106 protein-coding genes (1 of these 106 cut by a window edge) are annotated in these 114,700 nt (G+C 64.6%); 51 read left to right on the top strand and 55 right to left on the bottom strand.

Annotated elements, in window-relative coordinates:
* The 16 genes from cydB to AAHM44_RS04460 form a co-directional block, all read right to left on the bottom strand.
* On the bottom strand, positions 1-129 hold the 5' portion of the coding sequence (cydB, locus tag AAHM44_RS04535; protein WP_342249203.1) for a cytochrome d ubiquinol oxidase subunit II. Its footprint begins 879 nt before the window's first position; only the first 129 of its 1,008 coding nucleotides appear in the window; its start codon is at positions 127-129; the stop codon falls past the left edge of the window.
* A complete protein-coding gene (locus AAHM44_RS04530) occupies positions 126-1,520 on the bottom strand; it encodes a cytochrome ubiquinol oxidase subunit I (RefSeq protein WP_342249202.1) in 1,395 nt (464 codons plus the stop codon). The genes cydB and AAHM44_RS04530 overlap by 4 nt, the downstream gene beginning before the upstream one ends.
* Complete coding sequence (locus tag AAHM44_RS04525) at positions 1,517-1,675, bottom strand: hypothetical protein (protein ID WP_342249201.1); 159 nt, start codon at positions 1,673-1,675, stop codon at positions 1,517-1,519. The genes AAHM44_RS04530 and AAHM44_RS04525 overlap by 4 nt, the downstream gene beginning before the upstream one ends.
* A gap of 234 nt (positions 1,676-1,909) precedes the next feature.
* Positions 1,910-2,785, bottom strand: coding sequence for a DUF4238 domain-containing protein (locus AAHM44_RS04520; RefSeq protein WP_342249200.1), 876 nt, complete (start codon positions 2,783-2,785; stop codon positions 1,910-1,912).
* Between the two features lie 88 nt (positions 2,786-2,873).
* The gene (locus AAHM44_RS04515) at positions 2,874-3,806 is read right to left on the bottom strand and encodes a nucleotidyltransferase and HEPN domain-containing protein (RefSeq protein ID WP_342249199.1); all 933 of its coding nucleotides are present in this window, start codon (positions 3,804-3,806) and stop codon (positions 2,874-2,876) included.
* 54 nt (positions 3,807-3,860) lie between these two features.
* Positions 3,861-4,088, bottom strand: a complete 228-nt coding sequence (locus AAHM44_RS04510) for an EexN family lipoprotein (protein ID WP_342249198.1) — start codon at positions 4,086-4,088, stop codon at positions 3,861-3,863.
* Between the two features lie 49 nt (positions 4,089-4,137).
* Positions 4,138-4,734: a GntR family transcriptional regulator gene (locus tag AAHM44_RS04505; RefSeq protein ID WP_342249197.1), complete on the bottom strand. Its 597-nt coding sequence runs from the start codon at positions 4,732-4,734 to the stop codon at positions 4,138-4,140.
* 4 nt (positions 4,735-4,738) lie between these two features.
* Positions 4,739-5,611, bottom strand: a complete 873-nt coding sequence (locus tag AAHM44_RS04500; protein ID WP_342249196.1) for a phytanoyl-CoA dioxygenase family protein — start codon at positions 5,609-5,611, stop codon at positions 4,739-4,741.
* Positions 5,608-6,237 carry an acyl-homoserine-lactone synthase gene (locus tag AAHM44_RS04495; RefSeq protein ID WP_342249195.1) on the bottom strand — a complete coding sequence of 210 codons (630 nt, stop codon included), beginning with the start codon at positions 6,235-6,237 and terminating at the stop codon, positions 5,608-5,610. The genes AAHM44_RS04500 and AAHM44_RS04495 overlap by 4 nt, the downstream gene beginning before the upstream one ends.
* A 186-nt stretch (positions 6,238-6,423) precedes the next feature.
* Positions 6,424-7,626, bottom strand: a complete 1,203-nt coding sequence (locus tag AAHM44_RS04490) for an MFS transporter (protein WP_342249194.1) — start codon at positions 7,624-7,626, stop codon at positions 6,424-6,426.
* A 499-nt stretch (positions 7,627-8,125) separates the two neighbouring features.
* Positions 8,126-8,929, bottom strand: a complete 804-nt coding sequence (locus AAHM44_RS04485) for an NYN domain-containing protein (protein ID WP_342249193.1) — start codon at positions 8,927-8,929, stop codon at positions 8,126-8,128.
* A 169-nt stretch (positions 8,930-9,098) separates the two neighbouring features.
* A complete protein-coding gene (locus AAHM44_RS04480; protein ID WP_342249192.1) occupies positions 9,099-9,851 on the bottom strand; it encodes a LuxR family transcriptional regulator in 753 nt (250 codons plus the stop codon).
* Positions 9,852-10,105: 254 nt separating this feature from the next.
* Positions 10,106-11,830: a ubiquinone-dependent pyruvate dehydrogenase gene (gene poxB, locus AAHM44_RS04475; RefSeq protein WP_342249191.1), complete on the bottom strand. Its 1,725-nt coding sequence runs from the start codon at positions 11,828-11,830 to the stop codon at positions 10,106-10,108.
* A gap of 190 nt (positions 11,831-12,020) precedes the next feature.
* The gene (locus tag AAHM44_RS04470; RefSeq protein WP_342249190.1) at positions 12,021-13,094 is read right to left on the bottom strand and encodes a PLP-dependent cysteine synthase family protein; all 1,074 of its coding nucleotides are present in this window, start codon (positions 13,092-13,094) and stop codon (positions 12,021-12,023) included.
* Positions 13,095-13,152: 58 nt separating this feature from the next.
* On the bottom strand, positions 13,153-13,851 hold the full coding sequence (locus AAHM44_RS04465) for a hypothetical protein (RefSeq protein WP_342249189.1): 699 nt from the start codon (positions 13,849-13,851) through the stop codon (positions 13,153-13,155).
* 41 nt (positions 13,852-13,892) lie between these two features.
* Positions 13,893-14,219 (bottom strand): thioredoxin family protein, encoded by a 327-nt coding sequence (locus AAHM44_RS04460; protein ID WP_342249188.1) that lies wholly within the window; start codon positions 14,217-14,219, stop codon positions 13,893-13,895.
* A 243-nt stretch (positions 14,220-14,462) separates the two neighbouring features.
* On the opposite strand from AAHM44_RS04460, the gene AAHM44_RS04455 reads away from it, so the two are divergent.
* The 4 genes from AAHM44_RS04455 to AAHM44_RS04440 all read left to right on the top strand — a co-directional run bounded on the left by AAHM44_RS04455 (position 14,463) and on the right by AAHM44_RS04440 (position 19,620).
* The gene (locus AAHM44_RS04455; RefSeq protein ID WP_342249224.1) at positions 14,463-15,461 is read left to right on the top strand and encodes an XdhC family protein; all 999 of its coding nucleotides are present in this window, start codon (positions 14,463-14,465) and stop codon (positions 15,459-15,461) included.
* Positions 15,462-15,572: 111 nt separating this feature from the next.
* Positions 15,573-16,886: a c-type cytochrome gene (locus tag AAHM44_RS04450; protein WP_342249187.1), complete on the top strand. Its 1,314-nt coding sequence runs from the start codon at positions 15,573-15,575 to the stop codon at positions 16,884-16,886.
* The gene (locus tag AAHM44_RS04445; protein ID WP_342249186.1) at positions 16,883-17,359 is read left to right on the top strand and encodes a (2Fe-2S)-binding protein; all 477 of its coding nucleotides are present in this window, start codon (positions 16,883-16,885) and stop codon (positions 17,357-17,359) included. Before AAHM44_RS04450 ends, AAHM44_RS04445 begins: the two co-directional genes overlap by 4 nt.
* On the top strand, positions 17,356-19,620 hold the full coding sequence (locus AAHM44_RS04440) for a xanthine dehydrogenase family protein molybdopterin-binding subunit (protein ID WP_342249185.1): 2,265 nt from the start codon (positions 17,356-17,358) through the stop codon (positions 19,618-19,620). Before AAHM44_RS04445 ends, AAHM44_RS04440 begins: the two co-directional genes overlap by 4 nt.
* Here AAHM44_RS04440 and AAHM44_RS04435 read toward each other — a convergent pair.
* The gene (locus tag AAHM44_RS04435; protein WP_342249184.1) at positions 19,592-20,509 is read right to left on the bottom strand and encodes a LysR family transcriptional regulator; all 918 of its coding nucleotides are present in this window, start codon (positions 20,507-20,509) and stop codon (positions 19,592-19,594) included. The genes AAHM44_RS04440 and AAHM44_RS04435 overlap by 29 nt on opposite strands.
* Before the next feature lie 142 nt (positions 20,510-20,651).
* Here AAHM44_RS04435 and AAHM44_RS04430 point away from each other — a divergent pair, with 142 nt between their 5' ends.
* The 4 genes from AAHM44_RS04430 to AAHM44_RS04415 all read left to right on the top strand — a co-directional run bounded on the left by AAHM44_RS04430 (position 20,652) and on the right by AAHM44_RS04415 (position 26,517).
* Positions 20,652-21,845 carry an MFS transporter gene (locus AAHM44_RS04430; RefSeq protein WP_342249183.1) on the top strand — a complete coding sequence of 398 codons (1,194 nt, stop codon included), beginning with the start codon at positions 20,652-20,654 and terminating at the stop codon, positions 21,843-21,845.
* A 142-nt stretch (positions 21,846-21,987) separates the two neighbouring features.
* Positions 21,988-22,539 carry an RNA polymerase sigma factor gene (locus AAHM44_RS04425; RefSeq protein WP_342249182.1) on the top strand — a complete coding sequence of 184 codons (552 nt, stop codon included), beginning with the start codon at positions 21,988-21,990 and terminating at the stop codon, positions 22,537-22,539.
* A 41-nt stretch (positions 22,540-22,580) separates the two neighbouring features.
* A complete protein-coding gene (locus tag AAHM44_RS04420) occupies positions 22,581-23,501 on the top strand; it encodes a FecR family protein (RefSeq protein WP_342249181.1) in 921 nt (306 codons plus the stop codon).
* Positions 23,502-23,736: 235 nt separating this feature from the next.
* Positions 23,737-26,517, top strand: coding sequence for a TonB-dependent siderophore receptor (locus AAHM44_RS04415; RefSeq protein ID WP_342249180.1), 2,781 nt, complete (start codon positions 23,737-23,739; stop codon positions 26,515-26,517).
* A gap of 156 nt (positions 26,518-26,673) precedes the next feature.
* Here the strand turns inward: AAHM44_RS04415 and AAHM44_RS04410 are convergent, their stop codons facing one another.
* Entirely contained in the window at positions 26,674-27,207 is a 534-nt protein-coding gene (locus tag AAHM44_RS04410; RefSeq protein ID WP_342249179.1) for a hypothetical protein, read from the bottom strand.
* A gap of 147 nt (positions 27,208-27,354) precedes the next feature.
* Here AAHM44_RS04410 and AAHM44_RS04405 point away from each other — a divergent pair, with 147 nt between their 5' ends.
* Positions 27,355-27,954 (top strand): hypothetical protein, encoded by a 600-nt coding sequence (locus tag AAHM44_RS04405; RefSeq protein ID WP_342249178.1) that lies wholly within the window; start codon positions 27,355-27,357, stop codon positions 27,952-27,954.
* 106 nt (positions 27,955-28,060) lie between these two features.
* Positions 28,061-29,848, top strand: a complete 1,788-nt coding sequence (locus tag AAHM44_RS04400; RefSeq protein WP_342249177.1) for an ABC transporter ATP-binding protein/permease — start codon at positions 28,061-28,063, stop codon at positions 29,846-29,848.
* A 479-nt stretch (positions 29,849-30,327) separates the two neighbouring features.
* Here the strand turns inward: AAHM44_RS04400 and AAHM44_RS04395 are convergent, their stop codons facing one another.
* A complete protein-coding gene (locus AAHM44_RS04395) occupies positions 30,328-30,600 on the bottom strand; it encodes a hypothetical protein (RefSeq protein ID WP_342249176.1) in 273 nt (90 codons plus the stop codon).
* Positions 30,601-31,173: 573 nt separating this feature from the next.
* Here AAHM44_RS04395 and AAHM44_RS04390 point away from each other — a divergent pair.
* The 6 genes from AAHM44_RS04390 (at position 31,174) to AAHM44_RS04365 (ending at position 37,764) form a co-directional block, all read left to right on the top strand.
* The gene (locus AAHM44_RS04390; protein ID WP_342249175.1) at positions 31,174-31,701 is read left to right on the top strand and encodes an RNA polymerase sigma factor; all 528 of its coding nucleotides are present in this window, start codon (positions 31,174-31,176) and stop codon (positions 31,699-31,701) included.
* Positions 31,694-32,746 (top strand): FecR family protein, encoded by a 1,053-nt coding sequence (locus tag AAHM44_RS04385; RefSeq protein WP_342249174.1) that lies wholly within the window; start codon positions 31,694-31,696, stop codon positions 32,744-32,746. Before AAHM44_RS04390 ends, AAHM44_RS04385 begins: the two co-directional genes overlap by 8 nt.
* Positions 32,747-33,042: 296 nt before the next feature.
* On the top strand, positions 33,043-33,693 hold the full coding sequence (gene exbB, locus AAHM44_RS04380; protein ID WP_342249223.1) for a tonB-system energizer ExbB: 651 nt from the start codon (positions 33,043-33,045) through the stop codon (positions 33,691-33,693).
* Between the two features lie 36 nt (positions 33,694-33,729).
* Positions 33,730-34,161, top strand: a complete 432-nt coding sequence (gene exbD / locus AAHM44_RS04375) for a TonB system transport protein ExbD (protein WP_342249173.1) — start codon at positions 33,730-33,732, stop codon at positions 34,159-34,161.
* Entirely contained in the window at positions 34,158-35,054 is an 897-nt protein-coding gene (locus AAHM44_RS04370) for an energy transducer TonB (protein ID WP_342249172.1), read from the top strand. The genes exbD and AAHM44_RS04370 overlap by 4 nt, the downstream gene beginning before the upstream one ends.
* Before the next feature lie 34 nt (positions 35,055-35,088).
* Positions 35,089-37,764 (top strand): M16 family metallopeptidase, encoded by a 2,676-nt coding sequence (locus AAHM44_RS04365; protein ID WP_342249171.1) that lies wholly within the window; start codon positions 35,089-35,091, stop codon positions 37,762-37,764.
* A 317-nt stretch (positions 37,765-38,081) separates the two neighbouring features.
* Here the strand turns inward: AAHM44_RS04365 and AAHM44_RS04360 are convergent, their stop codons facing one another.
* A complete protein-coding gene (locus AAHM44_RS04360; RefSeq protein WP_342249170.1) occupies positions 38,082-39,638 on the bottom strand; it encodes an ATP-binding protein in 1,557 nt (518 codons plus the stop codon).
* Between the two features lie 71 nt (positions 39,639-39,709).
* Positions 39,710-41,239, bottom strand: coding sequence for an ATP-binding protein (locus AAHM44_RS04355; RefSeq protein WP_342249222.1), 1,530 nt, complete (start codon positions 41,237-41,239; stop codon positions 39,710-39,712).
* Positions 41,240-41,518: 279 nt separating this feature from the next.
* On the opposite strand from AAHM44_RS04355, the gene AAHM44_RS04350 reads away from it, so the two are divergent.
* The 3 genes from AAHM44_RS04350 (at position 41,519) to AAHM44_RS04340 (ending at position 43,550) form a co-directional block, all read left to right on the top strand.
* On the top strand, positions 41,519-42,145 hold the full coding sequence (locus AAHM44_RS04350; RefSeq protein ID WP_342249169.1) for a hydrolase: 627 nt from the start codon (positions 41,519-41,521) through the stop codon (positions 42,143-42,145).
* Positions 42,146-42,155: 10 nt separating this feature from the next.
* Positions 42,156-42,629 carry a MaoC family dehydratase gene (locus AAHM44_RS04345; RefSeq protein ID WP_342249168.1) on the top strand — a complete coding sequence of 158 codons (474 nt, stop codon included), beginning with the start codon at positions 42,156-42,158 and terminating at the stop codon, positions 42,627-42,629.
* A 132-nt stretch (positions 42,630-42,761) separates the two neighbouring features.
* Entirely contained in the window at positions 42,762-43,550 is a 789-nt protein-coding gene (locus AAHM44_RS04340) for an SDR family oxidoreductase (RefSeq protein ID WP_342249167.1), read from the top strand.
* Positions 43,551-43,617: 67 nt separating this feature from the next.
* On the opposite strand, the gene gloA2 is transcribed toward AAHM44_RS04340, so the two are convergent.
* From gloA2 to AAHM44_RS04325, 3 genes are all read right to left on the bottom strand, one after another.
* The gene (gloA2, locus tag AAHM44_RS04335) at positions 43,618-44,022 is read right to left on the bottom strand and encodes an SMU1112c/YaeR family gloxylase I-like metalloprotein (RefSeq protein ID WP_342249166.1); all 405 of its coding nucleotides are present in this window, start codon (positions 44,020-44,022) and stop codon (positions 43,618-43,620) included.
* A gap of 54 nt (positions 44,023-44,076) precedes the next feature.
* Positions 44,077-44,760 carry an HAD family hydrolase gene (locus AAHM44_RS04330; protein ID WP_342249165.1) on the bottom strand — a complete coding sequence of 228 codons (684 nt, stop codon included), beginning with the start codon at positions 44,758-44,760 and terminating at the stop codon, positions 44,077-44,079.
* Between the two features lie 93 nt (positions 44,761-44,853).
* Positions 44,854-46,125 carry a sugar porter family MFS transporter gene (locus AAHM44_RS04325; RefSeq protein ID WP_342249164.1) on the bottom strand — a complete coding sequence of 424 codons (1,272 nt, stop codon included), beginning with the start codon at positions 46,123-46,125 and terminating at the stop codon, positions 44,854-44,856.
* Between the two features lie 236 nt (positions 46,126-46,361).
* Between AAHM44_RS04325 and AAHM44_RS04320 the strand changes: the two genes are divergently transcribed.
* From AAHM44_RS04320 to AAHM44_RS04295, 6 genes are all read left to right on the top strand, one after another.
* Positions 46,362-47,456: an ROK family transcriptional regulator gene (locus tag AAHM44_RS04320; RefSeq protein ID WP_446745951.1), complete on the top strand. Its 1,095-nt coding sequence runs from the start codon at positions 46,362-46,364 to the stop codon at positions 47,454-47,456.
* A gap of 187 nt (positions 47,457-47,643) precedes the next feature.
* Complete coding sequence (locus tag AAHM44_RS04315; RefSeq protein WP_342249162.1) at positions 47,644-48,624, top strand: ROK family protein; 981 nt, start codon at positions 47,644-47,646, stop codon at positions 48,622-48,624.
* The gene (locus AAHM44_RS04310) at positions 48,617-50,002 is read left to right on the top strand and encodes a sugar porter family MFS transporter (protein ID WP_342249161.1); all 1,386 of its coding nucleotides are present in this window, start codon (positions 48,617-48,619) and stop codon (positions 50,000-50,002) included. The genes AAHM44_RS04315 and AAHM44_RS04310 overlap by 8 nt, the downstream gene beginning before the upstream one ends.
* Positions 49,999-51,507 (top strand): glycoside hydrolase family 32 protein, encoded by a 1,509-nt coding sequence (locus AAHM44_RS04305; RefSeq protein ID WP_342249160.1) that lies wholly within the window; start codon positions 49,999-50,001, stop codon positions 51,505-51,507. Before AAHM44_RS04310 ends, AAHM44_RS04305 begins: the two co-directional genes overlap by 4 nt.
* 156 nt (positions 51,508-51,663) lie before the next feature.
* The gene (locus AAHM44_RS04300) at positions 51,664-54,450 is read left to right on the top strand and encodes a TonB-dependent receptor (protein WP_342249159.1); all 2,787 of its coding nucleotides are present in this window, start codon (positions 51,664-51,666) and stop codon (positions 54,448-54,450) included.
* A gap of 68 nt (positions 54,451-54,518) precedes the next feature.
* Entirely contained in the window at positions 54,519-55,985 is a 1,467-nt protein-coding gene (locus AAHM44_RS04295) for a hypothetical protein (protein ID WP_342249158.1), read from the top strand.
* Positions 55,986-56,383: 398 nt separating this feature from the next.
* Here the strand turns inward: AAHM44_RS04295 and AAHM44_RS04290 are convergent, their stop codons facing one another.
* From AAHM44_RS04290 to AAHM44_RS04275, 4 genes are all read right to left on the bottom strand, one after another.
* A complete protein-coding gene (locus AAHM44_RS04290; protein WP_342249157.1) occupies positions 56,384-56,866 on the bottom strand; it encodes a flavodoxin in 483 nt (160 codons plus the stop codon).
* Between the two features lie 101 nt (positions 56,867-56,967).
* Positions 56,968-58,128, bottom strand: coding sequence for an aldo/keto reductase (locus tag AAHM44_RS04285; protein WP_342249156.1), 1,161 nt, complete (start codon positions 58,126-58,128; stop codon positions 56,968-56,970).
* A 14-nt stretch (positions 58,129-58,142) separates the two neighbouring features.
* Positions 58,143-59,000: an aldo/keto reductase gene (locus AAHM44_RS04280; protein WP_342249155.1), complete on the bottom strand. Its 858-nt coding sequence runs from the start codon at positions 58,998-59,000 to the stop codon at positions 58,143-58,145.
* 16 nt (positions 59,001-59,016) lie between these two features.
* On the bottom strand, positions 59,017-60,402 hold the full coding sequence (locus tag AAHM44_RS04275; protein ID WP_342249154.1) for an MFS transporter: 1,386 nt from the start codon (positions 60,400-60,402) through the stop codon (positions 59,017-59,019).
* A 192-nt stretch (positions 60,403-60,594) separates the two neighbouring features.
* Between AAHM44_RS04275 and AAHM44_RS04270 the strand changes: the two genes are divergently transcribed.
* Positions 60,595-61,488, top strand: coding sequence for a LysR family transcriptional regulator (locus AAHM44_RS04270; protein ID WP_342249153.1), 894 nt, complete (start codon positions 60,595-60,597; stop codon positions 61,486-61,488).
* Here AAHM44_RS04270 and AAHM44_RS04265 read toward each other — a convergent pair.
* The 6 genes from AAHM44_RS04265 to AAHM44_RS04240 form a co-directional block, all read right to left on the bottom strand.
* Positions 61,476-61,985: a (R)-mandelonitrile lyase gene (locus AAHM44_RS04265; protein ID WP_342249152.1), complete on the bottom strand. Its 510-nt coding sequence runs from the start codon at positions 61,983-61,985 to the stop codon at positions 61,476-61,478. The two genes, AAHM44_RS04270 and AAHM44_RS04265, sit on opposite strands and share 13 nt — an antisense overlap.
* A complete protein-coding gene (locus tag AAHM44_RS04260; protein ID WP_342249151.1) occupies positions 61,985-62,413 on the bottom strand; it encodes a carboxymuconolactone decarboxylase family protein in 429 nt (142 codons plus the stop codon). The genes AAHM44_RS04265 and AAHM44_RS04260 overlap by 1 nt, the downstream gene beginning before the upstream one ends.
* A gap of 76 nt (positions 62,414-62,489) precedes the next feature.
* Positions 62,490-63,515 carry an alpha/beta hydrolase gene (locus AAHM44_RS04255; RefSeq protein ID WP_342249150.1) on the bottom strand — a complete coding sequence of 342 codons (1,026 nt, stop codon included), beginning with the start codon at positions 63,513-63,515 and terminating at the stop codon, positions 62,490-62,492.
* A gap of 105 nt (positions 63,516-63,620) precedes the next feature.
* Complete coding sequence (locus AAHM44_RS04250; RefSeq protein ID WP_342249149.1) at positions 63,621-64,697, bottom strand: alpha/beta hydrolase; 1,077 nt, start codon at positions 64,695-64,697, stop codon at positions 63,621-63,623.
* Between the two features lie 374 nt (positions 64,698-65,071).
* Entirely contained in the window at positions 65,072-66,550 is a 1,479-nt protein-coding gene (gabD, locus tag AAHM44_RS04245) for an NADP-dependent succinate-semialdehyde dehydrogenase (RefSeq protein WP_342249148.1), read from the bottom strand.
* A gap of 15 nt (positions 66,551-66,565) precedes the next feature.
* Positions 66,566-67,660, bottom strand: a complete 1,095-nt coding sequence (locus tag AAHM44_RS04240) for a zinc-dependent alcohol dehydrogenase family protein (RefSeq protein ID WP_342249147.1) — start codon at positions 67,658-67,660, stop codon at positions 66,566-66,568.
* A gap of 221 nt (positions 67,661-67,881) precedes the next feature.
* Between AAHM44_RS04240 and AAHM44_RS04235 the strand changes: the two genes are divergently transcribed.
* The 9 genes from AAHM44_RS04235 (at position 67,882) to AAHM44_RS04195 (ending at position 74,502) form a co-directional block, all read left to right on the top strand.
* Positions 67,882-68,418 carry an FUSC family protein gene (locus AAHM44_RS04235; RefSeq protein ID WP_342249146.1) on the top strand — a complete coding sequence of 179 codons (537 nt, stop codon included), beginning with the start codon at positions 67,882-67,884 and terminating at the stop codon, positions 68,416-68,418.
* A 133-nt stretch (positions 68,419-68,551) separates the two neighbouring features.
* A complete protein-coding gene (locus tag AAHM44_RS04230; RefSeq protein ID WP_342249145.1) occupies positions 68,552-68,992 on the top strand; it encodes a cupin domain-containing protein in 441 nt (146 codons plus the stop codon).
* Positions 68,989-70,044: an L-dopachrome tautomerase-related protein gene (locus AAHM44_RS04225; protein ID WP_342249144.1), complete on the top strand. Its 1,056-nt coding sequence runs from the start codon at positions 68,989-68,991 to the stop codon at positions 70,042-70,044. Before AAHM44_RS04230 ends, AAHM44_RS04225 begins: the two co-directional genes overlap by 4 nt.
* Positions 70,041-70,256, top strand: coding sequence for a hypothetical protein (locus tag AAHM44_RS04220; protein WP_342249143.1), 216 nt, complete (start codon positions 70,041-70,043; stop codon positions 70,254-70,256). Before AAHM44_RS04225 ends, AAHM44_RS04220 begins: the two co-directional genes overlap by 4 nt.
* Before the next feature lie 16 nt (positions 70,257-70,272).
* Complete coding sequence (locus AAHM44_RS04215) at positions 70,273-71,589, top strand: Nramp family divalent metal transporter (protein ID WP_342249142.1); 1,317 nt, start codon at positions 70,273-70,275, stop codon at positions 71,587-71,589.
* A 20-nt stretch (positions 71,590-71,609) separates the two neighbouring features.
* Positions 71,610-71,903, top strand: a complete 294-nt coding sequence (locus AAHM44_RS04210; RefSeq protein ID WP_342249141.1) for a LysR family transcriptional regulator — start codon at positions 71,610-71,612, stop codon at positions 71,901-71,903.
* A gap of 151 nt (positions 71,904-72,054) precedes the next feature.
* Entirely contained in the window at positions 72,055-73,008 is a 954-nt protein-coding gene (locus AAHM44_RS04205) for a cyclase family protein (protein ID WP_342249140.1), read from the top strand.
* Between the two features lie 73 nt (positions 73,009-73,081).
* Positions 73,082-74,092 (top strand): aldo/keto reductase, encoded by a 1,011-nt coding sequence (locus AAHM44_RS04200; protein ID WP_342249139.1) that lies wholly within the window; start codon positions 73,082-73,084, stop codon positions 74,090-74,092.
* Positions 74,089-74,502 carry an SRPBCC family protein gene (locus tag AAHM44_RS04195; protein WP_342249138.1) on the top strand — a complete coding sequence of 138 codons (414 nt, stop codon included), beginning with the start codon at positions 74,089-74,091 and terminating at the stop codon, positions 74,500-74,502. Before AAHM44_RS04200 ends, AAHM44_RS04195 begins: the two co-directional genes overlap by 4 nt.
* 74 nt (positions 74,503-74,576) lie before the next feature.
* On the opposite strand, the gene AAHM44_RS04190 is transcribed toward AAHM44_RS04195, so the two are convergent.
* On the bottom strand, positions 74,577-75,482 hold the full coding sequence (locus tag AAHM44_RS04190; protein WP_342249137.1) for a LysR family transcriptional regulator: 906 nt from the start codon (positions 75,480-75,482) through the stop codon (positions 74,577-74,579).
* A gap of 152 nt (positions 75,483-75,634) precedes the next feature.
* Here AAHM44_RS04190 and AAHM44_RS04185 point away from each other — a divergent pair, with 152 nt between their 5' ends.
* The 4 genes from AAHM44_RS04185 to AAHM44_RS04170 are packed head-to-tail and all read left to right on the top strand — an operon-like array spanning position 75,635 to position 79,518.
* Positions 75,635-76,627 (top strand): TIGR03571 family LLM class oxidoreductase, encoded by a 993-nt coding sequence (locus tag AAHM44_RS04185; RefSeq protein ID WP_342249136.1) that lies wholly within the window; start codon positions 75,635-75,637, stop codon positions 76,625-76,627.
* Positions 76,628-76,658: 31 nt separating this feature from the next.
* Complete coding sequence (locus AAHM44_RS04180) at positions 76,659-77,486, top strand: aldo/keto reductase (RefSeq protein WP_342249135.1); 828 nt, start codon at positions 76,659-76,661, stop codon at positions 77,484-77,486.
* A 26-nt stretch (positions 77,487-77,512) separates the two neighbouring features.
* Positions 77,513-78,628 carry an alkene reductase gene (locus tag AAHM44_RS04175; RefSeq protein ID WP_342249134.1) on the top strand — a complete coding sequence of 372 codons (1,116 nt, stop codon included), beginning with the start codon at positions 77,513-77,515 and terminating at the stop codon, positions 78,626-78,628.
* Positions 78,625-79,518 carry an NAD-dependent epimerase/dehydratase family protein gene (locus tag AAHM44_RS04170; RefSeq protein WP_342249133.1) on the top strand — a complete coding sequence of 298 codons (894 nt, stop codon included), beginning with the start codon at positions 78,625-78,627 and terminating at the stop codon, positions 79,516-79,518. Before AAHM44_RS04175 ends, AAHM44_RS04170 begins: the two co-directional genes overlap by 4 nt.
* A 220-nt stretch (positions 79,519-79,738) precedes the next feature.
* On the opposite strand, the gene AAHM44_RS04165 is transcribed toward AAHM44_RS04170, so the two are convergent.
* A complete protein-coding gene (locus AAHM44_RS04165) occupies positions 79,739-80,407 on the bottom strand; it encodes a response regulator transcription factor (RefSeq protein WP_342249132.1) in 669 nt (222 codons plus the stop codon).
* Here AAHM44_RS04165 and AAHM44_RS04160 point away from each other — a divergent pair.
* Positions 80,406-83,687, top strand: a complete 3,282-nt coding sequence (locus AAHM44_RS04160) for a sensor histidine kinase (RefSeq protein WP_342249131.1) — start codon at positions 80,406-80,408, stop codon at positions 83,685-83,687. The genes AAHM44_RS04165 and AAHM44_RS04160 overlap by 2 nt on opposite strands.
* 38 nt (positions 83,688-83,725) lie before the next feature.
* Here the strand turns inward: AAHM44_RS04160 and AAHM44_RS04155 are convergent, their stop codons facing one another.
* Together AAHM44_RS04155 and AAHM44_RS04150 are read right to left on the bottom strand one after the other, a co-directional pair.
* Complete coding sequence (locus AAHM44_RS04155) at positions 83,726-84,883, bottom strand: FAD binding domain-containing protein (protein ID WP_342249130.1); 1,158 nt, start codon at positions 84,881-84,883, stop codon at positions 83,726-83,728.
* Complete coding sequence (locus AAHM44_RS04150) at positions 84,876-85,559, bottom strand: DsbA family oxidoreductase (RefSeq protein ID WP_342249129.1); 684 nt, start codon at positions 85,557-85,559, stop codon at positions 84,876-84,878. The genes AAHM44_RS04155 and AAHM44_RS04150 overlap by 8 nt, the downstream gene beginning before the upstream one ends.
* 101 nt (positions 85,560-85,660) lie before the next feature.
* Between AAHM44_RS04150 and AAHM44_RS04145 the strand changes: the two genes are divergently transcribed.
* On the top strand, positions 85,661-86,602 hold the full coding sequence (locus tag AAHM44_RS04145; RefSeq protein WP_342249128.1) for a LysR family transcriptional regulator: 942 nt from the start codon (positions 85,661-85,663) through the stop codon (positions 86,600-86,602).
* 151 nt (positions 86,603-86,753) lie between these two features.
* Positions 86,754-87,872, top strand: coding sequence for an alkene reductase (locus AAHM44_RS04140; RefSeq protein ID WP_342249127.1), 1,119 nt, complete (start codon positions 86,754-86,756; stop codon positions 87,870-87,872).
* A 56-nt stretch (positions 87,873-87,928) separates the two neighbouring features.
* Here the strand turns inward: AAHM44_RS04140 and dld are convergent, their stop codons facing one another.
* Entirely contained in the window at positions 87,929-89,647 is a 1,719-nt protein-coding gene (dld, locus tag AAHM44_RS04135) for a D-lactate dehydrogenase (protein ID WP_446745950.1), read from the bottom strand.
* Positions 89,648-89,661: 14 nt separating this feature from the next.
* Entirely contained in the window at positions 89,662-90,534 is an 873-nt protein-coding gene (locus AAHM44_RS04130) for an alpha/beta fold hydrolase (protein WP_342249126.1), read from the bottom strand.
* Between the two features lie 331 nt (positions 90,535-90,865).
* On the opposite strand from AAHM44_RS04130, the gene AAHM44_RS04125 reads away from it, so the two are divergent.
* The 4 genes from AAHM44_RS04125 to AAHM44_RS04110 all read left to right on the top strand — a co-directional run bounded on the left by AAHM44_RS04125 (position 90,866) and on the right by AAHM44_RS04110 (position 94,331).
* Positions 90,866-91,420: a hypothetical protein gene (locus tag AAHM44_RS04125; RefSeq protein WP_342249125.1), complete on the top strand. Its 555-nt coding sequence runs from the start codon at positions 90,866-90,868 to the stop codon at positions 91,418-91,420.
* 52 nt (positions 91,421-91,472) lie between these two features.
* Complete coding sequence (locus tag AAHM44_RS04120) at positions 91,473-92,327, top strand: fumarylacetoacetate hydrolase family protein (protein ID WP_342249124.1); 855 nt, start codon at positions 91,473-91,475, stop codon at positions 92,325-92,327.
* Between the two features lie 224 nt (positions 92,328-92,551).
* A complete protein-coding gene (locus AAHM44_RS04115) occupies positions 92,552-93,664 on the top strand; it encodes an NADH:flavin oxidoreductase/NADH oxidase (RefSeq protein WP_342249123.1) in 1,113 nt (370 codons plus the stop codon).
* A 91-nt stretch (positions 93,665-93,755) separates the two neighbouring features.
* The gene (locus AAHM44_RS04110) at positions 93,756-94,331 is read left to right on the top strand and encodes a TMEM175 family protein (RefSeq protein ID WP_342249122.1); all 576 of its coding nucleotides are present in this window, start codon (positions 93,756-93,758) and stop codon (positions 94,329-94,331) included.
* A gap of 15 nt (positions 94,332-94,346) precedes the next feature.
* Here the strand turns inward: AAHM44_RS04110 and AAHM44_RS04105 are convergent, their stop codons facing one another.
* From AAHM44_RS04105 to AAHM44_RS04050, 12 genes are all read right to left on the bottom strand, one after another.
* Complete coding sequence (locus AAHM44_RS04105) at positions 94,347-97,322, bottom strand: sensor histidine kinase (protein ID WP_342249121.1); 2,976 nt, start codon at positions 97,320-97,322, stop codon at positions 94,347-94,349.
* A 133-nt stretch (positions 97,323-97,455) separates the two neighbouring features.
* A complete protein-coding gene (locus AAHM44_RS04100; protein WP_342249120.1) occupies positions 97,456-97,776 on the bottom strand; it encodes a GNAT family N-acetyltransferase in 321 nt (106 codons plus the stop codon).
* A gap of 46 nt (positions 97,777-97,822) precedes the next feature.
* Positions 97,823-98,536, bottom strand: coding sequence for a YoaK family protein (locus AAHM44_RS04095; protein ID WP_342249119.1), 714 nt, complete (start codon positions 98,534-98,536; stop codon positions 97,823-97,825).
* A gap of 18 nt (positions 98,537-98,554) precedes the next feature.
* A complete protein-coding gene (locus tag AAHM44_RS04090; protein WP_342249118.1) occupies positions 98,555-99,913 on the bottom strand; it encodes an alginate export family protein in 1,359 nt (452 codons plus the stop codon).
* Entirely contained in the window at positions 99,906-100,340 is a 435-nt protein-coding gene (locus AAHM44_RS04085; protein ID WP_342249117.1) for a DoxX family protein, read from the bottom strand. The genes AAHM44_RS04090 and AAHM44_RS04085 overlap by 8 nt, the downstream gene beginning before the upstream one ends.
* Position 100,341: 1 nt before the next feature.
* Positions 100,342-101,241: a VOC family protein gene (locus tag AAHM44_RS04080; protein ID WP_342249116.1), complete on the bottom strand. Its 900-nt coding sequence runs from the start codon at positions 101,239-101,241 to the stop codon at positions 100,342-100,344.
* Positions 101,242-101,270: 29 nt separating this feature from the next.
* A complete protein-coding gene (locus tag AAHM44_RS04075; protein WP_342249220.1) occupies positions 101,271-103,172 on the bottom strand; it encodes an amidohydrolase in 1,902 nt (633 codons plus the stop codon).
* A gap of 41 nt (positions 103,173-103,213) precedes the next feature.
* Entirely contained in the window at positions 103,214-103,462 is a 249-nt protein-coding gene (locus AAHM44_RS04070; protein WP_342249115.1) for a DUF1427 family protein, read from the bottom strand.
* Positions 103,463-103,487: 25 nt separating this feature from the next.
* Positions 103,488-104,309 carry an alpha/beta fold hydrolase gene (locus tag AAHM44_RS04065; RefSeq protein WP_342249114.1) on the bottom strand — a complete coding sequence of 274 codons (822 nt, stop codon included), beginning with the start codon at positions 104,307-104,309 and terminating at the stop codon, positions 103,488-103,490.
* Positions 104,310-104,393: 84 nt separating this feature from the next.
* Positions 104,394-105,050 carry a hydrolase gene (locus AAHM44_RS04060; RefSeq protein ID WP_342249113.1) on the bottom strand — a complete coding sequence of 219 codons (657 nt, stop codon included), beginning with the start codon at positions 105,048-105,050 and terminating at the stop codon, positions 104,394-104,396.
* A 438-nt stretch (positions 105,051-105,488) separates the two neighbouring features.
* Complete coding sequence (locus tag AAHM44_RS04055) at positions 105,489-106,121, bottom strand: response regulator transcription factor (RefSeq protein WP_342249112.1); 633 nt, start codon at positions 106,119-106,121, stop codon at positions 105,489-105,491.
* Positions 106,122-106,192: 71 nt separating this feature from the next.
* Positions 106,193-106,789 (bottom strand): M17 family peptidase N-terminal domain-containing protein, encoded by a 597-nt coding sequence (locus tag AAHM44_RS04050; RefSeq protein ID WP_342249111.1) that lies wholly within the window; start codon positions 106,787-106,789, stop codon positions 106,193-106,195.
* Between the two features lie 312 nt (positions 106,790-107,101).
* Here AAHM44_RS04050 and AAHM44_RS04045 point away from each other — a divergent pair, with 312 nt between their 5' ends.
* Positions 107,102-108,046 (top strand): MBL fold metallo-hydrolase, encoded by a 945-nt coding sequence (locus tag AAHM44_RS04045; protein ID WP_342249110.1) that lies wholly within the window; start codon positions 107,102-107,104, stop codon positions 108,044-108,046.
* Between the two features lie 117 nt (positions 108,047-108,163).
* Here the strand turns inward: AAHM44_RS04045 and AAHM44_RS04040 are convergent, their stop codons facing one another.
* The gene (locus AAHM44_RS04040) at positions 108,164-108,832 is read right to left on the bottom strand and encodes an AraC family transcriptional regulator (RefSeq protein WP_342249109.1); all 669 of its coding nucleotides are present in this window, start codon (positions 108,830-108,832) and stop codon (positions 108,164-108,166) included.
* 248 nt (positions 108,833-109,080) lie between these two features.
* On the opposite strand from AAHM44_RS04040, the gene AAHM44_RS04035 reads away from it, so the two are divergent.
* Positions 109,081-109,710, top strand: coding sequence for a response regulator transcription factor (locus AAHM44_RS04035; protein ID WP_342249108.1), 630 nt, complete (start codon positions 109,081-109,083; stop codon positions 109,708-109,710).
* A gap of 112 nt (positions 109,711-109,822) precedes the next feature.
* The gene (locus tag AAHM44_RS04030; RefSeq protein ID WP_342249107.1) at positions 109,823-110,182 is read left to right on the top strand and encodes a response regulator transcription factor; all 360 of its coding nucleotides are present in this window, start codon (positions 109,823-109,825) and stop codon (positions 110,180-110,182) included.
* 18 nt (positions 110,183-110,200) lie between these two features.
* Here AAHM44_RS04030 and AAHM44_RS04025 read toward each other — a convergent pair whose 3' ends face one another.
* Positions 110,201-111,775, bottom strand: a complete 1,575-nt coding sequence (locus AAHM44_RS04025; protein WP_342249106.1) for an ATP-binding protein — start codon at positions 111,773-111,775, stop codon at positions 110,201-110,203.
* A gap of 281 nt (positions 111,776-112,056) precedes the next feature.
* On the opposite strand from AAHM44_RS04025, the gene AAHM44_RS04020 reads away from it, so the two are divergent.
* A complete protein-coding gene (locus tag AAHM44_RS04020; protein ID WP_342249105.1) occupies positions 112,057-112,569 on the top strand; it encodes a Dps family protein in 513 nt (170 codons plus the stop codon).
* 67 nt (positions 112,570-112,636) lie between these two features.
* Here the strand turns inward: AAHM44_RS04020 and AAHM44_RS04015 are convergent, their stop codons facing one another.
* Positions 112,637-113,221 carry a carboxymuconolactone decarboxylase family protein gene (locus AAHM44_RS04015; RefSeq protein WP_342249104.1) on the bottom strand — a complete coding sequence of 195 codons (585 nt, stop codon included), beginning with the start codon at positions 113,219-113,221 and terminating at the stop codon, positions 112,637-112,639.
* Positions 113,222-113,706: 485 nt separating this feature from the next.
* Between AAHM44_RS04015 and AAHM44_RS04010 the strand changes: the two genes are divergently transcribed.
* A complete protein-coding gene (locus AAHM44_RS04010; protein ID WP_342249103.1) occupies positions 113,707-114,507 on the top strand; it encodes an alpha/beta fold hydrolase in 801 nt (266 codons plus the stop codon).
* Positions 114,508-114,700: the final 193 nt, after the last annotated feature.

The following is a 114,700-nucleotide window of genomic DNA, read 5'->3' as shown; positions in this document are numbered from 1 at the left end:
ATCGCGCACCGCCTCGTCGGGCTGGAACAGGAGCAGCGCGCCGACACCAAGGTCGAAACCGTCGAGAAGGACGTAGAGCGCAAGGGCAAAAGCTACAAACAGCGCGGACAGCAGCGGCAGGTCGATCATCGCTCCAGCACCTTGCCCACGATTGCCGGGTTGAGCGCGGGTTTCAGCGAACCGCTTGCCTGCGCCTGTGCCGGTGCGTCCGCCGGCCCGCGCCGGATCAGCCTTGCCGCGAAGACCAGGAAGGCACCCAGGAACAGCGCATAGACGCAGGCGAAGGCGATCAGTGTCGAGAGCAGGGTTTGCGCCGGTACGGGCGATACCGCGTCCACGGTGCGCAGCATGCCGTAGATCACCCAGGGCTGACGTCCCGTCTCAGCGAGATACCAGCCGCCCAGCGTTGCCAGGACACCCGAAGGGGTCATCGCCACCAATGCCCAGAGGAACCAGCGGGTCGTGAACAGCCGGCCCCGCCAGCGCAGCCAGAGCGAGGTAACGGCAAGGCCGAACATCAGGATTGCCAGGCAATACATGACCCGGAAACCGTAGAAGACGAGCGCCATATAGGGCTGGCGGTCGCGCGGCGTGTTGCGCAGGCCTTCCACCCGCCCGGTCAGGCTATGCGTCAGCCAGATGCTGCCGAGATAGGGCGTCCCGATCTCGACGCGGTTGCGCTGCGCCTTCTGGTCCGGAACGACGATCCAGTTATAGGCGGCAGGCGAGGCCGACTGTTTTTCCCAGAACCCTTCGGCCGCCTGCATCTTGGCCGGCTGATGCTGGAGCATCTGGCCATACAGGATGTCACCGAGGAACACCTGAAGCGCGATCAGGACGGTCGCAAAGCCGATCCCCATCGAGACGGTGCGCCGCGCAAAGGCTTCGTGGCGGCCATGGAGGAGATACCAGGCGCCGATGCCAGCGACGGCAAAGGACGCTGTGATCCAGGCCGCGGTCAGCATATGCGGCAGGCGATAGGGCCAGGACGGGTTGACGACGACCTTCCACCAGTCGGTTACCACGAGCCGGCCATGTTCGAGCGTCACGCCGGCAGGTGTCTGCATCCAGCTGTTGGCGGAGAGGATCCATGAGGCCGAGAGGATCGTGCCCAGCGCGACGAGACATGTCGCTGCGAAATGGAGCCGCGGGCCGACCCGGTTCATCCCGAACAGCATGATGCCGAGGAATCCCGCCTCGAGGAAGAAGGATGTCAGCACCTCGAGCCCGATCATCGGGCCGATCACCGGACCCGCCATCTGCCCGAACCGCGCAAAGCCCAGGCCGAACTCGAACGAGAGCACGATGCCCGTCACCACGCCGATCCCGAACGTCATGGCGAAGATGCCGAGCCAGAACCGGTAGATCTCGAGGTAGAGCGCATCCTTCGTGCGCAGCCACAATCCTTCGGTGATGGCCAGGAACATGGCCAGGCCGATCGAGATGGTGGGGAAGATGATGTGAAAACTGACCGTGAAGCCAAACTGGATCCGCGCCAGCAAGGCAGCGTCGAGCGTCACGCCTGCCTCCTGCGCGTGACGGCCGCGAGCGCGGTCGCGATGCCGACGAAGAGGATCAGCGAAGCGATCGCGAGGCTCAGGCCGAACACGCCCAGGATCGCGAAAAAGAAGGCGATGCCCGCTATTGCTGCCAGAAGGCCGAGAACCGCGTTCATGCGATGAGCGTCCGTACCGGATTCTGGCGCCTGCTTCCCGCGTGCGATAGTCGTGACCGCCCGCCTGCCAGGGTGAATGTCGCACCCAATCTCATCATCGGCGCATCCAAACCTGCCTTGCGAAGGCTCGCTGGATGCTACCCGGAGGCGACCGCTGCCTTGTTGGCGACGGACGGCTTTTGGACATGCGCGCTCTATTCGCTGCGCGACCCGGCCATCATCGGGACTCCGGCACTATTCTAGCGGCTGAACGCCAACATAGCCGATATGGTGGGACAGCGACGCAAGGAGCGGCTCGGACCGGCCCGCGATGACGGTCGAGCGCGCGGCCGTCGCCTCGTTCATGAGACGGACCTGCTCCATGTCCACCTCGATGATTTCGACGTCGCGGGTGCGGGCAAGCTGGCCGACCGCGATGTCCGAGGTCAGGGGAATGAATAGCGTCTTGCGTGACCAGCGCCCTCCCGGCAGCCGAAAGGGGGCGGCTGCACCGGGCACGTCCCCGACGATGAAGCTTCGCGCCGGATCGGTGATCCTGTAGATCGCGAGGCCCATCTTCTCGAACTGGGCCAGGACCTCGGGCGAGGGGGCGGCTGCCTGCGCGACGATCACGGCATTCTTCGCGACGCGCGCGTGCAGCCCGGCTTCGTCGGGATCGCGGCCGGTTTCGGCACGGGTCGCGCGGATTTTCTCGACGGTCGCCGCGATCTTGTCGTCGAAGTCCATCTGTTCGGCAAAGGCTGCGATCGCACCGGGTGCGCGCTTCAGATGGTAGTAGAAGAAGTGATCCCAGAAATGCCACGCTCCCTTGTCGAGATCGGGCTTCTCGCCGTTCCGAACGATCGCGGCGAGGTCGTCGATGAACTTGGCGCCGGCACCTTCCATGTCGGCGAAGAACGTCTCGAGCGCGATATCCTCCGTCCCGTCGGGATGAACCAGCGTGTAGAGGTCATTCACGACGAACAGATTCTGGGTGGCGTTGGTCCGGATGTCGCCCTTTGCAAAGTCGCGGCGCCAGAACCAGAGTTGGCCCTTCTCGTTCGTGAAATGACGCAGCATCATTTGCGGGATGAAATGGTGGCGCCGAGGAGGGTTTTGCTTCTTGGTCATCTGGGCTCCGGAAGGGCCGGTACGGGAAGGGAAGGCGTCAGCCCGGCCGCAAACAGGGCCATTGCTATGGCGGGGCGAGGCCTTCCGGTTAGGAGGGGCCGGCGCCGGCCTGCTGCTCGAGTGCGGCCAGCCGCTCGGTGCAGATCGTGTGCACGATCGTGCCAAGCTCTTCGATGCGTACCGCGAGCCATTCTAGCTGCTCGGCAGTGATGCGATAATGCTTCGAATATCGCGCCTTCACATAGGCTTCCTTGAGCTTTTCCCATGTGGCCTGGTCGACACGGCTCTCCCGCGGCCAGGCATCGATCAGCCGGCGATCGAGGCGCTCGGCCTGTGTGCGGAGGAAACCGATATTGTGGACGTGCGGGGTGTAGAAGGTCACCACCAGCAAGACGCAGTGGTAAAGCCGCTCAGTCGCTTGGTGGAGATCGAAAGCAGCATCTTTCAGATACCCCTTTTCGATGTCGAACTTTGCAATCTCGAACCGCTTAAGCGCCGCGGGAAACCACTCCTCGAAATATTCGCGCGCCATGCCAAGCGCCTGCTCGGGGGTCTTGGGCTTGGGCTCGTGGAGCTCGCTGTCGTCGAACTGGTAGAGCGCGATGCCGTCGCGCCGGACATCCATGAAGAAATAGCGGCCATGGGCAAGGCCGTCATTCACCTCCTGGAGCGTGTGCACGATGAAGTTGACCGGGGTCCGGAGCGTCTTGGTGATCGCCAGCTCGCGGTTCAGGCGGTCCTCGAGTTTCAGCCAGTAATCGACCCGGTCGGTCAGCCGCTTGTCGTTGACGATGATGAGCAGATCATAGTCCGACTGATAGCCCTTGGCGGTGTGCGGCTCGTCCACCCAGCCACCGCGCGCATAGCTTCCATAGAGGATGATCTTCTCGATCCGGCCCTTCTTTTTCCACTGGTGCCGGGCGAGCGCCAGCGCGTCCTCGAATTCCTCGAAGACGATCTGGACGACGCGCTCCAGCTCGCGTTGCTTTTGTGGCGGCAGTTGGTCGAGGTTGGTCCGCATCCGGAACAGCCTAGCAACGAACCGGGATCGATGCACCCTCTGAAAGGCGGCGCGTCACTTCTTGAAAAACTTGCGCAGTCGCTCCTTCGCATCGGCTTCCTGGACCGCGTAATCGGCGTTCGTGCACTCTTCGCCGCGCGTCGCGCCGTCGCGGCACGACTGGACGATCTGACGCGCTTCATCGAGATGCGCCGCGAAATATTCCGTGCTGCGCGGCTCGGCCTTCGAGCAGGCGCCGAGCGCCATCAGGGCGACCAGCGCCGTCACTCCCATCTTCTTCATCTTGCCGTCTCCTTCTTGTGATCCCGCCGCGCATGCGGCCTCCGGCCGTTCAGTCCCGGGCCGCGGCGGCGATCCTCCCCGCCAGCTTGCGTCGCCGGCGATGATAGGCATCAACCGCCTCGGCCAGCGCGTCCCGCTCTCCGTCCCGCAGCAGGGCCGCGATCCGGCCGACCTCGTCCCCGGCATCCGGAATGACCTTCTCCTCCGCGCGGCGGCTCCGGCCGAGGCGGGCCGCCACGTTACCGATCGCCCGGAGCAGTTCTCCATTGTCCGGAGACGCCGCGATCGCCGCGAACACGATCGCCGTGCGCTCGGCGAGACCGTCATGGCCTTCGACCAACGCGGCCGGCGTGGTGAAGGCATGCGGATCGCGAAACGCGATGCCAGCCAGCATGGCATGCCAGTCGAGCAGGATGCACAGATCGGCCTCGTAGAGGATCGGAACCTGGAAACCCTCGCCCGGATTCGAATGCACCAGCCTTTCCCCGGTGAGGCGGTTGAGGCTGTCGCGCACGGGTGTGATGCTGACCCCGAGCTCGGCCGCGATGCGACCCGCCTCCAATCGCGTGCCAGGTGGCCAATCGCCATTGAGCAGGCGGTGCCGGAGCGCGTCATAGGTCGGCTCGAGGACATGTGCCGGGCTCATCATCCTATCCCGCCTGATCCGCGTAATAGCTGGCGAGCATCGCCTCCTGGTCGGGCCTCAACGCATCGATCGCGCCGATATGCCCGGGCAGGTTCTCCTCCAGCAGGGCCGACGGGCATTGCCCTTCGTAATTGCCGAGGTTGGGCCGATGCTGGGCATAGCCCACCAGCGCCGCGAGATCGGGCGGGAAAAGGCGAGCGATAGCGGGCGGATAGGTCAGCCACTGGTTTTCATAGGGCTTCAGCCATCCAAGGCAGTAGCCGATAACGATCCCGCGCCGAACGGCCTGGGTGCGGTTCGCGCCGGCACCGTGCGCGGTTGAGCCGAGGAAACAGATGGCCGATCCCGGACCGCATTCCGCTGCGACCGGCTCGCCCGGGTCTGTCCGCGCCATCCCCTCGGCGCCGTGGCTGCGCGGATAGATCAATGTCGCGCCGTTCTCGGCCGTGAACGGCGTCAGTGGCCAGATGACGTTGATAAGATACTCATGTGCGCCCTTCGCGCCCTGCCACATGTCGTGATCGCGGTGCGGAAACTGCCGGTGTTCGCCAGGATGAATTTCGATCGCCTGCGCGACATTGAGCTGCAGGCGATCGCATGCCGGACCCAGCACCCCCTCGGCCAGCGACAGAATCGCGGGGTGGAGCACCAGCTCGTGCGCGATCCGCGAGCGCTTGAGAAGGCCACCGAACCGTTTGGTGCGTTCGCCGTAGAAGCGGCCCTGGCAAAGCGGCGTGGCCTCGAAGGTCGCATCAAGCTCGGCGTCGAGCGCCGCGATCATTGCGGGCGGCAACGCATCGGGAATGATGCAATAACCCTCGTCGAGCAGCGCGTTCAGCCAAGCCGGTTCGCGCGTGATCGAAGCATGCGCGTTCACTGGACCAGCTCCCGGGCGGCAGGGGCGTGGAGCGCGAGGCTTGCGGTCTCATAGACTCCGCCGCGACGCAGACGATCCGGCGTCTCTTCGTCGATCAGGATATGAAGCCCGACCAGCCAGCGCCCCTCCACCCGGACCGCCGGGCCGAGTGCCTTGCATTCCCACCCGAAGCGCCGGACCTGATCAAACCAGCTTGTCTCGGCGACGCCGGTATATTCCGAGATGCCCGCCGACAGGGCATAGGTGCACAAAGCCGTCACGAGCTGGTCGCGGGCGATGCGCCGGGAAAGCGCCGACTGGTGCCGGTCCAGGCAGAAGCGCGTGATTTCGCGGATATGAGGACCTGTAGGAACCGGGCCCGCGCAAAGATGCGGGTAGATGTCGCCGAGCAGATGCGGCTGGTCCGTACGGAGCAATCGGGCCGAGGCGCGGTGCGCGCCATCCTCGTCGACGAGGATGAGATAACTCGCGTCCGGATTGTCGAACTGGTCGAGTTCAAACCGGCCGTCCAGTACCGGCAGGTCCCATTTCAGGAGGTCGACGAAGACCTCCTTGCGCGCACGGAACATCGCGCGCATCGCCGCGTCCCGATCGGACTGCGTCTTTTCCACGAGCCCTGTGAACATGATCGTCTCCTTGCGGTTGAACCGCGAAGGACATGAACATCAGTGCCCGGTTTCGACCCATACCAAGAAATGGGGAGGGGCCTGCTTTCCAGGGCGCACCGCTGCCCGTATCGGACATGTTCCCGGTGAGCGGGGGCGTTGGATTGAAAGCGGCGAAGACGCTGCGCGGCCCATCGGGTGGAGGGGTCAGACCGCGCAGCGTCGCGGCGCCCTTCGGCGCTGCCCGAGAAGAACCATCGCCAGACCGGCCGCGGCAAGCAGGCTGCCGGCAACAGGCACCGCAGCATAACCCAGACCCAGGCTGATCACGCCCGCCCCGACCGCCGCGCCCAGTGCATTGCCCAGGTTGAAGGCGCCGACATTGATCGACGAAGCAAGCCCGGGTGCCTCGGATGCGGCTTGCATGACGCGCATCTGTACTGGCGGGACGATCGCGAAGGTCGCAGCGCCCCATATCACGAGCCCCAGCGCCGCGGTCACGTGGCTGTAGAGCAGAAACGGCAGCAGCAGCATGATGAGCGCAAGCGCGGCGAGCAGGATTCGGGTGGCGCCATCGAGCGACCAGTCGGCGAGACGGCCGCCAAGCGCATTGCCGATGGTGAAGCCAATGCCGATCAGTACCAGCGCGAACGTGACGAACCCGTTCGATGCACCGGTCAGGTCTGTCAGCAGCGGGGTGATATAGGTGTAGAGCGTGAACATGGCGCCCGCACCCAGCACGGTCGTCGCCATCGCCAGCAGCACAGAGGGATGCGTGATCGCGCCGAGCTCTCGGCGTATGTCGGGCATCTTGCCCGGCGCCCCCCTGGGAAGAGCCACCCACAAGGCGAAAATGGTGACGATGCCGAGAAGCGCCGTCGCGGCGAAGGCCATCCGCCATCCGATCTGCTGGCCGATCCATGTCGCGGCGGGAACCCCGCCGATATTGGCGATGGTCAGGCCCATGAACATGGTCGCGACCGCGCTCGCCCGACGTTCCTCGGGCACCACGCTCGCTGCGACGATCGCCCCAAGACCGAAAAAGGCGCCGTGATTGAGGCTGGTCACGAGGCGCGCGAGGAGCAGTGTCGTATAGGAAGGCGCCAGCGCCGAGAGAAGATTGCCGATAGTGAAGATTGCCATCAGGAGCATCAGCGCGGTCCGCTTTCCGAACCTGCTGAAGGCCAGCGTCATGACGGGCGCACCGACCATCACCCCGATCGCGTAGGCGCTGATCAGGATCCCGGCGGTGGGGATCGATACGCCGACGCCTTGCGCGATGACCGGCAATAGCCCCATCGGGGCGAACTCGGTCGTGCCGATGCCGAAGGCCCCGACCGCAAGGGCGAGCAGCGGCCAGTTGAACCCAGGTTCTTTGGTCTCAGGGACATCGAGTACCACATGCTGCATCGCGTCAATCTCCTCGTACGCCTGTCGACGCCGGAGCAGGGCCCCGGCGCAGCGACCTGCCGCGCCAAAAGAATGGCGGCGGCATCGAGCCTTTGCCTCTGGGACGCCCTCTGCTGGCGAGCAGTTTCTCGCCTGGCACCCAAGCCGGAGCGGCTGGGTCCGGCATCCGCAGCCGGGACTAAATCAACTAATGTGAGTTAGTCCCAGCTGCGGAAGAAAGCAAGTTGTTGCGATGCGGCAAACACCTTCCCTGGCGGGTACGCCCTAACGAGGGCGTACCCGCCAGATCGCTTCGTCCGGCACGAACCGCACCGCTCGCTATCTATGGGGAGGATGCTAGCCAGGAGGAGAGGCGACGATAATCCTCTCCCGCATCACAGTATCTGTGAAGCCGTTTCGTAGGTGACTTCCGCCCGTGCGTCCGGTCGCCTGGCCGGCCCGCGGCAGCAGGCATCTTTCCGGCGGGCCCGTAGCGGGCAGAGTGATCCGCGCCGGAGGTTCACATCCCTGGCTGTTCGGCCCGGTCCATGTTGCGCTTCTCTGCCACATAAGGCTGGCCGCTCTCGGCCCTGACGATCTCGAAGAGCCCCGTTGCCTCGAACAGCGCGGTGAAGTTCTTCATCCCATAGTTGCGCGGGTCTATCGGCGCCTGCCGTTTCACGGCATGCCCCGCGCTCGAGAGCAGCGCCCACCCATCCTCGCGCGCTGCAGCCTCGACGCCACCCCGAAGCGCGGCGACCAGGGCCGTGTCCTGCGCCAGATCGACCAGGGTTCCAGGTTTGTCTTTTGCTACCCCGGAATTGCTCCCCGCCACGCGCGATCTGGTGGGTTCGGTTGCTTCCGGCTCGTCCAGGCTGTCAACATAGAGAAACGTGGTGCAGGCGTTTGCGAACGGCTCCGGGGTCTTGCGCTCGCCAAAGCCATAGACCTCGTGCCCGTTCGCTCTCAGCTGCATCACGAGCGGGGTGAAATCGCCATCGCTCGAGGCAATGCAGAAAGCGTCGAGATCCTGGGTGTACAGAAGCTCCATCGCGTCGATCACGAGCGCGATGTCGGTCGCATTCTTGCCGGTGGAATAGCTGAACTGCTGGATTGGCCTGATGGCGAAAGCATGGAGCTTATCCTTCCATCCCTTCAGTCCGGCACTTGTCCAGTCGCCATAAGCCCGTCGTATGTTGGCGGTTCCGTACTTCGACAATTCCGCCAGGATTCCGGCAATTTTCGCGTGTGAAACATTGTCGGCATCGATCAGGAGCGCGATCCGGCGGTTCGCGGGCGCTATCGGATTTTGCTCGGGGCTCATCAAAGCACTGCACCATCCGGGGGCCGCCCCGTCAACCGCGAGCCGCGGGCCGATTCCTCGAAGGCGTCCAACAGATGCGTCACGGGGCGAGAGCATCGCGGCGGCGCCGATACCGGGGAGCCTGGAACCGCCGGAGCCGCGCTTTTGACCCGGTGGCGCGATTCCCGCCCTATTCCCGCATCCGCCAGCGGAAGATGTCGGCGAAGCTGATCAGGCCATCGAAGAGAGAGCAAAGGATAAGCGACGCGCGCTTCGTTGTGTCATAGCGTTCCCGCGCCACTTTGAGGTGCTGGATGACCGTTTCATGGCTGATGCCGAGGATGCGCGAGATTTCCCAGTCGGTCTTGCCGCGCGCGGCCCATAACACGCAGTCGCGTTGACGATCGCTGAGGCGCGGCCGCTCGGCCGGTCCGTCCCAGCCGGCGAGGCGCCGGCCCGTTGCTATGGCCGCCGCACCGACCAGTTCGGCAACGCCGAGCATCGTCTCGGGCAAGCTTCGGCCAGGGGCGATGACATAACTGCACGAGCCGGTGAGCTCGCCCGGCAGGTGGCGTGGAACGGTGTAGCCATCGCCGATCCCGTGCCTGCTGCCAATGTCGAACATCGACTGCTCCACCTCGGTTACGGGGATGAGCGTCCGGACGCCGCCCCATCTGAACCCGAGAACGCTCCGCTCCGCTGCGCGGCGGACCGGGTCGCTCGCCGCGAGATTGAATCCGACATAAACGTCGGCCCAACTCGCCGGATAGTCATGGATCAGGACCGAAGTCCCGTTCGCTGCGCCCCCGCCGATCTCGAGCGCGAGCGCAAAATGATCGAACCCGAGGTCGCGCGCCGACCGGGCGAGCGCCTCGTGAAGATCATCGCTCGACCGGGCGAGCGTGAGGGCATCGGCAAGCTGTGCCGCTAGATCAAGTCGCATACTCCAACATCTCGGCCACGGATGCGCTCCCAGCCCGCATGGCCCGCAAGCCGCCTTTCGCTGTGGACGTGACAGTCGCGCTTCTCACGGCGCGCATCACGTCATCCGCGTACCGATGGCAGGCGACGACATCCTGCCAACCCGGCCTCAATGCCTGCTCGTATCCGCAAGTGATTGTCGTATCTTGATGAAATGGGGCGATGGTCACCGCAATTCACGATCCGCAAGCTCCGCATGGCCGCCTTATGTGCGGATCAACGCAGATTGGTTCGCGCGAGCTCGATGATCTCGTCGCCCCTGCCACTCAGCACGGCCTTCAGCATATAGAGACTGAAACCCTTGGCCTGCTCGAGCTTGATCGCGGGCGGCATGACAAGTTCCTGCGCGGCCGTACGCACATCGACGAGCGCGGGGCCGGCATGCGCGAACGCGCGCCTGAGGGCCGGCTCGAGCCCGGCGGAATCTTCGACCCGGATACCGAGCACGCCACACGCCTCGGCGATGGCTGCGAAATCCGGATTCTTCAGCTGAACATTGACGTCGAGAAAGCCGCCGGCCTTTTGCTCCATCGCCACGAAGCCGAGCAGGCTGTTGTCGAACAGGACCACCTTCACCGGCAGGTCGAGCTGCGCCAGGCTGAGAAAGTCGCCCATCGACATGGCGAACCCGCCATCGCCCGACATCGAGATGACCTGCCTGCCGGGAAAAGCGGCCTGCGCGCCCAGTGCCTGGGGCAGCGCATTCGCCATCGAGCCGTGATTGGCCGAGAAGAGCAGGCGCCTTTTCCCCGTCATCTCCAGATAGCGCGCCGCCCAGACGGTGGGCGTGCCGACATCGGCCGAGACGATCGCATCGTCATCAGCCAGTTCGCTGATCAGCCGGGCGATGAATTGGGGGTGCACCGGCCGGCCAGGCCCATCGGCGGTCGCGAGCGTGTCGAGGCCATCGCGCGCCCTGGCATAATGTGCCCGGGCCGAGCCAAGGAACTTGCGATCCTGCTTGCGCTCGAGGCGCGGCAGCAGCGCCTGAAGCGTCTCCCTGACATCGCCGACAACCCCCAGCGCGAGCGGCGCCCTTTTGCCGAGTTGCGCGGGGTCCCGGTCGACCTGGATGATGTTGGCTCGCTGCGGGTAGAAATTCCGATAAGGGAAATCAGTGCCCAACATCAGCAGCGTGTCGCAATTCTCCATCGCCTGATAGCCCGAGGAGAAGCCGATCAGACCGGTCATCCCGACGTCGAACGGGTTGCCCCACTCGACATGTTCCTTGCCGCGCAGCGCATGGACCACGGGCGCACCCAGCATGTCTGCGAGTGCCACCACTTCGTCATGGGCGCCTTCGCAACCGCTGCCGCACAAGAGAGTGACCGCGCTGGATTCTCCGAGCAATCCCGCCATTCGCTCGACATCGCCTGCATTTGGCAGCAAACGCGGCGACTGCAGGGCGGGGAAGCGGCCGACCGCTCCTGCCGGCGCTTCTGCCAGCGCGACGTCTCCGGGGACGACAATCACCGCGACACCCCGCTTGCCGATCGCGGCGCGCATGGCGCGATGAAGAACCTCCGGCATCTGCTTCGGGTTGGTGACGACCTCGGCGAAGTGGCTGCACTCGCGGAACAGCTCTTGCGGGTGGGTTTCCTGGAAATAGCCAAGGCCGATCTCCGAGGATGGGATATGCGCGGCGATGGCCAGCACCGGGGCATGATTGCGATGGCAATCGAACAGGCCGTTGATGAGGTGAAGATTGCCCGGACCGCAGGAACCGGCGCACACGCCGAGCTTTCCCGTGAGCGATGCCTCGGCGCCCGCCGCGAATGCCGCCACTTCCTCGTGGCGCGTCATCATCCATCGGATCGAGCCGAGCTTTCGCAAGCTCTCATTGAAGCCGTTCAGGCTGTCGCCGGTCACGCCCCAGATCCGTTCGACACCGGCATCGGCCAGGGTAAGCGCCATGAGCTCGGCGATCGTCTGCTTTCCCATGGGACCTCCTCAATTGATCGGCGAAGCTGCCGCGCAGCCGGGCTCGCGGCGAGCACCTTGAGCCGGACGCGCGAACGGACTGACCGCAGTCAGCTTAGGGCATCTGGCCGCTTGCGTCTTTGGCGGGCGCACCGGCGATTGTAGAATGACGACATTTTCGTGGGAGCGGTGTCCCTATCGCAGGCCAGATTCAGAGCGGCGCTTCGTCGGCGCTGCCGAAAATATCGTCGAACAGCGCGTCATGGATTTCTGGGCGATAGCCATGCGCGGCGCGCCAGTCGGGATCGAGACATGTCGAATGATAGCGTGCTCCGTCGTCGCACAGGAGCGTGACCACCGATCCCGTCTCACCCCTCTCGCGCATCTCCCTGATCAGGAGGAGCGAGGCCCACAAATTGGTTCCCGTCGATGCGCCGCAAGCCCGTCCCAGTATCCGTGTCAGGCGCAGCGCTCCGGCGATGCTGGCGCAATCGGGAACCGCGATCATTCTGTCGATGACATCGGGAAGGAACGAGGGCTCCAGCTGCAGCCGGCCGATCCCCTCGACGCAGGACGGCGCGGTATCGACGCTGGTGATCGCGCGGTCGTGATAATGACGATGAAACACCGAAGCTTCCGGATCGGCGACGCACAACCGCGTCGCCATGCGCCGGTAGCGAATATACCGGCCGATCGTGGCGGAAGTGCCACCGGTTCCGGCGCCGCATATCACATAGCGCGGAACCGGATGCGGTTCGCGCGCCATCTGGTCGAAGATGGATTGCGCGATATTGTTGTTTCCGCGCCAGTCGGTCGCCCGCTCGGCATAGGTGAACTGATCCATGAAATGACCGCCGGTCGTCGTGGCGATCCTTTGCGCTTCCGCACGAACCGTGCGCGGGTCATCGACCTCGTGAACCGCGCCGCCGTGAAAGGCGATTGCGGACAGCTTCTCGGGCGAGGTGCCTCTGGGAAGCACCGCGATAAACGGTAGCCCGATCAATCGCGCGAAATAGGCTTCGGACACCGCGGTCGAGCCGCTCGATGCCTCGACGATGGTCGTCCGAGGGCCGATCCAGCCGTTGCACAAGGCATAGAGAAAGAGCGACCGGGCGAGTCGATGTTTGAGGCTGCCGGTCGGATGGCTCGATTCATCCTTGAGATAGAGATTGATGCCGTTCGCGCCTGCCGGTGCCAGACGGATGAGATGCGTATCGGCAGAGCGGCTGAACTCGCGCTCTATCTCCTCGACCGCCTGATCCCGCCAGGCGCGAATGGCTTCCATCAGGTCCGGCTCCCCGGAACGGAAAGGCCCGGCCGTCCACCTGCAGGCGATGCGCGCCTCAACATTGTTGGCACTCCCTGGTGTAGCGCATCAAGGCCTCCAGCGCAGCCGCCGCGGCCGATACGGTAGCTGCCTGGTCCGCATGCCTCGCTGCGTCCATCCTGGCAAGGAGTGCCGGTGCCTTCTCCTGGACAACCGTCAGCGGGTCTGCCGCCGGGTCCGACGCCCGTGCGTCGTCAACGATCTTCTGCATTGCGCGCACATCGGCTTCGCTCCAACCGGTGCCGGTAGCGGCGGTCGCCGCAATATGTTGCAGCCAAGGACCTAGCGCTTCGCGCAACACGGTGGGTGCGACCGCCGGATCCCATGCGGCCGCCTCGACCACGCCGTGCGCCAGCCGGTCGAGGCCCTGCCTCGCATTGGTTTCAGCGATCGCAGCGCGACGGACGGCTTTCCACTCGGCCCGTGGCGGCTCATCCCCAGCGATCAGTCGCGCATGAAGTCCGGCGACTTTACCGAGCTCGTCGCTCAGAAAGCCGGACTCCTCGAGCCGGTGCATCGTCCACAGCAGCATTTTCGAGGGAAGATGCCGGAGCGAAGCGCCCGGGGCGACGGCGTCGAGCCAGAGGACCAGGGCATCCGGGCTGTCGCCGAGCCGGCCGATCATCTCGAGCGCAGGCGGGATTGCGGCCGGCAGCCCGATCGCCTCCCAATCCGGCGCAGGAGAAGCCGGGCCTGCGCCGATCTGCTCGATCAACTCGCGCCTCACTTGCGGGTCCCCGCGAAAAGCTGCGTACATCATTCGCCGGCACCCTCGAACAGCAGCGAGAGGCGGGTCCGCGATGCCATCCCGACCAGGCGGTCGGCGTCGCGGCCGTCTTCCAGACGGATGAAGGTCGGCACGCTGCGCACGCCGAAGCCGGCAGCGAGCTCAGGCGCATTGTCGATATCGACCTTCACGAAGACGACCTCTCCCATGGCATCCGCCGCCAGACTTTCCGCGATCGGCATCATCGCACGGCAGGGCCCGCACCAAGTGGCCCAGAAATCGACGACCACCGGGATCGATTTGGACAATTCGCGCAGATCATCGAGCGTCGGTTGATCGGGCAGGGGCTCGGTCATTTGAATTCTCTCTCGCTGGTTGGGCTGGCGGACGCGAACGGCGCCTGGCGGCGTCCGTCGCCATCACGGCGTTGGTGTCTGGAACCCGAAGAACGAGCGGGAGGCGCATGATTAGCAATCCAGCGGGTGTGAAAAGCGCTGGAGATGGCATCTGTCGGCGTCCGCAGCCGAGCCAGCAACCCGGTGCAAAACGGGTCAGCCGGCGCCAAGAACGCGGCCGTGCGCCTGGCTATTGGCCGATGGATGGCGGAACTGGACATTCTCCTGGAGCGCGCGCGCCAATGGGCCGGGTCCCCGCTTGCGCTTGCGACCGTATTGCAGACCTGGGGATCCGCGCCGAGGCCGGTCGGGAGTCACATGCTCGTTCGCGCCGATGGCGCCTTCGAGGGCAGCGTCTCCGGCGGATGCGTCGAGAATGACGTGCTCTTCACCGCCATGCGGCATGCCCTGGCCGGCGGCTCCTCGCGTCACACCTTCGGTGTCGCGGACGAAGCTGGCTGGCAGCATGGGCTGCCCTGTGGCGGCACCATCGAGATCCTGGTACAGGCCGTCCGCGACGATTGCTTCCCACAGGGACTTTTCTCAGAACTCGCCGCGTCCCGCGCCGGGCGGACCGAATTCGCGACATCAACCGACCTGTCGACCGGTCGTACGCATGCGGGCATCCGCCCAGGCTCCTTCATCAATGTCTATCGCCCGCGGCGGCGCATGCTGATCGTGGGCGCGGTCCAGATCGCGCAAGCCCTGTCGCGTTTCGCACGCGAGCTGGACTTCGATGTGAGCATCATCGATCCACGTACGGCATATCTGACGGCGGAGCGGTTTCCCGGCATGCGCCGCATGGATCAATGGCCGGACGAGGCCATAAGGGCGGCACGGCCCGACACGTCCACCGCCGTGGTAACGCTCAGCCACGACAGCAAGATCGATGATCCGGCGCTGATCGCCGCATTGGCTTTCCCGACAGGGTATGTCGCGGCATTGGGCTCCGAGCGCAGCCACCGGGCGCGCCTTGATCGCCTCCGGCAGCATGGCCTGCGGGAAGGCGCGCTCCGCCAGATCGAAGGGCCGGCCGGTGTTCCGCTTGGGGGAAGGGGTGTGGCCGACATCGCCTTGTCGATCGCGGCAGGGGCGGTCAGGCGCCTGAGCGAAGCGCCCGATCTGATCACGATCGGGGAGGGACTGTCCGGTCCGTTTCCGGAACCGGTGCCGCTTCGAGCCCCAGCCTGCCGGGCTCTGTGAGTTTCGTCCAAATCAGCGTCTGATCCGCCAATATCGCGGACGCCGCTCCGCAGCACTTTCCGCGCAACCCAGGGGCGAGAAGAGCATGGATCAGCGCGAGGTTGTGCAGCGATGAAGGCATTTGCTTCCCGGGCGGCAGCGCTCTGGCGCAGGCCCGCGATACGCTATGGCCTGCCGTTCCTCGCCTCGGCGGGCATATTCGCGCTCGCGCTGACCTGGCGACCCGCGATCGCGCCGATTCCCGTCCCGCCGCCAGCGTCCTTTCCGCAAGCGCAGGTTGCGCGCGGCGCGGTGCTGGCCAGGCTCGGGGATTGCGCCGTATGCCATACCGTCGAAGGCGGGCGGCCGCTGGCCGGCTCGCGTCCCCTGGCTACGCCCTTCGGCACACTCTATTCGGACAATCTGACCCCCGATCCCGATACCGGCATCGGCCATTGGTCGGCCGCGGCCTTCCGGCGGGCGATGAAGGACGGTGTGAGCCGAGACGGGTCGCACCTCTATCCAGCACTTCCCTATGAGCATTTTACTCATGTGACCGACGATGATCTCGACGCGCTCTATGCCTATCTAATGACCAGGCGTCCCGTGCGGGAAGCGGCGCCGTCCAATCGCCTGATCCCGCCTCTGGGCTTCCGCCCGCTTCTCGCCGGGTGGAAGATGCTCTTCCTCCGCAAGGGACCCGTTGCCACGGATCCCGGCCGGTCCGCCGAATGGAATCGCGGAGCCTATCTCGTCGAGGGACTTGGGCATTGCGGGGGATGCCATACGCCGCGAAATCTCGCAGGCGGGGAGAACCGCTCGCGCGCCTATGCCGGCGGCCTTGCAGAGGGCTGGCGCGCGCCGCCCCTCGATCGCACCAATCCCGCCGCCCGTGCCTGGACGCCTGATGCGCTCTACACCTATCTGCGCACCGGCATTTCCCCGGACCATAGTGCTGCCGGCGGGCCGATGGGGCCGGTCGTCGAAAGCCTTTCAAGCGTCCCCGAGGCGGATGTGCGCGCCATCGCCACCTATATCGCCTCGCGCATGGCCGGGCGCGAGAGCCCCGTCCGATCCCGTCCGACACCCGATGATCCGGCCCGGGCGGCAGGGCTCTTCCCCCAGGGGGCAACGCTCTTCGCCGGTGCGTGCGCCGGTTGTCATGGGCAGGGCGCGCCGATGCTGGGCCAGGGGCGGCCGGCGCTCGGTCTCGCCACCAACCTGCGCGACGAGGATCCGACGAGCGCCATCCAGGCGATCCTTCTCGGTCTGGAGCCCCCGGTCGCCGGCCGGGGGCCCAAGATGCCGCCTTTCGCCGACAGCCTGACCGATGCCCAGATCGCCGCCGTGCTTGGTTACGCCCGGTCCCGCTACACCGATCGGCCGGCCTGGCCGAATCTCGATCGTGCGGTTGCCAGGGCGCGCAAGGAGAGCGCACAGCAATGACCCTCACCATCCATCTCAACGGCAAGGCCCAGGCCGTGGCTGCGGATCCGGAGACACCGCTCCTCTATGTCCTGCGCGACGAACTGGGGCTCAATGGCGCCAAATATGGCTGCGGCCTCGGCCAATGCGGCGCCTGCACGGTCCAGCTCGACGGCAAGGCGATCTTTTCCTGCATCACGCCGGTGGGCGCCGTCGGAGACCGGGCCGTGCGCACGGTCGAGGGCCTTGGTTCGCTCGACCATATGAGCCCGCTCCAGCAGGCCTTTCTCGACGAGCAGGCCGCGCAATGCGGATATTGCATCGCCGGGATGCTCATGCGCGCCCAGGCACTGCTCGACGTCAATCCACATCCAGGCGAAGCCGAGATTCGCTCTCACATGCAGCCCAATCTTTGCCGGTGCGGGACGCACATGCGCATCCTGCGCGCGATCCGCCGGGTTGCAGGGCAATCCGGCAAGGGGGCTGCGGCATGAGCCAGTCGCTTCGCCCGGGCGCGCTCACGCGGCGCGATATATTGGCAGCAGGCGGCCTGCTCGTCACCTTCTCCCTTTCGGCCCGCAGCTTCGCCCAGCTTGCAGGCGGCGGGGAGGGCGGGGCTGCCCCCAAGGCCGTGCGGCCTGACCTGCCGGGCAGCCTCAAGAGCAATCCCGATCTCGAATCCTGGATCCGCATCGCCCCTGACGGCGCCACCACGGTCTTCTCAGGCAAGGCCGAGCTGGGGCAGGGGATCAGGACCGCATTGCTCCAGGTGGCGGCTGAGGAACTCGACCTGCCGCCCGCCGCCATCACGTTCGTGACTGCCGACACCGCGCGAACGCCCGATGAGGGACTGACCGCGGGTAGCCACTCCATGCAGGATGGCGGCACCGCCCTTGCCAATGCCGGCGCCAATGTCCGGATGCTTCTGACCAACGCGGCCGCGAAAATCTGGAATGTCGCCCCCGATCGGCTGTCGACCAGCGGCGAGGGGCATATCGTCGCCCCGGACGGCCGCCGGCTTCCTTATGGACAACTTGCCGCGACGCTTTCGCGCCATGTCGAGGCGGTGGCCGATGCTCCGCGGCGCGACCCGCGGGGCTACCGGACGATGGGGCGCAGCATCCCGCGCGTCGACATTCCGCCCAAGCTCGTCGGCGGGGAAGCATTCGTGCAGGATCTTCGTCTGCCCGGCATGTTGCATGCGCGGGTCGTGCGGGGACCGAGCTACGGCACCAGGCTCGCCGCGCCGCAACTCGCCGCCGCCCGGGCCATGCCGGGCGTGGTCGCCGTGATCGAGAATGGCGACTTCTTGGCGGTCGTCGCGCGCCAGGAATGGCAGGCGATCAAGGCGATGCGGGTCGCGCAGCAAAGCGACTATATCCGGACCCTGCCGCCGCTGCCGGCCGCCGACGGCCCGCGTCACCTGCAATCGATGCCATCGCGCGAGATCGTCGTGCTCGACACGCATGACGGAAATCGCTCGGCGTGGAAGACCGTGCGCGGCACCTTCTCCAGGCCCTGGTACAGTCATGGGTCGATCGGTCCGTCCTGCGCGGTGGCACAGTTCAGGGACAGCGAGCTGACCATCTGGTCCCATAGCCAGGGTGTGTTCGACATGCACCGGGCGATCGCGGAGCTTGTCGGCCTTGCGCCGGACAAGGTGCGCTGCATCCATAGCCCATCGGCGGGCTGTTATGGCCAGAACGGCGCGGACGATGTGACGGCCGAGGCCGGTCTAATCGCCATGGCGCTGCCCGGGCAGCCCATCCGCCTTCAGTGGATGCGCGAGCAGGAATTCGGCTGGGAACCCTGCGGCTGCGGCATGGTGACGAAGGTCGAGGCCGCGCTCGGACCGGACAGGCGGATCGCGCACTGGAACTATGAAGTGTGGAGCAACTCCCACAACACGCGCGCGGTCAAGGCTGGCGGCTATCTGGCCGCGCAGCAGATCAGGCCGGGCTTCGCTCCCCAGGAAGCCAAGCCCATTCCCATGCCGGAGGGCGACGGCGACCGGAATGCCAACCCGCTCTACGCCATCCCGAATATGAACGTCCTCTATCATTTCGTGCCGGAAATGCCGCTGCGCGTGTCGGCGCTGCGCTCGCTCGGCGCGCATCTCAACGTCTTCACCATCGAAAGCATGCTGGACGAGCTGGCAAGAGCCGGCGGCGTCGACCCGCTGGCCTTTCGCCTCGCGCATATGCAGGACGACCGGGCACGCGCCGTGATGATCGAGGCCGCGGGCCGCTTTGGCTGGTCGCATCGCCCGGCAGGCGATGGCCGGCGCGGATGCGGCATGGCATTCGCGCGCTACAAGAATATCGGCGCCTATTGCGCCATCGCCATGGAAGTGGAGGTCGAGCCGGAAACAGGCGTCATTACCGTTCACCGCGTGCACGCCGCCGTGGATGCCGGGCAGCCCGCATCTCCCGACGGCATTCGCAACCAGGTCGAAGGCGGCATCATCCAGTCGCTGAGCTGGGCGACCCGCGAGGCCGTAAGCTTCGATGCGACCCGCCGTACGAGCTTCGATTGGGGAAGCTATCCGATCCTGCGCTTCGAGGACGTGCCTGGCGCAATCGATGTCCATGTCATGGATCGCCCGGGCATGCCGTTCCTTGGCGCCGGCGAGACCTCGCAGGGCCCGGCTTCGGCAGCACTCGCCAACGCGGTTGCGGATGCGACCGGCGTTCGGCTGCGCGACATGCCGCTGACGCCCGAGGTCGTCAGGGCCGCGATCGGTCCTGGCGGTTAGGATGCGCGCGCCCCGGATCCCCAAGGGCGTGCTCGAGCGCCGCGACGAACATCCGCACCCTGGCCGGCACCAGCCTCGATGTCGGATAGACGGCCCAGATCGCAAGCGGCTCGGGCTGGGCCTCCTCGATCTCGATCGGGACGAGTGTGCCTCGCTCGACATCGTCCGCAACATTCCACGCCGAGAGATTGGCGATGCCAAGGCCTGCGCGGCAGGCCTGATGCAGGGCCTCGATCGAACTCGCGGTGAAGGGGCCGCCGACCTTCTGCCGCACCGTTCTGCCGCCTCGCAGGAACGTCCAGTGGGACGTTCTGCTTGCCGCCAGGCAGGCGCGATCCGCAAGCTCGCCCAGAGACCGGGGCATACCATGCCGCGCGACATAGGCCGGCGACGCGCAGAGCAGCCGCGGATTGTCGGCCAGGCGCCGGGCCACGAGATGATTGTCCCGCAATTTCGCGATGCGTACGGCCAGGTCGATCCCCTGGCCGACGATGTCGACCTGGTCGTCGGTGAGCAGAAGATCGACCCGCAAGCCCGGATTGTCGGCCATGAACGGCGCGATCATCGGGGTCACGACCTTGCGCCCGAACGCGGTCGATGTGGTGATCCGCAACTGGCCCGAGACCCCCGAGCCGCTCGGTCGCAGCGCGGCGAGCGCATCCGCCTGCTCGTCGAGAACCGTCTGGGCGAAGGCGAGAAAAGTCTCGCCCTCGGCGGTCGGCGACAAGGCACGGGTCGTCCGGTGGACAAGACGGGCGCCGACTTCCTTCTCGAGCGCGGCCAGGCTTCTGGAGGCGCCCATCGCGTTGAGGCCGAGGCGACGCGCCGCCGCGGCCAGGCTGCCGGCCCGCACGGCCTCGACAAAGACCCGAAGGTCAGCAAAATCCATTATAACGTTTCCGGTTATTCTGGCCGAACAAATGATCCGACTACACCGGATCGCGATGCAATTCCATATTCGTCGAAACCGAAGCCGTCCGCCCGTTGCGCCCGAGAAGCGTGCCGGGATGCGCTTTCATGAGGACTTCCATATGCAAGACACCGTTATAGCGCGGGAAACGGGAACCGCCCGCAAGGCTATCGGGCGGGGACTGACCTTCGTCATGGCCGTGGCCTCGGGCCTCGCCGTCGCCAACATCTATTACAACCAGCCGATGCTCGGCATCATGGAGAAGGACTTGCCGGGTGGCATCACCGGGCTCGTCCCGACCGCTACCCAGCTCGGCTACGCGATCGGCCTGTTCGCGCTGGTACCGCTCGGCGATCTCGTCGAGCGCCGGCGCCTGATCGTCATCCAGTTCCTTGTCCTCGGCCTGGCATTGGTCGGTGCGGCACTGGCGCCGTCTCCGCTGCTCCTGCTCGCCGCTTCGCTGGTACTCGGCTTCGCATCGACCGTCGCCCAGCAGATCGTGCCCTTCGCCGCGCATCTGGCAGCGCCCGAGAAGCGCGGTGCGACCGTCGGCACGGTCATGTCCGGCGTGCTGTGCGGCATCCTCCTGAGCCGGACCCTCTCCGGGTTCGTCGCGGCGCATGAAGGATGGCGCGCCATGTTCTGGCTCGGCGTTCCGCTCGCGCTCGGCGCAGGGGCCCTGATGGCATCGACGCTTCCGCGCAGCCAGCCAGAGACCGGGCACAGCTATGGCAGCCTGATGGTCTCGCTGGTCCATCTGTGGCGCGAGTTTGGCGAGCTGCGTCTTGCCGCTGTGACGCAAGCGCTGCTCTTCGGCGCCTTCACGTCCTTCTGGTCGATCCTCGCGCTCCATCTGCAGGAACCGCGCTTCGGCCAGGGAGCGGAAGTCGCCGGGCTCTTCGGGATCGTCGGCGCGGTCGGCATTCTCGCGGCACCCATTGCAGGGCGCTTTGCCGATCGCCGGGGTCCGCACAAGGTGATCCTTGCAGGCACACTCCTGACTGTCCTGTCCTGGGCGATGTTCGGGCTCTGGTCGTCGATCACCGGACTGGTTGTGGGATGTATCCTGCTCGACTTCGCGGTGCAGAGCGTCCTCGTTTCCAACCAGCATATCGTCTACGCGCTTCGTCCCGAAGCGCGGGCGCGGCTCAACACGATCTTCATGGGCTCGATGTTCCTGGGAGGTGCCGCTGGCGCCGCGGCCGCGACTGCTGCCTGGGGCATGGGCGGTTGGACAGCGGTATCCGTGCTTGGCGTGGGGCTGGCACTCGCCGCCGCGTTACTGCAGCTGACCGGCCTGCGCAGGGCCAGATGAACCGTGGCAGGGGAGCGGAGCGTCATCTATCGCTCCGCCCCCGGCTGCCGGTCGACATCGCCGAGCGCGAGCCGACCCCGTTTTGTCATATTGCCGCCTCCGGCTCGTTTCTCCTTCGAAGGACGCAGGAGACGCGTGGCGCATGACCCAGGCCGAAAACGCAAGCGAGGCGCTTGACTGGGGCACGCTACGTCCCCGGCTGGTGCGTTTCTTGACACGGCGCACCGGCTGCGTTGCGACCGCGGAGGATGTCGCGCAGGATCTCTGGTTGCGCATTGGCCCGCGCCGGCTCGAGCGCGGCGACGAGATCCTCAATCCCGCTTCCTATCTTTTCGCCGCCGCGGCCAACCTGGCTCGGGACGATCTGCGTGCCCAACGGCGACGCGATTCCCTCAAGGCCGAAGCGATGTCGCTCGTCATGGACGGGCTGCAGGACATGACCGTCAACTCGCCGGAACGCTGCGCCCTAGCGAGCGAGGAGCTCGCGCGTACCATGGCCGTGATCGACGCGTTGCCAGCCCGAACCCGGGAGATTTTCACGCTCAACAGGTTTGAAGCGATTCCGTACCGGCAGATCGCGAGCCGTCTCGCCATCTCGACGACCGCCGTGGAGAAACACATGAAGCGAGCCCTTGATGCACTGGCCCTGCTTCGCGCGGAGGAATCCGGCCAGCGGACGGCTTCGAAGAAATAGGGGGTTGGGCGCTGACGATCGGGAAGCGTCTACCATTCGTCATGGAGAGGATCGCGCCGAAGGAAGAAGACCTGTCGTCCGCTGCTCGCGGATGGGTCGCAAGGCTCGTTTCGGGTGATACGGACGAAGACGAGCTTGCCTCGTTTCAGGCATGGCGTGCGAGCAGCACGGCACATGCCGCAGCCTTTGACGACGCGCGGCGTCTCTATGCGATCACCGCCGCCCGGCCCGAGGTCGAGCGAGCCTTTCGCCGAAGCGCGGGCACGCGCCGGCGCCTGGTCTGGGGCGCCCTTGCGGCCTCGTTTCTGCTGGGCGTGCTGCTCGTCCGGCCCGAGTTTCTCTTCCCGCCCGATTTCAGTGTCGCCGATGGGCCGGCCCATGGGGTCGTTCTGCAGGACGGATCGCGCGTCCTTCTCGACGGCGCAAGTGCCATCGACGTCCATTTTTCGGCCAGACGCCGAGAGATCGTGTTGCGGCGGGGGAGGGCCTGGTTCGACGTAGCGCATGATCCGGGGCGGCCTTTCGTCGTTCTTGCAAAGGGTGGCCGGGCGACCGCCATCGGCACGGCCTATACTGTCGACGCGACAGGCAGCGCCGGGGTCGAGGTCGATGTGCTGCGAGGCACGGTGCGTACGGAACAAAGCGGTTTCATCCGTGTCGTGAGGGCAGGGCATGCTGCGCGCTGGAGCGGAAGCGGCCCTGTCGAGATGCGTCGGTCGAGGGAGCGCCTGGCCTGGCTTGCCGGCCACATCGTGATCGACGGCCAGCGCTTCGCCGACGCCGCCGCGCTGCTCGATCACTATATACCAGGGCGCATCGTGGTTCTCGGATCAATGCGAAATGCCCGGGTCGGCGGAGTGTTCGCCACCGACCGGGCGGAGCAGGGGTTCATGGCGCTTGCACGCTCCCAGGGGGCTCGGGTGCATCGGATCGGCGGGCTCATCCTGGTATCCGGATGGTAACCTCCACGAACTTCCCCAAACATCACTCGACATAGACAGAGCAACGGTCCGGAAACGGCGATCCGTTTCGCCGACAGGCAAGCGCACTTTCCGGTTCGAAGGTGCTGGCCGGCTATCTCCGCAATATTTTTTCGTACCTCCCGGTTGGGCGCTTGCCCCTGACCCTCGTCATCCCGGTAATCGTCGTTCAACAAGGGGAAGGGTCCTCGCCGGCGATGCTAGGGGGTTTCCAGACGTGAAGACCATTGCTCGCCGCGCTTCCATCTTCCCGCGTTGCACCACGTCGCTTGCTGCACTTGCCGTCGCGCTGGCTGCGAGCGTCTCGCCCGCCTGCGCACAGGATAGGGCGACGCGACCGGCCGTTCAGGACACCCGCGAGTTTCACATCGCCGCGCAGCCGCTCGACCAGGCCCTCAAGGAATTCGCCAGAGCCGCGGATGTGCAACTGGCCTATTCGGCCGAGCTCGTTGCCGGGCGCTCCTCACCCGGTGTCGATGGCAGCTTCACCGTCCAGGAGGCGCTGGCCCGGTTGCTCGCGGGTACCGGCCTTGCCTCCCACATGTCCGATGCGAGAACCTTCAGCCTGGCGCCGGTCGTCACCGTGGACGGCGAGCGTGTGACCGGTGCGGTGCGCATCGAGGGCGGCGCCGGCTCACCCTATTTCGGCGGCGCCGGTCGCGATGCGGGCGTGAACGGCGTCAATGGATCGCGCGACATCACCGCGACCGAAGGGACGGGCAGCTTCACCTCGGGCGCTGTCACGATCGGCAGCAAGGCACCCCAGGCCATCAAGGACGTGCCGCAATCGGTGTCGGTCCTCACCAGCCAGCGCCTGCAGGAGCAGAATGTCACCGATTTCAGCTCTGCCATGAAGCAACTACCCGGCGTCACGTTGACGCAAGGCCGCAGCAATCTCGAAACCAACTTCCTCTCGCGCGGATTCGTGATCAGGAGCATCCAGGTCGATGGCGGCGCGCCCTTGCCCACCTCGGATACCGGTTTCCAGCCGCAAATCGACATGTCCGTCTATGATCATGTCGAACTGCTCCGAGGCGCGTCGGGCGTCCTCACCGGTTACGGCGACCCATCGGGAACGGTCAACCTTGTCCGCAAGAAACCGTTGGATCATGCGCAGTACACGATCGATGCCCAGGCCGGAAGCTGGCAAAATTACCGCGTGGTCGCGGACGCCACATCACCTCTCGCGTTGAATGGCGCCCTTCGAGGCCGCCTTGTCATGACCTATCAGAACAACCGCAATTTCTATGAAGGGGCGAAGGACAGGAAGAACATCATCTATGGCATTGCGGAACTCGACGCGACGCCGACGACGTTGCTGACTGCCGGGCTCACCTATTCCAACCAGAATAGCCGGCCCTGGTTCGGCGGCTTGCCGCGCTACTCCAATGGCGCCGACATCAAGCTCCCGAGATCGACGTCCTTCGCCTTTCCCTGGAACCGATGGAATTTCGACACGACCGAAATCTTCGGCAGTGTCGAGCAAAAGATCCATTCGGACTGGAATCTGAAGGTGAGCGCCACCTATAATCGGCAGACCAGCCAGTACAAATATGGATATGTGCAGGGGGCCGTGGACCCCGATACCGGACGAGGCGCATCCTTTCAGGCTTCCTACGGCGACACCGCGAGCAAGCAGCTCTCCTTGGAGGCGCTCCTCACCGGAGCCTTCAGTATCTTCGGTCAACGACAGGAAGTGACGATGGGTGCCAGCCGCGTCGTAAGCGATGCCGGCGGGCAATATGACTACCAATCCGTCATTCCGGGCTCTTGGGACCAGCCTTATCAACCCTATTCCGGCGGCCCGCTTTTTTGCGGGGATACGAGCATTTGCCCCTCGGGACTATATTATCCCCCGGTCAACGTAAGAGACTTTCATCTTGGCGACCCGCTATATTCCGAACCGGCAAATCCGCTGCCCGTGGCTTACTATCCGAAGAATAAAACCGTCGAATATGGCGCCTACGTCAATGTAAGACTCACCGCCTTCAACCGGTTGCATCTGATGGCGGGAGTACGGTGGAGCTGGCTCAACACGAATAGCGTGCAACAGGGTCTGTGCACGAATACCTACTCGCCTTGCACGACAATCGGAGCCATCAATCGCACCACCTTGACGAGGTATAAGGTGAGCAATTTCAGCTGGCCGCCGGCTGTGACCGGTTCGTTCGACATTACCAAGAGCCTCACGGCCTATGTCGGCTATACCGACATTTATCGTAGCCAAGCCAACTTCGTGAAGCCCGATCGGACGCCGATCGATCCTCTAACCGGCGCGAATTGGGAAGGAGGACTCAAATGGGCACCGCGCGGCGGAAAGCTCAATGTCAGCCTGTCCGCCTACCGCCTCACGCAAAAAGGGTTCCAGCTGCGAGACTTCTCGTATCCGCCCTTCTTGCAGGTCGGCCCCGGCGTGACCTGCTGTTTCTACAACAATCCCGACGGAAAGTACGAAGCGAAAGGCTTCGACTTCGACGCCACCGGAGAAGTGTTGCCCGGCTGGCAGATCGCGGCGAACTTCACCTATTCGACCAACAAGCAGACCGGATCGGGTACGCCGCGGGAGGGGCAACCCTTCACGTCGCAGCAGCCCAAGAACCTCTACAAACTCTGGACGAGCTTTGACTTTGGCGCGTCCGGTTTCAAGAAAGGCTGGCTGTCGGGCCTGACCGTGTCGGCGGGCATCAACGGGCAGTCCTCGTCCTATTATAGCGGCTCGGTCTGCGTCCATCCCGGGCCGCCGGATCCGGTTACGGGGTATAGCCAGTGCACCTCCTATGACGTGCCGGACACCGTCCCGTTCGCATTCACGGTGCCCGCTTATGTGGTCGCCTCGGCCCGCATCGACTATCGCATTTCCGGAACCTGGTCGGCATCTCTCAATCTCGAGAACCTGTTCGATAAAAGCTATTATCAATCGGTGGGGTCTTCGCCGGACGCTGGTAATTGGTACGGAACGCCGCGGAGTTTCGCTGCCGCCATTCACGCAAAATGGTAATCGGCAACCGGTGTCTCCGCCGCACGCGGGGACACCGGTTGGTCAGCGGGGCTCGACGCACGCGATGCGCCGTGACGGATCTGGCCGACCTGTTCTCATATTCACCGCACGCAGGGTCAACGATCTTTGCTCGCCTGCCGCCGGAGAGCGAGCTGCCTAGGTACGCCGCAAGCCCTCGATGCGTCTCAACACCTGATCGATCAGTGCCATCGCCTCCTCGGTAAGCCGGACATGCGTGGTTCGCTGATCCTTTCCCGAACGCTCCTGAAGGATCAGGCCGCGGGAGGTCATCTCGTGGATATAGCGCTGGGCGGTCGACGTCGGAACGCTGCTCGCATGCGCGGCGCTCATGAACGGCGTGTCGCGCGCGCTTCGCATCGCGACATAGATATCGAGCAGGATCATCCAGCGCGCTTCATCGATGTCAGGGAGCTGTTCGGTTCGTATGCGCGCCTCGCGCGCCAGTCGCCTGGCCAGGTCCACTGAGCCAATGTCTGGTTCTACGGCGCGGTCGGATGCAGGTGCCTTTGATACGACAACGCCGGCGCCGACCGTGCGAACCGGGACAGGCAGCGAGCCGCTGCGCTGGCCGTCGCCCGCTTCGCCTGATTTGCCCGTGCGATGCTTCATGCGCTGACTGGAACGAGCCAGCACGCGCGGAATTGCAGCCACGGCGTAGCCGACCGACACGCGAGCGCGGGATAAACCGGGCGACTTCGCCCAGCAGCGCACCCGGCTTTGCGAATCTCATGTCGCTCGCTCGTTCTCCCAGAAATGCGACGGCTCGAAGAGCCCGGTGATGCTTGCAGTCCGCCGCAATGGCCGAAGGAGTGACGCGTGGTTCGAAAGCAGGGAATTGTGACGCTGGCGCTCGTCTTGCTGGTCGCCGGGTGCGACGGCAAACCGAACAGCAATTTCGCCAAGGACATGAAAAACCGCGAAGCGAGCGGCGATCCTTATTCGGAGCTGGATAGCGCGATGCCGCGTCAGCAATCCTACAATCGGCAGAGGCCGGGCCAGGAGCGCAATTATTCAGCGAACCAGGCTGCGATCTTTCAGCCCGTCTACGCCTCTCTCGTCAGGCAATATGCCGCGGGGAAGGACGTCGATCGCAACAGCGCGCTGTTCAAATCCTGCATGGAGGCATTTGCGCAGGCCGGCCAATACCAGACGGCCGCGGCCCGGGACCCTGACGCCAAGGCGCGGGGGCAGGCCCTGTCGGCGCTGGGGGAATGTCGGCGCGGTGCGAAGGCGGCAGGCGATAAGGGCAAGACCCTTGCCCGCTTTTCCTCCGCGGGCATGGTGATGATCGGTGCGACCGACGTCGGGCGAGGGGACGTCAAGGACGGGCTTGCGACCTGGGTCGAAGGCGAGCGGAACGTCGCACAGGACCGCCCCGACTTCACCGTCGGCCTGGGCTCGATCACGACGAGTTGAGCCGGGCGGCCAGCAGCAAACAAGACCGTCCCGGCTGTGATCACGGATGATCGCGGCCGGTCTCCCCGCCGCAGGCTCGCGCCGTTCCCAGGACCCTATCGACCAGATGACCGACGCCAAGACCATCACGATCGACCCTCGCGACTATCGACTGGATATGCGGCTGCTGCGCCGCATCTGGCGCCTGACCAAGCCGTACTGGACCGACAGGACACATTGGAAATCCTGGGTGCTTCTGGCATTCGGGATCCTGATCGGTCCCGCCTGGGCCTATTATAATTATACGATCGCGAGGATCACGGCCGAACAGACCAACGCGCTCGTCGCGAAGGAACAGGACCATTGGTACTGGATCTTCTGGCTGCTCTTCTTCCTTGGATTGGGACAGTGGGTCTACACGACCATCCTCGATCTGCTCAACACGCTGATGAAGATGCAATGGTATCGGTGGATGACGGACTGGATGGTCTCCCGGTACCTTCAGAACAAGACCTATTACGACATCGCGATGAAGGACGATGTCGATAACCCCGACGAGCGGATCCAGGACAATGTCGAGCCCTTCACCCAGGCCGTCCTGGAATTCCCGACCAAGGTCCTGGGAACCATTCTCGGCATTGCAACGAACGGGCTCCTCCTTTCGCAGGTGACCTCGACGATGACGGCGTTCGTCATCGGCTACTCGGTCATCGGCATGGTGCTGCAGACGGCGATCTACTGGCCGCTCATCCGCATGAACTTCGACGCGGTTGCAGCCCATGCCGATTTCCGATTCGGACTGCTTCGCGTGCGCGACAATGCCGAGACGATCGCCTTTTTCCGCGGCGAGGGGATGGAGGAACGGCAGGTCCAGGGGCGATTGCGTCGCGTCGTCCAGAACCGGATGAAGATCTACTATTACCAGTTGTGGACCGGCATCATCACACGCTTCTTCGGAGACGTATGGAGCCTCGCCCCGCTCATCCTCATCTATCCGCTATATTTTACGGGAAAGATCGAGTTCGGGATCATCGCGCTGGCGACCAGCGCCGCCGCCCAGCTGCGCGGATCGATCATGTCGCTCCAGGAATATATCCCATATCTTGCCGGCGTCGCGCCCCGTGTCGTGCGACTGGCGCAGATCGTCGAGCGCTTCGACGAGATGGATGCACAGGCCGAGAGGCACGATCAGCATATCCAGATCGAGCGCGGGGATCACATTGCGCTGCGTGACGTCTGCTTTGAAACGCCAGGCGGCGAGCAGCGACTTGCCCAGCGCGTATCGTTCGTCATGGAGCCTCGCCAGAGCCTGATCATCATCGGCCAGACCGGTGTGGGGAAGAGTTCGATCCTCAGGACGATGGCCGGTCTGTGGCGCCGCGGTTCGGGTGTCATGACCATGCCGCCTGCCGAAGACATGATGTTCGTGCCGCAGAAGCCCTATATGATGCTGGGAGACCTGCGCTCGCAGCTGCTCTACCCGCATGGCCGATCGGACATGACCGAGGCGGAATTGCAGGAAGTCCTTGAACGCGTCTGCCTGCCGGACCTCATCGAAAAGGCAGGCGGCCTCGATGCGCAGCGCGACTGGAGCAAGGTCTTCTCGCTCGGCGAGCAACAGCGGATCTCCTTTGCCCGCATCCTCATTTCTCGGCCGCGTTTCGTGTTTCTCGACGAGTCCACCAGCGCGGTCGATATCCCGACCGAAGCTCGGCTTTACAAGACGCTGATCGAGAGCGGCACGACCTTCGTCAGCGTCGGTCACCGCGAAACGATCCTGCGCTTCCACGACCGCGCGCTGCGCCTGCAGGTGGGTGGGGGCTGGGAGCTGCTGACCTCGAATTCGATCGAGATCACCTTCATCGAACCTCTGGGCGCGGCGCGGCCGGCTGCGGGAAAAATCGAGGCGGCCTGACCCGTGCGGACAGCTTGCGGAGAATATGCCGCCAGCCCGGGCCAAAGGTTCAATCAGCGTAGGGCGTGCCCCGTCGGGCTTGGGCAGGACCGACCGCCGCCGGCTCCCTTCATCGCACGCCCTGCACGCGCGCTGTCGCGCACGCCTCCGGCTCCGGCTCGAAAGGAGCCATAGGGCCTTGGCCGGACGGACAGCGCGTGGCGCGCCGGGCCAATGCCGCCCTGCGCTCCAGAAAGTATCACGGACGCCGAACAGGGCGGCCCTTCGACTTCCAGCGAGAAGACTCGGGCCGATTCGCAAACGGATCCGGGCTTCAAGCCGTTCTAATAGATTTCCCGGCCAGTCGTTGTTGTAATAATATTATGATGCTGGGGCATTAATGTGCAAGAAAGCCCGTGGTTTTGAAATGAAGAGCGAAAGCACCCATTTTGAGTTCGTTATTCCCGCCACCCGTCGAGAGAGGATGTGCCGGGGCCTCATCAATGGCTGTTTTCTGCGCTTTCCACGCTCTCCGGCGCCTGTGCTTCGCGGTACATTCCCGGTCCTGCCTCGAGCTTCGAGGCCGTTGCCGCGTAGCTCAACACCAGCATTGCGCCTTCGGTCATCGCCTTCAGGTCCTTGCCGAAGGTCGCGATCTCAGCCGGGCCGGACCAGGTGATCGCCGCCCGGTGGCAACCCAGTAATTCCGACCATAATGGCGCCAATTCTCCCTGTTTGTCGTGCACTGGCACCGTGGAAATCCAGATGACCACGCTTCGCAGAGCGGCTTTGCACGCGATATATTCGGGGAGATTCTTTGCGGGGCCTATTCCTGATCCATAGATGTTATCGAACCGCGTTAGCGCTTGACGATACAGTACGGATATTCTTGGCGCATCCTTTTGCAACCTTGCGCTGACCAGGTCCGGACTCCCGGTTCGCAGCGACGCGATAGGCCGGGCGAGCACTCGGACCTGCTCAAAGGCGAAAGGCTCTTGCGGGAGCGATTTTCCGGCTGGCGCCCCGCTGCATCCAAGGACCGGTATCGTAGTGATAACGGCCACAAACATCTTGGAATATTGTGTTTTTCTGACTGTCATTGATTCCCCGCGAGACCGGGCCGGCGGCCGCCGGCACCCCATTTCTGTGAAACGAGGCATGGCTCGCCGAATTGCAATCGAAGTGGTGCGCAACCGGTCCGGGGAATCCCGGCCGAACTAACCGATCGCATAGGTTGACACCCTTTCTAGGGGCACCTCATCAATTGTTGCTTCAGGCGTGGATGAGCATGCGCTTGCCAGGGAGAGGTGCTCGAGGGTGAAGCAAAAGTGCATGAGAGCGCCAGAGTGACAGCAGTCGAACGTATCAGGCTCGAGAATGTGTTTCTGGATGTGCGGGGAGACCTTGAACGCATCGTGCGTCGCCGGGTCAGATCGCCCGACTGCGTGAGCGACCTCGTGCAAGACCTGTACATGAAATGCTGCCGCGTTACGCTCGAATTCCCCAATTTCCAGGAGGCCCGCGCCTACTTGTTCCGCATGGCCTCGAACCTTGCCATCGATCACGAGCGGGTCGAGGGGCGCCGCGAGGATATTCTCGATGGGATGGCGTCCGTCACCGCGACCTACGATGGTCGTGCGGCATCACCGGAGGCCTTCGCACTGGCCGCCGACAAGGCACGCCAGATCGAGACGGTCCTGAGCAGCCTTCCCAAGCATACACGTGAAATGTTTGTCCTGGTTCGTCTCCACGGGCTGAGCCACCGCGAGGTCGCCGAACGCCTTGGCGTGTCGAAGAGCCTTGTCGATAAATATGTCCTTCAGGCCCTCTTGCGGTGCCGGGATGCTCTTGGAGGTCTCGACCGGCTTGATTGACAATTTCTCTGCGCTGGCTCGTTTAGGCGGCATGAGTCATTTCCCGTCCGACCCGTACAAGATGGGCGCTGCCAATCGCGACCTCGAGGAGGAAGCGCTGGGTTGGGTCGTGCGCCTCTCCTCGGGAGAGGTGACCGCCGAGGAGCGGAAGGAATTCGGGTCCTGGAGCGAGGACCGCGACAATGCGCTGGCCTATGAGCGCGCGACCAGGCTGTGGGCAGGACTGGGCCCCATTCTCGAAGAGCAGGAGGAGGCGGGCTGGCCGAATGCCGTCTCCCCGGGCGTACCGGCACTTCTGCCCGCGCCCGAGCCTCTGCCGGCAGTGGCGGGCGTCTCACGGTCCCCGAGCAGGTGGCGCATCGCTGGGATTGCAGCCTCGCTTGCGCTCGCGATCCTGCCGGCTGTCCAGTATGTCCGGGTCTGGCAATATGATCATGTCAGCGGCTCGTCGGTCCAAGCCGGGCTGGCGCTGCCGGATGGCAGCAAGATCGCAATGGGCCCCGATACCGCCATCAGCACCGACTTCAACAACGGCGCGCGACACGTCTCGCTCGCGCGCGGTGAGGTCTATTTCGATGTCCGGCATGATCCGGCGCACCCGTTCGTGGTTTCGTCCGGCGACGGGGTCGTACGCGTCCTGGGTACTGCGTTCACGGTCCGGCGGCGGGACGACGATAGCGTGATCGTGACCGTGACGCGTGGGCGCGTCCAGGTGACGTCTGGCGCGCGCACGGAAGTGCTGACCCCTGATCGCCAGATCAGCTTCGATTATCGCGGACTTGGCGCGCTGCGCGCGGTCGATGCTTCTGTCGCGACCGCCTGGATGCGGGGCCGCCTCATCATGGAAAACAGGCCTTTGGGCGAGGTCCTGTCAGAGCTCGATCGCTACGACAGCGGCAAGATAGTGCTGCTCAACAGCGAGGCCGCGCAGCGGCGTATCAATGCGGTCATCGACCTGGAGCGTACCGACGGCTGGCTGAGCGCCCTGGCTTCCTCGCAAGGGCTTACCCTGACGCGCATCGGGCCGCTGAAGATTCTTCGCTGACCGGGCGATCAGGCGCCCCGACACCGCCTGCCGGGCTCGTCCCGGCAGGCGCGGCCTGTTCTGCTCGCCGGTCGATCAGCGGCGATATTTCTCGACGAACGGCTTTGCGATTCCCGCGGACGAGACTCGTTTCAATGACAGGATGACGAAATGCCGGGCGTCACGTTCTGGCAAACTCGAGCGAGGACGAATTGCGAAAATATCTCATGTGCCCCGTCGCCATTCTGGTAGCCGCTTCGCCGGCGTCGGCCGCAGGCCTCACCTATGTCGCACCGGCAAGGATCACCGCATTGTCGATGTTCCTGGGCGCCGACTGGGTCGTGAAATCCGTGATGCTCCTGCTGCTCGCGGCATCGGTCGTCACCTGGGGCGTTTGCCTCGTCAAATATCTCGAGTTCAACAGAACGATCCGCGCGATGAAGGCAGACGAGACCCGGCTCGACTCGGCATCGTCGCTGGAATCTGTCGGTACGCTCGGGTCCGCCACGAGCGTTGCGATCATGGATGTCGCCAGGCAGGAACTCAGCGGCTGCGCCGACATCCTGAGCGAAAGATCCTCGGATGCCATGACCGATCGTCTCTCGATCCGGCTGTCCACGGTCGAGGGCGATGCCATTCAATCCATGCGAACCGGTTTCAGCCTCCTTGCCTCGATCGGCGCGACGGCACCGTTCATCGGCCTTTTCGGAACGGTCTGGGGCATCATGAACAGCTTCATCGGGATCTCGCAGGCGCAAACCACCAATCTCGCCGTGGTTGCGCCGGGCATTGCGGAAGCCCTTCTCGCGACCGCCATGGGGCTCGTCGCAGCGATCCCCGCCGTGCTCCTCTACAACTTCTTCGCCCGCCAGATGGCAGCGGTTCGCCGGCGCCTTCACAACATGACCGCGCGCGTCGCGTGCCTGGTCAGCCGGGAGGTCGAACTGGCCCAGGCCGGGCGCCGCTAACCCCGACCACAATCAGGCTTAGGTGGAGAAGCCATAATGTCGATCAAACTTGGTAGCGACAGCGATGAGATGGACGAGATCAACGAGATCAACATCACGCCGTTCATCGACGTCATGCTTGTCCTGCTGATCATTTTCATGATCGCGGCGCCGCTCGCCACGGTCTCGGTACCGCTCGAGCTCCCGGTTTCGACTGCCAAGGCAGAGCCCGAGCAGCAGGATCCGATTATCCTCAGCCTGCAGGGGAATCTCAAGGTCTCGCTCGGCGACCGCCAGATCGACCGTGCCGTGATCGGTCGCGAGCTTGATCGCGAGTCCAGGGGCAACAAGCAGGCGCGCATCATGCTGCGCGCCGACAAGGGCGTACCCTATGGCGACCTGATGCGGCTCATGGATGACATGCGCAAGGCCGGGTACCTCAAGGTCGGCCTGGTTACCGAGGACAGTAACGAAGGCGCGGCGGGGTGACGCGGATCATCACCGGTCTGACGCCCCAGGCAAGCATTCCGCCCATGGATCCGCCGTCCGACCTTCGCGCAAACGCGTCGCGCGGTGATCGGGCGGGGCCACCGACGCTGACCATCGTACCGCAGCAAAGGGGTGAACCGGTGGTCGCGCCATTGGAAGCGAAGCGCCCCTGGCCGGTCGCGCTGCTGGCCTCCGCGACCGTTCACGCGGCGGTGATCGCCGCGATGATGGTCCAGTGGGCGGGCAGGGCGCCATCCCAAGCCCAGCCGCCGGCGGCGATGGTCGTCGACCTCGCGGTAATGCCTTCCTCGCCGCAGGTTCCCCCGAACGAACTTCCTCCCGGGCCGCAACAACAGGAAGCGGCGGCGACGCCTCGCCCGGTCGAGAAGCTGAAGTTCGATCCGCCGCCCCAGACGGACCCCACGCTCAAGCCCGACTTCGCGGTGCCCCCCAAGGACAAGCCCGATCCCGTCCCGACCCAATCGGTTGCCAAGGTGGAAGCACGGGCGACCACGGCCCCGCAGTCAAGCGAAGCACCCGTCAAGGCGAACAGCGCGGCCCCGGTCGAAGGCAGCAATGTCGCGCCCCCTTCCGATGCCGAGCAGGCGTGGGAGGGCCGCATCCTGGCGAAACTGGAGCGTAACAAGCGTTATCCGTCCGAGGCCCAGCGTGCGGGCCAGCAGGATACCGTCTTCCTCCGCCTTGCGATCGATCGAAGGGGGCGCCTCGTCGATGCCGCGCTGCGTCGTAGCGCCGGCTATTCCGCGCTGGACAGCGAGACCCTGGCGCTGGCGCGGCGTGCGGGTCCCTATCCGGTACCGCCGGCGAGCATGACAGGCGACACCGTCGTGCTCGTCGTCCCGGTGGAATTCTACATCAAGAAGCGGCCCTAGACCTCCGTTTCCCCAACCAGAAAGAGCCATGAGCATGCAGTACCCAGCCCTGATCGAGGCCCCCCTGGACGCGGCAGATCCGAACAGCATGACGCTTCCGCCAGTCCCCTACCAAATGGCGGTGCTCGCCAACGGCCTGACCCTGATCGTACACGAGAACCGTCGCAATCCGCTCGTCTGTTCCCAGATCCGCTTCAATGTCGGCTCCAAGGACGAACCCCAGGGGCGAACCGGCTTTGCCCATCTTTTCGAGCATCTGATGTTCAAGGAGAGCGAGCATCGCCGCGGCAACTGGCACAAGACCATTCTGGCAATGGGCGGCGTCGGCGTGAACGGGACGACCAATCTCGACCGGACGAACTACTACCAGACGGTCCCGAGCGCCGCGCTCGACCAGCTGCTCTGGATGGAATCGGACCGCATGGGCCATCTGCTGGGCGGGCTCGATGCCGCGACGCTCGCCGATGAAGTGTCGGTCGTGAAGAACGAGAAGCGCCAGCGCGAAGGCGCGCCTTATGGCGGTGTCTTCGAGGCGGTCACAACCGCCCTCTATCCGCGCGAACATCCCTATGGCCACACCGTGCTGGGATCGTTCGAGGACCTCGACAATGCGAGCATCGAAACCGTCGCGGACTGGCACGCGCGCTGGTACGGCGCCTCGAACGCTATTCTGGTCCTTTCCGGCGACATCAGCTTCGAAGAAGCTCTTTCGAAGGTCGAATATTGGTTCGGAGGCCTGCCTGCGGGCTCGCCCGTCAGGCGCGCAACGCAGTGGCTGCCCGAGATCCGCGAGACGAAGCGTGTAACGCTTTTCGACCGGGTTCCTTATCGGCGCCTCTATTCGATCTGGTCCACTCCCAACGCCGCGGACCAGGATTCCGCCCTGCTCCATGTCGTTGCACAGATCCTGGGGGGCGGCAGTTTCAGCCGACTGGCCCAGCGGCTGGTGGACCACGACAAACTCTGCCTGGGGATCAACGTCAACCAGGACGGCAGGTATCTCTGCGGCGAATTCCACGTCATTTCGACGCTTGCCCCGACCGCGACGCCTTCGGCCGTGGAAGCCGCCATCGACGAGGAGATCGCGCGCTTTATCGCCGAGGGGCCGACACAGCAGGAACTCGACAGGGTACGCAAGTCTGGCCGGACGACGTTCCTGCGCGCGCTCGATGACATCGGTCAGGTTGCCGATCTGCTCGCGAACAACATGACCTTTTACGGCCGGCCCGACGGGCACCTCACGCACGCGGATCTGATCGACGGCGCGACGCCGGACATGGTCCGTGAGGTCGCGGCACGATGGCTCTCTCGCAAGGCGCTCGAGGTCGATGTCCAGAAGTTCGACGCGGTGTCGTCGCGGATCGACGCCGCGGAACGGTCGCGGGCTCCCGGTATGGGCGAGCCGCATGCGCCCGCTTTCCCGAGAGTCGAGCATGGCCGGCTTTCAAACGGCCTTGCGATCCAGTTCGTGCGGCAAAGCGGGACGCACGGCGCCGGGCTGGCGCTTTGTCTGGACAACGGATCGACACTCGATCCGGAAAGCGCGGACGGCGTTTCCCAGATCACCCTCAATTCTTTGAGCGCCGGCACGCGCTCACGAACGAAGCTCGACCTCGCGGAAACCATGGCGGAGAAGGGCCTGAATTTCTCCGCCTCCCTGCAAAAGGACTTTACCGTCCTGACCATGGGCGCCCTTCGCTACGATCTCGGCGAGGCGATGGATCTCATGGCCGAGATGCTCCTGGAACCGTCCTTCCCTGAAGACGAATTGCGACTTCTGCTCGATCGCCAGGCCGCCGAAGCACAGGCCGGCGGCCTTGCCCCGGGGGCGGCAACCACATTGGCGGCGGCGCCTCTTATCTACGGGCGCACCCATGCCTATGCCCGCTCTCCCATCGGCACGGCCCAAAGCCTTCGGGCGATATCGCGCGAGATGATTGTCGCGCGCCATCAGGCCTGGCTCGATCCCGCCCAGGCAACGCTCGCCATCGTCGGCGACTGCAGCTTCGATGCGGTGATGGCGATGGTTGAAAAAGCCTTCGGGGGCTGGGCTCCCGCCCTGGTGACGCAGCAGGCCCCGACCTCGGTCTGGCTGCCATCGCCCGGCGCCTACTTCATCGAGCGAAACGGCGGTCCGCAGTCCGCCTTGCTCCTTGCGATGGCGTCCCCCAAAATCACCTTGGGCAACGAGGCTCTCGCAATCTTCAACAGCCTGTTCGGAGGCTCGTTCAATTCCCGATTGAATTCCAATCTGCGCGAACGCCGCGGCTGGACGTACGGCGCCAGCAGCAACGTCTACGTCAGTCCCCAGATCGGCAGCTTCCAGATCCGGACCGAAGTCCAGGGGGACAAGACGCTGGATGCCCTTGAGCAGATCGAGCTCGAACTGAAGGCGCTTGGGGGCGAACGCCGTGTCACGAGCCACGAGATCGAGGAAGCCCGTTCCCGATTGCTCGTCGGGCTCGCTTCTCGATGGGCCGGGACGGCGGCGATCATGAACGCACTGATCGAGCGCATCGTGAACGGGCTGCCCGACGACTTTCATGATCATGTCGAGGATCGCATTCGCGGCGTCACGACCAAGGACATAGACGCCGTGGCCGTGCTTGTTGGCGATCGCACACGGTATAGCGTGATCGTGGCCGGCGATGCCGCGAACGTACGAACGGCGGCCTTCACGACGATCGACGAGTACGCGAACCCGCTTTGAGCCGCAGCCTCGTTGCCGCTTACATCCCAGCGTAGGCAGCCTTTCGAGCTGCCCACGCCGCAAATGGATCACCTGCTGCGGTAAGAGGTTTTCCCATCGGAAGAAGCAGGTGGCGCTTCATGCTGCAAAGTGAGTTTGGCGATAGAATGGGCGACAGATCGAGAGCCGTCGCAACCTGCACGCTCTGACGATCCCCGAACGTCGAGCATCGGCAGTATGTCGACTGCCGATGCTGCATTTACGATGTGGTGAAGCGGCGCTGGTCCGGCAGGTGACGCGATCGGGGCATAGCGATACGCCCCCGGGCCACCCGCCGCTCAGGGCCGGGTGACAATTGTAAAGGTCGGTTGCGGCCCCTCTTCGCGAGCAACGGCTTTCACTGCCTTCGCGCGCCCGCTTCCTTTTCCGGAGAGCATCGCCAGAATGGCCTTGCGCCCCTGGATTTCCTCGGCGGCATCGAGAAGATAGGCCTCGAAGCTCTTCTCCGTTCGGCCCTTGTGCCGATCGAAGGCGATATGCCCGCGCGCGTCACCGACGAGACCGCGCAAGTCGGCCGGGACGAAACCTTCGGTCGCCTCGATCAGCCGCTCCTCGTCGAACTGACGCAGTTCCGCGGGCAGCGAGCTGGCATAGTGGCGGATGATGTCGGTGCGCTTCTTGGGGTCAGGAAGTTCCATATGAACCCAGACCTCCACCCGACCCGACCGGACGATCGCCGGCGGCATGTCGGCGACGTCCATCGCAGTCATGATGATACAGACATTGCCGATGGACTCGCTCTCGATGCCGTCCAGCTTGGTAAGCAGCTTGCGCACGAAGCCGGAATTGTCTCCATTCCTGAAGATCACGTCGGCATCATCGATGAAGAAGATCGAGGGCGACGAGGCTTCTGCTGCCGCAAGCAGCTTGTCGGCACCTCCAGGCTCGGTCGACCCGTCCATGATGAAGAACTTGCCCTTCATCTGGCGGGCCAGCGCCCGGCCGATCGTCGTCTTCCCGGTTCCGGGCTCGCCGTGAAGGAGGACGCCGCGTGCCGGCCTAAGGCCAAGCTCACGGGCAAGTTCGGGCTGGGTCATCGGGATGACGATCGTGCGCATCAGCTCCCGGACGATCGCGTCGACGCCGACAAGGCTGTCGAGCGATACATCCTCGACATCCTCGACCACGAGATTGGAGCGGGGCGTGAACGCGTCCATCGCTTCGATGAAGTCCTCCGCCGAGATGGCCGTGACGCCTCGCTCTTTCAGGCTGCTCGTCGCCGCCACGATCTGGTAGCCGGTCAGCTTCTTGAAGGTCCGCGACACCTTGTCCGTATCGAAGTCGCCGGCGAGCGCGCCCATCTGGTTGCGGATGACGGTGAAATAGTCGTTCCCGACCAGATTCTCCATTTCGACAACCGCTGCCATCGTGCTGTTGTTGCGGTCCAGCCGCTCCGAGGTGAGCACCACGAGCCGGGCGCCGGCGGTGATGATCTGCTCGTAAAGCGCTCCCATCACATGGACCAGGTAGCCTGGGCGTTCGACGACGTTGAAATCGCCGAGCCGGTCGAACATCGTGAAATCGTCGAGGAAGATGAGGTCGTCGTGCCGCAATGCCTCCACGATGAAACCGACCAGGACATCCTCGAGCTTGTGGCCGCCTCGCTCCGCGATTTCGCCGATGACCTGATCGAGCGAATATACCGCTCCGCCGAGACGGGCCTGGAGATGGGCAGCGACGAGGGATTTGCCCATGCCGACATCGGCCTTGATGACGGTGATGTTCGCACCCGCGATCGTCGAGAGCGCGAGGTCGTGCGCGGCCTGCTGGGTCGGGGTCAGGCTATGCAGCACCTGCGCAGAATCTCGCTGCTGGATAGGGGAAATGAGCGTCATATGAAATTCCTTGTCTGCGCGCTCGGCGCGCGCGAATTGTCCGGATTGCCGAATGGTGAGCGTTCGCCCCATCAGTGAAAGAGGCGACCACCACGCTTGCCGAACGCCTCGTTGGCGAGGACCTTTTGACCTCGCAGGGCGGTCGCGGCACGGCGGAGATAGACATCGAACGGTTGCGGCCGGTCGCCCAGATGCCGGTCGAACGCGAGATGGCCCGTCGCATCGGCCACGACGCGCCTGAGGTCGGCCGGCGTGAAGCCTTCCGTTTCCTCCTCCAGAGCGCGCATGTCGAACGACGGCGCGGGGATGGGGAGGCGGCGCACATAGCTTTCGATGATGCTGCTGCGGGCAGTGGCGTCCGGCAACTTCATCTCGAGCCAGACCTCCATCCGGCCCGAGCGCAGCAGCGCAAGCGGCAGCCCGCGCATGTCCATCGCCGTCATCATCACGCAGATCCGGTTGGACGCCTCGTTCATCAGCCCGTCGAGCTGCGTCAGCAGGTACCGGCCGAAATAGGCAAGCCGCGGATCGGTGAGGATCACATCGGCATCATCGATGAAGATCACCGACGGCGCATTGCGCTGGGCCTGGTGGAACAAAGCCTTGACCATGTCGAAAAAGGCGTTGCTCTGATGATCGAAGTCGCCGTCGATCATGAAGAACTTGCCCTTCATCATATGGGCGAGTGCCCGGCCGATCGTGGTCTTGCCCGTGCCGGGCGGCCCGTACAGGATGACGCCGTGCTTGGGTTGCAGCCCGAGTTCGCGGGCAAGTTCGGGCTCGCGCAACGGCAACAGGATCGTGCGATCGAGCTTCTCGATGATCGCGTCCACGCCGACGAGCGTGCTCAGATCGATATTCTCGATCTCCCGGGTGTCCACATTGGACTTGAGCAATTGCACATTGAGAACGTCGAGCACATCGCCGGTGGTCGGGCTCGCCATCCCGCGCGCTGACAGCTGATCGCACAGGATGCCGAGATAATGCCCCGACAGGCTCCGCGAGAAGCTATAGACCCTGTCGAAGTCGATGCGTGCGACCGCGTCTTCTCCCAGCTTCGCTGCGAAGATGAACCGGTAATCGGCCTGCTTCAGGTTTTCGATCTGAATGCTGACCGGTCGGAAGAGGACCATCTGCCCCGGCTGCGCCGCCATGTCGGTGCGCCTTGCCGTACAGACGAATTTCTTGCCGGCTTTGTCGACCGCGTCATAAATCGCCTTGAACACGGCATCGAAGACTTCCGGGCGCCGATAGCCATGCGCGTGGGACGCTGCCTGGAAGTCGCCGACATTGTCGTAATAGAGGATGTCGTTGTCGCGGATCGCCTCGCGGATCGTCTGGTAGACCACCTCCTCGTAATTGCCACCACCCGAGCGGGCATGCGCCCGAACGATGTCCTCGGCATCGAGATATTTGCCACCGGTCTCCTGGTGCATCGCCCGGAGAACGCTGGTCTTGCCCATGCCCGGCTCGCTTTCGAGCAGGATCAGCGCGTTCGCACGATGCGCGACGAGTGCGCTGTCGAATGCACGCTGCTGTGAAGGGGTGAGGCGCTCCCGCGGGGGAGCCTGGGTGCGCGCCGACGGCACGCTGACGTCCATGTCCAACGTTGTTTCCTTCCGGTTGTCGAGGATGGCGTTTGGGCCCGCTCACCCTTCCGGCAAGAGAACGAGTGGAGCCCGTCACACTTGCAAAAGCACGCAGCGGAAAATCAGACCCAATCTGGTTGCGCGCGCGCTGTTGCGTGGGGAAGGGCGCTTTCCGCACTCGCGCATCTTGCGAGCTGGTCAGGCGGGAGGTGTCCAAGAAACCTGAATTTTCGACAAGCCCGACTAGTGCCGCTGCGCCTAGCTGCTCGCCACCATCACCAGAGGGCGATCATGACCGCAACATCCCTCCTGACCCCTGCCGACTGTGCCGTCGTCCTCGTGGACGAACAGGCGGGCCTCGCATTTGCGACCGGCTCGGCCGACCGGCAGGCGCTGCGCAGCAATGCGATTGCCCTGGCGCGCACGGCTCGCGCGTTCGACATTCCCGTCGTCGTCAGCACATCGGCATCTAAGGTCTATAGCGGGCCGCTCATGCCGCCGCTTCGCGCCGTTCTGCCCGAGGTCACCCCGGTTGAGCGGCGGAACATGAACCTGTGGGAGGATGACGCGGCAAAAGCCGCGGTCATCGGGACCGGCAGGCCCACACTCGTGTTCGCGGGCCTGCTGACCGAGGCCTGTGTGAGCTTCCCGGTCCTGTCGGCCCTGAAGGATGGTCACGAGGTGCGTGTCGTCGCCGATGCCTGTGGCGGCCTCACGCCCGAGAGCCACAGGGCCGCGCTGCAACGCATGCAGCAGGCCGGGGCGGTGCTGACCTCCTGGCTCCAGTTCCTGCTCGAAATGCAGCGGGACTGGACCCGGCACGATACCTACGAAGCCGCGCGCAGCATCGTCGTCGATCATGGCGGCGGTTACGGCATCGGCCTCGACTATGCCCGCGACATGATCCACCCGGCCTGAGGAGCAAGCCGTGACCTTTGCATTTGACCCGACCGACTGGCACGTCGTCCCCGAGCGAACCTTCGACCAGCTGAAGGTCGGCGAGATTTTCCGGGCGCCTAGTCGCACGCTGACCGATGCCCATGCCTCCGCCTTCCAGGCAGTGTCGTGCGACAATCACCCGATCCACTATGATGTCGGCTATGCCAAACGCTTCGGTCATTCCGCGCCGGTCGTGCACGGTCTGCAGGTGCTCGCCTTCACGGCGCCGGGCGCGACGTTGCTTCCCCATAATTTCGGATCGATCTTCATCGCCTTCACCGGCCTGTCGGTGAAATTCCTGAAGGAAGTCCATGCCGGCGACACGCTTTACCCTGCGCTCGAGATCGCGTCGCTGAAGCCGATGGGAGACAAGGGCGAGGTCACCACCAATGTGACGGTCCACAATCAGGATGGCGAACTGGTCCTGTCGGGCGAGCACAGCTATCTGCTGCGTACGGCCTGACGCAAACGCTGGCGCGACCGGTGCGCGTGCCTTGTCTGCTCGCCACGGCTTGTCGTGGAACCGGCACAAGGTCCGCCTGGCACCTGGCGCAGGCGTGCTTGGCATGACGCGTTACCGGAACGGAGATCACGCATGGACTTGGGAATTGCGGGCCGCTGGGCGCTCGTTTGCGCGTCGAGCAAGGGCCTGGGCAGGGGATGCGCGACAGCGCTGGCCCGGGAAGGCGTCAACCTTGTCCTGAACGCCCGGGGCGCCGAAGCCCTCGCGGTGGCGGTGGCCGAGCTGAAGACCGCTTTTCCGGCGGTCGAAGTGCGTGCCGCGGCAGGCGACGTGACGCATCCGGAGATCCGGGAAGCATTGCTGGCGCTGTGCCCGCAGGTGGACATCCTGGTGAACAACGCAGGCGGGCCGCCTCCCGGAGACTTCAGGAACTGGGAAACCGCCGATTGGCACGCTGCGCTGGATGCGAACATGCTGACGCCGATCGCCCTCATTCGCGCTGTCGTGGATGATATGGCCGAGCGCGGTTTCGGCCGGATCGTCAACATCACGTCCGGCGCGGTCAAGGCGCCGATCGACGTGCTGGGTCTCTCCAACGGCGCTCGCAGCGGCCTGACCGGCTTTGTCGCCGGCCTCGCACGCCAGCAGCGGCTGGCGGCGCGCAACGTCACGATCAACAACCTGCTTCCCGGCGCATTCGACACCGACAGGCTGCACAAGACGCTCGAAGCGGCGGCAGCTGCATCCTCGAGTACAGCGGATCGTGTCGCCCAGCAGCGGCGCGCGGCAATCCCGGCCGGACGCTTCGGTACCATCGATGAGTTCGGCGCCTTCTGCGCGTTTCTATGCAGCGGCCAGGCAGGCTATCTGACCGGACAGAACCTGTTGCTCGATGGCGGGAGCTTCCCGGGCACATTCTGACCTGCGCGGTCGCAAATGCCTTCGGGCCCAGGATGCGCCGATCGGTCAGCCTGTTTCCCGCCGGCTCCTATCCCGCCTGCTCCGGGCGGGACAGGCTCTCCTCATAGAGCTCGAGCGGCAACCCGTCGGGATCCGCGAAGAAGGTGAATTTCTTGCCGGTATAGGGGTCCTGCCGCACCGGCTCGGTACGCACCCCCAGGCGCTCCAGTCGTGCGACTTCCGCGGCGAGGTCGCCCACCGCGAAGGCGAGATGGCGCAGGCCACATGCCTCCGGCCGCGATACCCGCGGCGGGGGCGACGGGAAGGAGAAAAGCTCGATCCGCGCATTGCCCGCATCCAGATCGCATTTCCAGGAATCGCGGTCATCCCGATAGGCTTCGTGGAGGAGCCCGAATCCCAGTATCTCGGTATAGAACTGCTTCGAGCGCGCATAGTCGGAGCAGATGATGGCCACGTGATGGATGCAGCGCATGGGCTTCCCTTGTAGGCGTGAGGCTGTCACGGCGTTTTTGGCGTGCGATTGGATTCAGCGGCGCCCACCGACTTCGTCGATATGGCGCAGCAAGTCGGCGGGATCCTCGTAGACACGGATTGCCCCCGCGTCGCGCAACTCGTCCAGCCCATAGCCGCCGCTGAGCAGGCCCACCCCGAGCGCCCGGCACCGCATCGCCGCCAGCATATCCCAGATGCTGTCGCCGACGACCATCGCGGTCTCGATTGGGGCGCCCAGCCGCTCTGCCGCGGCGATGAAAAGGTCGGGGTCCGGCTTGGCATATTTGACCTGGTCGCGCGTCACCACGGGCGTACGCTCGGGATCGACCCCGAGTGCCGCGAGATTGACCGCGGCGGTCTCCATGCGCCCGCTTGTTGCGATCGCCCAGGGGATGCCCGCATCGGTTAGCCATGCCAGCAGCTCGCGCGCGCCGGGCAGGGGGCGGATCGCATCGCCGTAGCGCCGATAGGCGGCGGCATGGTTCCGCCGCAGGCGGGTCGCGCGTTCTTCGTCGATGGCAAGGCCGGTCTCGCGCACGAGTTCGTTGGTGAAGAGCCCGCCGCTCATCCCGATCCGGCGGTGGATGCGCCAGACCGCCAGCTCGACGCCTTCGGCGTCGAGCGCATCCTTCCAGGCGAGGACATGCTGATAGACGCTGTCGACCAGCGTGCCGTCGAGATCGAACAGAAAGACAGGTTGAATGCGTGTCGAGGTCATGGTTCGGCTCCTAGTTGGCGAGGCAATGTGGTCGCCCGTTGCGATGCGCCGCTCCGGCGATATCCGGACGCGCCGCGAGTATTTTCCGTCCGGTCATTCGCCCAGCGTGCGTCCCCTGGTTTCGGGAACGCACCAGCAGATGAAGGCGACGCCCAGCGCACTCAGCGCGGCAAAGAGCAGGAAGGATCCCGCCGCGCCGAGCGCGCTCGCAAGGGCAGGGAAGGCGCCGGTGACCATCAGATTGGTGCCCCATAAGGTCAGCACCGCAAGGCCGATGGCACGCTCGCGCAAGGGTAGGGGATAGACCTCCGAGAGCAGGATCCAGGGCACGGCGCCGAGGCCGATGGCATAAGCGGCGACGAAACCGCAGAGCAGCAGGGCGAGCACGCCGATCGGCGCGCCGATCCAGAAGCCGAGCGCCGTTGCGACGAGCAGCAGGTCCATGATCGCGGTCCCCCAGAGCAACAGGCTGCGCCGACCGGCCCGGTCGACCAGAACGGTCGCCACCAGCGTGGCGAGCAGGTTAATCAGGCCGATGCCGATCGTTGCCGCCATCTGCCCGTTCACGCCCGCTGCGCCGGCAAACAGGCGCGGCGCGAAATAAAGCACCGCGTTGATGCCGGAGGCCTGCTGGAAGAAGGTGGTGCCGATACCGACAAGGACGAGCCCGAGCACGGGGCGCGCGAACATCTGGCGCCAGGGAAGGGGCGTGACACCTGCCGGTGGCGTGTCGCCGGAAATGGCCAGCGCATCGAGGCCCAGATAGCGGGAGACGCGCCTCGCATGCGCGTCTTGTCCCCAGGCGAGGAGCTGGCGCGGACTCTCGGGCAACGCCCACAGGCCGAGTGCGGTGAGCAGGCCCGGCACCGTGCCGGTCGCCAACATTGAACGCCATCCGCCGCCGGCATCGATGATCGCCTTTCCAGCCAGATAGGCGAGCAGGATCGCAAGCGCGGTGTAGATCGCCGCGAAGGAGACCATCGCGCCGCGCTTCTCCGGCCGCGCGATCTCCGCGACATAGACGGGAACCACCGCGGTCGCGCCGAACACCAGGCCGATGCCGAGCCGGCATGCGAGCAAGGCGGCAAAGCTCGGCGCCATCGACGAGGCCAGGGCCAGCGCGGCATAAGCACAGCCAAGGCCGATGATGGTGCGCCGCGCGCCGAACGCACGGGTCAGGCGGCCACACAGGAACGAGCCCATCGCCGCTCCGCACAGCGCGACGGCTACCACCATTCCCTGCGCGGCGGGCGACAGTGCGAACTCGCCGGTCAGCGTCGCCATCGCGCTCGCCACGATACCGGTATCCCATCCGGCCAGAGTCATGCCGAAGGCGGCAACCGCCGCAAGCAGCCAGATCTTCATGATTTTCACCTTGTTCTATCTCGACATGCCGGGCGCCGCTCGGCGCGGCGTCCGGAAACATGCGGTCCGCCGGGCGGACCGCGGAGCGTCTACGGGATGTCGCCGCCACCCGCTCCAGAGACGCGCGTAACGCAGTGGCGTAACGCGGCTGGGCCTCTTATGGATGGATCGGGTGCGACCATAATCAGGACAGGCAATCGATGCACAGCATGCGCACAGGCACCAATGCGAGCGGCTTGCGGCGCTATAATGAGCGGCTGATCCTGTCGGCGGTCCGCCGGATGAACGGCGCCTCCAAGGCCGAGCTGGCGCGCATGACGGCGCTCTCGCCCCAGGCCGTGGTGCGGATCGTCGACGAACTCGAGGCCGAAGGCTTTCTGCTCCAGGCAGGCAAACGCACTGGTGGCATGGGACAGCCCGCGACGATCTACCGGATCAACGGCAAGCGTGGCTACACGGTCGGCGTGGAGGTCGGACGCAGCGGCCTGACGCTTGCGCTCCTCGATTTCGACGGCGCCTGCAAGGCGATCGAGCGGACGCCTGCCGCCTTTCCCGCAGTTGATGCTGTGCTCGGCGAGATCGATCGCTTCACCCGGGCGGTGCTGCCTGCGGAGGCCGATGCGGAGGCGCTGCTGGGCGTCGGTATCGCCATGCCCTGGTTCCTCGGCGAATGGCGCGAAGAGACCGGCATCTCCGAGGACCAGGCGAACGAGTGGCGCGACCCAGCGGTCGAGGGGCGCCTGCGCGAGGGCATCGCCTGGCCGGCCTTTTTCGAGAATGACGGAAACGCTGCCACGCTGGCGCAACTGCTGTGCGGCGCCGGGCTGGAGCTCCAGGATTTCCTCTACATCAATCTCGGCACTTTCGTGGGCGGCGGCCTGGTGCTGGGCGGCCGTGTCGTGCAGGGCCGGCACGGCAATGCCGGCGCGCTCGCCTCGATGCCGGTCTGCGCCGGCGGCGCCAGCGACTATCTGATCCATCATGCGTCGCTCTACGCCTTGCCGGCGGAAGGCGAGGCTGCGCGGGCCGCCTGGCTGGAGCGCTGCTGCGATGCGCTGCATTTCGCTGTGGTGGGTGCCAACAGCCTGCTCGACCTCGAGGCAGTGATCATCGACGGCGCCCTGCCTGCCTCGATGCTCGGCGCCATTGTGGGCGGGATCGAGCAGCGGCTTCGCAGCAATGTGCCGCCCGACTTCTTCGTGCCCCTGGTGCGCCAGGGCACGCTCGGCGACTCGGCCGCCGCGACCGGGGCCGGACTGCTGCCGCTGCACGCCAGCTACACGCCCGATCTGGCCGCGCTGGTGAAGGGGCCTGCCGCAGGCGAGGCCTGAGAGGTGGTGCAGATCTGCCATTTCCCTGATTGACGCGATTAAATCACACTAGTAGATTTAGTCAAATTCCGGAGCGTGAAGACACGTCCGCATCAGGGGAGAGGTATGACAAGGCGTTCCGTCTCGAATCCGTTCGTGCGTCTGGTGGACAGCGTCTGCGCGACCTGCCGGCAGCAGGGAGCATGCCGTGGTTGAGGCGCCTTTGTTGCTGGGCGCCATCGAAGCCGGCGGGACCAAATTCCTGTGCGGTATCGCCGATCGTAGCGGCACCGTGCTCGCCCAGGTCCGTATTCCCACCACGACGCCCGCCGAAACGCTGGGTGCTGCGAGCGACTTCTTTGCTGAGCATATCGCGCGGCACGGACCGCTCTCGGCTTTCTCGGTCGGCAGCTTCGGCCCGCTCTCGCTCAATCCGGTCGCGCCCGACCATGGATCGATCACCTCGACGCCCAAGGCCGGTTGGCAGGACGTCGATCTGCTCGGCCATTTCCGCCGCACGATCGAGGCGCCGATGGCCCTCGACACCGACGTCAATTGTGCAGCGGTGGGCGAGCGGCTGTTCGGCAGCGGTCGCGGGCTCGACACGTTCTGCTATGTCACGATCGGTACGGGGATTGGGGTCGGCCTGCTGGTGGGCGGCGCTCCCCACGGCGGCGCCAACCATCCCGAGGCCGGCCATATCCGGCTGCCGCGCGCCGAGGGCGACCATGACTTTCCCGGTATCTGTCCCTTCCATGGCGACTGCCTCGAGGGGCTAGCTTGCGGGCCCGCCATCAAGGCGCGCTGGGGCGCGTCGGCGGAAACGCTACCCTCGGATCACCCCGCCTGGACCATCGAGGCCGACTATATCGCCGGGCTGTGCGCGACGCTGACCTATGTCGTCCGGCCGGACAGGATCATTCTGGGCGGCGGCGTCATGGATAAGCACGCGATGCATGCGCGCGTTCGCGATGCGCTCATCACCAAGCTCGCCGGCTATGATTCGAGCATACGCGCGCTCGACATGGACGACTATATCGCCGCGCCGACGGCCGGCCCTTCGGCCGGGCTGACCGGCGCCTTCGCGATCGCCTACCGCACGGCCACGCGGCAATGGCCGATGCACTGGGCCGAAAGCGCCCCGGATTCCCTCATTGCACCAGCCCATACGGAGCTCTCCGATGCATAGCCTTTCCCCTTCGGCTTCGATCGGGGCCGGCCCCGAGAGCGACGCCGCGCGCGTCACCCTGGCGATCGTCCTGAGCGCCGCCGGCGCGGCGCTTGGCGGCCTGCTGTTCGGCTTCGACACCGCCGTCATTTCGGGCACGACCCAGGCGCTCCAGGCCCGGTTCGCGCTCACCGACGCCATGCTCGGCTTCACCGTCGCCTCGGCGCTCATCGGCACCGTGCTGGGCTCGCTTTCGGCAGGCGCTCCCGCCGACCGGTTCGGGCGCAGGGCGGTGATGCTGACCGTGGCGATCGCCTATGTGGTCTCGTCGCTCGGGACCGCGCTTGCGACCGAGTGGAACATCCTCATCGGCTTCCGCTTCCTCGGCGGGCTGGCGATCGGTGCGGCATCGGTGGTGACGCCGATCTATATCGCCGAGGTCTCGCCGGCGCGCTTCCGCGGACGGCTGGTCGCGCTCAACCAGCTCAATATCGTCCTCGGCATCCTGCTCGCTTTCCTGTCCAACTATGTGCTGGCGAGCCTCGTGCCGCATGCGCTTGCCTGGCGCTGGATGTTCGGGATCGTCGCGGTCCCCTCGGCCGTCTTTCTGTTTGTCACGCTGCTGCTGCCGGAGAGCCCGCGCTGGCTGGCGATCCATGGCGAGCCCGGGCCGGCCATGCGGGTGATGCAGCGGCTCGGCTTTGCCGATCCCGCCGCCGAGCTTGCCCGGATCGACATGGCCGAGGCGCGCGAGAAGGCCGCGGGCAAGCCGCGCCTGTTCCAGGCGGCGCATGCAGCACCGGTCGCCTGCGCGATCGCGATCGCCATGTTCAACCAGCTCTCGGGCATCAACGCGCTGCTCTATTACGCCCCGCGTATCTTCGAACTGGCCGGGGCAGGCGCGGACAGCGCGCTGCTCCAGTCGATCGCGGTTGGCGGCACCAATCTCGTCTTCACCATCCTCGCCTTGTTCCTGATCGACCGGTTCGGGCGCAGGCCGCTGATGTTCATCGGCTCGGTGGTCTGTGCCGTCATGCTTTTCCTAGTCGGCTGGCAGCTCGAGAGTGCGGCGCCGGACGGGACGCTCATCCTGCTCGGCCTGCTCGGCTTCATCGCCGCCTTTGCGATGTCGCAGGGCGCGGTGATCTGGGTGCTGATCTCGGAAGTCTTTCCAAGTGCGGTGCGCGGCAAGGGCCAGGCGCTCGGCAGCACCACCCACTGGGTGATGGCCGCTGCCATCACCTGGGCCTTCCCGGTCTTCGCGGCCAGCGTCGGTGGATGGGTGTTCGCCTTTTTCGGCGCGATGATGCTGCTCCAGCTGGTCTGGACCTGGAAGTTCATGCCCGAGACCAACGGTATCGCACTCGAAGACATGAATATCACGGGAGCACGAGCATGAAGCGGCTGGCCATCCTTCTCGCCGCGGCCATGGCGGCGACTTCGACCATGGCCGGCGCGCAGCAGGCCGATGTCCGGCCCGGTTATCATTTCGCGCCGGCACGCAACTGGATGAACGACCCCAACGGGCTCGTCTATTATGACGGCGAGTATCATCTGTTCTTCCAGTACAACCCCTATGGCGACCGCTGGGGCCATATGAGCTGGGGGCATGCGGTCAGCCGTGACCTCGTCCACTGGGAGGAACTGCCGATCGCCATTCCCGAAACGCCGGAGGTGATGGCGTTCTCCGGGAGTGCGGTGGTCGACTGGAACAACACGACCGGCTTCGGGCGCGGCGGCAAGCCGCCGATGATCGCGATCTATACCGGGCACAATCCCAAGGCGAAGCTCCAGTCGCAATATCTCGCCTATAGCAACGACCGCGGCCGGACCTGGACCGTGCACGGCGAGGTGCTGAGCGTGGGGTCGAGCGAGTTCCGCGATCCCAAGGTGTTCTGGCATGCGGCGACGAAACGCTGGGTGATGGTCGCGGTCCTCGCGCTTGAGAACCGCGCGCTCATCTTCACCTCGCCGAACCTCAAGGACTGGACTTACGCGAGCAGCTTCGGTCCCGCCGGCGGGCGCGGCAAGAACTGGGAATGTCCCGACCTGTTCGAGCTGCCCGTCCAGGGCGGCGCGCCTGGCGAGAAGCGCTGGGTGCTCACCGTCAATCTCGGCGACAATGCCGTCGGCGGCGGGTCGGGCGGCCAGTATTTCGTCGGCGATTTCGACGGGAAGCGCTTCGTGCCCGTAGCGGGCTGGGGCGATCAGCCGCGCTGGACCGACTATGGTGCCGACTTCTACGCGGCCGTTTCGTACAATGACCTGCCTGGCTCCGACCCGCGCCGCATCTGGATCGGCTGGGCCAATGACTGGCGCTATGCCGAGGCGATCCCGACCTGGCCGTCACGCGGGCTGATGACGGTGGCCCGCACCGTTGCGCTCAGCAAGACCGCGGACGGCTACCGGATCCTCCAGGCACCGGTAAGCGAGCTGGCCGCGTTGCGCGGCGCGCCCGAACGCGCGGTGCTTCCGCTTGCCGAGGCTGCAACGCCGCTGCCGATCCCGGGCGGCAAGGCCGAGTTCGAGGCCGAGCTCGATACGGGCACCGCCGGGCAGCTCACGCTCGCGCTCACCGATGGCCAGGGCTGGCAGACGCTGATCGGCGTAAACCCGGCGGTGGGCGAGGTCTTCATCGATCGGACCCGGTCCGGCCCGCATTTCCACGATGGCTTCGCCAACCGGCACATCGCGCCGGTCGATCTCAAGCGCCGGAAGGTGAAGCTGCGCGTGCTGGTCGACGAATCCATCCTCGAGCTGTTCATCAATGACGGCGAGCAGACCATCACCGACCGCTTCTTCCGCGGCGGCGGACCGCTCAGCTGGAGCGCGTCGGCCCGCGGCGGCACGGCCACCCTCAATCTCACGACCTGGCCCCTGCAGGCCAAAGGAAAAGGTGAATGACCCCACGGAACAAGCGCATCTAGCGCCGCTCGAGCGGCGCTGAACCCTCAAGGGCGGACCCGCAACGTCATCGGCATCCGGCCGATGGCGGTGGGAAGATGCGTGTCCGCGCCCGGTACAGAGTTGACAATAAACAAAGGAAAACAGGGGAGTAGCATGACTGGAAGAATGATCGGACTGCTGGCCACCGCTTCGCTCGCGGCCCTGGCCGCCGCCACGCCGGCCTTTGCGCAGGATACGCCGCCGGCCCAGAATTCGGCCGAGCAGGAGCAGGCCAATGACATCGTCGTGACCGGCTTTCGCGCCTCGCTGGGTTCGGCACAGGAGCGCAAGCGCAATTCGGATTCGATCGTCGATGCGATCGTCTCGGAGGATATCGGCAAGCTGCCCGACAACAATGCGGCCGAAGCGCTCGCCCGCGTGACCGGCGTCCAGGTGCTGCGCTACAATGACGAGGCTGGCGACATCCTCGTGCGGGGTCTGCCCAATGTTACCACCACCTATAATGGCCGCGAGCTGTTCAGCGCCGACGACCGCCAGCTTCACTTCCAGGACTTCGCGGCCAGTGTCGCGGCCGGGATGGAAGTCTACAAGTCGGGAACGGCCGATCTGATCGAGCCGGGGCTTGCCGGCCTGATCAACATCCGCTCGCGCCGCCCCTTCGACGTCAAGGACGTGACGATCGCGGGCGAGATCCGCGGCACCTATAACGACCAGTCCAAAGCGGCGGACCCGGCAGGCAATCTGCTGCTGACCAAGCGCTGGAACACCGGGATCGGCGAGATCGGCGCGCTTATCAATGTGAGCTGGGTACGCGGTACCTATCGCAACGCCGACCGGTTCGACGATGGCAATCCGATCACGCCCGCCGGCTATTCGAGAAGCGATCCGGCCGACGACCTGGCCGTCACGACCCCGGGCGTCGGGCAGTTCTATTTCCCGAACATGGTCGGCAATTACTACAGCAAGGGCACGCGGTACCGCCCGTCGGTCAACGGCGCGCTGCAATGGCGTCCGTCCGCCAATCTCGAACTCTATGCGGAGGGCTTGTGGAGTGCCTATCGCGGTATCGAGACGATCGACTTCTTCGGGGTGGATCTCGGCCGGGTCGGGCTGGGTGGCTCGGCGGGCACGCTCAGCAACGTCGTGCTCGTGCCTGGCCAGAACGGGAAAGCGGCCAGCCTGACCAAGACCGGCGGCTTCTCGCCGACCTTCAACCGCTCGGCACAGAACGACCGGCTCGACACCTATCAGGGTGCCACGGGGTTCAAATGGACCACCGGCCGCGCCACGCTCTCCGGCGACTTCGCCTATACCAAGAGCAAATATGAAGCCTCGGAGTACCGGGTGGACGGCTATTTCTCGAGCGTGCCGACCGTGAACGTCGATTTCGACGTGAAGGGCTCGGGTGTGTTCGACCTCGGCAATTTCGACGCCAACAACCCCGCCAACTATCTCTGGAACGGCTATTACCAGCGCCATTTCGTGGCGCAGGGCGACGGTTATCAGGGACGGCTTGACCTCGAGCTCGAGACCGACAGCAGCTGGCTTCCCAAGCTGCAGTTCGGCTTCCGCGCGACGACCCGTACCTCGCGGATCAACAATGGCGATCGCTACGCCTCGACCACGTCGCTCGCCATTCCGCTCGCCAGCCTCCCGACCGGGCAGCTGGAAGTGGTGACCGATGGCTGGCGGAACGATCCGCAGCGCTTCCAGAACTGGCTCGAGCCGAGCCGGGCGGCGATCCGCGACAAGGGCGATGCCATGCGGCTCGCCGCGCTCGCAGCCCTGCAGCAGCTGTCCGCGGCCAATCCGTCCGACCAGGGCCTCAGGAACAACATCGCCCAGTTCGGAACCGACTATATCCAGGACAATCCGTCGGCCGATTATCATGCCAGCGAGCAGACCTATGCGGCCTATGCTCAGGCCAAGTACAATTTCGACCTGGGCGGCATGCGGATCGATGGCCTGTTCGGCGTGCGCGTCGTGAACGAGGACGGCAAGTCGAACGGCATGTCGCGGGTGGTCGGCCTGACTGGCGCGGTCAGCTATGTCCCGCGCTCGGCCGGCCAGAATTATGTCGACGTCCTGCCGTCCTTCCAGTCGAAGATCCACTTCACCGACCAGCTCCAGCTGCGGCTTGCCTATACCAAGACCCGGACCCGGCCGGGCTTTGGCGACCTGAACCCATCGCTCAACATCACCACCGCGACCGCATCGGGCTCGTCCAAATATAATGGCTATGCCAGCAGCGGGAATCCCGAGCTGAAGCCGCTCACCTCGCAGAATTTCGACGCGTCGCTCGAATATTATTTCAAGAAGAACGGCTTCGTTTCGGTAGCCGCATTCTCCCATGATCTCTGGGGCTTCATCAACACCTACACCCAGGACGCGATCGATCCTGTCTACGGCCTGATCCAGCTGAGCCGGCCCGAAAATGCCGGCAAGGGGAAGATCCGGGGCGTCGAGGCCTCGGCCCAGAGCTTCTTCGACTTCCTGCCGGGCTGGCTGTCGGGCTTCGGCGCCCAGGCCAATGTGACCTATCTCGACGGCACCAACGCGCTGCCGGCGACGCCGGGCGGCAAGGCGCCGGATGTCCCCATCACCAATGTGTCCCGGTGGTCGTACAATCTGAGCGGCTTCTATGAGAAGGGAAGGCTCTCGGCGCGCGTCTCCTATAATTGGCGGTCGCACTTTGTGACGGCCTATTATCTGAACTCGGACAGCCAGCGTTATGCGGGCGAGATGACCCGGCCGATCTCGCGCCTCGATGCATCGATTTCCTATGAGGCGATGAAGGGGATCACCGTGGTCGCCAATGCCAGCAACCTCCTGGCCCAGTCCTTCAACAACTATCGCTACTATAACGAAACGCAGTATTTCCCCCGCGATCTCAGGCTCGAGGGCCGCTATTTCACCCTTGGGGTCCGCTTCAAGATGTGACGTCTCGCGCACCCGCCGGCTCTGCCGGCGGGTGCTTCGCCATGCTTGAACCATGCCGGAGACCCTAGATGCGCAAGACCCCTGTTCATGCCCTGGCGCCGCTGGCGCTCCTTGCCTCCAGCCTGACGGCCGCTTGTGGCGGGAGTGCCGCCAGTGCCGTGGCGGGCCCGGTTGCCACCGCGCCGACACCAACGCCGTCCCCTGCAGCGAGCCCGACGCCGACGCCCAGTCCGGCTGCTACGGCCGCCCCTTTGTTCTTCGGCCTGGAGGCACAGGGGATCGGCGATCCGAACCCCTATTTCGAGAATGGCCGCTACTACGTCTTCTATCTCCAGAACGAAGGCCGCCATCCCTGGCGGATGTCGTCCTCGAGCGACCTGACCAGCTGGTCGCCGCCGGCCGATGCGGTGCCGGTCGGGCAGGCGGGCGAGCCCGATTACTGGACCGGTAGCGGCAGCATCGTCGCGAACCCGGCAGGCAGCTACCGTATCTTCTATACCGGCCATCTCCCGGGCGGTACGCCGCAGGAGACCGTCATGGTGTCGCGCGCGGACGCGCTGGCGGACCCCTGGAGTAAGCTCGCGGCGCCGCGTTTCTCCGGGCCGCCCGATTATGAGCAATGGGATTTCCGCGATCCCTTCGTCTTCTGGAACGATGAGGCCAGGGCCTGGTGGTTGCTGATCACGACCCGGAAGAACGGGCAGGCGGCGATCGGGCGCTACACTTCGAGCGATCTCGATCACTGGACCGCGGCACCACCGCTCTACACCGAGACCTCGCCGCTCAACCTCGAAGTGCCCGACTTCTTCCGCGAGGGAAGCGACTGGTTCCTCCTCTTCTCCGACCAGCGCGACGCCGCACGCCAGACTCGCTATCTCAAGGCTGCCTCCTCGTCCGGTCCCTTCGCCTATGGGCCGTTCGACGCGCTCGACGGGCGCGGCTTCTATGCGGGCAAGACCGCCGGCACGGGCGCGGACCGGCTGCTGTTCGGCTGGGTCGCGAGCCGCCGCGACCGGCGTGACGACACCGAGCTCGTCTGGGGCGGGGATCTGGTGGCGCATGCCATCCGGCGGACCGATAGCGGCGCCTTGGCAGTCGATATCGCTGCGCCCCTGGCCCAGCAGTTCGTCACGACCACCAGACGGCTGTCGCCGGGCGCGCCGGTGGCGGACCCCGTCGTCCAGGGGAGCCGGATCATGGTCGACCTGAGCGTTCGCCCCGGCGACAAGTTCGGGTTCCGCTTCACGCGAAATGGCGCGGCCGACGCGGTGGCCGAGATCGATAGCGCATCGCAGCAGGCGAGCTTCGTCATTGGCGGGCGGAGCGGGGACGCGCCGCGCGTGGCTATCCCTTCGAGTGCCGATGGGCGCTATCATCTCGAGCTGCTGCTCGATCCTCGGCAGGGCTTCGGCATCCTCTACATCAACCATTTCCGGGCGCTGAGCTTCCGCTATTATGGTCTGAGCGGCACCGTGCCGACCGCCTATGCAGAAGGAGGATTGATCACCCTGGATGGAGAGGTTCGCACCAAATGACGGCGTCTCCTCGCGGACCTAGTTGGCTCTCCGCTAGCGGGGTGCGCGGAGCGCAGCGAGGGGTAATGCCACCGCGCTGAAGGTGGCTCAGCTGCGGAATGACTGATATTGGTCGGGGGCCTCGTTTCTCCTGATCTGAACGCGCGGCGGCCATGCGCCCCAATCTCGGTCATTCCAAACCCGTCAAGTCGATCTCGAAAGCTTACATTCGTTCATCCAGCGGGAGGATGGCTGAGTTTGGGGCGGTTCTGTCATTCCCAGTTCGGCTAATGAACGACGGGTTTCGGCCGGGCTCGCCATTCACGCGACGCTCGTTCTTCAGTCCGCCAGCAGTCGCGTAAATGACCGCGACCCAAGCTCCCATTTCTCACCGTCGCCTACGTAGATCTCTGTCATCTCTACTGTCCTATTTGGCCAAGCCAGGCCTTGATTTGATTGAGTGTGCGGCGTTCCTGATCCGCCTCCATCACGAAGGGAGGTTCGATGCGCGCGGCCGGCGCATGCTCGGCCAGGGTTTTGAGCGCAGAGCCGACGCCATAGCCGCCATGGGTAATGAATGGCCGCAATAGCTTCGTTTTCAGGTCATGCGCTTTCAGAAAGGAGATGATGGGCGGTGGCGCCGCTTCGCCCCAGATGGGAAAGCCCAGATAGATTGCATCATAGGCGGCAATGTCCGCGACCCGCTCGGCAAGGGGCGGCGCATAGCCGGAAGCGCGTTCGCGCGTTGCCTGGGCGACATGCTCCTCATAGTCTGCGGGGTAAGGACGCGCGGGACGGATCTCGAACAGGTCCGCGGAAAGAGCGCGATGCAGCGTCTCGCCTATGACCCGGGTGTTCCCGGATCGTGTGAGATAGGCAACCAGGGTCCGAGTATTCGACATGGAGGCCCTCCCTCCTTCCTGGGCGCAGGCAGCAGTGCTGGCGAAGGCCAGCACCGCAGGGGCGCCTATAATCATGCGCCGCGAAAGCGCGAGACCGGTGCTCACGATGCCCTTGGCGGTGCTTCGACACCGGACAGTGCCTGGACGGCAGGCGGCAGACGCTCGCCCTTGACGGTGATCGCCGAGACGGCAGCGGTCAGTTCCGCTGCCTCCGCGGGCGTGAACCGGACTGCGGACGCTCCGGCGTTTTCCATCATGTGGGCCATTTGGGTCGTGCCGGGAATGGGGACGATCCACGGCCGCTGGATCAACAGCCACCCCAGCGCGATCTGCGCCAGCGTCGCCTGCTTTCGCTCGGCCCAGCTTCGCAGCAAGGTCACCAGGGCGAGGTTCGCGCCGATATTCTCCCTGGCGAAACGGGTTTCATACTTGCGGATGTCGCCATCGGCATAGGCCGTCTGGCCGTCGATCGCGCCCGCCAGGAAGCCCACGCCGAGCGGGCTCCAGGGGACGAAGCCGATGCCGAGTTCCTCGCAAAGCGGCAGAACTTCCGCTTCCGGCCCGCGCCAGAGCATCGAATATTCGCTCTGAACCGCAGTTAGCGGCAGCGCGGCATGCGCGCGGCGCAGGGTATTCAGCCCCATCTCGCTCAGGCCCCAATGCAGCACCTTGCCCTCGGCCATCAGGTCCTTGACCGCCCCGGCGACGTCTTCGATCGGCACCGCGGGGTCGACACGATGCTGGTACAGCAGGTCGATCCGGTCCGTCCGCAGCCGCTTGAGCGAACCTTCGACGGCCAGCTTGATATGCTCGGGCCGGCTGTTCAGGCCGGGACGGCGTTCGCCGGTTTCGAGATCGATATTCCATCCGAACTTCGACGCGATGACGATGCTGTTTCGGAACGACTGCGTCGCTTCGCCCAGAATGCGTTCGTCTTCGTGCGGCCCATAGGCTTCGGCCGTGTCGAACAGCGTGACGCCGTGATCATGGGCACCGCTGATGATGCGGTGCATCTCGGCCCGGTTGGGGATGGTCGTCTGGTAGGTCCGGTGCATGTTCTGGACACCGAGGCCGACGGCGGAAACCTCGAGCGAGCCCAGCTTGCGGCGCGCGCCGACCTGGATCGCCTTCGCCGGCGACGTGGCGGTGGCGCTGGTCGCTCCACGTGCAGGCGCTCCGAGCGCGGCGAGGGCGACGCCTGTACCGGCCGCGCCCAGCAGGTCTCGTCGGCTGACCTGTGCTGATGCGATTTCGTCTGACATAGGTGCGCCTCCGATCAAAGCTTGCGGGTGCCGAGCCATTTCACCATCGCCGGATCGCGATGGTCGAAGAAGCTGCTGGCCTTCTGGTCGAGCGTGGCGATCGCGGCGACGTCGTCGTCATCGAGGGCAAAGTCGAAGATCGCGAAATTCTCCGCCATGCGCTCCTTGCGGACCGACTTGGGGATCGCGACGATGCCGCGCTGGTTCAGCCAGCGCAGGACGACCTGAGCGATGCTCTTGCCGTGCTTCCGTCCGATGGACGCGAGCAATGCATTGCTGAACAGCCCGTTCTTCCCTTCGGCAAAAGGTCCCCAGGCCTCCGCCTGAACCTTGTATTCCTCGAGCAGGGCCTGGGCGTCGTCCTGCTGGTGGAAGGGGTGGATCTCGATCTGGTTAATGGCAGGCGCAATGTCATTGTGCAGCACGAAATCGAGCAGCCGGTCGGGATAGAAATTGCTCACGCCGATGGCCCGGATACGACCTGCGCGATGGAGTTCCTGCATGGCCCGCCAGGCGCCGTACACGTCACCATAGGGCTGATGGATCAGCCAGAGGTCGAGATAGTCGAGCTGCAGCTTGTTCAGTGAGCGCTCGAAGGCAGCCTTCGCGCCTTCATAGCTGGCGTCTTCGATCCACAGCTTGGTCGTGACGAACAGTTCGCTGCGGTCGATGCCGTGGTTGCGAATGGCATGCCCGACGGCTTCTTCGTTGCCATAGGAGGTGGCCGTATCGAGGAGGCGGTAGCCAACATCGATGGCGTCACGAACACTGCGTTCGCATTCTGCCGGGTCGGGAACCTGGAAGACGCCAAAGCCGAGGCTCGGCATTTCCACGCCGTTGTTCAGCGTGACGTGGGGAACGGTCTCGGTCATGGGAGATGCCTCTCGTTCAAGCAGCGCGAATAGCGCCATTGGGTTCAGGTTTCAGAGCATTGTCGGCGACCACGATCATGGTCAGCACCACCAGCAAGGCGAGCGCCAGCATCAGGGTGCCGGTTTCGAAAGCAGCGCGGATACGCGCGACGGCAAAGGGCTGACCGTGAAGTCCCGCGCTCGCAATCCCGGCGACCGCGACAAGGACGCTCAGGCCAACCGAACTGCCGATCTGATGCGCGACGTTGACGGCTCCCGACGCAGCGCCGGCATTCGCATGCGCTACTCCGGCGACGCCGGCGGAGGTCAGCGGGCTCAGGGTCAGCCCCTGGCTCACGCCGATCAGCAGCATCGGCAGCGCGACCGCGGTGAGGTAGGGCGAGCCGGCGTTTGCAAAGCTGAGCCACGCCATGCCCACTATGCCGATGACGATACCGACCACCATCAGGCGGTTGGCGCTGAAGGTCTTGACCAGCCGGGGCACGGCGATGGCGAACGGCACATGGAGGATGGTCGCCGGGATAAAGGCAAGGCCGCTCTGCGCCGGGCCATAGCCCTTCACATTCTGCAGATAGAGGGTCGTGAAGAAGAAGAACCCGACCATCGCGCCAAGATAGAGCACCCGCGCAGCATAGGCGCCCGAGCGCACTCGGCTCGAGAACAGGTCAAGCGGCAGGATCGGTTGGGCAGCACGGCGCTCAATCATCACGAACAGGGCGATCAGCACGATCGCTCCGGCAATGGACGCGGTCGTGACCGGGGCACTCCAACCGCTCTGCGCGGACCGGATGAAGCCGAAGACAAGGCCACCGATGCCCAGCGTCGAAGTCAACGCTCCGAGCAGGTCGAAGCGACCCGTATGCCTCGGCGTTTCCTCGATATAGCGATAGGCCGCGAGGATCAGCCCGATGCCGACCGGCAGGTTGACGTAGAACCCTGCGCGCCAGGACACCCATTCGGCGAGAACACCGCCAAGAACCAGCCCGACCGTGGCCGAGGCACCTGCCGCTGCCGCATAGTAGGAGACCGCGCGGGTGCGTTCATGGCCCTCGGCGAAATTGGTCTGCAATAGTGCGAGTGTCGAAGGCGCCAGCACGGCGGCGCCGAAGCCCTGGATCGCACGCCATGTCAGCATCCATGTGGCGGAGGGCGATGCGCCGATCGCCAGCGAGGCCAGCGTGAAGATGGCAAGGCCCGTGACGAACATTCGCCGTCGCCCGAGAATGTCTCCGGCGCGCGCGCCCAGCAGCATGAAGCCCCCGAACGTCAGCGTATAGGCGCTCTGGACCCATGCGAGATTGGCCTCGCTGAACCCGAGTTGTTCGTGGATCCTGGGAAGGCCGGTAAGCACGACCGAGATGTCGAGGACGATCATCACGTAGCTCACCAGGATGATCGCCAATATGGCGCCCTTGTGCGGTTCGCTGTGGACGTGAAAGTGTTGGCTCATCGCGAGGTCTATCCGAAGCTCTCGTCAGGCTGCCGGGCGATCGGGCACAGGCGGCGCGTGGAAATTGTTGGATTGGATATAGCCCGGGCGCCGGAATGCGATTAGGCGCCATAATCGGCATGTCGCCATAAGGTGGTCTAATCAATGGCAGGCGAAAACTATAACGAACTCGCCGCGTTCGTGATGGTGGCGCGCGAACGCAGCTTCACGCGTGCCGCAGCGCAGCTGGGTGTTTCGCAATCGGCACTGAGCCAGACGATCCGGGGGCTTGAGGAGCGACTGGGCCTGCGGTTGCTCACCCGCACGACCCGCAGCGTTTCACCGACCGAGGCGGGACACCGTCTGTTCGACACCGTAGCGCCACGCTTTGAAGAGATCGTGCAAGAGCTCGCCTCGCTCAGCCAGCTGCGGGACAAGCCCTCGGGTACGATCCGCATCAACGCCGGAGAGCACCCCGCAGTGTCGGTGCTGCAGCCGGCACTCCGCAAGCTGCTGCCCGACAATCCCGACATCAGCGTCGAAATCGTCGTCGACTATGGCCTGACCGATATCGTCGCCCAAGGGTTCGATGCCGGCGTGCGCCTGGGTGACCAGGTGGCCAAGGATATGATCGCGGTGCGCATCGGCCCCGACCTGCGCATGGCCGTCGTCGGGTCGCCCGACTATTTCGCTCGCTATCCCGTGCCGCGTTCGCCGCAGGACCTGACCGGGCACAACTGCATCGGTATCCGGCTCCCGACATACGGCGGGATCTTCCCATGGGATCTCGATAAGGACGGCCATGAGGTCAATGTCCGGATCGAGGGGCAGCTGGTGTTCAACAATATCAGCCTGCGGCTCAATTCGGCCCTGGATGGCCTTGGCCTTGCCTATCTCCCGGAGGATCAGGTGCTGCCGTTCATCGAACGCGGCCAGCTGATCCGCGTGATGGAAGACTGGTGCGGACCTTTTCCCGGTTACCACCTCTATTACCCCAGTCGCCGCCACACATCGCCGGCGTTCGCCCTGTTTGTCGAGACCCTGCGCTATCGTGGCTGATTGCGGACCGCTTCTGCGTACTGGGCATCGCTGACAAGCGCATCCCAAGCGACGGACTGGCCGCCGCGGCTCTCCGCCAACGCGACATGGGTCATCGCTTCGTCCGGCGCGGCGCCGTGCCAGTGCTTGATGCCAGGGCCGATCCAGACGACGTCTCCCGGCCCGAACCGCTCGGCGGGCTGGCCCCATTGCTGCACATATCCGTGACCGCGCGTAACAACGAGGGTCTGGCCGAGCGGATGCGTGTGCCATGCGGTACGCGCGCCGGGCGCGAATGTGACGGTCGCGCCGCCGATACGCGCCGGTGTTTCCCGTTGGAATCGGCCCTCCACCTCTGCGGCTCCGGTGAAATTGGCAGATGCGCCGACCGATTTCTCAGTGGAGCCTTCCCGAATTACCGAAACGCCGGGCTCCTTGGCGTTGTCCGCACCCGCAGTGGCAGGAATGCTCAGGCAGGCCGCTCCGATAGCCAGGGCCGCTTTATTGACACCGCGCATCACTCGGCCTCGCCCTTGGGATGGAAGACCTCGCGGGCGACGCCCACGGCGCTGATCGCATTGGGCCAGCCCGAATAGAAGGCAAGCTGGGTTATGGCCTCCACGATCTCGGTCTCGGTCACCCCGTTGGTACGCGCGAGTTGCATGTGCGATCGCAACTGCTCGGGGCGATTGAGCGCGATCAGCGCGGCGACGGTGATGAGACTGCGGTCACGCTTGGCCAGACCCGGCCTTTCCCACACGTCACCGAACAAGACTTCGTCGGTCAGTTGGGCCAGCTTGGGGTCTATGTCGCCCATCAGCTGCTGTGCTCGCGACGGCTGGCTGGCGGGAGCAGGACTAGATGTTTGAGTCTGTGCCAGAGCCGGCATCGCCGAGCCGAACATAGTGCCTGATATGAGGATCAGGCTGCGTGTGATCATCTTCATAGCGAAAATCCCATGCTTCGTGAGAATGCGACGACGCCGAGGGCCGGAACGCCGGGTGCCCGGCTTGCCTCGCTCTTCAGCTACCTAGTGTGCGCGTGAAGAATGGTACCAGCTTGCCGAGGGCGGCCTCGACATATTCGGGCACCCAATAGGTCTCGATGTGCCGCGCCCCGGGGATCTTGAAGAATTCCTTGTCCCTGGTGCCTGTTGCCTTGGGGAAGGCATCCTCGGTCATGTAGAGCGTGTCAGCCGCGCTGCCCGCGATCATCAGAAGCGGTACGTCGATCAGCGCGATCTCGTCCGTCGCGTCCCAGCGCATAAGGTCCATCAGGCTGCTGGTGGTGTATTTGAAGGTCGAGCCCGGGTGCGCGTTGGTGCGCCAGTAATAATGGTAACCCTGACGATAAAGATCGAACGGCAGCGCCGCGATCTGGGCATCGGTAAGGTCAGCATCGCCCGAGTAGAGCACCAGACCGCCTTTCGCTTCCTGGGCGCGCGCAGCGGATGCCTGTTTGAGGCGCTCCTGGATCGTCGCAATCTGCGTATCCTGGAAGCCATTGCGGCGCACGCGACCCGAGTTGAACATGCTCAGCGTCGCGACCGCCTTGAAGCGCTTGTCCGTCTTGGCTGCGGCCAGCGAGTACCCGCCGCCGCCGCAGATGCCGTAGAGCCCGAGGCGAGCGGTATCGACGCCCGGAAATCCGGAGATGAAGTCTGCCGCGCCGTGGATGTCCTCGGTGCGGTAGGCCGGCTTGTCGACGCTGCGCGGTGCGCCGCCGCTGCCGCCCTGATACGTAGCGTCCATGGTGATCGCGATGAAGCCGCGCTCTGCGAGATGCTGCGCATAGAGACCGGCGGTCTGCTCCTTCACTCCGCCGTTGGGATGCGCGACCACGATTGCCGCATACGACCGGGCCGGGTCGTATCCCGCCGGGGTGTAGACGTTCGCAACGATGTCGATCCCGTGCAGCTTGTAGCTGGACGGATGGATATTGACCTTGCCCGGCTCGTTTTTCGTGAGCGCACCGTCATAGACCAGCGTGAAGGGGTTATCGTGATAGTCCAGCGGTGTTGCCGTTGGCTCTGTGGCCGCCTGGCTCATGGAGGGTGCTCCTATCAATGCGGTTGCGAGGACCAGCGCGGAGGTTTCGAGGAACTCGCGCCTGCTGCGATGGGAAAGAGGTTCGGACATTTCCGGTATTCCTGCTCAGTCGAGGTTCTTCTCGGCGAGAAAGCGCGAGACCTGGTCGGCGACCGCCTGGTTGTTCAGGTCGGACATCAGGAAGTGCGTGTTTCCGCGGATGCCGATCTCGGGGAGATGGACCAGTCGGGCATCGCCCCCATGCCGGTTGACGGCAGCGACCCAAAGCTTGGCCATGGCGAGGCGCACGCGCCAATTGTCCTTGCCACGCTCGGCAGTAGGCTCTGTCGGAATGTTGTCGCCATAGTAGATGATGATCGGGATCCGGGTAAGCCTGGCGAACTCGCTCGCCGGGATTTCGACAGCCTTCAGCGTCCCTGCGGCGCTCGGCATGTCTGCCGGCGCTTCGCCCTCCGGGAACACGAAGCCGCTGCCAGGCTCGAAGGCGACAACAGCCTTTACGTTGGGACTGTGGATCGCCGTCAGCCATCCGGGTTCGCCGCCCTGCGAATGCGTGAACAGGATCGCGGGGCCCGTCCTTTCCAGCAGCGCACTCATCGCGGAGGAAATGACGTTGGCATCATAGGGGCCGGTGTTCGGCGTTACCGCACGGAAGAACTGATCCAGCGCCTGGGGATCGCGATCGAACTGGACGCCATCGAAGAAATTCGGCCAGGTGCCCAAGCGGAATTGGTCGAAGAACAGCTGATCGTTGGGCACGGGCTCGATGGTCGCGGCAATGGTGCTGTTGCCCGCGCGGCCGCGTCGGGGTTGGTCGACAATATAGGTCGTGAAGTGTCGGCGCAGGAACAGGGTCTGGAAGCCCTCACGCCCATCCGGTGTCGTTTCCCAGCTGCGCCCCGACTGGTAGGCGCCGTGAAGCATTATGATCGGCAAGCGTCGCGGCTTCTCCGGGACCTGATAGAAGGCGTAGAGATGGTCGCCGTGGAAACTCTGGCCCCGGGCGGTCGGCGCGTTGTTTACGTAGGTGCCGGGCGCCTTCTGAACGGTCCCGCCGGCCGCAAAACTCCCTTGCTCGGCAATGATGAGGGGGTCTGCCTTGCTCTCGGCGTCATGGGCAGGCGAACCCATCAGCGCCGCGGTCACCGCGAAAGTGGCTAGTAAAGACCTGAATAGCGCCATGGCCGTCCTCCTGCTTCCAGGCGGAGATTAGCGCGGTGGCGTCTTAGCGATTAGACAGCTAAATGTGCATGTCGCGATAAGCTGGTCTAATCAAACTAAGCTGATACGGGGTAGCGCTGCTTAAAGCGGCCGTCCGTTTGAGAGCCACGAATGGCATGAGTTGGTCGTTTCCCGCCGTTCGAGGATATCTCGCGCTAACGGCAGCTATCGCGTGGTGGCAGTCCAAAAGCGGACTGGCGGCTAGCGGCCCATAAGCTGTCGTGGCACGGGGGCGCGGGGAGCACGAAATTCACTCGCCGCCGTGGCCACGCCAATCGAAGTACGCGAACTGGCATGGCGGCATCCCGCGGAGCCGCCATACCAACGAGAAGGGATCAGCCGTCGATGCCGCCGAGGCAAAGATACTTGATCTCGAGATAGTCCTCGATCCCGTATTTGGACCCTTCACGGCCGAGACCCGAGGCCTTCATGCCGCCGAACGGCGCGACCTCGGTCGAGATCAGCCCTTCGTTGATGCCGACGATACCGTATTCGAGGCCCTCGGCGACCCGCAGGATGCGCCCGATATCCCGGGCGTAGAAATAGGAGGCGAGACCGAACTCGGTATCGTTGGCCATCTCGATCGCTTCCGCTTCCGTTTTGAACCGGAACAAAGGGGCGACCGGCGCGAACGTCTCCTCGCGGAAAATCTTCGCGTCACGAGGCACGTCGGCGAGGATCGTGGGTGCGAAGAAGGTCCCGCCGCGCGCCAGGCGCGCGCCGCCGATCATCACGCTCGCGCCGTGGGCGACGGCGTCGGCGACATGGTCTTCCGCCTTCTCGACCGCCGCCTCGTCGATCAGCGGACCGATGACGACCCCATCCTCGAAGCCGTCACCGACCTTCATCTTCTCGACCGCCGCTTTCAGCTTGGCGGCGAACGCGTCATAGACGCTGTCCTGCACGAGGAGCCGGTTCGCGCAGACGCAGGTCTGGCCGGCATTGCGATATTTGGACGCTAGCGCCCCTTGGACGGCCGCGTCGAGATCGGCGTCGTCGAACACGATGAACGGCGCGTTGCCACCCAGCTCCATGCTCGTCTTCTTAATCGTCGGTGCGCACTGGGCGAGCAGGGTCGCACCGACTTCGGTCGAACCGGTGAAGCTCAGCTTGCGCACGTCCGGGCTCGAGGTGAGCTCGCCGCCGATCGCGCTGCCCGGGCCGGTGATGACGTTGCACACGCCGGCGGGAAGGCCGGCGCGTTCCGCCAGGACGCCGATCGCGATGGCAGAGAAGGGGGTCTGGCTCGCCGGGCGCAGGATGCCGGTACAGCCCGCGGCCCAGCCGGGACCGGCCTTGCGGGTGATCATCGCCGCCGGGAAATTCCACGGCGTGATCGCGGCGAAAACCCCGATCGGTTCCTTCTGCACGATGATGCGGCGGCCCGGCAGATGCTCCGGGATGGTGTCGCCATAGACGCGTTTGCCCTCTTCGGCGAACCATTCGATGAAGCTCGCGGCATAGGCGATCTCGCTCCGGCTCTCGGCGATCGGCTTGCCTTGCTCGGCGGTCATGATCCGGGCGAGATCCTCCTGGTTCTCGATCATCAGCTCGAACAGCCGGCGCAGCTTGACCGCGCGCGCCTTCGCCGTCAGCGCGCGCCATGCCGGCTGCGCTTTCTTCGCTGCCGCAATCGCGCGCTTCGTCTCCTCGGCGCCGAGCGAGGGAACATGCCCCAGGACCGCGCCGGTCGACGGATTGGTGACGGCGATGCTGCGTCCGTCACCGACCTCGATCCATTCGCCGTCGATATAATTGGCCTCGCGGAACAGCGCGGGGTCCTTGAGTGTCGAAATGAAAGCCTGATCGGCCATGATCTTGTCCTTGCTTTAGAATTCGACGACCTGGCGAACGGCGCTGCCGTCCTCCAGCCGGTCAAAGGCTTCGTTGATGTCCTCGAGCTTGAGCCGGGCGCTGAGCAGCTTGTTCACGGGCAGGCGGCCGTCGCGGTAGAGCTCGATGAAGCGCGGGATGTCGCGCACCGGTACGCAGGTGCCGATATAGCTGCCCTTGAGCGAGCGCTCCTCGCCGACCAGCTGGACGACATTGACGGGAAGCGTCGCGTCGGGCGGCGGCAGGCCGGCGGTCACCGTGGTGCCGCCGCGGCGGGTCATCTTGACGGCATTGTCGAGCGCCCGGACGGCACCGGCGAATTCGAACGCATAGTCCGCCCCGCCATTGGTAAGCGCGCGTACCTGCTCGACGGCATCAGGATCGCGTGCGTTGACGACATGGGTCGCACCGACTTCGCCGGCCAGCGCCAGCTTCTCGGGGCTGAGATCGACCGCGATGATGCGGCTCGCGCCGGCCGCATGTGCACCCATCACCGCGGCGAGGCCCACGCCGCCCAGACCGATGATCACCGCGGTCGCGCCGGTATGGAGACGCGCGGTGTTGACGACCGCGCCGACGCCGGTCAGCACCGCGCAGCCGAACAGGGCCGCTTCGACGAACGGCAGCTCCTTGTCGATCTTCACCAGCGAATTGCGCGAGACGACCGCGTGGTCGGCAAAGGCCGACACGCCGAGATGGTGATGGACGTCATGGCCATGGTCGTGGAGACGGATGGCGCCACCCATCAGCGTGCCGGCACCATTGGCGGCAGCGCCCGGCTCGCAAAGGGCAGGGCGGCCTTCGGCACAGGGAATGCAGTGCCCGCAGCTGGGCATGAAGACCATGACGACATGGTCGCCGACCTCGAGATCGGACACGCCAGCGCCAAGCTGCTCGACGACGCCGGCCGCTTCGTGCCCCAGCGCCATCGGCATCGGCCGGGGCCGGTTGCCATTGATGACCGAAAGATCCGAATGGCACAGGCCCGCAGCGCCGATCCGGACCAGCACCTCACCCGGGCCAGGCGGCGCCAGGTCGAGCGTCTCGATCGTGATCGGTTTGCTCTGCGCATAGGGCCGGGGAAGGTTCATCTCCCGCAGGACGGCCGCTCTTATTTGCATCGTCGGAACTCCTTTCGAGCTTTGGGCAACGGTTCTTGCCGGCGGATATGCGGCCATCCAGGCTCGGCCCGATAGGCATTGCCTGCGCCCAGGTCTTTGGAAGCCAATTCGCAAACGGATTCGCGCGGGCCTGCCTATCTGGGGCGATCCGATCCTGTCGCCCCTTAGCCAAGAGCGCTGCCACCGTGAAAATGCCCGATATCCCATCCGTGCGCCGCCCGCTGGACCTTGACCGCCTGCGCAGGCTGGGCGCGACATCGGCGCCGCTCTGCGCCGTCCGCAGCGCCCTGTCGGCGTCGATCGCCTACAGCCTCGCGCTTCTCCTCGGCTTGCAGCAGCCGCTCTGGGCGCCGGTCTCGGCCCTGATCACCGCACGCGACAGCTGGGGCGACACCTTCGCGGAATGCCGCAGCCGAATACTCGGAACCGTGGTCGGCACGCTGCTCGCGATCCTCGGCAGCATCGTCCTCAGGCCCTTCGCGCTCTCCCCGGTGGTAAACCTTGCGCTCGTCACGGGCGCGACGGCCGCGATCGTCTCGTTTCGGCCGGAATGGCGGGTGGGACTGTGGACCGCCTCGATCACCCTGCTGAGCCAGGCCCCCGATACCGGCATCTGGGGTACGGGCCTTGCACGCTTCTGCGAGGTCGCGCTGGGCGCGATCGTGGCCACCCTTGTCTCGGCCGCGGAGTTCCAGCTGGTGCGGCGCTGGATAGCGGGCCGCCGCTAGGTTGAACGGCTATCTGTTCCTTCGCTTCTCAAATCCTGATAACGGACAGCCAATACCCAGGCGTTCGCCGCCCCCGTAAATCTCCTGTCCAACGCCGGTTCGTCCGGCCTCCAGACCGACAGGAGATACCCCGATGAGCGAGCAACCCGGGCGCAAGAAGCTCGTGGAGGCGGCGCCGCACGCAGCCTTCGACCTCGACGCCATCGTCAAGACCTTCCCCGAGACTGCCGACACGCTGCTCGTCGACCAGCGCCTGACCGACGAGGACGAGGCGAGCGCGCGCGTCTTTCGCGTCTACAAGCCGACGCCCGCCCATTATCACGCCACCTGCGACGAATATCTGATCGTGCTGTCCGGCCGCGCGACCTTCTTCATGGGCGACCGCGAGCCGTTCGAGGTCGGGCCGGGCGAGATGCTCTTCTTCAAGAAGTTCACCGTCCACGGCATGCCCGAGATCCTCGAGCATCCCCTGTTCATGGTTTCGGTCGACACGCCGCGCCGCGACCCGAGCGACATCATCTTCGTCAATCCCGAGGATGGCACACCCGCGAGCTTCGTGCAGGCCCGCCAATGACCGGCGAACTCGAAACGCTCGCGCTGTTCGGGACCGAACGCCCCGGCAATCCGACGGTATTGCGCGATGGCCGGGTGCTGGTGTCGATGTCGGCGATCATCCAGCCCGACTATGCCGTCCGGGCGATCGGGCCCGACGGCGTCCATGTCACCTATCCCAATCCGGCCTGGGCGGGAAAGCCGCAGGCTGACGGCCAGGGGCTGGCGGGAGTCATCGGCATCCGCGCCGACGCAGACGATATCGTCTGGATCCTCGATTTGGGCGATGGCGGGCACCAGCCCAAGCTCGTCGCCTGGGATGACCGGGCAAAGGCACTGCACCGTGTCATCGTCCTGCCGCAGAATGTCCTGCGTCCGAGCTCCTTCGCCCAGGACTTCGTGATCGATGCACGCCGGCAGCGCATCTATATCGCCGACATGACCCTCAACGAGGAAGGGTTCAGCGACTATCCGGCGATCATCGTGGTCGACCTCAAGACGGGGCTGGCGCGGCGCGTGCTCGAAAATCACGAGGCGCTGCGCCCGAGCGGCGAGCCGGTGATCATCGACGGCAGGCCGCTCGCCCGGCCGCTCGGCGATGGCGAGAGCGCGGTCTATGGCTATGGGTTCAATCCCATCGCGATCGATCCGCTCGGGCGCTGGGTCTATACCGGAGCGCTGTCCGGGCGTGCGGTGCATCGCATCGACGCCGCGCTGCTGGCACACGAATGCGACGACGCCGTCCTCGCGCCTGCACTGAAATACTGGTGCGCCAAGCCGCATTGCGATGGCTTCGATGTCGATGCCGCCGGCAATGTCTATGTCACCGATATCGAGAATTACGCGATCGGCAAGGCCTCGCCCGAGGGCTATACGGTCCTCGCCCAGGATCGCGACAGGCTCGGCTGGCCGGACGGGGTCGAGCTCGATGCGGAGGGCCGCTGGCTCTACATTACCGCCAACCAGCTGCACCGCCTGCCGGTGCTCAATGGCGGCGTCGATGACAGCAAGCCGCCCTACCACGTTCTGCGCCTGCGGGTCGACGCTCCGATGTCGGTGCGCGAAGCGTCATGACCGGCCATCGTCCGTCTTATGACCTTCGCACCGAGCACTGGGGGTTGCCGTTCCTCCTCCAGGGAACGGCAGTCGCTTTGCTCGGGCTCGGTAGCATGACAGGCGGGCTGGCGGCGCGTGGACTGGCGCTTGGCGCGCTGGTCGCCTTCCTCGCCGGATCCATTGCGGCCCGCAAGGCTCGGCCCAGCCTGTTCGCCTGCCTGTCCCGCTAACTCGAAAGCGCGTCCCATGACCACGACCGCGCTCGGGGGCCAGTGCCGGCCCCCGGTTCGGACCGCCGATACGGGCGGCGATGTTCCCGCCGGGAATCGGCTCCGCCGGCCCTGGTCCCTGCTCATGGGGCCGGGCCTCCTTGTCGCGGTCGGATATATGGACCCGGGTAACTGGGCGACGGATATCGAGGCAGGAGCGCGTCTGGGCTATGGATTGCTGTTCGTCGTCCTTCTCGCCGGCGGCGCGGCGATGCTCCTGCAGTCGCTGGCCATGCGACTGGGTGTCGCTTCTGGCCGGGACCTCGCACAGCTTTCCCGCGACCATTTTGGCCCCCGCCTCGGCGCCACCTTCGGTGTTCTCGCCATCGCAGCCATCGTGGCGACCAATGTCGCCGAGGTTCTGGGTGCAGCGCTCGGCTTCAAGCTCCTTTTCGGGTTCCCCCTGGCGATCGGCGTCGCGCTGACCGCCCTTGCGGCCTTCCTCATCCTCAATCTGAAGGGGAGGGGCATGACCGGCATCTCGGCGATCGTGATCATGCTTGTGGCCGTAATCACGATCTGCCTGGTGCTCGAACTGGTCCTTGCGCGACCCGATCCGGCATCGGTCGCGAGGGGCCTCCTTCCGTCGCGCGATCTGCTTGCCGATCCCTTCGCTGCCTATCTCGCCATCGGCATCCTGGGTGCGACGGTCATGCCGCATAACCTGTACCTGCATTCGACGCTCGTTGCCGGCACGCCGGCGTCGCGGCGCCAGCGAATCCGGAGCGGCACGCTCGACACGATCGTGTCGCTCGGGTTGGCAACCTTCCTCAATTTGGCGATCCTGGCTGTTGCCGCCTCGATCTTCCACGCCCGCGGAGAGGTCGGTGCGGGCATCGAGGAAGCCCACCGGCTCCTCACACCGCTCGCCGGCTCAGGGATAGCGGGCGGTCTGTTCGCGGTCGCGCTTCTCGCCGCGGGTCATAGTTCGACCCTCACGGGCGCGATGGCGGGGCAGGCGATCTTCGATGGCTTCTTCCGCCACAACCCGCCTGCCTGGCAGCAATGGCTGTTCACACGCGTGCTGGCGATCCTGCTCGCCCTGACAGGGGTCCTCCTGCTCGGCGATGGCTCGGCCAGCACCCTGCTCGTCCTGTCGCAGGTGATATTGTCGTTTCAACTACCCTTCGCGGTCTTTCCCCTGATCCGCTTCGCGGCGTCGGAGCGCTATATGGGGCGCCACGCGATCACTGCGCCCACGCGCCTCGCTGCTTGGGCGGTGTTCGCGATCATCTGCCTCGCCAATCTGTATCTCGTCGCGTCGGCCGTGGCTGGCGCTACCGGCCTGCGCTGATCTTCAGGGAAGGACGCGCCATGCCGGGTCGCGGCGTCAATCGATACGCAGAGCTGAAGGTCTTCACCACGGTGGTCGAGCAAGGCGGCTTCTCGGAGGCGGCCAAGGCGCTGGGCCTGTCGCCCTCCGCCATCAGCCGCTCCATTGCCCGTCTTGAAGCGCGCCTGGGGGTGCCCCTTTTCGTCAGGACGACGCGGCGCAACGAGCTCACGGTCGAGAGCGAATATTTCTATCGCCGGGTCGTGCGCATCCTCGGTGAGATCGATGCCGTCGAGCGCAGGATCGCAAGCGGCGATCTGTCCGGGCAGGGCTGAGTTTTCCGGCACCGAGCGGTTTCGGCCCGGGAGGCCCGGGCTGTGAAATCGGTTCGCAAAAGCTGGGAGCAGCGAGCGAATTATCGCGCACCGTCCCCCGCTCTATCTCCACCCTACTGAACGACATTCTTTCTCTTTGTGGAGATATCCCATGCGTTTTCGCGACTTTGGAACCCTGCTGGCGATCGGACTCGCTACCGCGTCGATCCCCGCCCGGGCACAGGAAGTGCCGCCTCAGGAGGTGCCGCCGTCGCCCTACGGCCCCAAGGACGAGATCGGGGCGGCCAATCTCATCACGCCTGACTCCGTGCTCAAGGCGACCAGGCTGGTCAAGACCGGCAAGACCTATCCGCTGGGTGTGCCGATCGACAAGAATCTCCCGGCCTTCCGTCACCGCAGCTTCCATCTGACCAACGTGCAGCCGAACGAGGCAGGCGGCTCGAGCCTCGGCGTCAACAAGTTCACCTTCAACGACGAACTCGTGGTCGGCTGGACGGGCGTGGGCACCCAGCTCAACGGTATCGGCCATATCGGCATCGACAATGTCTATTATAACGGCAACCGCGCGCAGGACTTCGTCAGCGTCGAAGGCGTGAAAAAGCTCGGCATCGAGAAGGTGCCGCCGATGGTCGCCCGCGGCGTGGTTCTCGACATGACCGCGCTCTATGGCGGTCCGGTGGTTCCCGAGAAGACCGAGTTCAGCGTCGCCGACATCGAGAAGGTCCTCAAGATGGAGGGCATCGCCATCCAGAAGGGCGATGTCGTGCTCTTCAACACCGGTTGGCTCGAGCTGATCGGCAAGGACAATGAGAAGTTCCTTGGCGTCGAGCCCGGCATCGGCATGGAAGCGGCCCAGTGGCTCGCGGACAAGGGCATCATCGCCTTTGGCGGCGACACCTGGGCCTCGGAGATCTATCCCGCGAAGGACGGGCGGGAGTTCCCGGTCAACCAGTTCATGCTGGCCAAGCGCGGCATCTACAATCTCGAGCTGATCGATAGCCGTGCGCTCGTTCGGGACAAGGCGTTCGAGTTCCTCTTCGTCCTTGGCCAGCCGCTCTATGTCGGCTCGACCCAGGTCAACATCAATCCGGTCGCGATCCGCTGACCGGATGGCGGCCGGGCCGTTGCCCCCCGAAGGTCCGGCCGCCGCTCCCCCATAATTGCAAGGTTCTCCCACAATGACGATCAACATTCCCGGCCGCATGGGTTTTGGCGGCGCACCGCTCGGCAACATGTTCCGCGCGATTCCCGATGACGAGGCGCGGGCGACCGTTGCCGACGCATGGGACGCCGGCATCCGCTATTTCGATACCGCGCCGATGTACGGCGCCGGCCTTTCCGAGCTGCGCCTCGGCGAGGCGCTCCAGGCCTATCCCCGCGAGGATTTCCTGCTCAGCACCAAGGTCGGCCGCCTCGTGCTCGACGAACTGGAGGAGGGCGCGCACGACTTTGGCGAGAAGGGCGGCCTGTTCGAATTCGGCCGGCCCAATCGCATCGTCTATGACTATTCGCGCGACGGCGCCCTGCGTGCCATCGAGGACAGCCTTGGCCGCCTGCGCACCGACCGTCTGGACTATGTCTGGATCCACGATCCCGCGAAGGACTTTCACGGCGAGGCCTGGCGCGACGTGCTCACGACCGCGCTCGAAGGGGCAGCGGTCGCCCTCGGCGAACTGCGCGACCAGGGCGTCATCAAAGGCTGGGGCCTCGGCGTCAACCGCGTCGAGCCTTGCGAGATCGCGCTGGAGCGCAGCGACCCCGATGGCTTCCTGCTGGCGGGACGCTATTCGCTCCTCGACCATGAAGACGCGCTGAAGCGGCTGATGCCGGCAGCGCTGGATCGCGGCGTCGGCATCATCGTCGGCGGGCCGTTCAATTCAGGCATCCTCGCCGGGGGCGAGCATTACGAATATCAAAAGGCGACGCCGGAAGTGCAGGCCCGGGTCGATCGGCTGAAAGCGCTCGCCTGGCACCACGCGGTCGATCTGCGCGCGGCAGCGCTCCAGTTCAGCCTGGCACATCCGGCCGTGTCGGCAGTCATTCCCGGCGCCAGCCGCCCGGGACGCGCCGCCAGCAACTTGCACCTTGCAGCTATGCCGATCCCGGGAAGTTTCTGGGCCGCGCTGCGCGCGGAGGGCCTGGTATCGGCCGATGCGCCGCTGCCGGCAAAGGTGGAGGAAGTACTGTGACCAGCGCATCGGCGAGCATCGAAATCAATGCCCCCGCGGACCGGGTCTGGGCCGTGGTCGGCGGATTTGACGGCCTTCCCGAGTGGCTCGACCTCATCCGGACAAGCCGGCTGGAAGATGGCGGACGCGTTCGCAGGCTGGAGGCGATCAACGGCGCCGTCATCGTCGAGCGCCTCCTGAATTTCGACGAGGAAGCGCGCTATTTCCGCTATCGGCACCTGGAGGCACCGGATCCGGTGACCGGCTATGTTGGCGAGATGGCGGTGGAGCCGGTCTCCGCGACCCGCAGCAAGGTGCGCTGGTCGGGCAGCTTCACCCCGGTCGGGATCGGCGAGGCCGAGGCGATCGCCCATTTCGAGGGCATCTATGTGACCGGCCTTGAAGGTCTGAAGCGGCGCATCGAAAAATAGGAGACGCCGCCGCACGTGCGGGGGCAACAACCTGATATCGTGACCGGCTGCCCTCCGCTCAGGCGGTCAGCCGGTCATTCGCCGCGCATGAAGCTCTGCAGGCGTGGCACCATGAAATCGAGGAACAGCCGGATGCGCTGGGGCATGCGCTGGCCGCCGAGATAGAGCGCGTGCACCTCTTCCTCGTCGCCATGCCCTGCCTCGGCCAGGACCTCGACGAGCAGTCCCTGGGCGATATCCTCGCGCACATGGAAATCGCCCAGCCGCGCGAGGCCCATGCCGGCGAGCGCCAGCCGGCGAACCGTCTCCCCGTTATTGGCGAGAAGGTTGCCGCCGACCATGCGATCGACGATCCGCCCCGCCTCCCGAAGCGGCCAGACCGGCGCTGCGCGCCGGAAATTGAAGCCCAGGCAATTATGATGGTCGAGATCCTCGATCGCTTCCGGAACGCCGTGCTCCGCGAGATAGGCGGGCGAGGCGACGATCTTCCGGCTCGCGACCCCGATCTTGCGAGCGAGCAGGCTGCTGTCGGTGAGCGCCCCGACCCGGAAGGCGATATCGGTGCGGTCGAGATAGAGATCGACAATCTCGTCGGAGAGCGACAGGTCGACCACGACATTGGGATAGGCGCGCCAGAAATCGGGCAAATGGGGCTCGATTCCGAGCACGCCGAAGGCCACCGACGCATTGACGCGTATCGTGCCGCCAGCCCCGCCGGCACCCCGGCTCACTTCGCGTTCGATGTCGTCGAGATCGGCAAGCAGCGCGCCGCTGCGCTCATAGAAGAGCCGGCCCTCATCGGTGAGCGACAGCCGGCGGGTCGACCGCTCGACGAGCCGAACGCCCAGCCGGTCCTCCATGCGGCCGATCAGCTTGCTCACCGTCGACGGCGTCATCAGCAATTGCCGCGCGGCTTCGGAGAAGCTGCCCGCTTCCACGACCCTGACGAAAACCAGCATCTCGCCTGCGCGATTGTCCATGACACCCCTAACTGCGATGGGCCTATCCGTGATTGGCCCATCTGTGAATTGGCCTCCAAGATTATGTGGAGCGCCGGCCAATTATCAAGGCGCGACGAAAGCTTCATCTAGCGGTCCAGGGCGGCATCGATGCCGCAGCACAGGAATAGATGATGACCGCGTACACTCCCTCTGCGCTCGACAAGGTTCGCATCCCCGGCCAGATCACGCTGGGGATCGAGCTGCCGCTCGACAATGACTGGTCGCCCTCAGGCGAGGCGAGACGCCTTGCCGATGGCCGCCCGGCGGGTGTGCCGGACCTCACGCGCCATGCCGAGCTCGTCCGCAAGGTCGACGGCCAGGGTTTCGCCGCCGTGTGGATGCGCGACGTTCCCGTCTTCGACAGCGCTCGGATGGGGGATGCCGGGTCGGTATACGAGGTCTTCTCCCATCTGGGCTTCCTCGCCGGGATCACCAGGAACGTCGCACTCGGCACCGCCGCCGTCGTGCTGCCGATCCGGCACCCGATGATGATCGCCAAGGCCGCGGCCAGCGTCGATGCCTTGTCGGGCGGACGGCTGATCCTGGGGGTGGCCTCGGGCGATCGGCCGATCGAATATCCGCTGCTCGGCCTCGATTTCGAGACGCGAGGCGAGCGTTTCCGCGAGGCGGTGGCCTATATGCGGACCGCCTGGATGCCCGGCGGCCTGCCCATCGGCGGCGGCGCGCGCGAGCCCAGTCTGGACCTGCTGCCGCGACCCGTTCGCGGCGCCATTCCCCTGGTGGTGGCGGGACAGGCCCAGCAGAGCGACGACTGGATCTCGGCGAACATGGACGGCCGCTTCGTCTATCCCGGTACGCTGGAGCGCCTCACTGCGCAGGCAGGGGCCTGGAAGGTGGCGAAGGGCGAGGGGGGTGCGTTCATCAGCGCCTTCCACCTCGATCTTGCCGAGGATCCCGGCGAGCCGCTGCAGCCGTTCCGCTTCGGCGGGCGCGCCGGGCGCAACGCCTTTATCGACCATCTGGAGCAGCTCCGGGAAGTCGGTGTCGATCATCTTGCCGTCCTGCTGCGCCGTTCCCGGCGGCCGGTCGACGAGGTGCTGGACGAATTGGCGGGCGACGTCCTGCCGCAACTGGGCAGCCTTCCTATTCGCGCTGCCGCCTGACCGTCGATCTTACACAAACGGAGAAGAACCCATGTTCAATGTCACGGCGCACGGCGCCTCCATTCCGGCGCTCGGCTTTGGCGTGTTCCGCATGTCCGACGAGGAAGTCGAGCGGATCATCCCTGAAGCGCTCTCTGTCGGTTTCCGCCATTTCGATACGGCGCAGATCTATGCGAACGAAGCAGCCCTTGGTCGTGCGCTTGCGGCGGCCGGCGCGAAGCGGGACGAGCTGTTCCTGACGACCAAGGTCTGGGTCGACAATTACGAGCCCGGTAAATTTGCGGCCTCGGTCGATGCGAGCCTGGACAAGCTGAAGGTTGACCAGGTCGACCTGCTGCTCATCCACTGGCCCGGCGACAAGGTGCCCGTGGCGGAGCAGGTCGCCATGCTGAACGCCGTCAAGGAAGCCGGCAAGGCGCGGCATATCGGCGTCAGCAACCAGAACATCGCCCAGATGCAAGAATCGGCCCGTGTCAGCAAGGCGCCGATCGTGACCAACCAGGTCGAGATCCATCCCTATATCGACCAGTCCAGCCTGTATGCGGCCGCCCGCGCGGCCGGCATCGCACTCACCGCTTATTACGGCATGGCCGACGGCAAGGTCATCAGCGATCCCGTCATCCAGACGATCGCCGCCAAATATGGCAAGACGCCCGCCCAGGTCGTCCTGCGCTGGCTGGTCCAGCAGGATGGCGTCATCGCCCTCTCCAAGACCGCCAATGTCGCACGTGTCGCCGAGAATTTCGCGATCTTCAACTTCGTCCTCGAAGCCGATGACATGGGAGCGATCCACGCCCTCGCGCGGCCCGACGGCCGGATCGTCAGCCCCGCGGGCCTCGCGCCCGAGTGGGACCGCTGAACCAGCTTTTCCAAGGAAGGACCATCATGAGCAAATTGTTCGAACCCTTTGCGATGGGCAGCCACCGGCTCGCCAACCGCATCGCGATGGCGCCGCTCACGCGCTCGCGCGCCCGGCCGCATAACGTGCCGTCCGATCTGGCCCCGCTTTATTATGCCCAGCGCGGCGAGGCCGGTCTGATCGTGACCGAAGGCACCGCGATCTCGCCCAACGCGATCGGCTATCTCGACGTCCCCGGCCTCTGGACGGCGGAACAGGTCGAGGCATGGAAGCCGGTCACCAAGGCGGTGCATGAACGCGGCGCGGTCATCTTCACCCAGCTCTGGCATGTCGGCCGGGTGAGCCATGTGTCGACCCAGCCGGGTCGCGCGGCACCGGTGAGCTCGACGTCGCGTATCGCGGCGGATTCGCAAGCCTTTGGCTTGCGCGACGACGGCACTGCGGCGCTTGTCGACGTGTCCACGCCGCGCGCGCTTACCACCGAGGAGGTCCGCGGCGTCACCGCCGACTTCGTCCGCGCCGCACGCAATGCGATCGAAGCCGGCTTTGACGGTATCGAGCTGCACGGCGCCAATGGCTATCTGATCGAGCAGTTCCTGAACCCGAACGTCAACGATCGTACCGACGCCTATCGGGGCGACACGCTGGAAGGCCGCACCCGCTTCCTGCTCGAGACGCTCGACGCGGTGATTGCCGCGATCGGCGCCGAGCGCACGGCGGTTCGCCTCTCGCCCTATGGCCAGCTCTTCGACAACCCGGCCTATCCCGAGATCGAGGAAACCTACCTCTATCTCGCCGACGAGTTCTCGCGGCGCGGCATTGCCTATGTTCATCTGATGGATCAGTCGACCCGCGGAAGCACGGGCACCCCGCCTGATTTCCTCGCGAAGTTCCGGACCCACTTCAAGGGCACGCTGATCCTCGCCGGCGGCATGACCCGTGAGCGCGCCGAGCAGATGATCGACGCCGGCCTTATCGATGTCGCGGCTTTCGGCGAGCCGTTCATCGCCAATCCGGACCTGGTGACGCGCCTGCGCAATCGCTGGCCGATCGCAGAGTCCGACCGCACCATCCATTATGGCGGCGGTGCCCGCGGCTACACCGACTTCCCCGTCTATTCACCCGAAGGAATGACCGCATGAAGATCTTCGTCACCGGCGCGAGCGGCTATATCGGCGGCTCGGTCGCGGCGCTCCTTGCCAGCAAGGGCCATCAGGTCCGCGGGCTCGTCCGGACCGCCGCCAAGGCGGACGGCGTGCGCGCCAAGGGCATCGAGCCCGTCATCGGCACGCTCGACGACGCCGCGCTGCTCACCGCGGAAGCGAAGGCGGCCGATGCCGTCATCAACGCCGCAGACAGCGATCACGAAGGTGCGGTCGAGGCACTGCTTGCCGGCCTCGCCGGCAGCCGCAAGCCCTTCATTCATACCAGCGGCACCAGCCTGGTGGGTGACGAGGCCATGGGCGAGCCGTCCGACGCTACCTTTGCCGAGGACACGCCGGTCCGGCCCGAGCCCGACAAGGAACGCCGGGTCGCGCTCAACAAGCGGATCATGTCCGCCGCACCTGGCGTGCGCAGCGTCGTGCTCTGCAACAGCCTCATCTATGGCCAGACGCTCGGCGCGCCCGCACAGAGCGTGCAGATCCCGCCGCTCGTGGCACAGGCGAAGGAAAGCGGCGTCGCCCGCTATATCGGCCGCGGCCTGAACATCTGGTCCAACGTCCATATCGCCGACATGGCGGACCTCTACCTGCTGGCGCTGGAGAAGGCGCCGGCCGGCAGCTTCTACTATGTCGAAAATGGCGAGGCGTCCTTCGGCGATCTGGTTCGCGCGATCGCAAGGAAGCTCGATCTCGGCGAAGCACAGAGCTGGCCTGCCTCTGACGCGATCGCCAAATGGGGTCGCGAGCTCGCGGTGTTCGCGCTGGGCTCGAACAGCCGGGTGCGTTCGGACAAGGCACGCACCGAGCTTGGCTGGTCGCCGGTACGCGACAGCGTGACCGACTGGGTCGAGGCCGAGCTCACCGCCTGACCGCGACGGTCTCTCGCCGAGCCGCGGCGGCGCCACATTATTGTGGCCTGCTGCGGCTCGAACGCCGGCCGAAAGCCCTGGCGCGACGGCAACCACCATCCCCAAGCGGAGTGCTGCGACTGTCGACCAGCTTCACGGCGACCTCGCGGGTCGTACGCTGGAACGGCTCGGCGGGTACTTCAGGAATAGTGCGCTGAGTGGGCGCGATCAGCGCTTCGCGCTAGATCCGGATCATGCCTCGACGAACCGCGACGGTCACCGCATGCGTGCGGTCGGACACCCCGAGCTTGGCGAAAATCGACTTCATATAGCCTTTGATCGTGTCCTCGGAGAGGGAGAGATGGCTCGCAATCTGCCGGTTCGAGTTGCCCGCCGCGGCGAGCGACAGGACCTCGCATTCCCGCTCGTTCAGGCGCTCGCTGTCGAGATGCCAGGCGATCTCGCGTGCGACCGAGACGCTCAGATGCCGTCCTCCGTTGAACACCGTCCGGATGGCATCGACGAGCTCGGTACGGACACCATCCTTGAGGACGTATCCGGCGGCGCCTTGCTCGAGTGCCCGAAACGCCTGGGCGTCTCCGGCAAAGGTGGTCAGAACGATGATCCGCGCTTCCGGGAATTCGCATCGAATCCTCTCGAGCACCTGCAGGCCGTCGAGACCGGGCATCTGCAGATCAAGCAACATCACATCCGGCCGCAACAAGCGATAGGCGTCGATCGCCTGAAGGCCATCCGCGGCTTCACCGGCGATCGCGATATCCGCATGGGCCGAGATGACCGCGTTGACGCCTTCGCGCAGCAATTGGTGATCATCGACGCTCAGAACCCTGATAGGCCGATCAAGACTGGTTCCAGGCCGGTCCGTTGCATCCCAATCCGATTCTTGCATGGCCGACTTTCCTGCTCGCTATTCTATGGTCCCACGCCAGGTCAGTGTGACAGGCGATCGCTATGGAACCGGGCTCATCACCGCATTAACCGCTTCTGGCCGCCACGCTTGTCATTATCGAAGGGGATTTCACATTGCAGCAGGCAAACGCGACCCCGGAAAGGCTCGTGACCTGCCCTCTAACCTGCAGACGCTGACCGTGGTTCGACGCGCATGGCGGCGGCGCTCGGTTGCGGCAATGGCCCTTGTGCCTTGCCTCGTAGCCACGGCTCCGGTCATCGTCCACGGCGCAGCGGCGCAGTCGCTTCCGGCGATTTCCATGGTCCCGGCGCATTTTCAAAAGAGGGTATGGACACAGGACAACGGCACCCCGCGCAACATCGTCCATATCGCGCAGACGCCCGACGGCTATCTCTGGATCGCGTCACAGGAGGGCCTTTACCGTTTTGATGGTGCATCGTTCGAGGAGATCCGCCCGCCAGCCGGTTCGCAGATGGAAGGCGCGTCGCCGCAGTCGCTCCTTGTCACCAGGAAGGGCGAATTATGGGTGAGCTACAGCCGCAGCGCGGGCGTCGCCGTCTACCGCCATGGCCGCCTGATCGACACAAGATTTCCGAACCCTCCTTCAGTCATCACCAATCTGGTCGAGGGCGCCGACGGCGCGATCTGGGCGGAGTGGGGCGGTCTCTCCCGACGCCTTTGGCGCTATCGTGGCGGAACATGGCAGCCGCTCGACGGCGCGCTCCATGTCCCCGAAGGCTATATGCTGGGCATGGTCGGGACGCCGGATGGAAGCCTCTGGGTGGCGATCCAGCGACCTGACCAAAGATCGAGCGGCATCGCGCGGCTCGCGCCGGGGGCAGCGCAGTTCACATGGCTCGGCGGCACATACCGGATGCCGCGCCTGGGTGTCGCCCCCGACGGGGCACTCTGGCTCGCGGATGGCAATGATCTTCGACTGTTTCGAACGGCGGACCAGAGGGAACCCAGGGCGGAAATCCGTTACCGCATTCCCGCCGAGCTCTCGCTGACGGGACTGGCGTTTGACCGGTTCGGAGGCATCTGGGGTGGCACACGCAACGGTGAGGTGTTTCGCGCAAACACGGCCGCGCATGCTCCGGGTGACCGCCCCGGGCAGATCGAGCTATTCGACAATCTCGCCTGGCGGGCGAAGGTCGGAGCCCGATTGTTCGTCGACGCGGAAGGCTCGATCTGGCTGGGGAGGGGGCGCCAGCTCGAACGATTCCGCCGCGCCAATGTGACGGCGGACCCGCTGGTGCGGGGCGACATGACGCGAGGCCTCAAGCTGACCGCGACTTCGGACGGGCTCGTTTACGCGCTCGCCGATCAGGTGCTGTTCCTGATAAGGCCCGACAGCGAGACACGTGCGCTGCGTCGCATACCTGACCCCATGGCGATGTGCGCAGGACATGCCTCGGGCGTCTGGATCCTCGATCGCAAGCAGACCATGCGCGTCCGGGCAGATGGCGCGCTCGACAGCCTCGGATCGGTTCCGACACTGGCAGCGCGCTGCGCCGAGGACGGACAGTCCAGGCTCTGGCTCCGCGGCCTGGATGGAAGCACCTGGTGGCGCGACGGGAGCGGCTGGCATCCCTTACGCGGCTACGAGGCGCCGGGCGGCAGCGGCGTGACCGTGGGGGCCGTCGCCAATGCGGATGGGGAAGTAGCGCTTGCAAACGAGGCGCCGGGCATGACCCTGGTCTCGGGCGCCAAGGTAATCCGCTATGATTTTCGTTCGCTCGGGATGGACGAGATCACGATGATCAACCCTGGCGAGCACGGCTTTTTCATCGCCGGGCGCCGCGGACTGATCCGGTTGCGTGACGGCGCCGCCCGAAAGCTCGATGCGCGGATCTACCCCTGGCTCGCTCGCATAAGCGGCATCGTACAAACTCCGCGCGGCGAGACCTGGCTTCGGGACTCCGACGGATTGAAGCGCATATTGACGGCCGAGCTCGATCGGGCTTTCGAGCAACCGGGCACGCCTATCGCGGTGCGGGAATTCGACAGCCGCGACGGTGCACCGCTCGACGCCCAGCCTTACGGGTTCCCGACACGCTCGATCGTATCGGGTGGCGACGGCCGCATCTGGACCATCACCGCGCAAGGGCTCGCCAGCATTGATCCGGCGCATCTGTTCGATCCGCCGGCGCCGCCCAAGGTCACGATCCGCAGCCTCGAAACGGGCTCCAGGCTCATCCTCGACCCCGTTTCGCTGACGCTGCCGCCCGGTACGACAACCGTGCGCTTCGTCTTTTCGGTCATGGGCCTGGCGGACCCGGATCGGGTACGGACACAGTACCGGTTGATCGGCCTCGAAACCGGCTGGACCGATCCCGGTGCGCGCAGGGCGACCACCTATACCAACCTGGCGCCCGGCAAATACCGGTTCGAAGTCATCGCCGCCGACGCCGCCGGCAACTGGAACCTCAAGGGCGCAGCGCTGGAGTTCGAGATACGACCGACCTTCCTGCAGAGCTGGCCGTTCAAGCTTCTCTGCGTGGTCGCGGCCCTGGCCCTGCTATGGGGCGCTTACCGGCTTCGCATGCGGGCTGTCGCGGCACAGATCCGCGCGCGCCTCGCCGAGCGGCATGATGAGCGCGAACGGATCGCGCGGGACCTTCACGATACGCTTCTTCAGTCGGTTCAGGCGCTCATCCTGCGCTTCCATCTCGCAAGCGACGCGCTTCCCCAGGATGCGCCCGGAAAGAAGGGACTGGAGGATACGCTGGGTCAGGCCCAGCGGGTGCTGGGAGAAGCGCGGGAACGGGTCCGCGGCCTGCGGCTTCACGCGGATCCCGAGACGCTCGAGCCCGCGATTTCCGGCGCGGCCCGGGAAATGGGCTTCACGCCCGGCGAGAATCTCTTCGTCAGCACCTCGGGCATGGGGCAGCGGCTCGACCCGGAGGCAACTGCCGAAATCCTGCACATCGCCAGGGAAGCGCTTTTCAACGTGATGCGGCATGCACGAGCAACACGGACCGAGGTCCATATCGACTATCGCCCCGCCATGCTCCAGCTGACGGTACGCGACGATGGCATCGGCATCGACCCCTCTATCCTTCGCGCCGGTCGCCGCGAAGGTCATTTCGGTCTGGTCGGCATGCGGGAACGCGCGGCCAGGCTGAAGGCCGAAATGATCCTCGACAGATCGAGCAGCGGCGGGACCACGATCATCCTCATGGTCCCGGCGGCGACCGCTTATGGCGATGTGCGGCGCCGGTGGTACGAGCGCTTCCTGCGCCGCAGGTCTCGCTGACGCGACCGCCACCCTTCGCGCGACGACCGGCCCGACAGTCAGCCGACCTCAAGAAGGGGCCGTCTTCCGAACAGAAGATGATCTCCGGTCTGCATCCCCTGCCGCAGAAGCGCCTTTCCGAGCGCCACCTGCGCCGGCTGCCACCGCGCGAGCGCGACATCGATATCGCTCGTCGATGCGAGCGCATCCGCAAGCGAAAGTGCGTTGGCTGCGGCCTTGGAGGAGCTGGCGGCGGTGTGCGGCCGCGGGATCGCCGCCGCATCCCCCAGGATCACAGCCCGGCCGCTAACCATCTGATCGACCGCCAGATCCCTTATGGTCTGGATGAAAGGCTGACGGGTTGCCCTGACGATCTCTCCGAAGGGAGGCGGTAACAGCTGGTCCGCCTCGGTATCGAGATGGGCCCGCCACCGATCCGCGAGCATGCCCTCGGGGATTGCCGAGACACGGGGCCTGCCGTTACGGTCGACCAGGATTTCCGCCAGAAGCGCCTCATCCGCAACGCGGTACCAGACCCAATTGTAGAGCCGGTGACCGACGCGCATATCATTATGCGCGCCGGGCACCAGATATCCCAGGATGTGGGAGCCCTTGTTGTTCGCGAAACCGAAATCGCCGTGCAGCATCTCGCGCGATACTGGCGGCATCTCATTCTCCGCGACAAGGCCGCGCCAGGCGACATAGCCGGCATAGCGGGGCCGTGCGTCGGGCCAAAGCAGCGCGCGAACCGCCGAGTTGCCGCCATCGGCACCGACCAGGAGATCCGCTGTCCTGCTCGATCCGTCGGCAAAGCGCGCCGTCACCGTCTCGGCGTCGCGATCCTGGTCGAGGCCGGCAAGCGTCATCCCCTGATGATAGCGCGCATCGCCAAAGCCCTTGCGGAGCGTCGAGTAGAGGAGCGACCAGGAGGTCTGCACCTGGGGCGCCAGCTGCTTCGACTGGATCGAGCCATCCGGCCCAAACACCGTGCGGTAGCGCGACGCCACGCCGAGGGTCATCGCCCCGACGTCGATCCCCATGCGCCGGAACACCTCGACCACCTCGGGCTGCAGCACGATCCCGCCGCCACGGCTGTCGAGATCGTGCGGCGAACGTTCGAAGACCTCCACATCCCACCCGGCCCGGCCAAGCAGGTTGGCGGTGAACAGTCCGGCCAGCGACCCGCCGACGATCAATGCCCTCGGCTTATCAGTCATCGCTCTGCTCCTTCCGGATTGCTGCCGCCGATGGATCGGCGGCGCGTGCGGCTGCGAGAATGGCATCCCGCAGGACCTCGACGGGCTGGGCACCTTCGAGAACGCGGCCGCCGATCTCGAAGAACGGGACGCCGCGAACACCCCGGTCTGCTGCGAAATGCTCGAGCGCGCGGACCTCCAGGCCAAGTTCGTCGCTCGCAAGCAAGCGCTCGACGGCGCTGCCCTCAAGCCCGACCTCGGCGGCGATCACCGCAAGGAGCCCAGGGTCGCCGATATCACCCCCTTCAGCGAAATAGGCGCGGAACACCGCGCGGACGAAGGCGGTCTGCTTGTCCTCGCGCCGTGCCAGCAGAGACAACCGATGGGCGAGCAAGCTGCTCGGGGTTCGCGTCATCGCATCATAGTCGAAAGGGACGTCGTCGACTGCTCCGGCTTCCTCGGTCCCGGCGTCAAGCGCCCGGGACCGTTCCCAGCTTCCAAACTTTCGCGACCGGTAGGCTTTGCGGTCCATTCCCTCGGCGGGCATATCGGGATTGAGCTCGAACGGCAGCCAGATGAGGTCGACCGCGACCTGCCCGGGCAGTCCGGCGATCGCCTTCGCGAGCCGTTGTTCGCCGATATGGCACCAGGGGCAGATGAAGTCGGAGGTAACCGTGATCTTCACGGGTTCTGTCATGTCGGGTCTCCAATTCGCAGCGGCGGATATCGCCATGCCGTCCCTGGTTGATAATGTTGGCTCATCCGCTATCTCCGTTGCGCAATACGCAAAGGTGACGAATGGATTTGCTGGCCGGCATCAAGGCGTTTCTGTCGGTCGCCGACGAAGGCGGGTTCGCCCCCGCCGCGCGCAAGGCAGGCGTCGCAACATCGTCGCTCACCCGGCAGGTCGATGGTCTGGAAGAGCATCTTTCGACCGTTCTGCTCAACCGCTCGACACGAAGCGTCACACTGACGCCAGCGGGCGAGGACTATTATCTGCGCGCGGTCCGGATCATCGCGGACCTCGACGATGCCAATCGCAGCATGAATGAGCGCGAAGGTACCCCGCGGGGCCTTTTGCGGGTCAGCCTGCCCGTCGCGTTCGCGCGGCTGCACGTGTCGCCGATCATTCCGGACTTCCTGCGCGGCTCCCCGGAGGTCGAGCTCGAGCTCGTCATGAGCGATCAGCCAGTCAACCTGGTGGAAGATCGGATCGATATCGCCATCCGGCTCGGGAGCCTTGAATCCTCCAGCCTGATCGCGCGCAAGCTCGCCCCGCACCGGCGCCTTCTGTGCGCAAGTCCCGCCTATCTTGCCGAACACGGTACTCCCTCGCGCCCGGCCGACCTTGCCCGGCACAACTGCCTCACCTTCTCCTATGCGAGCGGCGACCGCACCTGGCGCTTTGCGCGACAGGGAAAGGAGGAGATCGTCCGGGTCCGCGGAACCGTACGCGCCAATCATTCGGAGACGTTGCGCGAAGTAGCGGTCGCCGGGGTCGGCATGCTGCTCATGCCGACCTGGCTCGTCGGCGAGGATATCGCAGCCGGGCGCCTTTGCCGCGTCCTGCCCGAATGGGAGGCCGATATCGGGCGAACGTCTCCGGCCGCGTCGGACGGGGGCATTTATGCCCTCTATCATGCCGACCGCCGCACATCGGCCAAGTTGCGCGCCTTTATCGATTTCCTCGAGGCCCGGTTCGGATCTCCTCCTTATTGGGAATCCGGGGCCGGGGCCTGATCGGGCGCAGCCCGCCATTTGCGCAACCTCGCCCAGACCCATCGTTGCGCAGGGCGCAATACAGCCGGCCGAAATCACCGGATTATCACGCTCGACAGGCAAGGCCATATCGCACCGCATCCGGCGCCTCTGCGTCCCTTGGAGAAGTGCGATGAAACCAGACCTGTTCACGCCCCTCGATCTGGGAGCACTAAAGCTCCCGAACCGGATCGTGATGGCACCGCTCACGCGATCAAGGGCGGGGGAGGGCAATGTGCCTACCGACATGAGCATCGAATATTATCGGCAGCGTGCCGGGGCCGGCCTGATCATTACCGAGGCGACCCAGATCTCGCAGCAGGGGCAGGGCTATGCCTGGACGCCGGGCATCCACACGGCCGCACAGATCGAAGGCTGGTCCAAGGTCAGCGCGGCCGTCCATAAGGCGCAGGGGCGCATCTTCATGCAGCTCTGGCATGTCGGACGCGTCTCGCATCCGGTCTTCCAGCCAGGGGGCGGACTTCCCGTCGCGCCCAGCGCGATGCCGGTGCCCGGCAAGACCTTCATCATCGACGGCGAGGGAAATGGCGTCTGGGCCGACGTGCCTGTGCCCCAGGAACTCGATGTCGCCGGCATCGAGGCGATCGTGGCCGACTATGCCCAGGCAGCGCGCAACGCCATCGCGGCGGGGATGGACGGCGTCGAGATCCACGCGGCGAACGGCTATCTCATCGATCAGTTCATCAACAGCGCGAGCAACCACCGCACCGATTCCTACGGCGGCAGCATCGCCAACCGTTCGCGCTTCCTGCTCGAGGTCGTCGAGGCGGTAGTCGCCGCCATCGGCGCAAGTCGCGTCGCGGTTCGCCTGACCCCGATGGGGCGTTTCATGGGAATGGGCGACGACACGCCTGAAGAGACATTCGGCCATATCGCGTCCGCGCTCGACCGGGTCGGCCTGGCCTATCTCCACATCGTCGAACCCTCGACACTCGGGATCGAAACCGACACGCAGTTCGACCCTCGCTGGGACCTGATCGTCCAGCAAATCCGCCGGCTCTACCAGGGCACGATGATGCTCGCCGGCGGCTATGACCAGGCGCGCGCTGAACGGGCCCTGGCGGAGGGACGCGGCGACGTCATTGCCTTTGGCAAGCTGTTCATTGCCAACCCCGATCTGCCCGAGCGCTTTGCTCGCCATGCGCCGCTCAATGAGCCCGACCGCGACAGCTTCTTTGGTGGCGATGCCCGCGGATATGTCGATTATCCCTCTCTCGAAGCCGCTGCTTGAGCGATCGGGAGCCCGTTCCCCTGACAAGGCGCGGGCTCCCCTCGCAGGGGTGCGGATCAGGCCCAATCCGCCCGGCGCGACAATTGCCCGATGCCGGGGTTGAGACTGTTGGTCGGGTCGAGCTTTCGATAATGGCGCGCAAGATCCGGCTTTGCCGGATAAAGGTGCCCGACATTGTGTTCGGCGGGATATTCCGCACCCCGCTCGTCCAGGATCGCCAAGACCGCCTGCTCGAACGCGATCGGATCCTGTCCCTTCTTCACCAGATAGTCACGGTGGAAGACGTGGCAGAAGAAATGGCCGCAATAGCTGACACCCAGGATCTTTTCGGCAAGCTCCGGCGGCAGCCTCTCGTCCCAGTCCAGGTCGTTGCGCCGCAGCGCAACGTCGAGCGCCACGATGTCCGTGATCTCGTCCCTGTGGAGCGCCCGGTAGCGAATGGACGCGCCCGCGACCGCGAAACGGTGGAGAAAAGCCCGGTCGCCCTCGTCTTTGGTGCATTCGAAATAGTCACCCTGCGCGGTCGGGAATATCGCAGCAAGCACCGTGCGCGCCTCCCTGATCCCGTCACCGCCCATCTTGAGGATGAGATGATGCTCGAAGCGCTGGTCGAACTCGCGCATTCGCCGGGGCAAATGCCGCGGAAAGAGTGATGCGCCCGCCTGCATCACCCGATCCGAGAGATCATGCGGCGCCCAGGGGAGCCGCTTGCAGAACGCGTCGAAACGCGCCTTCAACGCAAAAAGGCGGGGGAGGTGCTTCGCCCCCAGATAGCGGATGGCCAGGAAGATGTCCTTGCCATAGCGCTCGGTCAGCCTGAACGCGGAGCGGTGAATATATTCGCCCTGGATAGGCAGCGACGCGAAGTCTTTGAGGATGGTCCGGCGGATCGCGGTCAGCTCGGCGGGGTCGTTCGTACCGATATAGAAATCGACGACGTCACGCTCGCTTGGAAAGGTGTCCAGGCGTACCGCGAACACCACGACATGCCCACCGCTTCCCGACGCCTCGAAATGATGGCGGGGATCGTTGTTGAAGCGCGCGGGCGTGTCCGCATCGACCTGGCGCACATGATCCTGATAGTGATGATCCGAGCAGACGCGACTGGAATCGTCGACAATATCGCTCTCCGGAATCGCCCCTGCATCGATGCGGGCGAGCATCGCTTCGGGTTCGACGCCCAGGCTCACGCCAAGATGATTGACCAGTTTGACCGCCCCATCGGGTGCGATCCAGGCATAAAGCGCCATCTGCGTATAGGCGGGGCCTCGGTGGATGAGCGCTCCGCCCGAATTGTTGCACACCCCACCCAGCACCGAGGCGCCGATGCACGAGGAGCCGATGCGGGAATGGGGCTCGCGGCCGATCGCCGCTGTCCTTTCCTCCAGCTCGAACAGGCGTGCGCCGGGCAGGCAGAGCGCCTGTGTGCCATCACGAATGAGCTGGATGCCATCGAGCCGGACGGTGCTGATGATGACGATTTCCCGGTCATAATCGTCACCGTCCGGCGTGGATCCGCCGGTCAGGCCCGTATTGGCGGCCTGCACGATCAGGATGACCCCAGCGCGGGCACAGGCATTCACCACCCGCCACAATTCGACCAGGCTGCCTGGCCGCACCACCGCCAGCGCATTACCGCCCCCAAAACGGAAACCGGTGCGATAGCGCTCCGTTTCCCGCGCTCCAGTAAGAAGCTCTCGTGCGCCCACGATGGTCTCGAGCTCGGCGAGAAGCACAGCCGATGAGAACGGAGCGGCCAAGTGCATGGCGGCCATCGTCCCGGTCAGCTTCACCGCGCCTCGCCCTGCCAGCCCTGCAGGAACTCGAGGAGAAGCGCGTTGACGGCCTCGGGGCGCTCCTCGTGCGGCAGGTGGCCGCAGCGCGCAATGGGAACCGCGCGCAGATTGTCCGCCATCTCGGCCCAGACTTTGGGCATGTCGAACATCTTGCCGACGGCGCCGAAATCGGCGCCCCAGAGCGCAAGCGTCGGGCAGCCGATCTTCACATCGGCATCGACCAGGTCCTGGGCCACGTCTTCCGCATTGGCCCGGTAGTCCGCCATTGCCCCACGCACCGCGCCGGGCGCCCGGTAGGCCCGGACATAGGTCTCGAACGCCTCGCCACTGATTGCCGAGGGGTCGTACGACCAGTCCGAGAAGAACCACCGCAGCCATTGTTCCTCCTTGCCCGCGATCAGCGTCTCGGGAAGGTCGGGGATCAGGTGAAAGAGGAAGAACCAATAGGCTTTCGCGATCTCGGCGTTGAGGTCGCGCGCGACGATCCTCGTGGGAACATTGTCCATCACGACCAGCCGATCGACCCGGTCAGGATAATCCTTGGCGAAGCGGGTAGCGACCCGCGCGCCACGGTCGTGGCCGACCAGCGCGATCCTGCCGATGCCGAGCGCATCGAGCAATGCGGCAAGGTCCTTCGCCATCGTGCGCTTGTCATAGCCGGTCGCGGGCTTGTCGGTTTCGCCATAGCCCCGCAGGTCGGGCGCGATCACGCGATAGAGCTCGCTTAAAACCGGAATCTGGAAACGCCAGGCAAAATTGGTTTCGGGAAACCCGTGCAAAAGTACGACCGGCGCCCCCGCGCCGGCGTCGATATAATTCTGGCGGATTCCGTTCGCCCGAAGCGTGTGGCTGGCAATGGCGCTCATGCTGTACCTATGATCTCGGCCGGCAGGTCATTCCTCCCGATTGCGCTGTCGAGCTTGCCCGTTGGCCGCCGCTCCCGATTGGCCCCGATTGAGGGCTTTTGTCGTATCCTGACCAAGCCGGTGGCGACGCGGAGCGTATCGCTCCTTTCAGGCCCTCAGACGGTCAATCGGGCGCGCGGGTCCGCGCCGACAGCCTTTGCGAGGATTGTCCAAGCGATCGCCCGATCCGCCAAGACCGTCGGCGCGGGCCCAGGCGATCTGCGTCCAGCGCTCAAAGCGGGACGGGGCTTTGAGCCCGGCGGTGTTTTCGCGAATGTTTGAAAGGAACGACATGAAGGTCCTCCACGACAAGATCCTCTCCCAATCCGCCTATTCTGCCGAGATCGACATGCCGGCGGACATGCTCGACATCGCGGATTGGCTCTTCACGCTTCCGGAAGCCGAATATCAGCGTTGCTGCATTCCCGATCATATCGCCTCGGGCGTGACCACCACCGACGATGGGCGCCGCATGTCGATCAACGTCGAGATGATCGGCACCGGGCTTGTCGTGCAGCACTATGTCGCCGAGGAGGCCGGCCCAAACTATTGCCGGATGAACTCCATTTCCGACGTTTTCACCGCGAACGGCCGGACCCAGGTCAATGTCATCTGGGAACTGATCGCGGAACCGATGGAAGAAGGGCGGACGCTCTACACCAACCGGGTAACCTCGCATCCCACCGACGCGTTCATGGGCTTCCTCGAGCAGCATGACCTGACCCTGGAAGGGGCCGCGCAGGCGCGACAGGAAGCGAGCAGCGATCACAACCGACGCGAGACGCCGCTATTCGCCGAGAGCATCGCCCGGCATGCCCGCGCGCGGCTTGAACGCGAGGTCGCATAATCCTCCGGGCCAGATCGGCCGGCAATCCTCAAAAAAAGCGGAAGGACATTGGATGAAGCTGGCACGAATTGGCGAACCGGGCGCCGAGCGTCCCGTCCTCGTCGATGCGGGTGGCGGCCTGCGTGACCTCTCGGCGCACCTCGTCGATTTCGACGGCGATACCCTTTCGGCAGCGGGGCTCGCCGAACTCGGCCGGCTCGATCCGGCGACTCTGCCAATGGTGCAAGGGCCGCTACGCTATGGCCCGCCGATCGCGCGCCCCGGCAAGATCATCTGCATCGGCCTGAACTATACGGATCACGCCGCCGAGGTCGGCTTGCCGCTTCCCAGCGAGCCGACGATGTTCATGAAGGGCTGCAAACCCAGCGGCCCCAATGATCCCGTGCGGCTCCCACGTGACGCCGGGAAGGGCGACTGGGAAGTCGAGCTTGGCATCGTGATCGGGCGCGAAGGCCTCTACATCGACGAGGAGGATGCCCTCGATCATGTCGCGGGCTATTGCCTGTTCAACGACCTGACCGAGCGATCCTATCAGATGGAGCGCGGCGGCCAGTGGACGAAAGGCAAGAGTTTCCCAGGTTTCGCGCCGATCGGCCCATGGCTGGTCACCCGGGACGAACTTGGCGACGCGGACGATCTCGCCATCTGGCTCGAGGTGAACGGCGTACGCCATCAGAACGGTCGAACGGCGAACCTCGTCTTCGGTGTCCGGCAGATCGTCAGCTACGTGTCGCAATTCTACATGCTCGAGGCCGGGGACTTCATTGCAACAGGCACGCCGGCCGGGGTCGGGCTCGGGCACAAGCCGCCCGTCTTCCTGAAGGCGGGAGATGTGATACGGCTTGGGATCGACGGGTTGGGCGTCCAGGAGCAGCGCGTTTTCGGCTGGGACGATCCGCAATTCTGAAGCACGGTCGGTGCGATCAGACCATCGAGGACCCGAAAGCCTCGATTTGCACGAGAACGCCCTCTTCTGGCAAAATCCGACACAATCCGCCATCCCAGCCCCGGGGACTGGAGGAATGCGGTGGCGTCGGGCCCATCTTTGAGCGCATCCGGATAGCTCAGCGCCCGGCTGCCGGGATCGCCTTTGCCCGGTGCGCTCGATCTGCCGGGAATGAGAGGAAAGAAATGGCAAGGCCGGCACTTTTCGAACCGTTTGATCTCGCCTCGCTCAGGCTTCCCAACCGCATCGTCGTCGCGCCAATGTGCCAATATTCCGCGATCGATGGCTGCATGAATGACTGGCACCTGGTGCATCTGTCACGCCTCGCTTTGTCAGGCGCGGCCTATGTCACGATCGAGGCGACCGCCGTTCTTCCCGAAGGGCGCATTTCCGACAAGGATGTCGGACTTTGGGATTCAGCGACCGCCGCGGCCATGGAAAGCACCGTCACGCGCATAAAGGCGCTGGCGAACGTGCCGATCCTCGTCCAGCTTTCCCATGCCGGCCGCAAGGCCTCCGTCGAGGTGCCCTGGCTTGGAGGCGGACAGATCGGGCCGGCCGAGCCGCGAGGATGGCAGACCGTCGCACCGTCCCCGATCGGCTTTCATCATCGCGATGCGGCGCCAGCCGAACTCACGCATCACGATCTCGCGCGCATCCGGGAGGCGTTCGCCGAGGCGGCGAAGCGCGCGGTGGATATCGGTCTGGACGGCATCGAGATCCATGCCGCGCACGGCTATCTTCTGCACCAATTCCTCTCGCCGCTCGCAAATCAGCGGTCGGATGAATTCGGCGGAAACCGGCGGAACCGGGCACGCTTTCCGCTCGAGATCGTCGATGCGATCCGCGCCGTGGTTCCTGACTCCATGCCGGTCGTGGTGCGTGTGTCCGCCACGGACTGGGTTCCGGGAGGGTTGACGCTCGACGACATCATCGATTTCGCGCAAGCCGTGAAGGAACAGGGCTGCACCGCAATCCATGTATCGACCGGGGGCCTCCATCCCGCGCAGAAAATCCCCGTCGGACCCAGTTACCAAGTGCCGTTCGCGCGCGCCATCAAGGATGCCGTCGGCCTTCCCGTCATAGCAGTCGGCCTCATCACCGAGCCGGCGCAGGCGGAAGCGATCGTGGCGATCGGGGACGCTGACCTGATCGCGCTTGCGCGCGGGATCCTCTACGATCCCAATTGGCCCTGGCACGCCGCGGCCGCCCTGGGCGGACGGGTCCGGGCGCCAGATCAGTATCTCCGGTCGCAGCCCAGGCTGTTCCCCGATCTGTTCAAGCCGGAAAGCGGCTGACGCGACCGAGGCGCGGAAAGCAGGCGATGCCCGACCTAAGCCAGCGGCGCCGGGCCGAACTCACTTCCTGGATATCGAGGTATCGCTCGCCATGGATTCCAAACGCCTCGAAGCGTTCACGGACGGAGTCGTCGCGATCATCATCACCATCATGGTGCTGGATCTCAAGGTTCCCATGGGCGGCTCGCTTCTCGATCTCGGCCAGTGCCTTCCGGTGCTGCTGGCCTATCTTTTGAGCTTCATCAACGTGGGCCTCTACTGGAACAACCACCATCATCTCTTCAAGCTCAACCCGAAGATCGATGGCCGCGTCCTTTGGGCAAATCTCTTCCTGCTGTTCTGGTTGAGCCTCGTCCCGTTCGTCATCCGCTGGCTCGACAGCAGCGACTATTCGACCGGCGCGACCGCGGCCTACGGCATCGTCCTCGGCCTGGCCGCCATCGGCTATTTCCTGACCGAGCGTGCCCTCATCGCGTGCAACGGGACCGGCTCGAGGCTCTCGCGGGCACTTGGAACGGACTGGAAGGGCAGGGGAACACTGGTGATCTACGCTGCGGCAATTCCGCTCGCCTTCATCAGCCGCTGGATAGCGATTGCCTGCTATATGGCGGTGATTGCGCTCTGGTTCATACCGGATCGTCGCCTTGCGAACATGATCGAGGGCTAGGGCAGGCCGCGGCGCTCAGCGATACGCGATCCGCGCGGGGATCGCGAGGCTGATCTCGGTGCCGTGTGGCCTCGCTTCACTTATCCGGAAGCTCGCGCCCAATCTTTGCGAGCGCTCGCGCATATGGACCAGGCCGTAATGGCCTTCCTTCTTCCCGGCACGGCGCACCATCTCGTCGATTCCCACCCCATCATCGCTGATCGAGATCGCGACCCCATCGCGGCTGTTGGCGATCCTGATCGACACCATGCCCGCACCCGCGTGGCGCAGGGCATTGAACATCGCCTCACTTGCGATACGGGAGATATCGTCGGCGACGGGCGCGCAGACGGGCCGGGGCGTTCCGGTCTCCCTGATCGCCCAGCGCAGCTCGGTGCGAAGCACCTGGCGGGCTATTCCCGACAGCATCGGCGCGAGCTCGACGGGTTCGGTCTCCTCGCGCAGATACCGCACGCGGTCGCGCCCCTCCTGCAAGACGTCATCCGCGCGCTCGAGCGTGGTCTCGAATTCGGCGCGGACGGGGTGATCTCCCGGCAGCCGGTGCAGGATCGACTGGAAGCGGAGGACCAGCCCCTGAACGCCCTGGAGCAGCGTGTCGTGAAGCTCCTGGGCGATATGCTCGCGCACGGCGAGGCGATCCTCGATACGCACGCGGGTCGCCTCCGATGCCGCGCGCATCCGCCACTGGACAAGCGCCCACAGCAGAACCGCAAAGATGAGGAAAAGGGCGGTCTTGAACCACCAGGTTTGCCAGAAGAACGGAAGGATGGTGACCGATATCACGGCACCCGCCTTGTTCCATACGCCATCCGCATTGGCGGCGATGACCTGGAAGCGATAAGTCCCAGGCGGCACGCCCGTATAGGTCGCCTGGCGCCTGCCAGCGGCATCGACCCAGTTCTCATCGATGCCGCCGAGCTTGTAACGATAGCTGTTCGCACCCGGATCGGTAAGGCTCAGCGCAACATAGTCGAACTGTACGCGCGTGGTGCCAGCGGGCAATGTCATGTTTGAGGCCGCGAAAATCTGCCCATTTGCCTCCAGGCTCCGGATGCTCACCGGCGGCGGAACGAGATTGCGGACGATCCTGGCAGGATCGATGCGCACCACACCACGGCTGGTTGCGAACCAAGGGTATCCCGCTTTGTCGATGGCGGCATCATTGGTCACATAGGCGAAGCTGCGGCTATTGAGCCCAAGACCGGCCCCGATCATTTGGTGGGGCAGGACCGCGGTCGGTGCGTCAAAGGCCTTGTCGAAGTCGCTGCGCGCGACCCGGAAAATCCCCTCGCTTCCGATCAGCCATGCGTCCTGGGGGCCAAGTGCGATACCGCTTATTCCGCTAAGCCATGGATTGTAGCGGGATTCCAGACTGACGAACCGGCTGCCGTCATAGCGCGCAAGGCCTTTCTCCCCGCCAAGGTAAAGCAGGTTCCCGAGCTTCTTGATGACGCGGATGAAGCCGATCTTGATCTGTTCGTCCTGCCAGAGGGTTTGCACCGATCCCGGCGTGGCATGAAGGAGCGCATGCATCGGCCGACTGAGATAGAAGCCGTCCTTGCCGTCACTCAGCATCAACTGCGCGCCAGGCCATCCCTTCTGAAGCTGCCACGTCCCGTCTGTCAGCCGGAAGAGCCCCTGTGATGGCACGGTAACCCAGGCAATGCCGGCCGGGTCGATCGCACAGTCGCTGACGCCGCTGATGCCCGCTGGCCCCGCGTAAGACGTCCAGGTCTCTCCGCGCTTCAGCTGATGCCGCTTGAGCGAGGGCGCCAGCAACACGTCGTTCGGGCCGGCGCATAGCGCCGTCACATACAGGGCCTTGCGGACCAATTGCGCGCCATTTCCGCTCAGGCGATAAATGCCGGCATCCGTCGCCAGATAAGTCGGTGCGTCGGTGCCCGGACCGGCCACAAAGCCGGTGGTCGGCGTACCCGGCAGATCGGCTTTGAGGACCGGCGAGCGAATATAGTTCACCAGACCATCGGGGCCGCCGCCCCAGATCGTTCCTTCCCGGTCGCGGAACAGGACCCTTGAGCGAACGGGGATCACGTCCCGGCCGCCTGGGAGGGTCTTCAGGTTGGACAGCCGAATAATCCCTTCCTGATGGCCCGCCATCCAAGCGAGGCCATCTTCGAAGAGGAGCGACCGTTTTCCAGCACCCCCCGCACTCGGCCCGTCGCTCTCGAACCTGATCAGCGAACGCGGCGCGGAGAGCCGCTGGAGACCGATCGAGCTCAGCAGCCAGAGCGTACCATTTGCGTCCTCGGCGAACGACGTCGCGAAGCCAACCTGCTCGGCGATCTTCTCCGGATGCGTCGCACCGGGCGCGAGGCGCAGGATGCTGTGGAACTGAGCGAACCACAAGGTACCGTCCCGCGCTTGATAAATGCTCTGTATAGGCTCGGGCTGCAGCCAATCCTTGCGCGTATAGGTCTGCCAGCGCCCCTGATGGAGCCGTCGCAATTCGCTGCCCGCGCTGCCATTGACACTCACCCAGACATCGCCGTCTCGCGCTACGATGATATCCGACACCGAACCGCGAGGCCGCCTCTCGGCATTGGCATCGCGCAATCGGCCGTCGCGAAAGACGCCGACGCCGCCAAAGTCGTAGCCAACCCACAATGCACCATCGGGCGCCGCGGCGAGAGCCGTTATCTGGTTCGAACGCCACTGGTTGAACGTCTCCGGCGCGACCTTCTCGAAGGCGAGGCCGTCGAAGCGATAGAGACCGTTCGACGTGCCAAGCCAAAGAAAGCCATCGCGCGTCTGGGCAATCGCGCGAATGTCCGCCGGCGACCCTTCCTCGACGTCCCAATGGCGGTGGGTATATCCAGGAATCTGCTGAGCCGCAGCCTGCGACTGCCCGCACGCCAGCGCGCATGCAACGAGCAAAGCCAGCACCATCCTGGCAGGACTGGACACCCGCTTTCCAAGCCTGAAGAAGGCGATTGACGATCCTGTGCTTCGGTGCGTTCCCGCTTCGATCATTGATACTGCAATTGCTGGATCGGCATGCGGTTACCCCGTTTCGTTTCGCTATAGCCGATCGCCAGCGGCAAGCCTATCTTGCGCAGGGGATTGTCATCGTCGCCTTCCTTGAACCTTTACACCGCGGGGCTCGCTAGATCTCTGCAAACGAGCCTCGGCTCTCATCGACGACTTCGCGATATTCGGGGTGGCGGGCATACCATGAGCGCAGGAACGGACACTTCAACACCAGAGTGAGGCGCCGGGACCGGGCGATCTCGAACAACCCTCGCGCCAGCGCCGACGCAAATCCCCGACCCTCATACTGGCTGGGCACCTCGGTGTGGGTCAGGACGAGCCGACCTTTGGCATCGAGGCGGTAATAGGCGGCGGCGATCGCATCGCCTTCGATCGCCAGCTCGAAACGATGCGCATCGTCGTTCCGAACGACGTCCGAGGCGCCATGCTCAGTCATGTTTGTCCTTTTCATCGCGAATGGAGATCAGCCGGCTCGAGGCCGGTCAGACCGATCTTGGCAGTGCGGCTGCCGGGTGGCGGACGCAGGCGATCGTTCCGAACAACACGATGATGCCCGAGACGAGCAGGGGCAGCGCCAGCCCCCAGCGCATGACCATGACCGCTCCGAGCGCCGCGCCGACCAGGATGGCCAGCACGGCTGCGATGCGACGCCCAAGGTTGGGGCTTGCGCCACCCGCCATGCGCGAATCCGCGGCAATGCCTGTCAGGGTCAAGGTCAGCACGGTCGTGGTCAGATCCGGCACCTTCAACTGGCGGATCGTCGCGTTGCGGAAACCCATGGCGATCGCGGTCAACCCGATTATCCCGTACAGGCCCCAGCGAGGCTCGAGATTTTCTGGCGAATAATAAAGCGCCATGATCGCGGCCACCCAGAGAAGGGCCGCCTCGACTACGGCCGCAATCGTCAGCCAGTGGCGCAGCGGTCGCTTGCCATAGGACAGACCCACCCGGCCTGCGATGAGCGCGCCGGCCAGGAAGGTGACGATCGCGAACAGATTGGGACCCACGCTGAAGCCGGGCGTCTGAGCAAGGCCGAAGCCCAGAAAGACGATATTTCCTGTCATGTTTGCCGAGAAAACCTTCGCAAGGCCCAGGATGCTCACTGCATCGACAAGACCGGTCGTCACCGACAGAAGCAGCAGAAGGCCGGGAAGAGGCGAGCCGCGCGGTGCGCCGGGTGCGGAGTTTGTTTCCATGTTTCGCTTCTCCAGTTCCTAAAATCGGAAATTGCCCTCGAGACCGATCATCCGAATGGTCTTGGCGGGGCCTGTCTCCTTGATGAAATCTCCGGGTGCAAAGACCGAGAAGGAGGTCGACAATTCGAGCTCGGCCGTCGCCTGCCAGGCGAGCGTGACCTCGGCTTCCTTACCGATGAAGCGCGCCTTGCTGTTGCCGGGCGCCCGGATGAGATTTCCCGGAATGTCATAGACACCGTCGGCGGTCGCATATCGCCAATATCCCATGCCCGCGACGCTGGCCGAGAATTGCTTGCCCAGCGGTGCGCTGAGCCGCGGATTGAGGCTGATGATATTGGTCGGACCGACCGGCGACAGTTCGCCGAAATATTTGCCCTTGGGAAAGAGGGCATTGAATGTGCCCAGCCGATTGTCATCACGGTGCGTGTCGCCGCTTACGACGTTGAAGCGCACCGTGGCATCCGGCGACAGCGGGATCCCCGACAATGTGCGCCCGACCTCGGTCGCCACGGTCCATGCACCGATCTTCTTGTCGGCGAAGGTTCCGAACTGTCCGGCCGCCTCGATATTCCAGTGCCAGTCATGGCTCGCACCATAATAGCGGACACCCAGCGTGTGGCGCTCCTCGCGACCCTGCTGTCCCCCGAATTTTGCCGCTCGGTTGCGATAGCCGAGATAATAGAGATCGAGCCTCGGAAGCGTGGCATAGGCGCCCCATAGCGCTTTGGTGGGCGACGTCCGGTCATCAAAGGAACCTGGGCCGGGCGCGACCGGCTTCATGGCAAGCAGGCTGAGCTTTGACTTGCCGATCGACACGATCCCGCGCACGCCGTCAAAGGCGAGCGGCACATTAGGGCCATAACGCGTCCCCACCAGCCGCTCGGTGCCCAGCGACAGCATCTGACGGCCGCCGCGCACCGTGACCGGCCCCAGATCGAGTTCGCCAAAGGCTTGAAGCATGTCGACACGCGTCTGGTCGATCGGGCTGGCCGACGGCCGCACGCCTGCCGCATAAGCGATGACGGGCTGCGCGAACGCCCGTACGCGACCGACATGGAGGTCGGCATAGGGAAGGGCGCGAAGCCATAAATAGCTGTCGTCCGGCGCGTCGCCACCGCCCCAGAGGTTGTTCTTGTAATCCTCGTTGCGCGCGCGCAGCTCGACGCCCGTAGACAGCCAGATATCGTCGGTGATCGGGATATATTTGAACTGGCCCGTCCAGTGATGCCCGCGCTTCTCCGCATCGGCGAGATCCGACCAGTCCTCATCATACCGCGTGATCGAAAGGGTCGGCGCCTGCCAGGCCTCGGTTGTCTGCGCGGCAACCTTCGCCGGAATGAGAGCGGCCAGGAGAATAGCAGGCGCAAGTCTAGGCACGCCGGCGCGCCCGCTCGGCGACGAGCGCCGCGAGAATGAACCCGCCGACCAGACCGACATGCTCGAAGAACGCGTTGGTGGCTCCAAAGCGTTCAGGCCCTGCCGGCATCGTCCAGAAGGCATTGGCCGTGAATGCCGCAAGAAGCGTGAACACGCCGAGCATACCGGCACCGAGCCAGATCCGACGGCCGGACAGGATCAGGGCGGGACCGACGATTTCGACGACGACTGTGATTGCCGCCCAAAGCGCGGGCGGGTTCATGCCAAAATGAGCCTGCTCGGCCACCGCGGCGGAAAAATCCGTCAGCTTCACGATGCCCCCGAGCAGATAAGCCCCGACCAGAAGCAGCCGCGCCAGGAACCAGGTGATTGGCCAGTCGAGGATCGTGTCGACGAAGCGGGGATCGCGCCCGGACCCGGCATCCATCTCACTTGGCCGTGTCGGCATGAATTTCAGCGATATAGCCCCCGGGGAAACGCACGATGGCGGACTGGCGGGTACCGGTCGCGCGCGGAGCCACGAGGGTCTCGACGCCGGCCGCCGTCGCCTTTGCCAGGGTCGCGCCGAGATCGGTCACCGCATAGCCCGTCATGTCGCGGCCAAATGGCCAGGGCAACTGGCCATCGGTCACGAACACCGTCATGTTACCGTAGCCGCTCCGGATCGCCACGCGTCGGATCGTCTTGTCCGGCTGCCCGACCTCCGCACCCGCAGCCGCGCGATTGTCAGAGACGATCCTGCCATGCGCAAAGCCGGTCCAGCTGCGGATGAACTTATCGGCCACATCCGGGGTCAGATAGATTCGGTTTTCGGGCACGCTCGCCAGCGGCGCATAGTTCGGCTTCGTCGTGTGCCAGTAGATCTGCATGTTGATACCGCCGGGCCACTGGATGACCGAATCCCGCCCGATCGGATCAGGGAAGGTCGCGATCCGGCGAACCGCCCCGTAGCGTATGGCCGACGCCACCGCGCGATCGATGTCGGTGACGAGATAGCCGGTGCGCTCGTCCCCGAAGGGGTAGGGGATCGGCGTCTTGAAACCGAATACGGATACGGTGCCGACCGGGGTCAGCGCGAGCTGGGATTTGGTCAGGCTCTTGGTCGGCGTGACCTGGAATTCGCCCTGCTTGCTGGCCGTGCCCCCGAACGTCGCGATGAAGCTCGCGACGAACCGGTCGAAATCGGCCTCCGGCACATAGACATGGGTGGTGTCATATTGCGGGCCTACCGAATAGTCCGCTGTCGCCGGCTCGCGCGCAAGTGTGGGAGACGAGACCGGCCCGGCAACAGCCAGGCCGGCGGCCAAAAGGAAAATCATACGTTTCATGGTAAACTCCTGATCGACCGGCAGCAGGTTCAGACCGCCCAGCATCCGCAGCCGAGCGCCCCCCAAAAGCTTTGTACATCTGCCGCGGGCACGTTCGCGCCCAGCGCGGCGGCGTGATCATGGCCGTGAACACCGCAAGCCGAATGACATGCGCATGCTGCAGCCAGTTTCGCCTTTGCCTCGGGGGTCTTGTGATATCCGCCGAAGACCGCAACCGGGGACCAGTCGGGCATCGGCTTCGGAAGCTCCGGGGCGATCGGGCCATAGTCGCCCTCGCCGTGCACGACCTTGCCGCCAAGCAGCGTCAAGACCGACCGGATGTGGACGATTTCGTCTTCGGGCACCGAGAAATAGTCGTTCGAAAGAACAGCGAGATCCGCGAGCTGCCCCTGCTTGATCTGCCCCTTCTTGCCGACCTCGTTCGAGAACCAGGTGTTCTCATGGGTCCACATCGCGAGCGCCTTCTCCCTGCTGACCCGATTGGCACCCGGATAGAGTTTCAAGCCGCCGACCGTGCGCCCAGTCACGAGCCAAGACAGCGACACCCAGGGATTGTAACTGGCGACGCGCGTCGCGTCGGTGCCGCCGCCGACCGGAATTCCGGCCGCAAGCATCTTTGCGATCGGCGGAGTCCTCTCGGCCGCTCTCGCCCCGTAACGCTCGACGAAATATTCGCCCTGATAGGCCATGCGGTGCTGCACGGCGATACCGCCGCCCAGCGCAGCGATCCTGTCGATGTTGCGGTCGCTGATCGTCTCGGCATGGTCGAAGAACCAGTTGATACCCGAAAGCGGGATGTCGCGATTTACCTTCTCATAGACGTCCAGCGCGCGACCGATCGTCTGGTCGTAGGTGGCATGCAACCGCCACGGCCAGCGATGCTCGGCGAGCAGGCGGATCACCGGTTCGAGATCGCCTTCCATGGAGGGCGGCATATCGGGGCGTGGGACGCGGAAATCCTCGAAATCCGCAGCTGAATAAACCAGCATCTCACCCGCGCCGTTGTGGCGATAGCTGTCGTCTCCCTGGCCGGGCGAGACCTGCTTCACCCAGGACTGGAAATCGGCGAGCTCTTCCTTCGGCTTCTGCGTGAACAGGTTATAGCTGATCCGGACGGTGAGGTCGCCGTCCTGGTGCAGCTTCTCGATGATCTGATAGTCCTCGGGATAGTTCTGAAATCCGCCGCCGGCATCGATTACGCCGGTCACGCCGAGACTGTTCACGTCACGCATGAAATGCCGGGTCGAGTTGATCTGATATTCGGCCGGCAACTTCGGCCCTTTGGCCAGGGTCGCATAGAGGATCGTCGCATTGGGCTGGGCGAGCAGCAGACCGCTCGGATTTCCTGCCGCATCACGCACGATCTCGCCCCCCGGCGGATTCGGCGTGTCTTTGGTGTAACCGACGACCCGCAGCGCAGCTGCATTGAGCAGAGCGCGGTCGTAGAGATGGAGGATGAAGACAGGCGTGTCCGGCGCGACGGCGTTCAGCTCGTCGATCGTAGGCAGCCGCTTCTCGGCGAACTGATGCTCGGTGAAGCCGCCCACAACCCGCACCCATTGCGGCGCGGGCGTGCGCGCGACCTGCGCCTTGAGCATTGCCATCGCATCGGCCAGGCTCGGTACTCCATCCCAGCGCAGCTCCATGTTGAAGTTCAGGCCGCCGCGGATGATGTGCATATGGCTGTCGATCAGCCCCGGGATCAGGCGCCGCCCCCTGGCATCGATCACGGTCGCGCCGGGACCGGCGGCTTCCCGGACCTCCGCTTCGCTGCCAACCGCCAGGAATTTACCATCGCGCATCGCGACGGCTTCAGCCTGGGGATTGGCGCGGTCGAGCGTTGTGACCTTGGCGTTGACGATGATGAGGTCAGACTGTGCCACCGAAGAGTTCCTTCCAAGCAGGGGCGAAGGGAGGAGGGCGCCGACCATGGTCGCGCCTGCGCCAGCGATCGTGTCGCGCCTGGTAAAGCTCATGCGTCATCCTTCGGCTTGCCCACAGGAAGGCCAAGGACATGCTCGGCACAATCGGTGCGCACGAACGCCACGACTTCCTTGCCCGAGACGATGCGCTTGGCGATCGGAACCAGTTGCTCGCCCAGAAGGATGCCGAGCAGGCCAATGAGGGCGATCGCCGGCGGCGCCGGGGACCGTACGCCGAGGAGGCTGTAGATGAGACCAACCAGCAGACCTACTGCCAGCGAGATGATATAGGGCTTCATCGCAGGATCCTCCTCGGCATGTGGGTCAGTTGCGCGCGAACTCGAGCAGGTCGGCGTTCAGCCGGTCCTGATGCGTCGCGGGGAAGCCGTGCGGCGCCCCTTCATAGACCTTGAGCGTGGCATTCGGCAGGATCTCGGCCGAGCGCTTGCCAGTGGTGGCGAAGGGAACGACCTCGTCGCCGCCGCCATGGACGACGAGCACCGGGATGGTGATCGACTTCATTTCCTCGCGGAAGTCGGTCCCCCAGAACTGCTCGATACAGGCATATTGGCCGTGGATGCCGCCCATCATGCCCTGCTGCCAGAATGCGTAGCGCCAACCCTCGCTCTTGACCGAGTCCGGCTTGTCCATGCCGAAGAACACGTTCGGGAAGTCGAGAAACAGCTGCGAACGGTTGTCGAGGGTCGCCTTGCGCACACCATCGACGACCGCGATCGGAACGCCGTCGTCATTGCCGTTGATCGCACCCATCAACGGCGTGACAGCACCGAGCAGCGCCATCTTCGCGACGCGGTCGGTTCCATGGCGCGTCACGTAGCGCGTGATTTCGCCGCCACCGGTCGAGTGGCCAACGAGAATGACGTCCTTCAGATCCAGCGCCTCGATCACTGCCGCCAAGTCGTCGGCATAGGTATCCATGTCGTTGCCACTGGCCGGCTGGTCGGATCGCCCGTGACCGCGACGGTCATGCGCGATCACGCGAAAGCCGTTCTGCGCGAGGAACAGCATCTGGCCATCCCAGGCGTCCGCATTCAGCGGCCAGCCATGCGAGAAGACGAAGGGCTGGCCCTGTCCGAAATCACGATAGAAGATCTTGGTACCGTCTTTGGCAGTCACGAAACTCATAAACAAATTCCTCTCAGGCAGATGGGAAGGTGGGGCTGACGGCGAGGGCAGGGGGGCAGGGCGCGCCGCCAGCCCCGTTCTGTCTCAGTGCCCCTCGGAGGCGCCGAACATGGTCTTGGCGTATTTGATGCCGAGCCCGTATGCGCCGCCCCATTCCTTGGCGATGCCGGTCGTGGAATCGTAAGTCTCGGTGCGCGCCCAGTCGCGCTGCAGCTCGAGCATATATTGCACCGACGTCATCGGCTTGGCGCCAAGCTGGATCATTCGCTGGACCGCGCGCTCGTGCGCCTCCTCCGAAATGTCGCCGCACGCATCGGCAATGAAATAGGCGTCAAACCCCTGATCGATCGAGGAGGCGACCGGGCCGACGATGCACACGCTGGTCCACAGCCCGGCGAATACGATCCGCTCCTTGCCGATACGGTTCACTTCCTCGATCACCGCGGCGTCTTCCCACGTGTTCATCGACGTGCGGTCGAGCAGAACCTGCCCCGGGAACGCGTCGGTGACCTCCGAGAACATCGGACCCGAAAAGCTCTTCTCCGCGACCGTGGTCAGGATCGTCGAGACGTTGAACGATTTGGCCGCACGGCTGATCAGAGCCGCATTGTTGCGCAGCAGCTCAGGCGCGATCGATTTGGTCGCAAAGGCCATCTGCGACTGGAAATCGATGAGGATGAGGGTGTGATCGCCCGGAGAAATGAGCGACTTGCCAGGTGTGGGCGTCGCGGTGATCGTCATGCAAAGGCTCCTTCTATAGCGCAGCATCCGGCTGCTCCGGGACAGGTCGACGCGCTTCAGTCATCGGGCCGGGCGTGGAAGTCGCCCGGCATCACCGCGACATTCACGGACACCCCGCGAGCCTGGAGCCATGACAGCCAAGTGGATGCCGGGCCGACCTCGATTACTCTCGATCCAAGCGCTCAGAGGCGTCACGAAAGGAGGGCTAGATGAACGAGCCTGACGCGTCTTGGACACGAGTGATGCAACCAGGCATCTCTGCGCAAAGGCGCTCGCATCCCGACTTTCTGAAGCGCGAGGAAAAACGCGGATTGGGATGGCCGATCTGTCCGCCGACAGACCGCGTCGCCTAAATATTGGCATGTGGGCGATGGGGACGCCTGTCCCGATGGCTTTCGGCCAGCATGAACGTGGAAAGGCGCCAGACGCGCCCGCAAACTAAAGTTCGATCAGCCCGCGCTTCGCCGCAATCGTCACTGCATGAGTCCGATCCGTGGCCCCGAGCTTCGCAAAGACGATTTTCATGTGGCCCTTGACCGTCTCTTCCGAGATGTCGAGCCGCGATGCGATCTGCTTGTTCGAATTGCCCCACGCCGCAAGCGTCAGAACCGACACCTCGCGTTCCGAGAGGCCCTCATCGAGGACATGCATCGCAATTGCTGTGGCAACCGTGGCGTCGAGATGCTTGCCGCCATGGTGCACGGACCGGATCGCATCCAGCAGTTCGTTACGCAGGCTGGCCTTCAACAGATAGCCCATCGCGCCGGCGCGCAGCGCCTTGATCGCCCGACCATCGCCCGCATAGGTGGTCAGCACGATGATCCTGGCATCCGGAGACTGGGCGCGGATTGCTGTGATCGCCTCGAGCCCGGACATGTCCGGCATCTGGAGGTCCATGAGCACCACATCGGGCTGCAGACGTTCGAACTCGGCGACGGCTTCGGCACCGCTCGTCGCCTCACCGACAATTTCGATATCATCCTGCGTCGAAATCACCGCGCGCACGCCCTCGCGAAGGAGGACGTGATCGTCCACCACCATGACCGCAACGGTCGAGGGCCGGTCAATCATTGCCAGCCTGTTGGTCTGTCTCGTCTGCATGGCGTGCCCGAGCGTACATCATCGAACCGACCCTCGCACTCCTAAATTGGCCGCAGCGGCGCGAGGAGAGCGCGTCCCAGCGCCGCCGCCGTTCGTTCGGCATCACCGTTTCGGATGTCGAACGTCCAATCCATGTCGAGCTGCCGCTTTCCTTCTGCATTTTCCTCGATTGCCCTGAGCGCACCCAGCATCATACCTGCCGCTGTCTCCTCGACCCTGTCCGGCGGTATGTCGCGTTCCGACCAGGCAAGAAGGCAACCAGCTGAGTGCGCGTCCATGCGCAGCGCGGTGCGCATCGCTAGCTCGGTCAGCCGCCCGATCGAGAGGTGAAGCGCGGAATCACTGCCGCCCATGCCTATCAGCATCAGCGAACGAGCCCTGATCGGTGCGGGGGGCGTCGATAGCATCAGCGTCTCGCCCATGACGCCTTTGAAGATCCCCCCCTCGCGCAGTCGCCGCAATGTTCCGTGAAGGACCTTGTCCAGCTGGTTCGCGCCACCCTTGGGACGGTTGACGGCGGCATCCTCGAACATGCCGACGACCAGAAGATCAACATCTGCTGCAACAACATCGACCTGAGCGACCTTGAATCGAATTCCGTGTCGCTGTCCCAAGGTCCGCCCCGCGATGTCACCCATGCCAGCTCTGATTATCCTCCGGGTCCGGATCGCATCTCGGCGAACGATCGCATCAGGTTCCTATGAGGCCGCTGTCGCGTCATGTTTTTGGCTGACGGCATTTGGATGTTCCTGCGCCATTCGCCTCTACGCTTGGTCGGAACCGGCGCCGCACGCACTTTCCTGCGATCATGTCCATATTTGCGCGGTTCGTGCGCTGAATATCCAATGCACCGCACTCTGATTCCTCGAGTGTCGATCCGAACCACGCACACAGATTTGCTCGGGAGCACGAAGATGCCGAAACCGTTGCCACGGGTCGCCAGGGGAATAATGCTCGCCGCGTTGGTTCTGACCCCGGTCGGCCCCGGCTTTTCCGCAGCGGCCGCGGCTTCTGCGCCGGTGCCCGCCCAGGCACCCGGCTTCTTCCGGATGCACGTCGGTCGTTTCGAGGTTACCGCGCTCCTGGACGGAACTCACCCGTTTCCGGCGACGAAGCTCGCGGTTGGCGCACGGCCTGGCGAAGTCGACGGCCTTCTCGCCGACCAATTTCTCGCGTCCCCCTTCGAGGGCATGATCAATGCGTTCCTGGTCAAAATGGACGGCAGGCTCGTGCTGATCGATACGGGCGCCGGCGATCTTTATGGAAAGGATGGTGGTGGCCTCGTCGCTGCGCTGACAGCCTCAGGCTACAGCCCCGCACAGATCGACGATATCTACATCACCCACCTCCACGAGGACCACGCCGGCGGCCTGTTGAAGGATGGGAAGATGGTCTTTCCGAAGGCCGTGGTCCACGTCTCCCAGAGCGACTTCGATTTCTGGACCCAGGACAAGAACAAGACGCAGGTCGGGCCGCTTCTCCAGCCATTTTTTCCCGCGATCCAAAAGGTCCTGGCGCCCTATGTCGCAGCAGGTCGGCTCAAACCGTTCGCCGGAAACACGGTGCTCGCGCCCGGACTAAGGGCCATTCCCGCGCCCGGTCATACGCCGGGCCACAGCTTCTTCCTGATCGAGGACGGTGGCCAGGCAATGCTTTTCTGGGGAGACACCGTCCATATGGCGCCGGTCCAGTTTCCGCGGCCCGATATCGCCATCGAATATGACTGGAATGCCCCGGAAGCAGTCGCCACTCGAAAGTCCATCCTCGCCGAGGCAGCTGCGAAGGGGTGGCTGATTGCGGGCGCTCATATTTCGTTCCCCGGTATCGGCCATGTGACGACGCTGCCGCACGGAGCCTATCAGTGGCTGCCTGTGAACTATACGCTCAACCGTTAAAGATGGGACCAGCGGACCTGGCAGAGAAGCCAGGCAAGCCCGTGCGTCTGAAGGCGGTATCCGGTCTTACGGTGTCGTGCACTGCAAGGTAGTGCTCGAGGAATGGCTCGACGTCGATCAGGCCGCGCACTGCCAATCGCGGCGCCAAGACATCGGCGTCGTGCCGACGATGCGCCGGAAGAGACGGGTCAGATGCGCCTGGTCGGTCAGGCCGCATGCACAAGCGATCTGCGACAGCGAGTCCCGGCTCCTGAGCATCAGGGACTGTGCCCGACGCAACCGCTGGCGGATGATGTAGGAATGGGGCGTTTCACCCATGCTGGCTTTGAACGCACGGCAAAAATGGCCAGTGCTCAAGCGGGCGACGGTGGCGAGATTCTCGGTAACCAGCGCCGTTTCCAAATGCTGTTCGATATACTCGGTCACCCGGCGAACCTGCCAGCTCGCAAGGCCGCCCTTGCTCGATATCGCGGCACCGGAAATCCTCTCGGGCAGCAATACCCCTTCGGGCACTTCGTCCTCGACATGGTGCCCGAACAATGCAGAGAGCTGCTCGAGATAATGCCGGGCTAGATTGGGATCCTCGTCGAGCGAACGCCGCACACCGGCGAGCAGGGACGCGACACGAACGGGCGATACGGCAATCTGCCCGGTCGCCATCGGCGACCGTCCTGCCAAAGAACGATGGGTTTCCTGAAACATACGGTACTCCGAACTGCTCGCCCGGAGTTTCCAGAAATGCTTTCGCCAACGAAACCGAACGACGGCTGAGCTGAGCATCTCCATCGTTTGGGTTATCTATACCATCGTTTGCCTTGCCAGCGCTGCTGCTCGCCCCGGTGCTTTCCGGGTGGGCCGGCAACGTCCATGATATCCGCCGCGGCGACCGCATAATAGCGCAATATTTCAACATCATAAGGCGGCAATGCGAGGCAGAGGACCCGATAGGGTTGTAGATCTGACACCCATACGGGGCTTGTATCGCCCGCACACTCCTTGTCAGTCTTTGCGCGAAAGGAGCCAGCTTCACGGCCATGACGTGCCCAACGAACAAGCCCGTCGTTATCGTCGTCGACGACGACCAGCTCGTCCGTCAGTCGCTGGATGCACTTTTTCGCTCGATGGATTTCGCAGTCCAGATCCATGCTTCCGCGCAGGATCTGCTTGAGAGCGACCTTCCGGACGGGCCAGCCTGCCTCGTCATCGACGTTCGCATGCCGATGGTGAGCGGCTTCGACTGCCGACGGCAATTGCTCGACCGCGGCGTTGATATCCCGACTATCTTCCTGACTGGTCATGGAGATATCCCCATGACAGTGAAGGCCATGAAGGCCGGCGCGATCGACTTTCTGACCAAGCCGTATCGAGAGCAGGACATGCTTGAGGCCGTCTATGCCGGCCTGGCGGGGGCTGCCGAGAAACGAGCTGCCGGTGACGAGGTTCGCGGTCTGAAGGAGCGCTACGCGACACTCACCCGCCGCGAACGTCAGGTCATGCACGGGGTCACGCGCGGACTGCTGAACAAGCAGATCGCCGGTGAGCTCGAGCTGAGTGAGATCACCGTAAAACTCCATCGATCCAGCCTCATGAGAAAATTGGCGATACGTACGGTCCCCGAACTGGTCCGGGCCGCTGATGCGATCGGGGAGCAATTAGCGGCCTGATGTGATGGCCGCATTGCGCTGCCTAAACTGCCGTATAGTTACGCTTTGGGTAATCCGGGTCTATCGATGAAGACGACCAGCCTGTCTCCGCTGGCCGTTCGGGAGCGGATCAGTGCCGGATACTGTCATTGCCGTCATCGATGATGACGAACTTGTCCGAAAGTCGACTTCAAGCCTGCTGAGATCGGTTGGCTACGCCACACAGGTTTATCCCTCCGCCCGCGCGTTCCTCGACAGCGAACATCAACAGGTCGCCTGCATCCTGACCGATTTGCAAATGCCCGGACTATCCGGTCTCGATCTGCGGGCTGAGCTCAGAAGGCGGGGGTCGAGCGTCCCGATGATCCTGATGACCGCGTTTGCGACGCCCGGAGTCCAGGCACAGGCCGCCGTGCTGGAGATGGGCTGCGTTCTGGAGAAACCGATCAATTGCGATCGCCTGATCGGAGCGGTCGAGGCAGCCCTGGCCTGACATTTCGGGCGCGAGGAACTATACCGCGGTCCGCGTTGGAAGCGTCATCGAGACCCTGGCCCCGCCATTGGGATGGTCGGTGAGGGCGATTTCACCGTCGTGCAGTTCGACGATGGACCTGCAGATCGACAGGCCCAGTCCCATGCCTCCCGGCTTGGTGGTGAAAAATGGGTCGAACGGCTTTCCGGTTGTCGCCTGGAGCAAGCCCGGTCCCTTGTCCCGTACTGTTACGTGCGCTGCTTGCTCATGTGTCCCCAACTCGATCTCGATGAGCTTTTCGCTCCGAGAAATTCCTTCCATCGCCTGCAGCGCATTCGTGATGAGGTTCAGGAGCAAGTGCTTGAGGAGCAACCGGTCGCCAAGTATCGTAACTTCGCGCTGCTGGTGGTTGAAGACGATCCTCGCCCCGTGCGCATCCGCGTCCCGCGCGGCAAAGGTCACCGTGTCGCAGATAAGCGAGCGCAGATCGATCGGAACCGTCTCGCCTCGGGAGTTCCCTACCAGATTACGGACACGCTGCATGACTTCGTAGACATTCTCTACTGCACTGTTGAGACCATCGAGAGACTGACGGACCTCAACGATATCGGGAGTCTCGCGGTCGAGCCACAGCGTCGCAGCGTTTGCGAAGCTCTGGATCGCAGACAGTGGCTGATTGATCTCATGCGCGATCGAGGCCGACATGGTCGCCATAGCGGCACTTCGCTGAACCTTGTCGAGCTCCAGCCGGGTTCGTTCGATCGTCGTTTCCAGACGTTTGCGCTGACGAACGTCAAGGATGCTGCCCGGCACACGATCAAGGCACCTGCCTGGAGACAGGCTGAAGGCCACAATTACATCGATGACCTCACCCGCGGCAGAAATTACCTGCGCTTCCGCCTGGAACATCTCCCGGCGCTCATCGATTGCAAGGATGCACTCCTGAAAGCTGTCATCGTTTTCGGGCAGGAAATCGCTGAGCCGCTCGAAAAATGCCGCCTTGGTCGGCACGCCCATCAATTCGAGCGCGGTTTCGTTCACGTCGGTGATCCGCACCAACCGTCTCGTGTCGATTACGAAATCTGGATTTGCATCTAGAAACGCGCGCAAGTCCGTGACGCCGCCCGCACGAACCGATGAAATGGCCGCCTGTACAGGCCGGAAATCATGCTCCCAGATCGCGACCGCCAGCGAGTTCAGCATATCCTCGTGACGCCGCTCGCCGCGTGCCACGCGGCTGTCCATGACCTGCCGATGGAGCAGCAAGCCTGTGGTGGCGGCATTCGCCCCGAGGCTGATCGCTACCCTGAGCACCGCGCCGATGTCGGCGGATCGACCATGGACGAACACGAAGCTCGCCAGCGCGAGCGACGCGCAGAGGAGCGACCATGCAAGCAGATGTCCCCGATGTTCACGGTCGCAGGCGACGATCAGTACCAGCACGTAGAGCGTCGCGACCGCGCTTCCGATACTGCTCGAGGTGTCGGCCCAGAAAATGAACGATGCCAGCATTGCTGCAGCAATCTGACGAGCGACCGGCGCCATGGCAGTGAAAGGGGAGAGATCACCCCTGGGGCCGGTTGCAAGCACAGTCCTGTCGATCATCCTGGACATGTCGCGATAATGATCACCCCATCCGTTCGACAAAAGCCCAAGGCGAGAGGCCCTTTTCCACTCATGTGGGGTGCCGAATCATACCACGATCGGGGCGCCGCCCGCTAAGGCTCGGTGCCTTTGCGTCCGCGGCCAGCTTCGCCGACGCCCCGGTGACCAGCTCCCAATATGATTCGTGGGCAACGCCCGATCCAAATCGGGTCGCCATTCGACAATATCGACAGCCCGCGACGCTGGCAGGAGCGCTTCCCGATGCCTTTTTTCATCCAGGGAGTTCGAATGTGACCGATACGCTCAAATCAAGCCTGATTGCCCCGCTGGCTACCCCGTCGGGTCTCGGCGAAAATGCAACGCGCGACATTTCCGGTGCCCTGACCGCCCTCCTTGGCGACATGTTCGCGCTCTACCTGAAGACCAAGAACTTTCATTGGCACGTCTCCGGGCGTCATTTTCGCGACTATCATCTCCTGCTCGACGACCAGGCAGGCCAGATCTTCGCCACCACCGACGCGATCGCCGAACGCGTCCGCAAGATAGGCGGGACCACGATCCGCTCGATCGGGCATATCGCTCGGGTCCAGCGCGTTCTCGATAACGATGCGGATTATGTCGACCCTCTCGACATGCTCGCGGAGTTGCGGGACGATAATGGCGACATGGCACGCCGCCTTCGGGAGACCCATGGGTTGTGCGACGAGCATGGCGACGTCGCAACGGCCAGCATGATCGAAAACTGGATTGACGAGGCAGAAGGGCGCCGCTGGTTCCTGTTCGAGACCACGCGCGGCCGCTGAACGCCATATTCACCAGCCGGCAGCGGGGTAGGCTTTGCCGCCGCCGGCTGGGTTCCCCCGACAAAGGTTATGCGTCGCTCGCGCTTTGCGCCGCCGGCACGCGAATATCGAAGGCATTCAAGGTGACGGCGACCAGGCAATAATAGCCGACCAGGTAAAAGAGCTCGGTGGCTCCGTCGACCCCGAAGACGCGCACGGCGCGATCATAAAGCTGCTGGGGAAGGGCACCGCCGCCTGTCAGCGCGACGGCCACCGAAAACGCGGTATCTTCCTCCTCGTCAAGGTCATCTGGCCGGTCGCCCGCGGCGATTGCAGCAACCCGCGCCTGGCTCATCTCATGGACCGAGATCGCAACCGCGCCATGGGCATAGATCTCATAAGCGGCGTCGAGGTGGCCGCCCGTCACCAGGATCGCAACCTGCCGCGCCCGATCCGGGATGCGCCTGGCCTTGGTCATAGTCTGCGACAATTGCCAGATGGCCGACCCGATCTCCGGATCATGGAGCCATGCATTCCAAGGGCCTAGCAGAGCTCCGTCCTCGCGAGTGGTCACGAAATTCTGGTATTTGGCCCCCACGCCAGCCTTGATGCTCTCGAAGAGCGGTCGCTGGGCATCGGAAAGTTGGCTTTCGGCAAGGGGCATGAGGCGCATAGGAACTGCTCCAATATTGGGGGGCGCAGATTTATGCGCTCGCGGCACCCGTGATAACTGGCCGTGGGCCTTTGTATCGATATGCGGCCGATCATGTGCGTTTCGTACAAATCCTTCTGGTGAAAGGGCGATCCAAAGCGATCTCCAAGCGAGCGGCCGTTCCGGAATGATCCGCACCCAGGAAGCATCGGTGTCCGGTCCGACCATGGCCCGCTCGACCGTTCCATGTCCGCCATGTCCTAATTCTCTTGGTCATCAACAATCCGCCTTCTTCCACCCCTGTCACCGCGGGGCCCGAAGTTGGGGAGATGCCGAAATAACCGAACGCCGCGATCAGTGCGGCTATTTCCCCTGGCACGCGAAGGCTCAACCGATGGGCCGAAAAACCACGCATGCCATGCTTCGGCGGGAGGTCAGGCATCGCCTGACCATGAATGCTCATGCGACGCCGCGCGCGTCCTCGAAGGAACAAGGGATCCGAATTCATGTCCAAATATTCGAAAATCCTCGGGCTGGCGCTCGCCGCTGCTGTCCCGATTGTTACACTCAGCGCAGGCTCAGTTGCCCAGACGACCGCGCCGGTACCTGCCGTTTCCGCGCCGACTGTCGTCCTGGTGCACGGCGCCTGGGCGGATGGATCGAGCTGGTCGAAGGTCATTCCCCTGCTGCAGGCCAAGGGCATCCGGGTGATGACCGTGCAAAATCCGCTCACTTCGCTGGCGGACGACGTCGCCGCCACTCGCCGCGTCCTGGCGGCCGTGCAGGGCCCGGTGGTGCTGGTAGGACACAGCTGGGCGGGGACCGTCATCACGGAGGCTGGAACTGACCCCAAGGTGAAGGCCCTCGTTTATGTGGCGGCTTTCGCGAACAAGGAAGGTCAGTCAGGCGGCGACCTGGTGGGCGCATATGCCAAGACGCCGGCGCTCGGTACGGTCTGGGACGACGGACAAGGTTTCCTGCGCCAGACCGAGCAAGGCATGCTCGAGAATTTCGCACCGGATCTCCCGAAGGAAGAGGCGCGCACGCTGTTCGTAACTCAGGGGCCGCTTGCGGCCAGCACCTTTGGTGACAAGGTCACGACGCCGGCGTGGAGGACCGTTCCTTCCTGGTACGTCGTGTCCGCGAACGACCGGGTGATCAATCCGCAGATGGAACGCGATCTCGCCGCGGCGATGAAGGCGAAAACCACGGTGCTCCAGTCCAGCCATGTTTCGCTGCTGTCGCACCCGCAGGAGGTCGCGGCCGTGATCGAGGACGCCGTCGCCACTGTCTCGAAGGCTCGATAACCGAGGCACGGACCTTCCATCAACACCACCCGATACGTTCCATCCGGTCGTTCCGGAGCGGCGACCACCGATCATGACAAGGGTTTTCCCAATGAACGATCCAAGGGCAGACGCCGCAAGAACCCGGACCCACCAGATGTTTCCGGTCCTCACCGGATTTCAGATGGAAACGGGGGGGGGGGGGGGGCCCGCC

Origin of the sequence: Sphingomonas sp. OTU376, assembly GCF_038440415.1 — a bacterium.
Classification (GTDB): Bacteria; Pseudomonadota; Alphaproteobacteria; order Sphingomonadales; family Sphingomonadaceae; genus Sphingomonas; species Sphingomonas kyeonggiensis_A.
This window is presented reverse-complemented; position numbering and strand designations above follow the sequence as displayed.

Coding starts and splice junctions, on each gene's coding strand:
- AAHM44_RS04525 (WP_342249201.1), bottom strand. CDS start 1,675: ATGAACGCGGTTCTCGGCCTTCTGGCAGCAATAGCGGGCATCGCCTTC.
- AAHM44_RS04520 (WP_342249200.1), bottom strand. CDS start 2,785: ATGACCAAGAAGCAAAACCCTCCTCGGCGCCACCATTTCATCCCGCAA.
- AAHM44_RS04515 (WP_342249199.1), bottom strand. CDS start 3,806: ATGCGGACCAACCTCGACCAACTGCCGCCACAAAAGCAACGCGAGCTG.
- AAHM44_RS04510 (WP_342249198.1), bottom strand. CDS start 4,088: ATGAAGAAGATGGGAGTGACGGCGCTGGTCGCCCTGATGGCGCTCGGC.
- AAHM44_RS04505 (WP_342249197.1), bottom strand. CDS start 4,734: ATGAGCCCGGCACATGTCCTCGAGCCGACCTATGACGCGCTCCGGCAC.
- AAHM44_RS04495 (WP_342249195.1), bottom strand. CDS start 6,237: ATGTTCACAGGGCTCGTGGAAAAGACGCAGTCCGATCGGGACGCGGCG.
- AAHM44_RS04490 (WP_342249194.1), bottom strand. CDS start 7,626: ATGCAGCATGTGGTACTCGATGTCCCTGAGACCAAAGAACCTGGGTTC.
- AAHM44_RS04485 (WP_342249193.1), bottom strand. CDS start 8,929: ATGAGCCCCGAGCAAAATCCGATAGCGCCCGCGAACCGCCGGATCGCG.
- AAHM44_RS04480 (WP_342249192.1), bottom strand. CDS start 9,851: ATGCGACTTGATCTAGCGGCACAGCTTGCCGATGCCCTCACGCTCGCC.
- poxB (WP_342249191.1), bottom strand. CDS start 11,830: ATGGGAAAGCAGACGATCGCCGAGCTCATGGCGCTTACCCTGGCCGAT.
- AAHM44_RS04470 (WP_342249190.1), bottom strand. CDS start 13,094: ATGGAAGCCATTCGCGCCTGGCGGGATCAGGCGGTCGAGGAGATAGAG.
- AAHM44_RS04460 (WP_342249188.1), bottom strand. CDS start 14,219: ATGACCGAGCCCCTGCCCGATCAACCGACGCTCGATGATCTGCGCGAA.
- AAHM44_RS04455 (WP_342249224.1), top strand. CDS start 14,463: ATGGCGGAACTGGACATTCTCCTGGAGCGCGCGCGCCAATGGGCCGGG.
- AAHM44_RS04450 (WP_342249187.1), top strand. CDS start 15,573: ATGAAGGCATTTGCTTCCCGGGCGGCAGCGCTCTGGCGCAGGCCCGCG.
- AAHM44_RS04445 (WP_342249186.1), top strand. CDS start 16,883: ATGACCCTCACCATCCATCTCAACGGCAAGGCCCAGGCCGTGGCTGCG.
- AAHM44_RS04440 (WP_342249185.1), top strand. CDS start 17,356: ATGAGCCAGTCGCTTCGCCCGGGCGCGCTCACGCGGCGCGATATATTG.
- AAHM44_RS04435 (WP_342249184.1), bottom strand. CDS start 20,509: ATGGATTTTGCTGACCTTCGGGTCTTTGTCGAGGCCGTGCGGGCCGGC.
- AAHM44_RS04430 (WP_342249183.1), top strand. CDS start 20,652: ATGCAAGACACCGTTATAGCGCGGGAAACGGGAACCGCCCGCAAGGCT.
- AAHM44_RS04425 (WP_342249182.1), top strand. CDS start 21,988: ATGACCCAGGCCGAAAACGCAAGCGAGGCGCTTGACTGGGGCACGCTA.
- AAHM44_RS04420 (WP_342249181.1), top strand. CDS start 22,581: ATGGAGAGGATCGCGCCGAAGGAAGAAGACCTGTCGTCCGCTGCTCGC.
- AAHM44_RS04400 (WP_342249177.1), top strand. CDS start 28,061: ATGACCGACGCCAAGACCATCACGATCGACCCTCGCGACTATCGACTG.
- exbB (WP_342249223.1), top strand. CDS start 33,043: ATGTTCCTGGGCGCCGACTGGGTCGTGAAATCCGTGATGCTCCTGCTG.
- exbD (WP_342249173.1), top strand. CDS start 33,730: ATGTCGATCAAACTTGGTAGCGACAGCGATGAGATGGACGAGATCAAC.
- AAHM44_RS04365 (WP_342249171.1), top strand. CDS start 35,089: ATGCAGTACCCAGCCCTGATCGAGGCCCCCCTGGACGCGGCAGATCCG.
- AAHM44_RS04360 (WP_342249170.1), bottom strand. CDS start 39,638: ATGACGCTCATTTCCCCTATCCAGCAGCGAGATTCTGCGCAGGTGCTG.
- AAHM44_RS04355 (WP_342249222.1), bottom strand. CDS start 41,239: ATGGACGTCAGCGTGCCGTCGGCGCGCACCCAGGCTCCCCCGCGGGAG.
- AAHM44_RS04350 (WP_342249169.1), top strand. CDS start 41,519: ATGACCGCAACATCCCTCCTGACCCCTGCCGACTGTGCCGTCGTCCTC.
- AAHM44_RS04340 (WP_342249167.1), top strand. CDS start 42,762: ATGGACTTGGGAATTGCGGGCCGCTGGGCGCTCGTTTGCGCGTCGAGC.
- gloA2 (WP_342249166.1), bottom strand. CDS start 44,022: ATGCGCTGCATCCATCACGTGGCCATCATCTGCTCCGACTATGCGCGC.
- AAHM44_RS04330 (WP_342249165.1), bottom strand. CDS start 44,760: ATGACCTCGACACGCATTCAACCTGTCTTTCTGTTCGATCTCGACGGC.
- AAHM44_RS04325 (WP_342249164.1), bottom strand. CDS start 46,125: ATGAAGATCTGGCTGCTTGCGGCGGTTGCCGCCTTCGGCATGACTCTG.
- AAHM44_RS04310 (WP_342249161.1), top strand. CDS start 48,617: ATGCATAGCCTTTCCCCTTCGGCTTCGATCGGGGCCGGCCCCGAGAGC.
- AAHM44_RS04305 (WP_342249160.1), top strand. CDS start 49,999: ATGAAGCGGCTGGCCATCCTTCTCGCCGCGGCCATGGCGGCGACTTCG.
- AAHM44_RS04300 (WP_342249159.1), top strand. CDS start 51,664: ATGACTGGAAGAATGATCGGACTGCTGGCCACCGCTTCGCTCGCGGCC.
- AAHM44_RS04295 (WP_342249158.1), top strand. CDS start 54,519: ATGCGCAAGACCCCTGTTCATGCCCTGGCGCCGCTGGCGCTCCTTGCC.
- AAHM44_RS04290 (WP_342249157.1), bottom strand. CDS start 56,866: ATGTCGAATACTCGGACCCTGGTTGCCTATCTCACACGATCCGGGAAC.
- AAHM44_RS04285 (WP_342249156.1), bottom strand. CDS start 58,128: ATGTCAGACGAAATCGCATCAGCACAGGTCAGCCGACGAGACCTGCTG.
- AAHM44_RS04280 (WP_342249155.1), bottom strand. CDS start 59,000: ATGACCGAGACCGTTCCCCACGTCACGCTGAACAACGGCGTGGAAATG.
- AAHM44_RS04270 (WP_342249153.1), top strand. CDS start 60,595: ATGGCAGGCGAAAACTATAACGAACTCGCCGCGTTCGTGATGGTGGCG.
- AAHM44_RS04265 (WP_342249152.1), bottom strand. CDS start 61,985: ATGCGCGGTGTCAATAAAGCGGCCCTGGCTATCGGAGCGGCCTGCCTG.
- AAHM44_RS04260 (WP_342249151.1), bottom strand. CDS start 62,413: ATGAAGATGATCACACGCAGCCTGATCCTCATATCAGGCACTATGTTC.
- AAHM44_RS04255 (WP_342249150.1), bottom strand. CDS start 63,515: ATGAGCCAGGCGGCCACAGAGCCAACGGCAACACCGCTGGACTATCAC.
- AAHM44_RS04250 (WP_342249149.1), bottom strand. CDS start 64,697: ATGGCGCTATTCAGGTCTTTACTAGCCACTTTCGCGGTGACCGCGGCG.
- gabD (WP_342249148.1), bottom strand. CDS start 66,550: ATGGCCGATCAGGCTTTCATTTCGACACTCAAGGACCCCGCGCTGTTC.
- AAHM44_RS04240 (WP_342249147.1), bottom strand. CDS start 67,660: ATGAACCTTCCCCGGCCCTATGCGCAGAGCAAACCGATCACGATCGAG.
- AAHM44_RS04235 (WP_342249146.1), top strand. CDS start 67,882: ATGCCCGATATCCCATCCGTGCGCCGCCCGCTGGACCTTGACCGCCTG.
- AAHM44_RS04230 (WP_342249145.1), top strand. CDS start 68,552: ATGAGCGAGCAACCCGGGCGCAAGAAGCTCGTGGAGGCGGCGCCGCAC.
- AAHM44_RS04225 (WP_342249144.1), top strand. CDS start 68,989: ATGACCGGCGAACTCGAAACGCTCGCGCTGTTCGGGACCGAACGCCCC.
- AAHM44_RS04220 (WP_342249143.1), top strand. CDS start 70,041: ATGACCGGCCATCGTCCGTCTTATGACCTTCGCACCGAGCACTGGGGG.
- AAHM44_RS04215 (WP_342249142.1), top strand. CDS start 70,273: ATGACCACGACCGCGCTCGGGGGCCAGTGCCGGCCCCCGGTTCGGACC.
- AAHM44_RS04210 (WP_342249141.1), top strand. CDS start 71,610: ATGCCGGGTCGCGGCGTCAATCGATACGCAGAGCTGAAGGTCTTCACC.
- AAHM44_RS04205 (WP_342249140.1), top strand. CDS start 72,055: ATGCGTTTTCGCGACTTTGGAACCCTGCTGGCGATCGGACTCGCTACC.
- AAHM44_RS04200 (WP_342249139.1), top strand. CDS start 73,082: ATGACGATCAACATTCCCGGCCGCATGGGTTTTGGCGGCGCACCGCTC.
- AAHM44_RS04190 (WP_342249137.1), bottom strand. CDS start 75,482: ATGGACAATCGCGCAGGCGAGATGCTGGTTTTCGTCAGGGTCGTGGAA.
- AAHM44_RS04185 (WP_342249136.1), top strand. CDS start 75,635: ATGACCGCGTACACTCCCTCTGCGCTCGACAAGGTTCGCATCCCCGGC.
- AAHM44_RS04180 (WP_342249135.1), top strand. CDS start 76,659: ATGTTCAATGTCACGGCGCACGGCGCCTCCATTCCGGCGCTCGGCTTT.
- AAHM44_RS04175 (WP_342249134.1), top strand. CDS start 77,513: ATGAGCAAATTGTTCGAACCCTTTGCGATGGGCAGCCACCGGCTCGCC.
- AAHM44_RS04170 (WP_342249133.1), top strand. CDS start 78,625: ATGAAGATCTTCGTCACCGGCGCGAGCGGCTATATCGGCGGCTCGGTC.
- AAHM44_RS04160 (WP_342249131.1), top strand. CDS start 80,406: ATGGCCGACTTTCCTGCTCGCTATTCTATGGTCCCACGCCAGGTCAGT.
- AAHM44_RS04165 (WP_342249132.1), bottom strand. CDS start 80,407: ATGCAAGAATCGGATTGGGATGCAACGGACCGGCCTGGAACCAGTCTT.
- AAHM44_RS04155 (WP_342249130.1), bottom strand. CDS start 84,883: ATGACTGATAAGCCGAGGGCATTGATCGTCGGCGGGTCGCTGGCCGGA.
- AAHM44_RS04150 (WP_342249129.1), bottom strand. CDS start 85,559: ATGACAGAACCCGTGAAGATCACGGTTACCTCCGACTTCATCTGCCCC.
- AAHM44_RS04145 (WP_342249128.1), top strand. CDS start 85,661: ATGGATTTGCTGGCCGGCATCAAGGCGTTTCTGTCGGTCGCCGACGAA.
- AAHM44_RS04140 (WP_342249127.1), top strand. CDS start 86,754: ATGAAACCAGACCTGTTCACGCCCCTCGATCTGGGAGCACTAAAGCTC.
- dld (WP_446745950.1), bottom strand. CDS start 89,647: ATGGCCGCCATGCACTTGGCCGCTCCGTTCTCATCGGCTGTGCTTCTC.
- AAHM44_RS04130 (WP_342249126.1), bottom strand. CDS start 90,534: ATGAGCGCCATTGCCAGCCACACGCTTCGGGCGAACGGAATCCGCCAG.
- AAHM44_RS04125 (WP_342249125.1), top strand. CDS start 90,866: ATGAAGGTCCTCCACGACAAGATCCTCTCCCAATCCGCCTATTCTGCC.
- AAHM44_RS04120 (WP_342249124.1), top strand. CDS start 91,473: ATGAAGCTGGCACGAATTGGCGAACCGGGCGCCGAGCGTCCCGTCCTC.
- AAHM44_RS04115 (WP_342249123.1), top strand. CDS start 92,552: ATGGCAAGGCCGGCACTTTTCGAACCGTTTGATCTCGCCTCGCTCAGG.
- AAHM44_RS04110 (WP_342249122.1), top strand. CDS start 93,756: ATGGATTCCAAACGCCTCGAAGCGTTCACGGACGGAGTCGTCGCGATC.
- AAHM44_RS04105 (WP_342249121.1), bottom strand. CDS start 97,322: ATGATCGAAGCGGGAACGCACCGAAGCACAGGATCGTCAATCGCCTTC.
- AAHM44_RS04100 (WP_342249120.1), bottom strand. CDS start 97,776: ATGACTGAGCATGGCGCCTCGGACGTCGTTCGGAACGACGATGCGCAT.
- AAHM44_RS04095 (WP_342249119.1), bottom strand. CDS start 98,536: ATGGAAACAAACTCCGCACCCGGCGCACCGCGCGGCTCGCCTCTTCCC.
- AAHM44_RS04085 (WP_342249117.1), bottom strand. CDS start 100,340: ATGGATGCCGGGTCCGGGCGCGATCCCCGCTTCGTCGACACGATCCTC.
- AAHM44_RS04080 (WP_342249116.1), bottom strand. CDS start 101,241: ATGAAACGTATGATTTTCCTTTTGGCCGCCGGCCTGGCTGTTGCCGGG.
- AAHM44_RS04075 (WP_342249220.1), bottom strand. CDS start 103,172: ATGGTCGGCGCCCTCCTCCCTTCGCCCCTGCTTGGAAGGAACTCTTCG.
- AAHM44_RS04070 (WP_342249115.1), bottom strand. CDS start 103,462: ATGAAGCCCTATATCATCTCGCTGGCAGTAGGTCTGCTGGTTGGTCTC.
- AAHM44_RS04065 (WP_342249114.1), bottom strand. CDS start 104,309: ATGAGTTTCGTGACTGCCAAAGACGGTACCAAGATCTTCTATCGTGAT.
- AAHM44_RS04060 (WP_342249113.1), bottom strand. CDS start 105,050: ATGACGATCACCGCGACGCCCACACCTGGCAAGTCGCTCATTTCTCCG.
- AAHM44_RS04055 (WP_342249112.1), bottom strand. CDS start 106,121: ATGATTGACCGGCCCTCGACCGTTGCGGTCATGGTGGTGGACGATCAC.
- AAHM44_RS04050 (WP_342249111.1), bottom strand. CDS start 106,789: ATGGGTGACATCGCGGGGCGGACCTTGGGACAGCGACACGGAATTCGA.
- AAHM44_RS04045 (WP_342249110.1), top strand. CDS start 107,102: ATGCTCGCCGCGTTGGTTCTGACCCCGGTCGGCCCCGGCTTTTCCGCA.
- AAHM44_RS04040 (WP_342249109.1), bottom strand. CDS start 108,832: ATGGAGATGCTCAGCTCAGCCGTCGTTCGGTTTCGTTGGCGAAAGCAT.
- AAHM44_RS04035 (WP_342249108.1), top strand. CDS start 109,081: ATGACGTGCCCAACGAACAAGCCCGTCGTTATCGTCGTCGACGACGAC.
- AAHM44_RS04025 (WP_342249106.1), bottom strand. CDS start 111,775: ATGTCCAGGATGATCGACAGGACTGTGCTTGCAACCGGCCCCAGGGGT.
- AAHM44_RS04015 (WP_342249104.1), bottom strand. CDS start 113,221: ATGCGCCTCATGCCCCTTGCCGAAAGCCAACTTTCCGATGCCCAGCGA.
- AAHM44_RS04010 (WP_342249103.1), top strand. CDS start 113,707: ATGTCCAAATATTCGAAAATCCTCGGGCTGGCGCTCGCCGCTGCTGTC.